The organism is Streptomyces sp. NTD91, from assembly GCF_059510455.1.
Genome location: NZ_JCAJZW010000024.1, coordinates 1 through 115,001, shown reverse-complemented (window position 1 = coordinate 115,001; position 115,001 = coordinate 1). Strand labels below are relative to the sequence as shown.

98 protein-coding genes, 1 tRNA gene and 5 pseudogenes (1 of these 104 running past the window's edge) are annotated in these 115,001 nt (G+C 72.0%); 69 read left to right on the top strand and 35 right to left on the bottom strand.

Annotated elements, in window-relative coordinates; translation table 11 throughout:
- From ssd to AC5WRT_RS23885, 7 genes are all read left to right on the top strand, one after another.
- Positions 1–558, top strand: the 3' portion of a protein-coding gene (gene ssd, locus AC5WRT_RS23915) for a septum site-determining protein Ssd (protein ID WP_496095734.1). Its footprint begins 549 nt before the window's first position; the window shows 558 of its 1,107 coding nt (coding positions 550–1,107); its start codon lies off the left edge, out of view; it ends in the stop codon at positions 556–558.
- The gene (locus tag AC5WRT_RS23910) at positions 555–1,763 is read left to right on the top strand and encodes a TadA family conjugal transfer-associated ATPase (RefSeq protein WP_496095735.1); all 1,209 of its coding nucleotides are present in this window, start codon (positions 555–557) and stop codon (positions 1,761–1,763) included. The genes ssd and AC5WRT_RS23910 overlap by 4 nt, the downstream gene beginning before the upstream one ends.
- The gene (locus AC5WRT_RS23905; protein ID WP_496095818.1) at positions 1,753–2,616 is read left to right on the top strand and encodes a type II secretion system F family protein; all 864 of its coding nucleotides are present in this window, start codon (positions 1,753–1,755) and stop codon (positions 2,614–2,616) included. The genes AC5WRT_RS23910 and AC5WRT_RS23905 overlap by 11 nt, the downstream gene beginning before the upstream one ends.
- Positions 2,617–2,751: 135 nt before the next feature.
- Positions 2,752–3,537 (top strand): type II secretion system F family protein, encoded by a 786-nt coding sequence (locus AC5WRT_RS23900; RefSeq protein WP_496095736.1) that lies wholly within the window; start codon positions 2,752–2,754, stop codon positions 3,535–3,537.
- Between the two features lie 90 nt (positions 3,538–3,627).
- Positions 3,628–3,876, top strand: coding sequence for a DUF4244 domain-containing protein (locus AC5WRT_RS23895; RefSeq protein WP_496095737.1), 249 nt, complete (start codon positions 3,628–3,630; stop codon positions 3,874–3,876).
- A complete protein-coding gene (locus AC5WRT_RS23890; protein WP_496100587.1) occupies positions 3,863–4,237 on the top strand; it encodes a TadE family type IV pilus minor pilin in 375 nt (124 codons plus the stop codon). The genes AC5WRT_RS23895 and AC5WRT_RS23890 overlap by 14 nt, the downstream gene beginning before the upstream one ends.
- A 197-nt stretch (positions 4,238–4,434) precedes the next feature.
- Entirely contained in the window at positions 4,435–4,950 is a 516-nt protein-coding gene (locus AC5WRT_RS23885) for an Rv3654c family TadE-like protein (RefSeq protein WP_496095820.1), read from the top strand.
- 82 nt (positions 4,951–5,032) lie between these two features.
- Here the strand turns inward: AC5WRT_RS23885 and AC5WRT_RS23880 are convergent, their stop codons facing one another.
- Positions 5,033–7,540: a DEAD/DEAH box helicase gene (locus AC5WRT_RS23880; RefSeq protein WP_496095738.1), complete on the bottom strand. Its 2,508-nt coding sequence runs from the start codon at positions 7,538–7,540 to the stop codon at positions 5,033–5,035.
- Between the two features lie 78 nt (positions 7,541–7,618).
- On the opposite strand from AC5WRT_RS23880, the gene bldG reads away from it, so the two are divergent.
- The 11 genes from bldG to AC5WRT_RS23825 all read left to right on the top strand — a co-directional run bounded on the left by bldG (position 7,619) and on the right by AC5WRT_RS23825 (position 24,389).
- Positions 7,619–7,960 carry an anti-sigma factor antagonist BldG gene (bldG, locus tag AC5WRT_RS23875; protein ID WP_010986038.1) on the top strand — a complete coding sequence of 114 codons (342 nt, stop codon included), beginning with the start codon at positions 7,619–7,621 and terminating at the stop codon, positions 7,958–7,960.
- Positions 7,961–8,162: 202 nt separating this feature from the next.
- Entirely contained in the window at positions 8,163–8,594 is a 432-nt protein-coding gene (locus tag AC5WRT_RS23870) for an ATP-binding protein (protein ID WP_496095739.1), read from the top strand.
- Between the two features lie 271 nt (positions 8,595–8,865).
- The gene (locus tag AC5WRT_RS23865) at positions 8,866–11,268 is read left to right on the top strand and encodes a sodium-translocating pyrophosphatase (protein WP_496095740.1); all 2,403 of its coding nucleotides are present in this window, start codon (positions 8,866–8,868) and stop codon (positions 11,266–11,268) included.
- 226 nt (positions 11,269–11,494) lie between these two features.
- Complete coding sequence (locus tag AC5WRT_RS23860) at positions 11,495–12,124, top strand: small secreted protein (protein WP_496095741.1); 630 nt, start codon at positions 11,495–11,497, stop codon at positions 12,122–12,124.
- A gap of 126 nt (positions 12,125–12,250) precedes the next feature.
- Positions 12,251–13,771: a DUF7059 domain-containing protein gene (locus AC5WRT_RS23855; RefSeq protein ID WP_496095742.1), complete on the top strand. Its 1,521-nt coding sequence runs from the start codon at positions 12,251–12,253 to the stop codon at positions 13,769–13,771.
- Positions 13,772–14,166: 395 nt separating this feature from the next.
- On the top strand, positions 14,167–14,364 hold the full coding sequence (locus AC5WRT_RS23850) for a hypothetical protein (protein ID WP_496095743.1): 198 nt from the start codon (positions 14,167–14,169) through the stop codon (positions 14,362–14,364).
- Between the two features lie 268 nt (positions 14,365–14,632).
- Complete coding sequence (gene topA, locus AC5WRT_RS23845; RefSeq protein WP_496095744.1) at positions 14,633–17,467, top strand: type I DNA topoisomerase; 2,835 nt, start codon at positions 14,633–14,635, stop codon at positions 17,465–17,467.
- Positions 17,468–17,712: 245 nt separating this feature from the next.
- On the top strand, positions 17,713–21,090 hold the full coding sequence (gene tmk, locus AC5WRT_RS23840; protein WP_496095745.1) for a dTMP kinase: 3,378 nt from the start codon (positions 17,713–17,715) through the stop codon (positions 21,088–21,090).
- A gap of 195 nt (positions 21,091–21,285) precedes the next feature.
- Positions 21,286–22,491 (top strand): DNA polymerase III subunit delta', encoded by a 1,206-nt coding sequence (locus AC5WRT_RS23835; RefSeq protein WP_496095746.1) that lies wholly within the window; start codon positions 21,286–21,288, stop codon positions 22,489–22,491.
- A 114-nt stretch (positions 22,492–22,605) separates the two neighbouring features.
- A complete protein-coding gene (locus AC5WRT_RS23830) occupies positions 22,606–24,204 on the top strand; it encodes an alpha/beta hydrolase (protein ID WP_496095747.1) in 1,599 nt (532 codons plus the stop codon).
- 108 nt (positions 24,205–24,312) lie between these two features.
- Positions 24,313–24,389: transfer RNA gene (locus tag AC5WRT_RS23825), tRNA-Thr, on the top strand.
- 13 nt (positions 24,390–24,402) lie between these two features.
- Here AC5WRT_RS23825 and AC5WRT_RS23820 read toward each other — a convergent pair.
- Positions 24,403–25,905, bottom strand: a complete 1,503-nt coding sequence (locus AC5WRT_RS23820) for an MFS transporter (protein WP_496095748.1) — start codon at positions 25,903–25,905, stop codon at positions 24,403–24,405.
- Positions 25,906–25,960: 55 nt separating this feature from the next.
- Here AC5WRT_RS23820 and AC5WRT_RS23815 point away from each other — a divergent pair, with 55 nt between their 5' ends.
- The 3 genes from AC5WRT_RS23815 to AC5WRT_RS23805 all read left to right on the top strand — a co-directional run bounded on the left by AC5WRT_RS23815 (position 25,961) and on the right by AC5WRT_RS23805 (position 31,888).
- Positions 25,961–26,770 (top strand): TetR/AcrR family transcriptional regulator, encoded by an 810-nt coding sequence (locus AC5WRT_RS23815; RefSeq protein WP_496095749.1) that lies wholly within the window; start codon positions 25,961–25,963, stop codon positions 26,768–26,770.
- A gap of 276 nt (positions 26,771–27,046) precedes the next feature.
- On the top strand, positions 27,047–27,940 hold the full coding sequence (locus tag AC5WRT_RS23810) for a glycosyltransferase family 2 protein (RefSeq protein ID WP_496095750.1): 894 nt from the start codon (positions 27,047–27,049) through the stop codon (positions 27,938–27,940).
- Positions 27,941–28,396: 456 nt separating this feature from the next.
- Positions 28,397–31,888, top strand: coding sequence for an AfsR/SARP family transcriptional regulator (locus AC5WRT_RS23805; protein ID WP_496095751.1), 3,492 nt, complete (start codon positions 28,397–28,399; stop codon positions 31,886–31,888).
- A 124-nt stretch (positions 31,889–32,012) separates the two neighbouring features.
- On the opposite strand, the gene AC5WRT_RS23800 is transcribed toward AC5WRT_RS23805, so the two are convergent.
- Positions 32,013–33,713: a bifunctional 3'-5' exonuclease/DNA polymerase gene (locus tag AC5WRT_RS23800; protein ID WP_496095752.1), complete on the bottom strand. Its 1,701-nt coding sequence runs from the start codon at positions 33,711–33,713 to the stop codon at positions 32,013–32,015.
- Between the two features lie 61 nt (positions 33,714–33,774).
- Entirely contained in the window at positions 33,775–34,536 is a 762-nt protein-coding gene (locus AC5WRT_RS23795) for a Clp protease N-terminal domain-containing protein (protein WP_496095753.1), read from the bottom strand.
- A 592-nt stretch (positions 34,537–35,128) separates the two neighbouring features.
- Between AC5WRT_RS23795 and AC5WRT_RS23790 the strand changes: the two genes are divergently transcribed.
- Complete coding sequence (locus tag AC5WRT_RS23790; protein ID WP_496095754.1) at positions 35,129–36,235, top strand: DUF2786 domain-containing protein; 1,107 nt, start codon at positions 35,129–35,131, stop codon at positions 36,233–36,235.
- Positions 36,236–36,339: 104 nt separating this feature from the next.
- Here the strand turns inward: AC5WRT_RS23790 and AC5WRT_RS23785 are convergent, their stop codons facing one another.
- Both AC5WRT_RS23785 and AC5WRT_RS23780 read right to left on the bottom strand, forming a co-directional pair.
- Positions 36,340–36,855 carry a DUF4232 domain-containing protein gene (locus AC5WRT_RS23785; RefSeq protein WP_496095755.1) on the bottom strand — a complete coding sequence of 172 codons (516 nt, stop codon included), beginning with the start codon at positions 36,853–36,855 and terminating at the stop codon, positions 36,340–36,342.
- Positions 36,856–37,016: 161 nt separating this feature from the next.
- The gene (locus AC5WRT_RS23780; RefSeq protein WP_496095756.1) at positions 37,017–37,502 is read right to left on the bottom strand and encodes a hypothetical protein; all 486 of its coding nucleotides are present in this window, start codon (positions 37,500–37,502) and stop codon (positions 37,017–37,019) included.
- 402 nt (positions 37,503–37,904) lie between these two features.
- On the opposite strand from AC5WRT_RS23780, the gene AC5WRT_RS23775 reads away from it, so the two are divergent.
- The 4 genes from AC5WRT_RS23775 (at position 37,905) to AC5WRT_RS23760 (ending at position 39,579) form a co-directional block, all read left to right on the top strand.
- On the top strand, positions 37,905–38,279 hold the full coding sequence (locus tag AC5WRT_RS23775) for a VOC family protein (protein ID WP_496095757.1): 375 nt from the start codon (positions 37,905–37,907) through the stop codon (positions 38,277–38,279).
- Between the two features lie 7 nt (positions 38,280–38,286).
- The gene (locus AC5WRT_RS23770) at positions 38,287–38,634 is read left to right on the top strand and encodes an ArsR/SmtB family transcription factor (RefSeq protein ID WP_496095758.1); all 348 of its coding nucleotides are present in this window, start codon (positions 38,287–38,289) and stop codon (positions 38,632–38,634) included.
- Positions 38,631–39,110, top strand: coding sequence for an SRPBCC family protein (locus AC5WRT_RS23765; protein WP_496095759.1), 480 nt, complete (start codon positions 38,631–38,633; stop codon positions 39,108–39,110). Before AC5WRT_RS23770 ends, AC5WRT_RS23765 begins: the two co-directional genes overlap by 4 nt.
- A gap of 199 nt (positions 39,111–39,309) precedes the next feature.
- Positions 39,310–39,579 carry a DUF397 domain-containing protein gene (locus tag AC5WRT_RS23760; protein WP_496095760.1) on the top strand — a complete coding sequence of 90 codons (270 nt, stop codon included), beginning with the start codon at positions 39,310–39,312 and terminating at the stop codon, positions 39,577–39,579.
- A 156-nt stretch (positions 39,580–39,735) separates the two neighbouring features.
- Here AC5WRT_RS23760 and AC5WRT_RS23755 read toward each other — a convergent pair whose 3' ends face one another.
- Positions 39,736–40,209, bottom strand: coding sequence for an ATP-binding protein (locus AC5WRT_RS23755; RefSeq protein ID WP_496095761.1), 474 nt, complete (start codon positions 40,207–40,209; stop codon positions 39,736–39,738).
- 353 nt (positions 40,210–40,562) lie between these two features.
- On the opposite strand from AC5WRT_RS23755, the gene AC5WRT_RS23750 reads away from it, so the two are divergent.
- The 3 genes from AC5WRT_RS23750 to AC5WRT_RS23740 all read left to right on the top strand — a co-directional run bounded on the left by AC5WRT_RS23750 (position 40,563) and on the right by AC5WRT_RS23740 (position 43,995).
- Complete coding sequence (locus AC5WRT_RS23750) at positions 40,563–41,399, top strand: Sco1979 family transcriptional regulator (RefSeq protein ID WP_496100588.1); 837 nt, start codon at positions 40,563–40,565, stop codon at positions 41,397–41,399.
- 69 nt (positions 41,400–41,468) lie between these two features.
- Positions 41,469–42,929, top strand: coding sequence for an aldehyde dehydrogenase family protein (locus AC5WRT_RS23745; RefSeq protein ID WP_496100586.1), 1,461 nt, complete (start codon positions 41,469–41,471; stop codon positions 42,927–42,929).
- 517 nt (positions 42,930–43,446) lie between these two features.
- Entirely contained in the window at positions 43,447–43,995 is a 549-nt protein-coding gene (locus AC5WRT_RS23740) for a DinB family protein (RefSeq protein WP_496100585.1), read from the top strand.
- Between the two features lie 107 nt (positions 43,996–44,102).
- On the opposite strand, the gene gad is transcribed toward AC5WRT_RS23740, so the two are convergent.
- Both gad and AC5WRT_RS23730 read right to left on the bottom strand, forming a co-directional pair.
- Positions 44,103–45,509 (bottom strand): glutamate decarboxylase, encoded by a 1,407-nt coding sequence (gene gad, locus AC5WRT_RS23735; protein ID WP_496095764.1) that lies wholly within the window; start codon positions 45,507–45,509, stop codon positions 44,103–44,105.
- 44 nt (positions 45,510–45,553) lie between these two features.
- Positions 45,554–45,843 (bottom strand): annotated as a pseudogene (locus AC5WRT_RS23730) (ion channel protein); the annotation flags it as partial.
- Positions 45,844–46,127: 284 nt separating this feature from the next.
- Here AC5WRT_RS23730 and AC5WRT_RS23725 point away from each other — a divergent pair.
- On the top strand, positions 46,128–46,913 hold the full coding sequence (locus AC5WRT_RS23725) for a MerR family transcriptional regulator (protein ID WP_496095765.1): 786 nt from the start codon (positions 46,128–46,130) through the stop codon (positions 46,911–46,913).
- A 28-nt stretch (positions 46,914–46,941) separates the two neighbouring features.
- On the opposite strand, the gene AC5WRT_RS23720 is transcribed toward AC5WRT_RS23725, so the two are convergent.
- On the bottom strand, positions 46,942–47,307 hold the full coding sequence (locus tag AC5WRT_RS23720; RefSeq protein ID WP_496100584.1) for a YbjQ family protein: 366 nt from the start codon (positions 47,305–47,307) through the stop codon (positions 46,942–46,944).
- A 148-nt stretch (positions 47,308–47,455) separates the two neighbouring features.
- Between AC5WRT_RS23720 and AC5WRT_RS23715 the strand changes: the two genes are divergently transcribed.
- On the top strand, positions 47,456–48,394 hold the full coding sequence (locus tag AC5WRT_RS23715; RefSeq protein ID WP_496095766.1) for a DedA family protein: 939 nt from the start codon (positions 47,456–47,458) through the stop codon (positions 48,392–48,394).
- A gap of 211 nt (positions 48,395–48,605) precedes the next feature.
- On the opposite strand, the gene AC5WRT_RS23710 is transcribed toward AC5WRT_RS23715, so the two are convergent.
- Positions 48,606–50,261, bottom strand: a complete 1,656-nt coding sequence (locus tag AC5WRT_RS23710) for a threonine/serine exporter family protein (RefSeq protein ID WP_496095767.1) — start codon at positions 50,259–50,261, stop codon at positions 48,606–48,608.
- A 135-nt stretch (positions 50,262–50,396) separates the two neighbouring features.
- On the bottom strand, positions 50,397–50,888 hold the full coding sequence (locus tag AC5WRT_RS23705; RefSeq protein WP_029381130.1) for an inorganic diphosphatase: 492 nt from the start codon (positions 50,886–50,888) through the stop codon (positions 50,397–50,399).
- A gap of 79 nt (positions 50,889–50,967) precedes the next feature.
- Between AC5WRT_RS23705 and dacB the strand changes: the two genes are divergently transcribed.
- The 6 genes from dacB to folE all read left to right on the top strand — a co-directional run bounded on the left by dacB (position 50,968) and on the right by folE (position 58,832).
- Positions 50,968–52,569: a D-alanyl-D-alanine carboxypeptidase/D-alanyl-D-alanine endopeptidase gene (gene dacB, locus AC5WRT_RS23700; protein WP_496095768.1), complete on the top strand. Its 1,602-nt coding sequence runs from the start codon at positions 50,968–50,970 to the stop codon at positions 52,567–52,569.
- 119 nt (positions 52,570–52,688) lie between these two features.
- Entirely contained in the window at positions 52,689–53,822 is a 1,134-nt protein-coding gene (locus tag AC5WRT_RS23695; protein WP_496095769.1) for a zinc-dependent metalloprotease, read from the top strand.
- Positions 53,823–54,014: 192 nt separating this feature from the next.
- Positions 54,015–55,187 (top strand): tRNA lysidine(34) synthetase TilS, encoded by a 1,173-nt coding sequence (gene tilS / locus AC5WRT_RS23690; protein WP_496095770.1) that lies wholly within the window; start codon positions 54,015–54,017, stop codon positions 55,185–55,187.
- Between the two features lie 90 nt (positions 55,188–55,277).
- Complete coding sequence (gene hpt, locus AC5WRT_RS23685; protein WP_031165039.1) at positions 55,278–55,838, top strand: hypoxanthine phosphoribosyltransferase; 561 nt, start codon at positions 55,278–55,280, stop codon at positions 55,836–55,838.
- Positions 55,839–56,054: 216 nt separating this feature from the next.
- Positions 56,055–58,094, top strand: coding sequence for an ATP-dependent zinc metalloprotease FtsH (gene ftsH / locus AC5WRT_RS23680; RefSeq protein ID WP_496095771.1), 2,040 nt, complete (start codon positions 56,055–56,057; stop codon positions 58,092–58,094).
- A gap of 132 nt (positions 58,095–58,226) precedes the next feature.
- Positions 58,227–58,832, top strand: a complete 606-nt coding sequence (gene folE, locus AC5WRT_RS23675; protein ID WP_496095772.1) for a GTP cyclohydrolase I FolE — start codon at positions 58,227–58,229, stop codon at positions 58,830–58,832.
- Positions 58,833–58,972: 140 nt separating this feature from the next.
- Here folE and AC5WRT_RS23670 read toward each other — a convergent pair whose 3' ends face one another.
- From AC5WRT_RS23670 to AC5WRT_RS23645, 6 genes are all read right to left on the bottom strand, one after another.
- Positions 58,973–59,461: a DUF3180 domain-containing protein gene (locus AC5WRT_RS23670; protein WP_496095773.1), complete on the bottom strand. Its 489-nt coding sequence runs from the start codon at positions 59,459–59,461 to the stop codon at positions 58,973–58,975.
- Between the two features lie 81 nt (positions 59,462–59,542).
- Positions 59,543–60,154: a 2-amino-4-hydroxy-6-hydroxymethyldihydropteridine diphosphokinase gene (gene folK, locus AC5WRT_RS23665; RefSeq protein WP_496095774.1), complete on the bottom strand. Its 612-nt coding sequence runs from the start codon at positions 60,152–60,154 to the stop codon at positions 59,543–59,545.
- Positions 60,151–60,510, bottom strand: a complete 360-nt coding sequence (gene folB, locus AC5WRT_RS23660; RefSeq protein WP_360153914.1) for a dihydroneopterin aldolase — start codon at positions 60,508–60,510, stop codon at positions 60,151–60,153. Before folB ends, folK begins: the two co-directional genes overlap by 4 nt.
- Before the next feature lie 265 nt (positions 60,511–60,775).
- Positions 60,776–61,309, bottom strand: coding sequence for a nuclear transport factor 2 family protein (locus AC5WRT_RS23655; RefSeq protein ID WP_496095775.1), 534 nt, complete (start codon positions 61,307–61,309; stop codon positions 60,776–60,778).
- Positions 61,306–62,280 (bottom strand): dihydropteroate synthase, encoded by a 975-nt coding sequence (folP, locus tag AC5WRT_RS23650; protein WP_496095776.1) that lies wholly within the window; start codon positions 62,278–62,280, stop codon positions 61,306–61,308. The genes AC5WRT_RS23655 and folP overlap by 4 nt, the downstream gene beginning before the upstream one ends.
- Before the next feature lie 141 nt (positions 62,281–62,421).
- Positions 62,422–64,236, bottom strand: a complete 1,815-nt coding sequence (locus tag AC5WRT_RS23645; protein ID WP_496095777.1) for a phosphatidylglycerol lysyltransferase domain-containing protein — start codon at positions 64,234–64,236, stop codon at positions 62,422–62,424.
- A 227-nt stretch (positions 64,237–64,463) separates the two neighbouring features.
- Here AC5WRT_RS23645 and AC5WRT_RS23640 point away from each other — a divergent pair, with 227 nt between their 5' ends.
- Positions 64,464–65,591 carry an alpha/beta hydrolase gene (locus AC5WRT_RS23640; RefSeq protein ID WP_496095778.1) on the top strand — a complete coding sequence of 376 codons (1,128 nt, stop codon included), beginning with the start codon at positions 64,464–64,466 and terminating at the stop codon, positions 65,589–65,591.
- 96 nt (positions 65,592–65,687) lie between these two features.
- The gene (locus AC5WRT_RS23635; RefSeq protein WP_496095779.1) at positions 65,688–67,067 is read left to right on the top strand and encodes a hypothetical protein; all 1,380 of its coding nucleotides are present in this window, start codon (positions 65,688–65,690) and stop codon (positions 67,065–67,067) included.
- 136 nt (positions 67,068–67,203) lie between these two features.
- Here AC5WRT_RS23635 and AC5WRT_RS23630 read toward each other — a convergent pair.
- Positions 67,204–67,552 (bottom strand): annotated as a pseudogene (locus AC5WRT_RS23630) (PH domain-containing protein); the annotation flags it as partial.
- Positions 67,553–67,785: 233 nt separating this feature from the next.
- On the opposite strand from AC5WRT_RS23630, the gene AC5WRT_RS23625 reads away from it, so the two are divergent.
- A complete protein-coding gene (locus AC5WRT_RS23625) occupies positions 67,786–68,937 on the top strand; it encodes an NADH-quinone oxidoreductase subunit D (RefSeq protein WP_496095780.1) in 1,152 nt (383 codons plus the stop codon).
- Positions 68,938–68,950: 13 nt separating this feature from the next.
- Here the strand turns inward: AC5WRT_RS23625 and AC5WRT_RS23620 are convergent, their stop codons facing one another.
- Positions 68,951–70,024, bottom strand: a complete 1,074-nt coding sequence (locus AC5WRT_RS23620; RefSeq protein ID WP_496095781.1) for an SAM-dependent methyltransferase — start codon at positions 70,022–70,024, stop codon at positions 68,951–68,953.
- Positions 70,025–70,142: 118 nt separating this feature from the next.
- Between AC5WRT_RS23620 and AC5WRT_RS23615 the strand changes: the two genes are divergently transcribed.
- Both AC5WRT_RS23615 and AC5WRT_RS23610 read left to right on the top strand, forming a co-directional pair.
- Entirely contained in the window at positions 70,143–71,348 is a 1,206-nt protein-coding gene (locus tag AC5WRT_RS23615; RefSeq protein ID WP_496095782.1) for a sensor histidine kinase, read from the top strand.
- 88 nt (positions 71,349–71,436) lie between these two features.
- Positions 71,437–72,108 (top strand): response regulator transcription factor, encoded by a 672-nt coding sequence (locus tag AC5WRT_RS23610; RefSeq protein ID WP_496095783.1) that lies wholly within the window; start codon positions 71,437–71,439, stop codon positions 72,106–72,108.
- A 25-nt stretch (positions 72,109–72,133) separates the two neighbouring features.
- Here AC5WRT_RS23610 and AC5WRT_RS23605 read toward each other — a convergent pair whose 3' ends face one another.
- Positions 72,134–73,327 carry a threonine aldolase family protein gene (locus AC5WRT_RS23605; RefSeq protein WP_496095784.1) on the bottom strand — a complete coding sequence of 398 codons (1,194 nt, stop codon included), beginning with the start codon at positions 73,325–73,327 and terminating at the stop codon, positions 72,134–72,136.
- Between the two features lie 205 nt (positions 73,328–73,532).
- On the opposite strand from AC5WRT_RS23605, the gene AC5WRT_RS23600 reads away from it, so the two are divergent.
- The 10 genes from AC5WRT_RS23600 (at position 73,533) to AC5WRT_RS23555 (ending at position 82,041) form a co-directional block, all read left to right on the top strand.
- A complete protein-coding gene (locus tag AC5WRT_RS23600; RefSeq protein WP_496095785.1) occupies positions 73,533–74,486 on the top strand; it encodes a Rossmann-like and DUF2520 domain-containing protein in 954 nt (317 codons plus the stop codon).
- Positions 74,483–75,484 (top strand): pantoate--beta-alanine ligase, encoded by a 1,002-nt coding sequence (panC, locus tag AC5WRT_RS23595; RefSeq protein WP_496095786.1) that lies wholly within the window; start codon positions 74,483–74,485, stop codon positions 75,482–75,484. The genes AC5WRT_RS23600 and panC overlap by 4 nt, the downstream gene beginning before the upstream one ends.
- Entirely contained in the window at positions 75,481–77,190 is a 1,710-nt protein-coding gene (locus AC5WRT_RS23590; RefSeq protein WP_496095787.1) for an L-aspartate oxidase, read from the top strand. The genes panC and AC5WRT_RS23590 overlap by 4 nt, the downstream gene beginning before the upstream one ends.
- Positions 77,191–77,217: 27 nt before the next feature.
- Complete coding sequence (gene nadC / locus AC5WRT_RS23585) at positions 77,218–78,195, top strand: carboxylating nicotinate-nucleotide diphosphorylase (protein ID WP_496095788.1); 978 nt, start codon at positions 77,218–77,220, stop codon at positions 78,193–78,195.
- Positions 78,196–78,200: 5 nt separating this feature from the next.
- On the top strand, positions 78,201–78,998 hold the full coding sequence (locus AC5WRT_RS23580; RefSeq protein ID WP_496095789.1) for a type III pantothenate kinase: 798 nt from the start codon (positions 78,201–78,203) through the stop codon (positions 78,996–78,998).
- 201 nt (positions 78,999–79,199) lie between these two features.
- Complete coding sequence (locus AC5WRT_RS23575) at positions 79,200–79,874, top strand: hypothetical protein (RefSeq protein ID WP_496095822.1); 675 nt, start codon at positions 79,200–79,202, stop codon at positions 79,872–79,874.
- Positions 79,875–80,090: 216 nt separating this feature from the next.
- A complete protein-coding gene (locus AC5WRT_RS23570; protein ID WP_496095790.1) occupies positions 80,091–80,270 on the top strand; it encodes a hypothetical protein in 180 nt (59 codons plus the stop codon).
- Between the two features lie 259 nt (positions 80,271–80,529).
- Complete coding sequence (locus AC5WRT_RS23565; RefSeq protein WP_496095791.1) at positions 80,530–80,946, top strand: BlaI/MecI/CopY family transcriptional regulator; 417 nt, start codon at positions 80,530–80,532, stop codon at positions 80,944–80,946.
- A gap of 9 nt (positions 80,947–80,955) precedes the next feature.
- Positions 80,956–81,489, top strand: coding sequence for an amino-acid N-acetyltransferase (locus AC5WRT_RS23560; RefSeq protein WP_496095792.1), 534 nt, complete (start codon positions 80,956–80,958; stop codon positions 81,487–81,489).
- Positions 81,490–81,705: 216 nt separating this feature from the next.
- A complete protein-coding gene (locus tag AC5WRT_RS23555) occupies positions 81,706–82,041 on the top strand; it encodes a histone-like nucleoid-structuring protein Lsr2 (RefSeq protein WP_496095793.1) in 336 nt (111 codons plus the stop codon).
- Here AC5WRT_RS23555 and AC5WRT_RS23550 read toward each other — a convergent pair.
- On the bottom strand, positions 82,020–82,670 hold the full coding sequence (locus AC5WRT_RS23550; RefSeq protein WP_496095794.1) for an SCO3374 family protein: 651 nt from the start codon (positions 82,668–82,670) through the stop codon (positions 82,020–82,022). The genes AC5WRT_RS23555 and AC5WRT_RS23550 overlap by 22 nt on opposite strands.
- A 430-nt stretch (positions 82,671–83,100) precedes the next feature.
- Here AC5WRT_RS23550 and AC5WRT_RS23545 point away from each other — a divergent pair, with 430 nt between their 5' ends.
- Positions 83,101–85,626 (top strand): ATP-dependent Clp protease ATP-binding subunit, encoded by a 2,526-nt coding sequence (locus AC5WRT_RS23545; protein ID WP_496095795.1) that lies wholly within the window; start codon positions 83,101–83,103, stop codon positions 85,624–85,626.
- Positions 85,627–85,706: 80 nt separating this feature from the next.
- Here the strand turns inward: AC5WRT_RS23545 and AC5WRT_RS23540 are convergent, their stop codons facing one another.
- Together AC5WRT_RS23540 and AC5WRT_RS23535 are read right to left on the bottom strand one after the other, a co-directional pair.
- Positions 85,707–86,327 (bottom strand): HAD family acid phosphatase, encoded by a 621-nt coding sequence (locus tag AC5WRT_RS23540; RefSeq protein ID WP_496095796.1) that lies wholly within the window; start codon positions 86,325–86,327, stop codon positions 85,707–85,709.
- 277 nt (positions 86,328–86,604) lie between these two features.
- Complete coding sequence (locus tag AC5WRT_RS23535; RefSeq protein ID WP_496095797.1) at positions 86,605–87,204, bottom strand: TetR/AcrR family transcriptional regulator; 600 nt, start codon at positions 87,202–87,204, stop codon at positions 86,605–86,607.
- Positions 87,205–87,328: 124 nt separating this feature from the next.
- On the opposite strand from AC5WRT_RS23535, the gene AC5WRT_RS23530 reads away from it, so the two are divergent.
- From AC5WRT_RS23530 to AC5WRT_RS23515, 4 genes and pseudogenes are all read left to right on the top strand, one after another.
- Positions 87,329–88,903 (top strand): MDR family MFS transporter, encoded by a 1,575-nt coding sequence (locus AC5WRT_RS23530; RefSeq protein ID WP_496095798.1) that lies wholly within the window; start codon positions 87,329–87,331, stop codon positions 88,901–88,903.
- Between the two features lie 139 nt (positions 88,904–89,042).
- A pseudogene (locus AC5WRT_RS23525) lies at positions 89,043–89,402 on the top strand (helix-turn-helix transcriptional regulator); the annotation flags it as partial.
- Positions 89,398–89,523 (top strand): annotated as a pseudogene (locus tag AC5WRT_RS23520) (VOC family protein); the annotation flags it as partial. The pseudogenes AC5WRT_RS23525 and AC5WRT_RS23520, both read left to right, overlap by 5 nt.
- A gap of 77 nt (positions 89,524–89,600) precedes the next feature.
- A pseudogene (locus tag AC5WRT_RS23515) lies at positions 89,601–89,813 on the top strand (TetR-like C-terminal domain-containing protein); the annotation flags it as partial.
- 39 nt (positions 89,814–89,852) lie between these two features.
- Here AC5WRT_RS23515 and cseC read toward each other — a convergent pair.
- The 5 genes from cseC to AC5WRT_RS23490 form a co-directional block, all read right to left on the bottom strand.
- Positions 89,853–91,208, bottom strand: a complete 1,356-nt coding sequence (cseC, locus tag AC5WRT_RS23510; protein WP_496095799.1) for a two-component system sensor histidine kinase CseC — start codon at positions 91,206–91,208, stop codon at positions 89,853–89,855.
- 13 nt (positions 91,209–91,221) lie between these two features.
- A complete protein-coding gene (gene cseB, locus AC5WRT_RS23505) occupies positions 91,222–91,926 on the bottom strand; it encodes a two-component system response regulator CseB (RefSeq protein WP_496095800.1) in 705 nt (234 codons plus the stop codon).
- A gap of 33 nt (positions 91,927–91,959) precedes the next feature.
- Positions 91,960–92,610, bottom strand: a complete 651-nt coding sequence (locus AC5WRT_RS23500) for a hypothetical protein (protein ID WP_496095801.1) — start codon at positions 92,608–92,610, stop codon at positions 91,960–91,962.
- Positions 92,598–93,137, bottom strand: coding sequence for a SigE family RNA polymerase sigma factor (locus AC5WRT_RS23495; protein ID WP_330338561.1), 540 nt, complete (start codon positions 93,135–93,137; stop codon positions 92,598–92,600). Before AC5WRT_RS23495 ends, AC5WRT_RS23500 begins: the two co-directional genes overlap by 13 nt.
- A 276-nt stretch (positions 93,138–93,413) precedes the next feature.
- A complete protein-coding gene (locus AC5WRT_RS23490; RefSeq protein WP_496095802.1) occupies positions 93,414–94,289 on the bottom strand; it encodes an HhH-GPD family protein in 876 nt (291 codons plus the stop codon).
- Positions 94,290–94,469: 180 nt separating this feature from the next.
- Between AC5WRT_RS23490 and AC5WRT_RS23485 the strand changes: the two genes are divergently transcribed.
- The gene (locus AC5WRT_RS23485) at positions 94,470–95,288 is read left to right on the top strand and encodes a hypothetical protein (RefSeq protein ID WP_496095803.1); all 819 of its coding nucleotides are present in this window, start codon (positions 94,470–94,472) and stop codon (positions 95,286–95,288) included.
- Positions 95,289–95,392: 104 nt separating this feature from the next.
- Here the strand turns inward: AC5WRT_RS23485 and disA are convergent, their stop codons facing one another.
- Together disA and radA are read right to left on the bottom strand one after the other, a co-directional pair.
- A complete protein-coding gene (disA, locus tag AC5WRT_RS23480) occupies positions 95,393–96,517 on the bottom strand; it encodes a DNA integrity scanning diadenylate cyclase DisA (RefSeq protein WP_330338559.1) in 1,125 nt (374 codons plus the stop codon).
- Positions 96,518–96,598: 81 nt separating this feature from the next.
- Positions 96,599–98,008, bottom strand: a complete 1,410-nt coding sequence (gene radA, locus AC5WRT_RS23475) for a DNA repair protein RadA (RefSeq protein ID WP_496095804.1) — start codon at positions 98,006–98,008, stop codon at positions 96,599–96,601.
- Between the two features lie 199 nt (positions 98,009–98,207).
- Between radA and AC5WRT_RS23470 the strand changes: the two genes are divergently transcribed.
- Positions 98,208–99,956: a BACON domain-containing protein gene (locus AC5WRT_RS23470; protein ID WP_496095805.1), complete on the top strand. Its 1,749-nt coding sequence runs from the start codon at positions 98,208–98,210 to the stop codon at positions 99,954–99,956.
- 426 nt (positions 99,957–100,382) lie between these two features.
- Here AC5WRT_RS23470 and AC5WRT_RS23465 read toward each other — a convergent pair whose 3' ends face one another.
- Positions 100,383–101,252: a DUF3109 family protein gene (locus AC5WRT_RS23465; protein ID WP_496095806.1), complete on the bottom strand. Its 870-nt coding sequence runs from the start codon at positions 101,250–101,252 to the stop codon at positions 100,383–100,385.
- A 71-nt stretch (positions 101,253–101,323) separates the two neighbouring features.
- Here AC5WRT_RS23465 and AC5WRT_RS23460 point away from each other — a divergent pair, with 71 nt between their 5' ends.
- From AC5WRT_RS23460 to ilvD, 4 genes are all read left to right on the top strand, one after another.
- Positions 101,324–102,256, top strand: a complete 933-nt coding sequence (locus tag AC5WRT_RS23460; protein ID WP_496095807.1) for a Ppx/GppA family phosphatase — start codon at positions 101,324–101,326, stop codon at positions 102,254–102,256.
- 151 nt (positions 102,257–102,407) lie between these two features.
- Positions 102,408–103,220, top strand: coding sequence for a sugar phosphate isomerase/epimerase family protein (locus AC5WRT_RS23455; protein ID WP_496095808.1), 813 nt, complete (start codon positions 102,408–102,410; stop codon positions 103,218–103,220).
- On the top strand, positions 103,217–103,828 hold the full coding sequence (locus tag AC5WRT_RS23450; RefSeq protein WP_496100583.1) for a TetR/AcrR family transcriptional regulator: 612 nt from the start codon (positions 103,217–103,219) through the stop codon (positions 103,826–103,828). The genes AC5WRT_RS23455 and AC5WRT_RS23450 overlap by 4 nt, the downstream gene beginning before the upstream one ends.
- A gap of 133 nt (positions 103,829–103,961) precedes the next feature.
- A complete protein-coding gene (gene ilvD, locus AC5WRT_RS23445) occupies positions 103,962–105,815 on the top strand; it encodes a dihydroxy-acid dehydratase (protein WP_496100582.1) in 1,854 nt (617 codons plus the stop codon).
- Between the two features lie 51 nt (positions 105,816–105,866).
- Here the strand turns inward: ilvD and AC5WRT_RS23440 are convergent, their stop codons facing one another.
- Positions 105,867–107,951 carry a serine/threonine-protein kinase gene (locus AC5WRT_RS23440; RefSeq protein WP_496095811.1) on the bottom strand — a complete coding sequence of 695 codons (2,085 nt, stop codon included), beginning with the start codon at positions 107,949–107,951 and terminating at the stop codon, positions 105,867–105,869.
- Between the two features lie 179 nt (positions 107,952–108,130).
- Between AC5WRT_RS23440 and AC5WRT_RS23435 the strand changes: the two genes are divergently transcribed.
- On the top strand, positions 108,131–108,448 hold the full coding sequence (locus AC5WRT_RS23435) for an SH3 domain-containing protein (protein WP_496095812.1): 318 nt from the start codon (positions 108,131–108,133) through the stop codon (positions 108,446–108,448).
- Positions 108,449–108,497: 49 nt separating this feature from the next.
- On the top strand, positions 108,498–109,022 hold the full coding sequence (locus AC5WRT_RS23430) for an EamA/RhaT family transporter (RefSeq protein ID WP_496095813.1): 525 nt from the start codon (positions 108,498–108,500) through the stop codon (positions 109,020–109,022).
- 52 nt (positions 109,023–109,074) lie between these two features.
- Here AC5WRT_RS23430 and AC5WRT_RS23425 read toward each other — a convergent pair whose 3' ends face one another.
- Complete coding sequence (locus AC5WRT_RS23425) at positions 109,075–109,530, bottom strand: SAM-dependent methyltransferase (RefSeq protein WP_496095823.1); 456 nt, start codon at positions 109,528–109,530, stop codon at positions 109,075–109,077.
- Between the two features lie 237 nt (positions 109,531–109,767).
- On the opposite strand from AC5WRT_RS23425, the gene AC5WRT_RS23420 reads away from it, so the two are divergent.
- The 4 genes from AC5WRT_RS23420 to proC all read left to right on the top strand — a co-directional run bounded on the left by AC5WRT_RS23420 (position 109,768) and on the right by proC (position 113,407).
- Complete coding sequence (locus tag AC5WRT_RS23420) at positions 109,768–110,580, top strand: class I SAM-dependent methyltransferase (protein WP_496095814.1); 813 nt, start codon at positions 109,768–109,770, stop codon at positions 110,578–110,580.
- Between the two features lie 195 nt (positions 110,581–110,775).
- The gene (locus tag AC5WRT_RS23415; protein ID WP_496095815.1) at positions 110,776–111,657 is read left to right on the top strand and encodes an ABC transporter ATP-binding protein; all 882 of its coding nucleotides are present in this window, start codon (positions 110,776–110,778) and stop codon (positions 111,655–111,657) included.
- A 20-nt stretch (positions 111,658–111,677) separates the two neighbouring features.
- A complete protein-coding gene (locus AC5WRT_RS23410) occupies positions 111,678–112,454 on the top strand; it encodes an ABC transporter permease (protein WP_496095816.1) in 777 nt (258 codons plus the stop codon).
- 140 nt (positions 112,455–112,594) lie between these two features.
- Positions 112,595–113,407, top strand: a complete 813-nt coding sequence (gene proC / locus AC5WRT_RS23405) for a pyrroline-5-carboxylate reductase (RefSeq protein ID WP_496095817.1) — start codon at positions 112,595–112,597, stop codon at positions 113,405–113,407.
- A 74-nt stretch (positions 113,408–113,481) separates the two neighbouring features.
- On the opposite strand, the gene trpS is transcribed toward proC, so the two are convergent.
- Complete coding sequence (gene trpS, locus AC5WRT_RS23400) at positions 113,482–114,510, bottom strand: tryptophan--tRNA ligase (RefSeq protein WP_496095824.1); 1,029 nt, start codon at positions 114,508–114,510, stop codon at positions 113,482–113,484.
- Positions 114,511–115,001: the final 491 nt, after the last annotated feature.

Below are 115,001 nucleotides of genomic sequence, written 5' to 3'. Positions count from 1 at the left end.
ACCGACGGACTGCGCTGGCCCGCCTTCGCCGCCTCCCGCGGCCGGGTCGGCGGCGGCGCGCTGGAGGAGTCGCTGCCCGAACTGCACTCCCTGCGCGTGCTCAGCTGGGACCGCGGCGACTGCGTCGCCGTCCCGCCGCAGGCGGTGCGCGCGGTGCTGGCCGCCGCCAGGCGGCGCGGCGGCACGGTCGTGGTGGACCTGCCCCGCCGCCTCGACGACGGAGTCGCCGAGGTCCTCGCCCAGCTCGACCTCGCACTGCTCGTCGTCCCTGCCGAACTGCGCGCGGTGGCCGCCGCCGGGCGGGTCGCCTCCGCCGTCGGCATGGTCGTGCGCGACCTGCGGGTGGCGGTGCGCGGGCCGTACGCACCCGGGCTGGACGACCGGGAGGTGGCCCGGCTGCTCGGCCTGCCGCTGGCAGGGGAGGTGCCGGTCGAACCGGCGCTGCAGCGCCCGCACAGCGGCGCGAAGCCGCCCGCAGCGACCGGACGCGGCCCGCTCGCCCGCTTCTGCCTGAACTTCTGGGAGCGTGCGCTGGTCGAGGCCGGAGGCACCCGATGACCCTTCCCGGACTCGACCGCGTGGACGGCGCCGCCCTGCTCGACGGCGTCCGGCGTCGACTTGCCGAGAGCGGCGCCGAACCCACCCCCGCGCGCGTGGCCCAGGCCCTGCGCGAACAGGGCCGGGTGCTCGGCGACGCCGAAGTCCTCGGTGCTGCCCGGCAACTGAGGTCCGAACTCGTCGGCACCGGCCCCCTGGAGCCGTTGCTCGCCGACCCGGACGTCACCGACGTCCTGGTGTCCGCCCCGGGCCGGGTGTGGGTCGACCGCGGCGGCGGTCTGGAACTGACCACGGTGACCTTCCCCGACGCGGCGGCCGTACGACGCCTCGCCCAGCGGCTCGCCGCCGTGGCCGGACGCCGGCTGGACGACGCCCGGCCGTGGGCGGACGCCCGGCTGCCGGACGGCACCCGGCTGCACGCGGTGCTGCCCCCGGTCGCCGTCGGCTGCACCTGCCTGGCCCTGCGGGTCGTACGGCCCCGGGCGTTCACGCTGGACGAACTGGTCGAGGCCGGCACGGTGCCGCCCGGCGGCGAGCGGATCCTCAAGGCGCTGCTCGCGGCCCGGCTGTCCTTCCTCGTCAGCGGCGGCACCGGAAGCGGCAAGACGACGCTGCTCAGCGCCCTGCTGAGCCTGGCCGGGGCGGGCGAGCGGATCGTGCTCGCCGAGGACTCGGCGGAGCTGCGGCCGGACCATCCGCACGTCGTCCGGCTGGAGACCCGGCCCGCCAACCAGGAGGGCGCCGGCCTGGTCGCCCTGGAGGACCTCGTCCGGCAGGCGCTGCGGATGCGGCCCGACCGGCTGGTCGTCGGAGAGGTCCGCGGACCGGAGGTCGTGCATCTGCTCGCGGCCCTCAACACGGGTCATGAAGGCGGCTGTTGCACGGTCCATGCCAACGCCGCCGGAGACGTCCCGGCCCGCCTCGAGGCACTGGCCACGGCCGCCGGGCTGGACCGGGTCGCGCTGCACAGCCAGCTGGCCGCGGCGCTCTCCGTCGTCCTGCACCTGGTACGGGACCGGTCCGGGCGGCGCCGGATCGCCGAGGTGCACGTCCTGGAGCGGGACGCCTCGGGGCTGGTCAGGACCGTGCCGGCGCTGCGCTGGGGTGAGCGGGCCTTCGTGCGGGAGCGGGGCTGGGAGAGGCTGCGGGACCTGCTGGGAGCCGCGGGCGAGTTCGAGGACGAGGGTGACGGAAGTGATCGGTGAGACGTCCCTGAGCGCCGCGCTGGTCTGTCTCGGCGCGCTGGTCCGGCTGCTGGGCGGGTGGCACTACGGAATGCGGCGGGCGAGGCTGCTCCTGGCGGGCGGTGGAGAGGTGACGACCGGCCCACCCTCCTGGGACCGGGCCTTCGCGCGACTGCGGAACACGGGTGGCCGCTTGGGGGCCGAATGGTGGGCGCTCGCCGCCGGCCTGCTGCTCGGCCTGGTGGGTGCCTCGGTGCTTCCGGTCGTCGCGGGGGCGGCGGGGGTGCCGGTGCTGCGCCGGGTGCGGCTGGCCCGGCAGGCCCGCCGCGTCCGGGAGCGACAGGCGGACGCGGTGATCGCCCTGTGCGGGTCGCTCGCCGGGGAGGTGCGCGCCGGACGGCAGCCGGGGGAGGCGCTGCTGCGGGCGGCGCGGGACTCCGGCGGGCTCGGCGAGGTGCAGGCGGCCGTGGTCGCGGCGGCGCGGTTCGGTGGGGACGTGCCGGGCGTGCTCGCCGCAGCGGCCCGGCAACCGGGCGCCGAGGGGCTGCTCGGGCTGGCCGCGTGCTGGCGGGTGGCCGTCGACCAGGGCGCCGGACTCGCGGCAGGCCTGGACCGGCTGGAGGCTGCCCTGCGCGCCGAGCGCGACCAACGCGCGGACCTGCACGCGCAGCTGGCAGGCGCCAGAGCGACCACGGTCCTTCTCGCCGTGCTCCCCGCACTCGGCCTCCTCCTCGGCTCGGCCATGGGCGCGGCCCCCCTTCACGTCCTGCTCCACACCGGCGCCGGCCTCGGCTGCCTCGCGATCGGATCCGCCTTCGAGATCGCCGGGACGTGGTGGGCCTTGCGGATCGTGCGGGGAGCGGGGGCGGTGTGAGTGGGGAAGCGGCGTCACGAGCGCGGGGGGACGTCGGCGACGGGGCGCCATGTGTCGGGGCGGGCGGCGGATGCGGAAAGGACGGACGGGCGTGACGCGGGGCGGGGTTCAGGACGTGTGGGGAGAACGGGCGGTATGAGCGGGGAAGTTGTCCACAGGCTGGGGATGGCCGCGGTCCTGGCGTCGGCCCTCGGCTGGGCGGTCCTGCTGCCGGACCTGCTCCGGCGGCGGCGCCGGGCGCGGCGGCGGGTGGCCGAGTTGCTGGGGTCGGAAGTGCCGGTGGGCCGGTCGCAGTTCGCGGCGGCGGCGGCGTGCGCGGCGCGGCAGTGGCTGGCGCCCGCCGGGGCGGCGTGCGGGGTGTGGGGGCTGGTCGGCGGGGTGAGCGGAGGTGTGCTGGGGCTGGGCGCCGGGGCTCTGCTGTGGCGGTGGTGGAGCCGGCAGTCGGCGTCCGGGCGGACGGAGCAGGGCGACTCCGTCGAAGCCGTACGACAACTCCCGCTGGCCGCCGACCTGCTGGCGGCCTGCATCGCCGCCGGTGCCGGTCCGGTGATCGCCGCCCAGGCGGTGGGCGATGCGCTCGGCGGACCGGTCGGGGAGGCGCTGGCGCGAGGTGCGGCGGAGGTACGGCTCGGTGGCGAACCGGCGGACGCCTGGCGGAGGTTGGCCGAGCGACCCGGAGCCGGCGCGCTGGCGCGGCTGCTGGCACGGGCCGACGAGTCCGGGCTCCCGGCGGCAGGGCCGGCCGCCCGTCTCGCCTCCGACGCACGCGCCCAGTGGACCCGCACGGCGACGGCCCGGGCCCGGCGCGCGGCCGTGCTGATCTCCGCGCCGGTGGGCCTGTGCTTCCTGCCCGCCTTCATCGCGGTCGGCGTGCTGCCCGTCGTGATCGGACTCGCGGGCGGCGTGATGGGAGGCAGATGAGACGCACGAGAGCCGACGAGCCCGAACAATCGACGACATCGCGGAGAACCGCGAGAACCGCGAAGGAACTGAACCTCACGGGGGTTGGAAATGCACCTGTACAGGAAGATCGAGGAAACGGCGGCACGACTGCGGTGGAAGGGCCGCGGAGCTGGGCCGAAGGGTCGCGGGGGCGGACGGGAGTGCCGAGGGGACGCCGGAATGGTGACATCCGAGTACGCGATGGGGATCATCGCGGCCGTCGGGTTCGCGGTGCTGCTCTACGAGGTCGTGACCAGCGGCCAGGTCCGCGGCGAGCTGCAGGACATCGTGAAGAAGGCCCTCAGTGAGCGGATGTGAGCGGGGCGGGGACCGGGGGTTCGTGACCGCGGAGGCGGCCGTGGTGCTGTGCGTCCTGGTGGCCTTCACGATGGCGCTGGTGTGGGGGCTGCTCGTGGTGTCCGCGCAGATCCGCTGCGTGGACGCCGCTCGCATCGGCGCCCGGGCCGCAGCCCGGCAGGATTCCGCCGACGCGGTGATCACGACGACCCGCGAGGCGGCGCCGCACGGGGCGCGCGTGACGGTGGGACGCGAGGGCGACCAGGTCCGAGTGACGGTCGTGGCCAGGCCGCCGATGTTGCGCGGACTGCCGTTCGAGCTCCGGGAGGAAGCCGTCGCCCCGGCCGAGGAGACGGCGCGGAGCGGGGAGACGGGGCAGTGAGACGCGGGCGTGCGCGGGATCGGTGGTGTGTCGAGCCGGGGTCAGGCGCTGTGTGGCGTCTGTGGCGCTCGGACGTGCGAGCCGCGACTGCGAGGAGCGGGCTACGCACCGGGCGTGCGGCCGCCCCGGCGGGGCGTCGCGGGCACCAGGGCGGAGGATCCGCCACGGACGGGAGCCGGCGGCGCGCTGACCGGGGACTGGCCGCGTCGGGGAGCCGACGGCACCCCGACCGGGGTTCCGCCACCGTCTGGAGCCTGGGGGCGATGGCGGTGCTGTGCCTGGTGTTCGGTGCCGTGCTCGCGCTCGGGCAGGCCGTCGTCGTCCGGCACCGGGCGGCCGGCGGCGCGGACCTGGCGGCGCTCGCGGCGGCGGCGCACTGGGACGAGGGCGGCGTGGCGGCCTGCGCGCGGGCCGAGCGGGTGGCCGCGGCCCAGGGGGTACGACTGGTGCGCTGCACGATCGTCGGCGAGACCTCGGACGTGACGGCGGCCTCGGGTAAGGGACCGTTCAGGGCAAAGGCCAGGGCGAGAGCGGGTCCGGCGGGTCCGGTGCCGGACGGATCGGTGCCGGCCGGTCCCGAGCCGGGAGGACCGGCGCCGACCGACCCCGTACCGGCGGGCCCCCTGCCGGGAGCCCCGGTGCCGGGAGCCGCGGTGCCGGGAGCCTCCCAGCGCCCGGCGCCTGCCCCGGCGCCCCCTGAACCGGCACCATGACGCCCGGAGGGGCCGGCCCCGCCCGCCCACACTCACCGGCCGGCTCACCCCCGCCCACCGGTGTGGTCAGATCCCGCCACTGTCAAGCCCGAGGCGCCTGCCCCCCGGTCGGCTCCGGCGTCGGCCGTTCGCCCGGCTCCTCCTCCGGCGCCCCCCGCAGCAGCACCGTGAGGAGCCGCACCGCCCCCCTCTTGTGCAGCGGGTCGTTGCCGTTGCCGCACTTGGGGGACTGGATGCAGGAGGGGCAGCCGGCCTCGCACTCGCAGGAGGCGATGGCCTCGCGGGTGGCGGTGAGCCAGGCGCGGGCGGTGCGGAAGGCGCGCTCGGCGAAGCCCGCGCCGCCCGGGTGACCGTCGTACACGAACACCGTGGGCAGCAGAGTGTCCGGGTGCAGGGGCACGGACACGCCGCCGATGTCCCAGCGGTCGCAGGTCGCGAAGAGGGGGAGCATGCCGATCGAGGCGTGTTCGGCTGCGTGCAGGGAGCCGCCGAGGATCTCCGGGCTGATCCGGGCCTCGTCCAGCTGGTCGTCGGTCACGGTCCACCACACCGCGCGCGTGCGCAGCGTACGAGGAGGAAGGTCGAGTTTGGTCTCGCCGAGCACTTCACCGGTGATGAGGCGTCTGCGCAGGTAGGAAACGACCTGGTTGGTGACTTCGACCGAGCCGTAGCAGAGGCGGCCGGCGCCCCAGGGGATCTCGGTGTCCGTCTCCAGGACGGAGATCGACGTGGTGTCGCGGGCGACCGTGGAGTACGGCGGGTCGGCCTGCTCGACCAGGGCGACCGAGTCCTCCAGGTCCAGCCGCCGTACCAGGTAGGTGCGGCCCTGGTGGAGGTGGACCGCGCCCTCGTGGACCGTGGAGTGTGCCGCGCCCGCGTCGACCGTGCCGAGCAGGCGGCCGGTGCCGGACTCGACGACCTGCACCGGGCGCCCGCCGGCGCCCCGGATGTCCGTCAGGTCGGCGGCCCGCTCCCGGCGCGTCCAGTGCCAGGCCTTCGTCCGCCGGCGCAGCAGCTTCGCGGCCTCCAGCTGCGGCAGCACGTCCGCGCAGGCGGGGCCGAAGAGATCCAGGTCGTCCTCGGTCAGCGGGAGCTCCGCGGCGGCGGCGCACAGGTGCGGGGCGAGGACGTAGGGGTTGTCGGGGTCCAGGACCGTGGATTCGACCGGCTGGTCGAACAGGGCCTCCGGGTGGTGGACGAGGAAGGTGTCCAGCGGGTCGTCGCGGGCGACCAGCACCGCCAGCGCGCCCTGCCCGGAGCGGCCCGCGCGGCCCGCCTGCTGCCACAGGGACGCGCGCGTGCCCGGGTAGCCGGCGATGACGACCGCGTCCAGACCGGAGACGTCCACGCCGAGCTCCAGGGCCGTCGTGGCGGCGAGCCCGAGGAGTTCGCCGGAGTGCAGGGCGCGTTCCAGGGCGCGGCGCTCCTCGGGGAGGTAGCCGCCGCGGTAGGCCGCGACACGCCGGACCAGGGAGCGGTCGACCTCGGCGAGCTTCTCCTGGGCGATCACCGAGATCAGCTCGGCGCCGCGCCGGGACCGCACGAAGGCGACCGAGCGCACGCCCTGCACGGTCAGATCGGTGAGCAGATCGGCGGTCTCGGCGGTGGCGGTACGCCGTACGGGCGCACCCTTCTCGCCGTGCAGCTCGGTCAGCGGGGGCTCCCAGAGGGCGAAGACGAGCTCCCCGCGCGGGGAGGCGTCGTCGGCCACCTCGGTCACCGGCAGGCCGGTCAGCCGCCGGGCGGCGACGGCGGGCTCGGCGGCGGTCGCCGAGGCCAGCAGGAACACGGGCGAGGCGCCGTAGCGGGCGCACAGCCGGCGCAGCCGGCGCAGCACCTGGGCGACGTGCGAGCCGAACACGCCCCGGTAGGTGTGGCACTCGTCGACGACGACGTACTTGAGCGACTTCAGGAAGGAGGACCAGCGCGGGTGGGACGGGAGTATCCCGCGGTGCAGCATGTCGGGGTTGGTGAGGACGTAGTTGGCGTACTGGCGGATCCACTCCCGCTCCTCGAAGGGGGTGTCGCCGTCGTACACGGCCGGGCGTACTGCGGTGCCCAGCGGCTGTGAAAGTTCCTTCACCGACCGGCACTGGTCCGCCGCAAGTGCCTTGGTGGGGGCCAGGTACAGCGCGGTGGCCCCTCGGCCGTTCGGAGTCTCGGCGCCGTCCAGAAGGGTGGACAGCACGGGCACGAGGTAGGCGAGGGACTTGCCGGAGGCGGTGCCGGTGGCGACGACCACCGAATCGCCGTCCAGGGCGTGCTCGGCGGCCAGTGCCTGGTGCGCCCAGGGATGTTCGATGCCGCACGCCCGGACGGCCGCGATCACCTCGGCGCGAATCCGATGAGGCCAGACGGCATGGCGGCCCGCGCGCGGGGGCAAGTGCTCCGTATGGGTGATGCGCGCAGCCCGGCTCGGCCCGGAGGCGAGCCGGTCCAGGACCGTGCCCGGAGACGGGCACGATGCCGGGTCCGCCGGGGATCGATCGGATCGGTGATTCTTGGCCATCGGCACCGAGTGTGTCACTGGCGTGACGGACAATGGAGCCAAGGCGTCGTGCACGCCTGCCAGTAAGTGATTGAATGCCATCGCGGCTGGCGATGCGTCCCGGGGGCCGCCGAGGTGTCCCGAGGGACGACCGCTCGATAGCAAGGTGCTGGAGGATCCGTGGACCTGTCCCTGTCGACCCGTACCGTCGGCGATCGTACGGTCGTCGAGGTCGGTGGCGAAATCGATGTATACACCGCGCCCAAGCTGCGCGAGCAGCTGGTCGAGCTGGTGAACGACGGCAATTTCCACCTCGTCGTCGACATGGAGGGCGTGGACTTCCTCGACTCCACCGGGCTCGGCGTGCTGGTCGGCGGTCTGAAGCGAGTGCGTGCCCATGAGGGTTCGCTGCGCCTGGTCTGCAACCAGGAGCGCATTCTCAAGATCTTCCGTATCACCGGCCTCACCAAGGTGTTCCCGATCCACACCTCGGTCGAGGAAGCGGTGGCGGCCACCGACTGACCCTGGACCGGTCACCGGCGCCGGGCTCCCGTGTGAGCCCGGACGCCGACCGGTCCGGTCCGGCCCGTTGCGTTCGCGGCCGGTGCGTCGACCGATTCCGTCCCGGGCCCTGGAGCGGCGCGGGGCACAGCAGCACAGCAGGGGGTGCGGGCTCTCGGCGGCCCCGCCCCCGACCGCACGCCCGTAGTCGCGAGGGGGATGCATGGCCACCGTCGAACTCCGCTTCAGCGCGCTGCCCGAGCACGTCCGGACCGCCCGGTTGGTGGCGGCCGCGGTGGCACGCAGGGCCGGAGTGGACGAGGCCGTCCTGGACGAGGTCCGGCTCGCCGTCGGCGAGGCCTGCTCGCGCGCCGTCGGGCTGCATCAGAGCAGCGGCATCAGCGCGCCGGTGAAGGTGGCGCTGATCGAAGAGGAGAAACAGTTCTCCATCGAGGTCGGCGACGAGGCACCGCATGCCGCTCCGGGCGGCGCGCCCGGAGCCGGACAGGACGCCGACACGGAGGTCGAGGAGGACGAGATGGGCCTCGCGGTCATCAGCGGCCTCGTCGACGACGTCCAGGTCACCACCGGGCACGACGGCGGTCTGATCCGTATGACCTGGCCGACCGCACCACCGGCCGCGACGCTCGTCTGAGCGTCGTACCACCACGTCACGAGGGCCCTGCCGAGCGGGGCCCTCGGTGCTTTTTCCGGCGGCGGGCGACACCCCCCGGAATTCGTGAAGGAATTCACGATCATTGCCAACGCCTTGAGGGCATTACTCCATTCGGGTTGTCCGGAGAGATCTCGATCATTTGCTGATGAGTCGCCGGAGGCTAATTCCGTTTACCGCGCCCTGTTTAGATCACACTGAGGTACCTAGAATCCCCACATCTTGAGCTCAGCCCAAGCGTCAAGGAGGACGAATGGCGGGGCTTTCTACCCCTCAATCGGGTCACCTCACATCCCTCGCAGCCGCAGTCCTGACCGACGACAACCGGATCATCGTGGCCGTCATCGCGGCGGTCGCGCTGGCCGCGCTGGTGGTCGCAGGCATCCTGGTGCGCCAGGTGCTTGCGGCGGGCGAGGGCACCGACAGCATGAAGCGGATCGCCGAGGCGGTCCAGGAAGGCGCGAAGGCGTATCTCGCCCGGCAGCTGCGCACGCTCGGCGTATTCGCGGTCGTCGTCTTCTTCCTGCTCCTGCTGCTGCCCGCGGACGACTGGAATCAGCGTGCCGGACGATCGGTGTTCTTCCTGATCGGCGCGGCGTTCTCGGCGGCCACCGGCTATATCGGCATGTGGCTCGCCGTGCGCAGCAATGTGCGCGTTGCCGCGGCCGCCCGCGAAGCCACCCCGGCACCCGGCGAACCGCAAAAGGATCTCACCACCGTCTCGCACACCGCGATGAAGATCGCATTTCGCACGGGCGGCGTCGTCGGCATGTTCACGGTGGGGCTCGGCCTGCTGGGCGCCTCCTGCGTGGTGCTGGTGTACGCGGCCGACGCACCGAAGGTGCTGGAGGGCTTCGGCCTCGGCGCCGCCCTGATCGCGATGTTCATGCGTGTGGGCGGCGGCATCTTCACCAAGGCCGCCGACGTCGGCGCCGACCTGGTCGGCAAGGTCGAGCAGGGCATTCCGGAGGACGATCCGCGCAATGCCGCGACCATCGCCGACAACGTGGGCGACAACGTCGGCGACTGCGCGGGCATGGCGGCCGACCTGTTCGAGTCGTACGCCGTGACCCTGGTGGCCGCCCTGATCCTCGGCAAGGCCGCCTTCGGCAACTCCGGCCTCGCCCTGCCGCTGCTGGTTCCCGCGATCGGCGTCGTCACGGCGATGATCGGGATCTTCGCGGTCGCCCCGCGGCGCGCCGACCGCAGCGGTATGACGGCGATCAACCGCGGCTTCTTCATCTCCGCGCTGATCTCCCTCGCGCTGGTCGCGATCGCGGTCTTCGTCTACCTGCCGTCGAAGTACTCGGCCCTCAGGGGCATCTCCGACGCGGCGATCCGGGGCAAGGACGGCGATCCACGGATCCTCGCCCTGGTCGCGGTGGCGATCGGCATCCTGCTCGCCGCCGTCATCCAGCAGCTGACCGGCTACTTCACCGAGACCAACCGGCGCCCGGTCAGGGACATCGGCAAGACGTCCCTGACCGGACCGGCCACGGTCGTGCTGTCCGGCATCGCGGTGGGACTGGAATCGGCCGTCTACACCGCACTGCTCATCGGCCTCTCCGTGTACGGTGCGTTCCTGCTCGGCGGTACGTCGATCATGCTGGCGCTGTTCGCGGTGGCGCTGGCCGGCACCGGTCTGCTCACCACGGTCGGCGTGATCGTCGCCATGGACACCTTCGGCCCGGTCTCCGACAACGCGCAGGGCATCGCCGAGATGTCCGGTGACGTCGAGGGCGCCGGCGCGCAGGTGCTCACCAACCTGGACGCGGTCGGCAACACGACCAAGGCCATCACCAAAGGCATCGCCATCGCCACCGCCGTGCTCGCGGCGTCGGCGCTGTTCGGGTCGTACCGCGACGCGATCACCACCAACGTGCAGGACGTCGGGGCGAAGCTCACCGGCCGGGGGGCGCCGCTCAGTCTGTCCCTGGACATCTCGCAGCCCAACAACCTCGTCGGCCTCATCGCGGGCGCTGCGGTCGTCTTCCTCTTCTCCGGACTGGCCATCAACGCCGTGTCGCGGTCGGCGGGTTCGGTGGTGTTCGAGGTGCGGCGGCAGTTCCGTGAGAAGCCCGGGATCATGGACTTCACCGAGAAGCCCGAGTACGGCAAGGTCGTCGACATCTGCACCAAGGACGCCCTGCGGGAGTTGGCCACGCCAGGTCTGCTCGCCGTGATGGCGCCGATCTTCGTCGGGTTCACGCTCGGCGTCGGCTCGCTCGGCTCCTACCTCGCCGGCGCGATCGGCGCGGGCACGCTGATGGCGGTGTTCCTCGCCAACTCGGGCGGCGCCTGGGACAACGCCAAGAAGCTGGTGGAGGACGGCCACCACGGCGGCAAGGGCAGCGAGGCCCACGCGGCCACGGTGATCGGCGACACCGTCGGCGACCCCTTCAAGGACACCGCGGGCCCGGCGATCAACCCGCTGCTCAAGGTCATGAACCTGGTCTCGCTGCTGATCGCGCCCGCGGTGATCAAGTTCTCCTACGGCAGCGACAAGAGCCTGGGCGTACGGATCGGGGTCGCGATCCTCGCACTGGCCGTGATCGTCGTCGCCGTGTACGTCTCCAAGCGGCGCGGAATCGCCGTGGGCGACGACGACAGCGCCGAGCGGATCTCCAACTCACCCAATACGGCGGTGGTTTCCTGACCTTTGCGGGAATTCCCCGCTCAACGGCCGGGCGGGCGGCGCGTGCTGACGCGCCGCCCGCCCGCTGCCGTCCGCAGGCCGCACGACCGCCCACGGGCCGTCTGTGGGCTCGCCCACGTGGTGAGCCTTCTCTCTCATGGTGCAAAGGCGTACAAAGCGCGCCTTACGGAGCGTACGGGGTGCGGAGGGTGTGCGTCCGCCGTGTAGGGTCCGTGGGCCGAGAGCCATGGAAGGGACCAATCCGGTGAACAAGAAGCTCACGGCCGCACTGTCCGGCGGTGCGGTACTGGTGGTGGCGCTGACGGGATGCAGCAGCAGCGGCGGCGGCGACAAGGGGCCCGACCCCAAGCTGGTCGCCTGGGCCAAGTCGGTGTGCGACGCGGTGCCCGCCCAGGACGCGAAGATCAAGGCGGCGAACGCGGCGATCAGCACGACGGCCGCCGACACCGCCAAGCCCGAGACCCTGCAGAAGACGGATTCGCAGGCCTTTCAGGACATGGCCGACGGCTACAAGGCGATAGCCGCCGCCGTCAGCAACGCGGGCGCGCCTCCCGGCGTCAAGGACGGCGCTCAGCGGCTGCAGGACGTCGTGAAGAGCTTCAACGGCCTGTCCGCCTCCTACGCCGGCCTGAAGAAGCAGGTCGACGCGCTGGACACCAAGGACCAGGCCAAGTTCGCCTCCGGGCTGCACGACATCGCGGTGAAGATGACGGACCTGGAGAAGCAGCACCAGATCGGCACCGACGCGCTGGAGAAGCTCCAGCAGGGTGACGTCAAGAACGCCATCGCCCAGCAGGCCAGCTGCAAGAAGGTCGCGGCCACGGCTTCGTCGCCCTCGTCGCCCTCGGCGGGCTGACCGGACACCGGGCAGGCCGCTCCTGCGGCGGACGGCCGGAGGGCGGCGGCCGGGGCGAGCCGTGCCACGTGCCGGTGAGGCGTGCTGAGGCCGCCTCCGGGAGGTGCCGCGGGCCACAATGGGGGCGTGACTGACTCCGGACTCGCTTCCCTGCCCGCCTCCGACCGGCCCGACATCGCCGCGCGCCTGCGTGACGCGCTGCTGGCCTCCTCCTTCACCGCCGACGGGCTGCTCGACCTGCTCGGCGCCCCCGCGTACGCGGCGCTGGCCCGCAGCGAGACCGTGCCCGCACTGAGGGCGACCCGTGGCGACACGCCGCTGGAGACGCTCGTACGGCTGTTCCTGCTCCAGCAGCCGGTGCCGTACGCGCGCCTGGCGGCCGTTCTGCCGGCGGAGGAGGCCCTGGAGGCCGGGTGGCTCACGCGCGTGGGTGGCGACGAGGTGGCCGCGACCGTCGACGTACGGCCCTACGGCGGCCCCGGCGGCGAGGACTGGTTCATCGTCTCCGACCTGGGCTGCGCCGTCGGCGGGGCCGGGGGCGTCGGACAGCGCGACGAGGGGGTCGTGCTGGGCGTCGGGGGCGCCTCCACGACTCTCGCCGGGATCACCGTCCGTGCGCCGGTCGCGTCCGCTCTGGACATCGGCACCGGTTCCGGTATCCAGGCGCTGCACGCCGCGCAGCACGCCACACGCGTGACGGCGACCGACCTCAACCCGCGCGCCCTGCACATCACCGCGCTCACGCTCGCGCTCTCCGGCGCTCCCGCCGCCGACCTGCGCGAGGGTTCGCTCTTCGAGCCGCTCAGGGACGACGAGACCTTCGACCTGATCGTCTCCAACCCGCCGTTCGTCATCTCGCCCGGTGCCCGCCTCACCTACCGGGACGGCGGCATGGGCGGGGACGATCTGTGCCGCTCGCTCGTTCAGCAGGCGGGGGAACGGCTGAACGAGGGCGGGTTCGCGCAGTTCCTCGCCAACTGGCAGCACGTGGCGGGGGAGGACTGGCAGGACAGACTCAGGTCGTGGGTGCCGCGCGGGTGCGATGCCTGGATCGTGCAGCGCGAGGCACAGGACGTCACACAGTACGCCGAGCTGTGGCTGCGGGACGCCGGTGACCACCGCGGGGACCCGGCGCAGTACCAGGCGCGGTACGACGCCTGGCTCGACGAGTTCGAGGCGCGCAAGGTCAAGGCGATCGGCTTCGGCTGGATCACCCTGCGCAGGACGGGTTCCGCCGAACCCGTCGTCACCGTGGAGGAGTGGCCGCACCCCGTCGAGCAGCCTCTCGGGGACACGATCCGGGCGCACTTCGAGCGTCTCGACTATCTCCGGGAGCACGACGACGCGGCGCTGCTCGACAGCCACTTCGAACTCGCCGCCGAGGTCATCCAGGAGCAGGTCGGGCTGCCCGGTGCCGAGGACCCGGAGCATGTGGTGCTGCGCCAGCACCGCGGGTTGCGCCGGGCCACGAAGGTGGACACGGTCGGCGCCGGGTTCGCGGGCGTGTGCGACGGCACGCTGAGCGCGGGCCGCATCCTGGACGCCATCGCCCAGCTCGTGGACGAGGACCCGGTCGTCCTCCGTGACCGGACGCCCGCGCAGATCCGCCTGCTGGTGGAACAGGGCTTCCTGGAGCCGGTGCGCTGAGAGGTGTACGGCGGATGGGATGACGGCCGGCGCTGAGGTGTACGGCGGCTCGGGGTGCCCCGAGGCAGGGCGCACGCCCGTGCCGTCGTAGCCGCTCCCGGATGCCTTCGTGGTCCGTGCCCCGGATCATCGTCGTACGCCGGTGACACGGTCCGGTGCGGGAGCGGCGCCCGGCGCGACACGCCCGTGCCGGCCGGCGGCGGGTGCCCTGCGGCGTCGGCCGGACGGAAAACGGCCGGAAAATTACGGACGCCGTGCTCACTCAGGGTGCTGTTCGGGCGTGTGTTCGATGTCACGGTGTTCGTTCGTTCACTCCGATGTCACCCGCCCGCCGCCCGCCCGTGCCACTCTCCCGGCCGGGTCGGAGCCGAACGGCACGGAAGAGGTGGGCGGGGATGGAGAGCGGGCCGGCGATCTTCGTGGGAGCGGTGTTCGCCCTGTTCGGAGGCGCAGTGCTGGCCTGGACCGGCACCCGCCTCAGGCGCCGTGAGCCGGTGGCCCATGGTGTGAACCGGATCGCATCGGCGGCCCTGGCGAGCGTGGCCGGGACGGTCGCGCTGGCCCTCGGCCTGTACTGCCTCACGCGCCTCTGACATCGGTGGGCGCATCGTGGCGAGCGTGCCGGGAGAGTAAGGGGAGCGCCACGCTCCGGACATGCCGCGCGTGGGTACCCGGCACTCCGGGCGGCAGGAATGGCGGTAGTCGGGTTACCGTTCGAGTGGCCGTTGTGGGCTTTTCCCGTTTGACACGGGGGCGGGATGTACCGTCACACTCCGCAGCGTCACACGTGCCAGCAGTACGCCGCGACCCCGGGACGAAGGCCTGGGGAGGCCCAAGCGTCGACCGGAGAGAAGAGCGAAGTTGTCCCCGACCAGCGAGACCGCACAGGGCGGCCGCCGACTCGTCATCGTCGAGTCGCCTGCCAAGGCGAAGACGATCAAGGGCTACCTCGGCCCCGGCTACACCGTCGAGGCGAGCGTCGGGCACATCCGTGACCTCCCCAACGGCGCCGCGGAGGTGCCGGAGAAGTACACCGGCGAGGTCCGCCGCCTCGGTGTGGACGTAGACCATGACTTCCAGCCGATCTATGTGATCAACGCTGACAAGAAGGCGCAGGTCAAGAAGCTCAAGGACCTGCTGAAGGACTCCGACGAGCTGTTCCTCGCCACCGATGAGGACCGGGAGGGCGAGGCGATCGCCTGGCACCTCCAGGAGGTCCTCAAGCCGAAGATCCCGGTCAAGCGGATGGTGTTCCACGAGATCACCAAGGACGCGATCCGCGAGGCCGTCGCCAACCCGCGCCAGCTCAACCAGAAGCTGGTCGACGCCCAGGAGACCCGCCGCATCCTCGACCGCCTCTACGGCTACGAGGTCTCGCCGGTCCTGTGGAAGAAGGTCATGCCGCGCCTGTCGGCCGGCCGTGTCCAGTCCGTCGCCACACGACTGGTGGTCGAGCGGGAACGCGAGCGCATCGCCTTTCGTTCCGCCGAGTACTGGGACCTGACGGGCACCTTCGCGACCGGCCGCGCCGGAGACCCGTCGGACCCGTCGTCGCTGGTCGCCCGCCTGCAGACCGTCGACGGCCGGCGGATCGCGCAGGGCCGCGACTTCGACTCCGTGGGACGACTCAAGAGCGAGAACACCCTCCACCTCGACGAGGCGACCGCCCGCGCCCTGGCCGCCGCCCTGGAGAACACCCGCTTCTCGGTGCGGTCCGTCGAGTCCAAGCCGTACCGCCGCTCGCCGTACGCCCCGTTCCGTACGACGACGCTGCAGCAGGAGGCCAGCCGCAAGCTCGGCTTCGGTGCGAAGGCCACCATGCAGATCGCGCAGAAGCTGTACGAGAACGGCTACATCACGTACATGCGTACGGACTCCACGACGCTGAGCGACACGGCGGTCGGGGCGGCCCGCGCGCAGGTCACCCAGCTCTACGGCGCCGACTACCTGCCGCCGCAGCCGCGTACGTACGCCGCCAAGGTCAAGAACGCGCAGGAGGCCCACGAGGCGATCCGTCCCTCGGGCGATCGTTTCCGCACTCCCGCCGAGACCGGCCTGACCGGCGACCAGTTCAAGCTCTACGAGCTGATCTGGAAGCGGACCGTGGCCTCCCAGATGAAGGACGCGACCGGCAACAGCGTGACCGTGAAGATCGGCGGCACCGCCGCCGACGGCCGGGACGTCGAGTTCAGCGCCTCAGGCAAGACGATCACCTTCCACGGCTTCCTGAAGGCCTACGTCGAGGGTGCGGACGACCCGAACGCCGAGCTGGACGACCGCGAGCGCCGGCTGCCGCAGGTCGCCGAGGGGGACGCGCTGTCCGTCGAGGAGATCACGGTCGACGGCCACGCCACCAAGCCCCCGGCCCGCTACACCGAGGCCTCGCTGGTCAAGGAGCTGGAAGAGCGCGAAATCGGCCGCCCGTCGACGTACGCGTCGATCATCGGCACGATCCTCGACCGCGGCTACGTGTTCAAGAAGGGCACGGCCCTGGTGCCGTCCTTCCTGTCGTTCGCCGTGGTCAACCTCCTCGAGAAGCACTTCGGGCGGCTCGTCGACTACGACTTCACCGCCAAGATGGAGGACGACCTCGACCGCATCGCGGCCGGCGAGGCGAAGGCCGTGCCGTGGCTGAAGCGCTTCTACTTCGGCGAGGGGCTGGGCGGCGTCGGCACCGCGGCCGAGGCCGGCAACGGCGACGGGGACCACCTCGGCGGCCTCAAGGAGCTGGTGACCGACCTGGGCGCGATCGACGCGCGTGAGGTGTCGTCCTTCCCGGTCGGCAACGGCATCGTGCTCCGCGTGGGCCGTTTCGGGCCGTACATCGAGCGCGGCGAGAAGGACACAGAGGAGCACCAGCGTGCCGACATCCCGGCCGACCTGGCGCCGGACGAGCTGACCGTCGAGCTGGCCGAGAAGCTGCTGGCCGAGCCCAGCGGCGACCGGGAGCTGGGCACCGACCCGGCGACCGGCCACACCATCGTCGCCAAGAAGGGGCGCTACGGCCCCTACGTCACCGAGGTCCTGCCCGAGGGCACCCCGAAGACCGGCAAGAACGCCGTCAAGCCGCGTACCGCGTCGCTCTTCAAGTCGATGTCGCTCGACACGGTGACGCTCGACGACGCCCTGAAGCTGATGTCGCTGCCGCGTGTCGTCGGCACCGACGCCGACGGCCAGGAGATCACCGCGCAGAACGGCCGATACGGCCCGTATCTGAAGAAGGGCACGGACTCGCGCTCGCTGCAGGCCGAGGACCAGATCTTCACGATCACGCTGGAGGAGGCGCAGGCGATCTACGCCCAGCCCAAGCAGCGTGGGCGGGCCGCTGCCAAACCGCCGCTGAAGGAGCTGGGCGAGGACCCGGTCTCCGGCAAGCCGGTCGTGGTCAAGGACGGCCGCTTCGGTCCGTACGTCACCGACGGCGAGACCAACGCGACCCTGCGCTCCGGCGACAGCGTGGAGACGATCACCCCGGAGCGCGGCTTCGAACTCCTCGCCGAGAAGCGTGCGAAGGCCCCTGCCAAGAAGACCGCGAAGAAGGCCGCCACCAAGGCCACGGCCAAGAAGGCGGCTCCGGCGAAGAAGGCCGCCGCCAAGAAGACGGCGGCGAAGAAGACGACGAGCACGGCCGCGAAGAAGACGACCACGAAGAAGGCGGCGGCTTCGAAGGCCGCGACGTCGGGCACGCAGGACTGACAGCTCCGGCGGGCCTCCGCCGACTCCGTGGTGTGGGCCGGCGGCCTGCTGTCCGCGGCCGTCGAGCCGGCGGCCTCGCCGTCCGGCACCACAGGGTCGGCACGTGTTTCGAGCGGTGATCGGGACGAGCCGCCGGTCCTCTTCGGCTTCGCACAGTGAACGCCTCCGCATCACTTTGGTGTCGGGGCGTGCGCATGCCAGGAGAGGCGGGGTGTGGTGTCGGCGGCTGCGGATAGGCTGAACGCATGACGCGAGCCGAGCAGCCAACGGCCCCCACCACAGCTCCGGACGACGCCCTGGTCGCGGACTCCCGCGAGCGCGCCGTCCGTTCCCTGCTGCGCCGACCGCAGCTGAGGCGCTTGTGGAGCGCGCAGCTGGTCAGCGGTGTCGGCGACACCCTCGCACTCCTCGTCCTGGTCGTCCTGGTCCTCCAGGCGGCGATCATCCAGGGCGCGTTCGGAGGCGGATACCGGGGTGTCGCGTTCGCAGTGGCGACGGTCTTCGCGGCGCGCGTCCTCGCCGCGCTGCTCTTCGGCGCGATCCTCCTCGGCCCGCTGACCTCTCTCACCGCCCAGGAGGGCCCGCTCGACCGCCGCTGGGCCATGGTCGGCGCCGACGGCGTGCGTGCCGCCCTGCTGATCGTCGCCCCCCTGTGGATCGACTGGACCCCGGACAACGCACCGGCCGTCCTCCTCGTCACCGCCTTCGTCACCGGCGTCGCCGAGCGCCTGTGGACGGTGTGCCGGGAGAGCGCGGCCCCGGCCCTGCTGCCCGGCCCGCCCCCGGAGGGCGCCACCGTACGGCCGTTGCCCGACCACATGGACGCTCTGCGCCGTCTCTCGTTGCGCACGAGTTTCCTCGCCGTCCCGCTGGCCGCCGCCGCGCTGGTCGTCGCCGGTCTGCTGAACAATCTGCTGGGCACCGGCGTGGCCTGGTTCGACCAGCACCACGCGGCCCTCGGGTCGTATGTGGCGGCCGGCCTGTTCGCGGCCTCCCTGTCCCTGCTGACCTTCCTCGAGCTGCCCGCGGTGCGCACCCCCCGCGCGCGGTCCCCGCTGGAGGGCCTGCGTCGCCCTCGCACCGGCACCGGCGTCGACAAGGGCCGTACGGGCGCGATCCCGCTGCTCGTGCCGGCCTGCGCCGCCGTGGCCGGGGCCATCGCGGCGGCCGTCTCGGTGTGCGTGCTGCACGCCACCGACCTGGGCGGCGGCCCGGTCCTGTACGGGCTGCTGGTGCTGGGTCTGACCGGCGGCGTCGCGGTCGGCATCCGTACGGCGCCGGCGGTGCTGCCCTCGCTCTCGCGCCGTCGGCTGCTCGCCCTGACCATCGCCTTCACCGGCATCGCCCTGCTCGCCGCCGGGCTGGTCCCGGACGTCACCACCGTGCTGCTGATCGTCACCCTGGCCGGCGTCAGCGCGGGCGTGGCCGCCAACACCGGGCACGCCCTGCTCGACCAGGAGGCCGAGGACTACCGCCGGGCCCGCACCACCGAGCACCTGCACGCGGTCGTCCGGGTCTTCGTAGCGCTCGGCGCCCTGGTCGCGCCCGTCGTCGCCGGCCTCATCGGCCGGCACCGGCTGCAGAACGGCAGGTTCGTCTTCGCGCACGGCGGCGCCTCCTTCACCCTGATGCTCGTCGGCGCGCTGCTGCTGCCCGTGGCCGCGCTGGTGCTCGCCAAGGTCGACGACCGGTCCGGCATCCCGCTGCGCCAGGACCTGAAGGACGCGCTGCTCGGCGGCGACGACCCGGTCGAGGCACTGGCGACGAACGGTTTCTTCATCGCCCTGGAGGGCGGCGACGGCGCCGGCAAGTCCACCCAGGCCGAGGCCCTCGCCGAGTGGATCCGCGCCAAGGGCCACGAGGTCGTGCTCACCCGTGAGCCGGGGGCCACGCCCGTCGGCAAGCGGCTGCGCTCGATCCTGCTGGACGTGTCCTCGGCGGGCCTGTCCCACCGCGCGGAGGCGCTGCTGTACGCCGCCGACCGCGCCGAGCACGTCGACACCGTCGTACGGCCCGCCCTGGAGCGCGGCGCGGTGGTCATCTCCGACCGCTACATCGACTCGTCCGTCGCCTACCAGGGCGCCGGCCGCGACCTGTCCCCGACCGAGATCGCCCGCATCAACCGCTGGGCGACCAACGGACTCGTCCCGCATCTGACCGTCCTGCTGGACGTCTCCCCGGAGACCGCGCGCGAGCGGTTCACCGAGGCCCCGGACCGTCTGGAGTCGGAGCCGGCGGAGTTCCACGCCCGCGTGCGGTCCGGTTTCCTCACGCTGGCCGCCGCCGACCCCGGCCGTTACCTGGTCGTGGACGCAGGCCAGGAGGCCGAGGCCGTCACGACCGTGGTCCGGCACCGGCTGGACACCCTGCTTCCGCTGTCCGAGGCCGAGATCAAGGCCCAGGAGGAGGCGCGCCGCAAGGCCGAGGAGGAGGCCCGCCGCAAGGCCGAGGAGGAGGCCGCGCGCAAGGCCGAGGAGGAGCGCCTGGAGCGCGAGCGCCAGGAGGAGCTGGCCCGGCTGCGCGCCGAGGAGGAGGAACGCAAGCGCCGCGAGTTGGAGGAGGCGCAGCGCCGCGAGGCCGAGCGGCAGGCCGAGGAGGCCCGGCAGCGGGCGGCGGAGGCGGCCCGGCGCGCGGAGGAGGAGCGGCAGCGGCTGCTCGCCGAGGAGAAGGCCCGCGCCGAGGAGGAGGCGCGTCGCAGGGCCGAGGAGGAGCGGCGCCGCAGGCAGGCCGAGGAGGAGGCCAGGCTGCGCGCCGAGGAAGAGGCACGGCGCCTGGAGGCGCAGCGCAAGGCCGAGGAGGCGTTGCTGCGTGCCGAGGAGGCCCGCAGGCAGGCGGCCGAGGCAGCGGCGGCGGCCGACACGGCGGCCCGCCGTTCCAGCACGCATCTGCCGCCCGCACCCGGCGTGTTCCCGGACGCGACGACGGTTCCCACACCGGTGGTGTCGTCCGGCGAACGAGGTGAGGAGCCGGCCGGCGAGCACGGCGGCGGCACGCGCGGCACCGAGGCGACGGTCCCGACGCCGGTGGTCTCGCCGGGTCCGGGCGAGCCGTCGGGGCGCGGCGCGGGCACGGAGGAGACGACGGTGCTGCGTCCCGTGCGCGACGAGGCCGACGAGACCGAGGGCGGCGAGGCGGAAGGCACGCGGGACCGGCTTGGCGGACGGGCGGCCGCGTCCGGCGCCGACACCGAGGTGACGGCCGAGCTGCCGCAGCCGCAGGTCCCGGGTGCGGCGGACGAGACCGCGGTGCTCCCGCAGGTCCCGGGCGCGGCGGACGAGACCGCGGTGCTGCCGCCGGTGGTTCCCGGCGCGGCCGACGGGACGGCCGTACTGCCGCCCGTGCGCGGTGACGACCCGGCGGGCCGGGTGCCGCCCGGCTTCTTCCGGGACGAGCGGGCCGCCTCGGGCCCCGACGGCTCGGAGGACCGTACGCGTGAGATGCCGCAGCTCGATGCCGACGGCACCCCGCGCCGCCGGCCGCGCCCCGACTGGGCCGAGGAGACCCCGCTGGACGACCTGCCGTCGCTCGCGGACGAACTGCTGGGGTCGTACGACGAGCGGGAGCAGGGCGGCCAGGGCGAGGAGCAGGGCCGCGGGGGCCGCGGCCGGGGCCGGCGCGGCTGACGCCACCGGTTCCGCACGGGCACGGGGACACGGACACAGGGCGGCGCAGGTCCGCAGCAGCGGGCAGGCGCCGCCCTCGCGCTGTGGGTCACCGACGCCACGGCCGTCCCCGGAACGTGTGCGGAACCGGTTGTCAGTGCCCACCCGCACAATGGATTCCGGAACGCGGAGTGTGACGGAAGGGCGGCGTGACCCGTGACCGTATGGGACGACCTCGTCGGGCAGGAGAAGGTGAGCGCGGTGCTCGACGCGGCCGCGCGGGACGCCGACGCCCTGGTCACGGCCGCCGCGGCCGACGAGCCGCTGCCCGAGGCGTCGAGGATGACGCACGCCTGGCTGTTCACGGGCCCGCCCGGCGCGGGCCGGAACCAGGCGGCCAGGGCCTTCGCCGCGGCCCTGCAGTGCGTGAGCCCCGACCGAGCCCTCGGCGGCGCCCCCGGCTGCGGCTTCTGCGACGGCTGCCACACCGCGCTGCTCGGCACCCACGCGGACGTCACCTCGGTGGCTGCGGTCGGCTCCGAGATCCTGGTGAGGGACATGCGGGACACGGTCCGCAAGTCGTTCACCGCCCCGGCGAACGGCCGCTGGCAGATCATCCTGGTCGAGGACGCCGAGCGGCTGAACGAGAAGTCGGCCAACGCCGTCCTGAAGGCGGTGGAGGAGCCTGCCCCCCGCACGGTCTGGCTGCTGTGCGCCCCCTCCATCGAGGACGTCCTGCCCACGATCCGCTCCCGCTGCCGCCACCTGAACCTGCGCACGCCGTCCGTGGACGCGGTCGCCGAGATGCTGATGCGGCACGACGGCGTCGAGCCCGAGGTCGCGGTGGCCGCCGCCCGCGCCACCCAGGGGCACGTCGACCGCGCCCGGCGCCTGGCCACCGATCCGGCGGCCCGCGAGCGCCGCGCGGCCGTGCTGAAGCTGCCGCTGCGGCTCGACGAGGTCGGCGCCTGCCTCAAGGCCGCCCAGGAACTGGTCGACGCGGCCGCCGAGGACGCCAAGCAGCTCGCCGAGGAGATGGACGGCAAGGAGGCCGAGGAGCTGAAGGCGGCACTCGGCGCGGCCCAGGGCGGCCGACTGCCACGGGGTACGGCGGGCGTGATGAAGGACCTCGAGGACATGCAGAAGCGCCGCAGAACCCGCACGCAGCGCGACAGTCTCGACGTCGCCCTCGGCGACCTCACGGCCTTCTACCGAGATGTCCTCGCCCTGCAGCTCGGCTCCCGCGCGGCGATCGCCAACGAAGACGCGCAGGACGCCCTGGACCGGTTGGCGCGCGGCAGCACCCCGGAGTCCACGCTCCGCCGCATCGAGGCGATCGCCGCCTGCCGCGAGGCCCTGGACCGCAACGTGTCCCCGCTGCTGGCGGTCGAGGCGATGACGATGGCGCTGCGGGCGGGCTGAGCCCGGGAAGGCGGACCGATGCGGTCACGGTACGAAGCCGCCGTTGTCCCCCGTACGAGGCGACAATCCCCCACGCACCGCTTCCGGCTCACCGCGGAGCGTTACGCTCACCTGATGCACACCAGGCCACCCCTCCGCCGGACCACGGGCACCCGCACCCGCACGGCCCGCCTCACGGCCACGCTGTTCACGGCCGCCGCCCTGTTCCTGACCGCCTGCTCCGCCGGGAGCTCGACCTCGGCCGGGGGCACGGTGGACGCCGCGCTGGCCGCGCTGCCGCGTGCGACACCGCCGGAGCTGTCGCCGTACTACACCCAGAGCCTGCGCTGGCGCGCGTGCGGTGTCACCGGTTTCGAGTGCGCGACGATGAAGGCCCCGCTCGACTACGCGAAGCCCGGGGCGGGAGACGTCCGGCTCGCCGTCGCACGCAAGAAGGCCACCGGCAGGGGCAGGCCGCTCGGTTCGCTGCTGGTCAACCCGGGCGGTCCCGGTGGCTCGGCGATCGCCTACCTGCAGAGTTACGCAGGTGTCGGCTATCCGGCCGACGTCCGCGCCCACTACGACATGGTCGCCATGGACCCACGGGGCGTCGCCGGCAGCGAGCCCGTCGAATGTCTGGACGGCCGCCGCATGGACGCGTACACGCAGACCGACCTGACGCCCGACGACCAGAAGGAGCGGGAGGCGCTGGTCGCGGCGGACAGGACGTTCGACGAGAGCTGCGCGGCGCACTCGGCGCGGCTGCTGCGGCACGTCTCCACGGTCGAGGCGGCGCGGGACATGGACATCCTGCGGGCGGTGCTGGGTGATCCGAAACTGAACTACGTGGGGGCGTCGTACGGCACGTTCCTCGGGGCGACGTACGCGGGCCTGTTCCCCGGCCGGGTCGGCCGGATGGTGCTGGACGGCGCGATGGACCCGTCCGTGGACGCCCGGCAGATGGACCTGGACCAGACGGCCGGCTTCGAGACCGCGTTCCAGGCGTTCGCGAAGGACTGCGTCCGGCACGCCGACTGCCCGCTCGGCACCGGTGGCACGACCCCCGCGCAGGTCGGTGACCACCTGGAGGCGTTCTTCCGGAAGCTCGACGCGCACCCCGTCCCGGCCGGTGATCCCGACGGCCGTGAGCTGGGCGAGGCGCTGGCCACGACCGGAGTGATCGCGGCGATGTACGACCAGGGCACCTGGGGGCAACTGCGCGAGGCGCTGACCTCGGCCATGAGGGGAAACGACGGCGCGGGTCTGCTCGCGCTCTCCGACAGCTACTACGAACGCGACGCCGGCGGGCACTACAGCAACCTGATGATGGCCAACGCCGCCGTGAACTGCCTGGACCTGCCGCCGGCCTTCACCGGCCCCGGCCAGGTCGAACAGGCGCTGCCGGCCTTCGAGAAGGCGTCCCCGGTCTTCGGCCGGATCCTGGCCTGGTCCTCGCTGAACTGCGCGTACTGGCCGGTGAAGGCCACGGGTGAGCCGCACCGCATCGAGGCGAAGGGCGCGGCGCCGATCGTGGTGGTCGGTACCACCCGCGACCCGGCGACCCCCTACCGCTGGGCCCGCTCCCTCGCCCACCAGCTCTCCTCGAGCCGCCTGCTGACGTACGTCGGCGACGGCCACACCGCCTTCGGTCGCGGCAGCGCCTGCATCGACTCGACGATCAGGGCGTACTTGGTGCGGGGCACCCCACCGGCCGAGGGAAAGCGCTGCTCATAGCCCCTGCCGCCGGCCCCGGAGCCCCGGGCTCCGGGGCCGGTGCGAAGCACCCCTGGAAACTGTGTAGACTTACCGACGTTGCCGATCGCACCATGGTGCGGGCAGCGCGCCGCTTTAGCTCAGATGGCCAGAGCAACGCACTCGTAATGCGTAGGTCTCGGGTTCGAATCCCGAAAGCGGCTCCACTCGGACCCCAGGTCAAGTACTCGCCGACCTGGGGTTTTCTTGTGTCCTGGTGGGCACGTGGTGTGGCGCTGCCTGGTCGGCGCGGTGGGGCACGAGGAGGTCGGCCGTGCCGACCGCCAGGGCTGCGCAGGTCAGGGCCGCCGCGCCGTAGAGGCTGTGGCTCGTGGCGTGCGGGAAGTCGCCGTGGGTCGTGGCCAGGCGGTTGTAGAAGAGGGTCGCTGCGACGGCGGTGCCCAGCGAGGTGCCGATGCGCTGGCCGGTCTGCAGGACGGCGGCCGCCGCACCGCTGCGGGCGGGGGGTACGTCGGCGAGTGCCAGGGTCTGGTTGGGGCCGATGACCAGGCCGTTGCCCAGGCCGGCCAGGAGGAGGGGGCCGAGGACGTACAGCCAGATGCGGCCGTGCGGATGATGGTTGACGACGGCGGCGGTGGTCCCGAGCCCGAGCGCCACGGCGGTGATGCCGGCGACCACCATGGGGCGGCCGAAACGGAACACGGCGCGTCCGCCCGGCGTGGAGGTGAGCGCGGAGCCCAGGGCAAATGGCAGTCCGGTCGCTCCGGCCTCCAGTGCCGAGTAGCCGTGGCCCTGCTGCAGATAGAGGGTCAGCACGAGGAGCAGGCCGGTGCAGCCGGCGAAGTACACCGAGCCGACGGCGCTCCCGGTGCCGAAGGAACGGGCGCGCAGCAGCCCGAGGTCGACCAGGGGATCGTGTCCCGTCCGCCGCCACAGGGTCTCCCATACGACGAAGCAGACGAGCAGCCCGGCCGCGAGGCCGAACAGCCACCACCGCACCGACGCGGCGCGCTGCTCCTGTTCGATCATCGGCAGCAGGACCGCGGCGACACCCCCGCCCAGCAGGAGAACGCCCACCAGGTCCAGGCCCTTGCCGGTGCGCCGCGGCCTCGTCCTCGGCAGGCACACCACGCCCAGCACCAGGGCGATCAGCCCGATGGGCAGGTTGACCAGGAACACCCAGCGCCAGCCACTGTGCACGCCGGCCGCCTGGATCAGCACACCGCCGGCGAGCGGGCCGACGGCGGTGGAGATCGCGATCGAGGCGCCGTACAGGCCGAAGGCGCGACCCCGCTCCGGGCCCCGGAACAGCTGCTGGATCATCCCGATGACCTGCGGGTTGAGCAGCCCGCCCGCCGCGCCCTGGAGGAGGCGGGCGACGACCAGCCACGTGGGGTCGGGGGAGACTGCGCACAGCACGCTCACCGCGGTGAAGAAGGCCAGTCCGGCCAGAAACATGGGCTCGCGCCCCAGGAGGTCACCGAGTTTGCCCGCCGGCACCAGGGCGAGCCCGAAGGTGAGGGTGTATCCGGAGACGACCCACGACACGTCCGCCGGGGAGGCGCCGAGCCCTCTCTGCATGGAGGGCAGTGCGACGTTGACGATGCTGACGTCGAGCAGGGTCATGAATCCCGCGATCAGGCAGACCGCCAGGGCGCGCCAGCGGCGGGGATCGGGGGACCCTGGGTCGTCCGCAGGGTCGTGATGGCTGCGTTGTTCCATATTTACACCGTACACACATCTGCTTACGCCGTAAATTAACGGTAACGTTGTACGCATGCCTGCCGATCGCACTGACCGAGCCACCGACCGCACAGCCCGCACGGACCGCGCCGAGGACGCGGACACCGGGCGGGCCGATGCCTCGATGTCCGTCTGGGAACGGATGGCCCAGTCCCCGTCGGCCCCGCGCCCGGTCCTCACGCATGCGCGGATCGTGGCGGCCGCGCTCGCGATCGCCGACACCGACGGCCTCGACGCCGTCTCCATGAGGCGCCTGGCGACCGAGCTCGGCGTCTCCGCGATGACGTGTTACCGGTACGTCTCAGGCAAGGACGACATCATCGAGCTGATGCTCGACAGGGTGCGGGCGGAGGTGCTGCTGGAGCAGCCGGGCGGCTTCTGGCGGGAGGTGCTGCGGGCTTCCGCCCTGCACTTCCGCCAGGTGGTCCTGCGGCACCCGTGGATGACAGACGTCCCCGGCAGGATCCTGTTCGCCCCCACGCCGGCTCATCTGGCGCTCATGGAGCAGCTGTTCACCGCGCTGGACGGGCTCGGGCTGTCCATGGAGCAGATGGCCGACATCACCGGCGCCGTCACCGCGTACACCCGCGCCAGCACCCATGACGAGATCGCCCGGGCCCGGCTGCGCGCTCCCGAGGGCTGGAGCAGCGGACAGGAGGCCCGGAAGGCGAACCTCGGCCGCCTCTCCTTCCTTCTCGAGGCCGGCGACTACCCGCTCTACCGGCGATACGTGCGTGAGGCCTCACCCGACGACGACGAGAACGCCCGCTTCGAGTTCGGCCTCGACTGCCTCCTCGACGGCATGGCCACCCGTCTGAACCTCCCTCCCCGGCCACCTCGCTGACCGCCCCTCGGCAGGGGCGCCGCCGGCCGGGGATCGATCGAACCCCGCACAGCGACGGCCCGCCCGGGCTACCCGCGCCCGCGCACAGGCAGGGCGTTGCGCGGGGTTGCCCTTCGGTCCGGAGGGGGTTCTTCCAATCCTGGCAAAATATTGCAAAAGGGATGCAAGGCGGATCGGCTCCGGAGCAACGGCCGTAGGTGAGGCAACATCTTGGTGAACGGCGGGCGCCGCGCGGTCAGGACGCGGTGCCGCCGTCGGCCGGATGGGGTGTGGAACGTGCTGGAGCCGAGGATCGCCGTAGCCGTGGTGACCATGGGGAACCGGCCCGCCGAGGTCGACGCCCTGCTGGAGTCCGTGGCCAAGCAGGACCTCGCCCCCGCCCGCATCGTGATCGTCGGCAACGGCTGCCGGCTGCCCGAGTTCGCTCGCCGGCTCTCCCTGCCCGGCGAGGTCACCACCATCGACGTCGAGGAGAACCTAGGCTGCCCGGGCGGCCGTAACGTCGCGCTCGCCCGGCTGCGCGAGTACGGCGACGTGGACGTCGTCGTGGAACTGGACGACGACGGATTGCTCGTCGACGCCGATGTGCTGCGGCGGGTACGCGACCTGTATGTCGCCGACCCCCGCCTCGGCATCGTCGGCTTCCGCATCGCCGACGAGCACGGCGAGACCCAGCAGCGGCACGTGCCCCGCGTCGGCGGCTCCGATCCGATGCGCGGCGGTTACGTCACCGGCTTCCTCGGCGGCGGACACGCCCTGAGCATGGCGATGCTGGCCGAGACCGGGGACTGGCCGGCCGAGTTCTTCTTCGCGCACGAGGAGACCGACCTCGCCTGGCGCGCCGCCGACGCCGGCTGGAAGATTCTCTACGCCCCCCAGTTGCTCCTCCAGCACCCCAAGACCTCACCGGCCCGGCACGCCATCTACTACCGCGTCAACGCCCGCAACCGCGTCTGGCTCGTCCGGCGCCGGCTGCCGTGGCCGCTGGTCCCCGTGCACCTCGGGGTGTGGACGCTGCTCACGCTCGCCCGCACGCGTTCGGGGGCCGGGCTGAAGGCCTGGTTCGGCGGGTTCGTGGAAGGGCTCCGGAAACCGGCGGGCGAACGCCGCCCCATGCGCTGGCGGACGGTGTGGCGACTGAGCAGACTGGGGCGTCCGCCGGTGATCTGAGGCGGCGGCTCGCCGGGACCGGCGGAGACCTGGGGGCGAAGACGAGCTGAAGCCCGGCCGGAGAAGAGAAGCGGGACGGGGCCCCGGGCGTTCACCTCCGCCGACCGGGGCCCCTTGCGTCCCCGGACCCGGCCTGCGGCGACACTCCCCCGAGTTACGCGACATACGCGCGCGCCGTAGGTCCAGATCCGATGGAAATGATCAGATCAGGGCTCGCCAACGGATCGCTAACATGTGGCCAACGGTTCGTCGTGGGCTGACGGATCCACTGGCTGGAACTCGTCGGCGGTCTGCCCGAAGCGGGCCCTCGGACAGGCCGATCCCGGATCGCCCGGCCGACAGACGGTGGCGGGAAACCGCCGTGGACAAGCGGCAGTCCAGCCACGGAACGGCGGGTGTGGACTCGTCGCGGAGAGCGGTCGGACCCGACCGTGCGGGAAGGCAGTGGAGCGCGTGATGCGGCGGTGCGAGCTGCGGTTCGGACTGCTGGGACCACCCGTCCTGTACGACCGACAGTCGTTCGGGATCTCGTGCAACGGCCCCGACGCCCTTTCCGGCGAGCCGGCCGCCGCCGGCACCCGTTCCGGTGAGCCCGTTGCCGCCGGCCCCGCACCGCTTTTCCAGGCCCCGGACGACGCCGTCGACAACGGCGTCCGTGCCATCGGCAGTCCCAAGGTGCGCGCCCTGCTCGCCGCGTTGCTCCTGGAGCCGGGCCGGGTGGTGTCGGTGGAGTCGCTGAAGGACGCCCTGTGGGGCGGAGCGCCGCCGGTGTCCGCGCAGGCGTCCCTGCACAATCACGTCACCCGGCTGCGCCGGCTCCTGGACGACCCCGACCGACTCAGGGCCGTAGCGCCCGGTTACCTCCTGCGCGTCGACCAGGGCGAGTTGGACGTGCACGTCTTCGACGCCCGGGTGTCCGAGGCGCGTGCCGCGCACGCCGGGGGAGACTGGCCCGGCGTCGTAAGGGCCTGTGCGGCCGGACTCGCGCTCTGGCGCGGCACCCCGCTCAGCGGGCTGCCGGCCGACATCGGCGGTTACGCCCTGGTGCAGCGTCTGGAGGAGGCGCGACGGCTCCTGCTGGAATGGCGCTACGACGCCGAACTCGCCCTCGGTGGCGACCGTCTGGCCGGGAGCGTGCCGGAACTCGCGGCACTGGTCGCCGAGTATCCGCTGCGCGAGGCCTACCACCGTCAGCTCATGCTCGCCCTGCACCGCACCGGCCGCCAGGCCGAGGCCCTCGCCGTCCACCGCGATCTGCGCGCCCACCTGATCGAGGAACTGGGCGTCGAACCCGGCCTGTCGGTCCGCGAGGCGCATGCCGAGGTGCTGCGGGGGAGCGACGAGAACGGGCAGTGGGCGCAGGAGGAACGCGACGGCGGGCGCCGGGGCACCGAGGGCGCCGTCCGCCAACAGGTTGACGGCCGACGGGACTTGGATACCGAGGTGGAGTCCGGAAGCCCGGCCGACAGCGGCGCCGCGCCGGACGTCCGGCACGCTCCGCGTCCCGCCCAGCTGCCGCCTCCCCCCGGGCACTTCACCGGGCGCGTCGACGTGCGCCGGGCGTTGCGGCGTGCGCTCACCGGGTCGGCCGCCCCCGCTCCGGCCGTCGCCGTGATCAGCGGCATGGCGGGCGTCGGCAAGAGCGCGCTGGCGCTGCATGTCGCGCATGAGCTGCGCGAACGTTTCACCGATGGACAGTTGTACGTCAACCTGCACGGGGCCACCCCCGGCATGACCCCGCTCACCTCCGTCCAGGCACTCGCCGCGCTGCTCCGGGACCTCGGCGTCGAACCGCGCAGCATCCCCGAACACCCCGACGCGGCGAGCGCGTTGCTCCGCTCGCTGCTCGCCCCCGCCCGCGTGCTGCTGGTGCTGGACGACGCGGCGACCGCGGCCCAGGTACGGCCCCTGCTCCCGGCCGGCTCCGGTTGTGCCGTGATCGTCACCAGTCGCTCACCCCTGACCGCCCTCGACGGCGCCCGGCGCTTCCCGCTCGGCCCACTGACCGGCGAGGACAGCGCGGCACTGCTGCGCGCGGTCAGCGGACGCGTGGGGCTGGACGCCGGCCACGCGCTGGTCGAGCTGACCGGCCGACTGCCGCTGGCGCTGCGTGTCGTCGCCGCCAGGCTCGCCGCGCGCCGCGCCCTCACCCCCGACGTGTTGGCCAGCCAACTGGCCGACACCGGCGGACGGTTGCGTCACCTCGAGTACGACGACCTGAGCGTGCGGCGTTCCCTGGCCGTCGCCCACGACGCGCTGGCCGCCGCCGAACGCGAGGCGGACCGGGACGCCGCCCTCGCCCTGCGCCGCATCGGCGCGCTCGACCTGCCGACCTACGGCGCCCCTCTGATCGCCCGCCTCACCGGTACCGACGAACGCCGCGCCGAAGCCGCCCTGGACCGCCTGGTCGACGTCGCCCTCCTGGAGGAAACCGCCTACGGCCGCTACGCCCCCCACGACCTGGTCCGCGACTTCGCCCGCGAACTGGCGGACCTGGAGGAGGGGGAGCGCGGGGTGGGGTCCGACGCCGGATCGAACAGCGGGCGGGATGCCATGGTCGCTGGGGAGTGGGGCGCGCTGTCCGGCGTGGGGGCGGGCATCGGGTCCGGCATGGACTCGGGGTCCCCGCCCGGCACCGGGGCCGGCGCGCCGTCCGGCGCCGAGTCGCGCCCCGGCGCGTCTCCGGACCGGGTCGGCCGGGCCGTTCACGCTGTCACCGTCGTGTCCACGTCCCCCCGCACCACCGTGCCCACCTCGGCCGCCGTATCCGACCCGCTCGCGGTTTGCGGTCCCGCTCCCGACCACGGTTCCGGTCCGGCTCTCGATCTGACCGCTCTGCGCTGGTACGCCGCCGTGGCCGAGAGGGTGTTGGAGGCGGTTGTGGAGCCCGGGATCGATCAGGACGACCGGCGTCGGGCGACGTGTGCGCAGCCGCCGGAGCACGCGGCCGACGTGGCCGAGCTGGCGCGCTTCGAGTCGGCCGAGCAAGCCCATGCCTGGGGCGAGGTGGAGCTGGAGAACGTCGTGGCCCTGGTGTCCCGGAACGCGGGCACGTCCGACCCGCTTCGGGCCGCCCATCTCTCCACGCTCGCGCGGCTGCTCTTCCCCTACGTCCAGCGTGGCGGCCGGGTGGCCGAGATGGAGGTGCTGGGGCGGGCAGCCCTCGGGGCGGCGCGGCGGCTCGGGGACGCGGCGGCCGAGGCCTACGCGCTGGGCGACCTGGCGGCCCTGCACTTCCTCACCGGCAGGCAGAAGGACGCCCTCGCCCTCACCGACCGGTCCCTGGAGATCTGGCAGCGGCTCGGTGTCCTCTCCAGGATCCGGCGCACCCTGAACAACCGGGGGCTGCTGCTGGAGGGGCTCGGCCGGTTCGCGGAGTCCGAGGAGGCGCTGCGGCAGAGCCTCACGTACTCGCGGCAGCTGAACGACCCGTACGGAGAGGCCGTCACCCACAGCCATCTCGGCAACCTCTACGAGCACACCGATCCGCGCGCCGCTATCGAGCAGCACCGGCTTTCGCTGGCGATCGGGAACGAGATCGGCGCCGTCATCGTGCAGCACTCGGCGCACTGCAACATCGGCTACGCCCATCTCGCCCTCGTCGAACCGGCCGCCGCCGCCCGGCACTTCGAGGAGAGCCTGCGCATCCTCGGCGGCCACGGCGACTGGCACGGGGAGTCCCAGACCCGGCTCGGCCTGGTCCGCGCGCTGCGGCAGCTGGGGGAGACCGAGCGGGCCGGTCGCGAGTGCGCGGAGCTGCTGCGCCGAGCCGACGCCCGCGCCGACGGCTACATGGGCGGCCTGGCGCGGCACCAGCACGGGCTGCTGCTGAGCGCGCGGGGCCGGCGAGCGGAGGCGAACGACGCCTGGCGCGCTGCGCTCGCGGCACTGGACGGCACCGACGAGCAGGCGGTCGTGGGGGAGTTGCAGAACCTTCTCGAGGAGTGACCGGCTGCTTCGCCGCTCCCGTCGGGCAGTGCGCAGAGTGGGAGTGCCCCGCCGCAGCCCTCACGCAGTGACCGGAGCATCGCCGCAGCGCAGCCGATGCCGGCCGTGCACGCTCGGGCGGCCCTCACTTGGCGTCGGCATAGCACTCCACCACCGCCGTCGAGAACGGGAAGCGCACCGGTGTCTCGCCGAAGGTCAGCCGTCCGGCGAGGTCGGCGGAGGCACGGATGGCCTGGACGACCGTGTCGGCCTCTTCGGCCGGGCAGTGCACGATCACCTCGTCGTGCTGGAAGAAGACCAGCTCGGCCTCGAGGTCCGCGCAGGCCCGGCGCAGGCCGGCGAGCATCAGGAGGGCCCAGTCGGCGGCGCTGCCCTGGACGACGAAGTTCCGCGCGAAGCGGCCGCGCGCCCGGGAGTTGGTGGAGGCGTAACCGGGCACCCAGGGCGCCTGGCCGTCGCTCGGTGCCTCCGTGTCGTCGTCGCCGACGGGGATGCCCGCCTCCTCCGCGGCGTCCTCACCGGCACCGGCGGCCGGCGGGCAGGTACGGCCCAGCCAGGTGCGCACCAGCCGGCCCTCCTCGCCCGCGCGGGCCGCCTCGTCGACATAGGCGACGGCTCTGGGGAAGCGGCGGCGCAGCGCGGCCAGGTTCTTCAGGCCGTCGCCCGAGGTCTGGCCGTAGATCGCGCCGAGCACGGCGAGCTTGGCCTGGTCGCGGTCGCCGGAGAAGGCGCGGTCGGACACGGACTGGTACAGGTCGCTCTCCCGGCCGGCGACCTCCATCAGGCCGGGGTCCCGGGAGATCGCGGCGAGGACGCGCGGCTCCATCTGGTCGGCGTCGGCCACCACCAGCCGCCAGCCGGGGTCGGCGACCACGGCCCGGCGGATCACCTTGGGGATCTGCAGTCCGCCTCCGCCGTTGGTCACCCAGCGCCCGGTGACCGTACCGCCGGCGAGGAACTCGGGACGGAAACGGCCGTCGCGCACCCAGTCCTGCAGCCAGGACCAGCCGTGCGCCACCCAGATGCGGTACAGCCTCTTGTACTCCAGCAGGGGCTCCACGGCCGGGTGGTCGACGGACCGGATCTCCCAGCGGCGGGTCGAGCGCACCTTGATCCCGGCCTGGGCGAAGGCCTTGATCACATCGGCGGGCAGGTCGGGGCGCACCCGGCGGCCGAAGGCGGCGGAGACCTCGTCGGCCAGCTCGGCCAGGCGGCGCGGCTCGCCGCCGCCCGCGTACCGCTCGCCCAGCAGGTCGTGCAGCAGGCGGCGGTGGACCTCGGCGCTCCACGGCACGCCGGCGTGGTTCATCTCGGCGGCCACCAGCATCCCGGCGGACTCGGCGGCCGTCAGCAGCCGCATCCGGTCGGGGTGGGCGGTCCGCTGGTGCCGCCTCAGCTGCTCGGCGTGGACCGCGAGGAGGTCGGTCAGTGGCAGGCGGGCGCCGGTGGGCTCGAACAGCGGGGACTGGGCGCCCGGTTCGGCCGGGCGCTGGGGCGGGTCGGGCGGCACGGGGCCGCCCCGGAGGCGGGCCAGGGCGGCGGCGGCCGAGCGCGGCTCACCGTACCGGCCCTCGTGGCCCAGCAGGAGGGCCTCGGCGTCCTCGATGTCGTAGCACCGCTCCACTCGCACCCCCGTGGCGAGCAGACGCGGGTAGACCTCGGGGGTGGACCGCCACACCCAGCGCGTCACCTCCGGGCGGCTCCGCACCGCCCCGGCGAGATCGCTCTCCCGCCGCACCGGCCCGGCGGGCAGCCCGTCCGGGCCGAGGGGGGCGACGTCCACGCCTGCGTCCTCGGCCGGTGCGAGCGCCCACCGGTCCGTCATGACCCAGAGTGTGGCAGCCGGCTCTGACAATCACCCTGACCTGCGGTCTCAGTACTCTGTTTCAGTCCTCGGAGGGGGTCGGCCCGGCCTCCTTCCCCGCCGCCTTCGTCTGCTCCAGCAGGAGCGACAGCATCCTGGCGATGTGCTCCTCGGTCGCGGCCTTGGTGATGCCGAGGCCGCTGAGGACGCCCTGGCCGTTCTCCTGCTCCAGGAGCGCCAGCAGGATGTGCTCGGTGCCGATGTAGTTGTGGCCGAGCCGCAGGGCCTCGCGGAAGGTGAGTTCCAGGGCCTTCTTGGCGTCGGGGCCGTAGGGGACGAGGTCCGGGACCTCGTCCGCCGCGGACGGGAGGGCCTCGGCCGCGGCCCGCCGTACGGAGTCCGGCAGCACGCCCTGTGCGGTGATCGCCTTCGCGGCCAGGCCCTCCGGCTCGGCGAGCAGTCCGAGGACCAGGTGCTCGGGGCGGCCCTCGGGGTTGCGGGCCGCCACCGCCTCGTTGTGCGCGGCGATGACCACGTTCCGTGCGCGCGGGGTGTAGCGGCTGAAGTCGTCGGGGCCGAGGTCGGCGGACTCCTTCGGCACGAACCGCTTCTGCGCCGCCTGCCGGGTGACGCCCATGCTCCGGCCGATCTCGGTCCAGGAGGCGCCCGAGCGCCGGGCCTGGTCCACGAAGTGGCCGATCAGGTGGTCGGCCACGTCACCCAGGTGGTCCGCGGCGATCACCGCGTCCTGGAGCTGCTCGAGAGGTTCGTTGTGGGCCTTCTTGATGGCCTCGATGAGGTCGTCGAGGCGTACGGATGCCGTGATGTTCGGATTGGTCGCCATGTGTCAACCGTAGGTTGCACCCACCGGACTGTCAACCGATGGTTGACAGTCCGGTTCTCCTGAGGAGGGGTGCCGCTCACTGCCCGGTCAGCGGGTCCCTTCGGTGTCGCGGCGAGGCGCACGCGAGCCCGGCGAACACCGTCCCGCTGAAGCGGTCCAGACTCCGGGCCACCCGCCTGCTGCGCCGCAGCAGCGAGGCTGCCGGAGAGCATTCCGACCGAGCCGTCCATCAGTACGCCCGAGCCGTCCACCAGTACGCCCGTCCCCGTGATCGCGAAGCCCAGGACGAGGAACTGCTCGCGCACGTGCCCGCGCGCCCTCCGTTCGCCTGCCGGGCCCCATCGGTACCTTCGTCCCGCCAGTCCTCCCTCGTCCCCGGGTCCCGGCACCCCACGGCACCTCCCGGACCTCGCCGTCCCCCTCCCCGCGTCCCCTGGCCCTCCGCATCCCGGCTCCGCCGCCTCCGGGTGCTCGTCGCCCCGCCCCTCGGCGTCCTGGGCCCGCCCCACGCTCCTCCCGTGCCCGTCCCCTTCGTCCACAGCCTGTGGACAACGCTCGGCCGCTGTCGGTGGGGCATGGCACGATCGGCGGTGTGACCAGGACTGCCAGCACGGTCGAGAGGGCGTTTCGGACCGCTCTCCACGACGACACCGACACCGGCCTCGACACCGGGGCCTCACTGCTCGCCGCCGACCCCGCCGTGGATGCCGAACTCGCCCGGCGGGGCGAGGAGTTCGTGGCGGCAGCCTGGCGGCGCGGCTGGCAGCCCGCCGATGTCGTACGACTCGTGCGGCGCGAGCTGACGGACGCGCACGTGTGCCTGGCCGCCGCCCTGATCCGGACGCAGGCCGGACGGGACCGCCCGCGCGGGCGCCGCTGGGCCGCCCAGCTGGCGGAGCTGCCCGACGGCCCCGCCCGGGAGCCCGACCGCTTCTCGCAGGCCACGACCACGCTGGAGCTGTACCGCCTGCTGCTGCGGCTCCCCGCTCTGGAGCCCCTGGAGGAGGCCCGCCGCGCCCCCGGCCCCGGCGCATCCCGCACGCTCGCCCGGATCCGCGCACTGCTCGCCAAGGCCGAGGCGACCGGCTATCCGGAGGAGGCGGAGGCGCTCAGTGCGAAGGCGCAGGAGCTGATGGCGCGGTACAGCGTCGACGAGGCTCTGCTCGCCGCCGAGGCGCCCGCTCCGGACGCGCCCGGCGCCTGCCGCATCGGGGTCGAGCCGCCGTACGAACAGGCCAAGGCGATCCTGCTCGACGCCGTCGCCGGCGCGAACAACTGCCGCGCGGTGTGGAACGAACCGCTCGGCTTCTCCACGGTCGTCGGCTTCGAGGCGGACCTGGAGGCGGTCGAACTGCTCTACCCCTCGCTGCTGGTGCAGGCCACGCGCGCGATGATCGAGGCGGAGGCCGCCCAGAGAGCCGGCGGACGGAAGCGGACCAAGACCTTCCGGCAGTCGTTCCTTGCCGCCTACGCGCACCGCGTGGGCGACCGGCTCGCGGCCGCCGCCGAGACACAGGTCGGCCAGGACCTGTTGCCGGTCCTCGTCACCAGACAGACAGCCGTGACCGACCACCTGGAGCGCATCTTCCCCGAGACCACCACGACCCGGCTGCGCGGGGTGAGCGACGCGGCCGGGTGGACGGAGGGCGCGCGAGCGGCGGACCGCGCGCAGGTCAGGGCCCGCAGCCGCCTGGAGTGAGGGCCTTTGCGCCGTGGCCGGAGCGATCGCCCCGGCCTGGACGGACGGCCCCGGCCCCGAGCGGCCGCCTCACCCCGGAGCGAACCCCGGCGTCCGGGCGATGCTCAGTCGCCGACCTGCTGGAAGGCGGTCACGGCGGCGTTCGGGCCGCTCCCGCCGGACTGGGCGGCGACGGGGCCGTACGACCAGGGGAAGCTCCGGGAGGCGGTGGTGCCGGGCAGGATGATCTTCACGGTCTTCGCGTCCAGGGTGTTCTTGTCCCCCGCAGCGCCGCGCACATACGTGATGGTGAAGGACGCCGAGTCGCCCTTGGCGAGCTTCAGCGTCTGGGCCTTCGCGCCCTTGAGCGCCGGTACGTCCGCCTTGGTGCCGCCGACGCTCAGGGTGACGTTCGCGAAGTGGTCCAGGGTGCACGGCTTGCTCTGGTTGGTGATGCTGACCGGAACCTCACCCGTGTCACCGGCCTTCGGCGCCACGCTCGCCGACCCGATCTGCACGGACACCCGGCCGATCTCGCACGCGGAACTGTCCTTGTTGCCGCTCTTGCTCCCGCCGCCGTTGCAGGCGGTGAGCAGCAGGGCGGCGGCGAGGGCCGTGACGGTGAGCGGAATGGCGCGCATGAGCAGGTCCCATCGAGGTTGTGACGGTGCCCCTGCATCATGGCGTCTGCACCGCGGCCCCGTTCGCCCACCCCCGGTGGAATCACCGCATCAGGTGGTATGCCTCACCTGGCTCACACCGGTTCACCCGGCTCGTACCGGTACACGGCCGCCGGGCACGGTCACCGCTTCGCCTTGGTCGGCAGCGCCGAAGGCAGCTTGCCGCCCTCCGCCTTGGTGTACGTCTCCCTGCCGACCGTGCCCGACCAGTTCACCGTCATGCTCTTGGCGTCGACCGATTCGACGGTGCCGGTGGCCCGGTCCTTGTTGCCGTCGGGGCAGATCAGGTGGATCGTCCCGGTCCCCGCCTTCTGGCCGGCGGCCCCCTGGCACCAGGCCTTCCGGCCGGTCACGAAGAGCCCGGCCTTCTTCCCGGTGATCACCAGCGCCACGATCTTGCCGCCGCTGGTGGTGATCCAGCTGCCCTCGAGCTTGCCGGCGGCCCCGGTCGCGGTTCCGGAGGCCGCCCCCGAGGAGTGCGAGGGCACGGCGGTCGCGCTCGGCGTCGTGGAGGCGGCGGCCTTGTCACCGCTGCTTCCGCCCCCGCTGCAGGCGGTCAGCGCGGCGAGCGCGCCCACCAGTCCCACCGCCAGTGCCGCGGTCCGCACCTTCGCGGCCCGAGCGGTCCCGACAGGCCCACCTGAACCGACGGAAGCGGTGGAACCGGTCGAGCCGGTCGCAGCAGTCGCAGAAGTCACCGAAAGCTCCCAAGCTGTAGCGGCCGGCCGTCCTCGCCCGGACGGCCCGCAGCAAGCTACCAGCCGTTACCGGGAGGACTCCGGGACGCAGGACAGGAATCCGTTGAGAGCTGCACGAGCCTGCCGGAGGAGCACCGCGACCGGCGACTGCAGGGGCGACCCCCGGTCGCCGCCCGGCCGCAGCAGACTCCGCGGCCGGACCGCCAGGAAAGTCCCGCGAGCCGAACGTACTTCCTTTCGCAGTTCATCCGCTATGCGTAGGGAAATGCCTACGTTTGACTCGTAGGGAATTCCCTACTTATCCTCGCCTCCATGACCATCACACACGCCTCCTTCGTCACCCTCCCCGTCTCCGACCAGGACCGTGCCCTGCGCTTCTACCGGGATGTCCTCGGCTTCCAGGTCACCGCCGACCGGGACATGCCGCAGGGCCGCTGGCTCCAGGTGGCCCCCGCGGGGGCCCGGACCGTCTTCACGCTCTCCGGGCCGGGCATGGGCGGTTTCGAGCCCGGGGCCGCGCGCGGGATCATGTTGGTGACGACCGACGTCGACGCCGACTGTGCGCGGCTCGCCGCGGCCGGGATCCCCGTACAGGGGCCGGACGACATGCCCTGGGGGCGGATGGCCTCCTTCGCGGATCCCGACGGCAACGGTCTGATGCTGCTGACGGAGAAGGAAGGCTTCTGACCGCTCCATGAACGGGACGGGTACCGCCGCCGAGGACCGCGTCTTCGCCGCGCTCGCCAACGCCACCCGCCGCGAGGTGCTGCGGCTGCTGCGCGAGCGCGGACCGCAGCCCGTCCAGGCCCTGGCCGACCACTTCGACATGCGCCGCCCGAGCCTCTCGGAACACCTCAAGGTGCTCCGGGAGGCCGGCCTCGTCTCCGAGCAGCGCTCCGGGCGGCAGCGCATCTACCGTCTCCGGGCGGCGCCTCTCGCCGAGGTGCAGGAGTGGCTCCACCCGTACGAGCGGTTCTGGCGCGACCGGCTGAGGGGTCTCGGCGAGCTGCTCGACCGGCTGCCCGACGATGACCAGCCATGAACACCGAACCCGGCAGCGATCAGGACGCGGACGACCTGACCACCATCCGCGTCGACCAGTTCTTCCCGCACCCGCGCGCCAAGGTCTGGCGCGCCCTGACCGACCCCGAACTGCTCGCGCAGTGGCAGATGCCCGGCGCCGAGGGTTTCCGGCTGGAGGTCGGCCACCGGTACCGGATGACGTCCGTCCCGCGTCCCAACGCCCGCTTCTCCGGGGTCGTGGAGGTGCGGGTACTGGCCTACGACATCGAGCGGATGCTGTCCGTCCGCTGGGCCGACTCCGATCCGGCCAATCCCGCGGACTGGACGATCACCTGGATCCTGGAACAGGAAGGGCGCGGGACGCGTCTCTTCCTGGTGCACGAAGGTTTCGATCCGGACGATCCGGCTCAGCTGATGGCGCGGAGGATCATGGACGGGGGGTGGCGGGGGCATGTCCTGCCCGCTCTGGGGCAGACGCTGGAGCAGCTCGGCTAGTGCACCGCTTCGACGAGTGGCCGTCGGCGCAGCTCGCGTGGCCGGTTCGGTAAAACGGACGTCAAACCTGTAACTGCAGGAACACCCCTCGTGCACGTGCATTTGCTCATGCATGTGCACGTGAACGGGGTTATGATCCGGGTCAGTTGACCACAGCACCTATGGCCACACCAGCCGGTGCACCACCGGGGAGCGACCTGTGGACCGCGACGTTGACGGCGTGTACGGGGGGTACGACGTGTACAACGGCATGGCTGCCGAGCAGTTGGCCGGAGTGGCCTGGCAGAAGAGCCGGCACAGCAACTCGCAGGGCTCCTGCGTGGAGTTCGCGAGACTTCCGGGCGGTGATGTCGCCGTACGCAACTCGCGTTTCCCCGACGGCCCGGCCCTCGTCTACACGCGCGCGGAGATCGAGGCCATGCTCCTCGGTGTCAAGGACGGCGAGTTCGACCATCTGATAGCCGGCTAGCGGTCCGGCTTCGGGACGGCGGCTGCCCCGACGGCTCGATGGCAACGATGTCGGGCCTTCCGGCAACGATGTCGGCCACCTGTTCAAGGTGTCGGGGCCGGCCCGTGAGGCGCTGCGACGCGCGTAGATCTCGTGTGTCCGTCAGCGCCGCACCCGTCAGTCGGCCGACTGGAGCCGGAACAGCGCCCAGACGACCTTGCCGTGCAGCGTGCCCGCGAGGGGGTGCCAACCCCAGCTGTCGGCGAAGGAGTCGACCAGGAAGAGCCCACGCCCCGACTCGGCCGCGAAGTCGCCCGAGTCGCGCGGCACCGGCGTCTCGTGGCTCGGGTCGCGCACCGCGCACACCAGCCGCTCGGTCCAGCGCATCAGGTGCAGCCGTACGGACGGCGCGTGTTCGGGATGCGCCGCGTCGGGTGTGAGACCGTGGCGCAGGGCGTTGGTGACGAGTTCGGAGACGACAAGGCATATGTCGTCGAAGCGGTCGCCCACGTCCCACTGGTCGAGGGTCCCGCGGGTGAACCTCCGGGCCTCGCGCACCGCTTCGTAACGGGCCGGCAGGGCACAGGAGGCGGCATCGGACACGGCCGCGGGATCCAGCGGCGGAAGGCCCTGCCGTAACGGCTTGAGCATGGTCGATCCATTCGTCCCCATGCGAGGCACTCCCGGGAATTCGCGGTCGTTGCGATGCAGCGGTGGCGCGGCACCATGGTTTCGGATGCGCACAGCAGATGCAAGGGCAGATGCACGTGCACGCGACCGAAATAGCCCTGCCCGTACCGCTTCTTGGCCATTTTTTCCGCCATCTTGTCGGCGGTCACCGCCATAGGTCCTGACCTTTTCCCGGCGCCGCGCGGGCGGAAACGGCCCCGTCTTTCCGTTTCCGTAACCGGACGAGTACTGCTCGGAGTGTTTTAGTGGCAGACTGCGGGCCCTGAAGACGGTTGGGGAGGCTGGCGAAAGTGAGCGCGGGAGAGCCCGGATCGGTGGTGCGGCGGATGCTGCTCGGCTCGCAACTCAGGCGACTGCGGGAAGCGCGGGGCATCACGCGTGAGGCGGCGGGCTACTCGATCCGCGCCTCCGAGTCGAAGATCAGCCGGATGGAGCTGGGCCGGGTGAGCTTCAAGACGAGGGACGTCGAGGACCTGCTGACACTGTACGGCGTCACGGACGAGGCCGAGCGCGAGTCGCTGCTCTCCCTGGCCCGAGAGGCCAACGTGGCCGGCTGGTGGCACAGTTACACCGACGTCCTGCCCAGCTGGTTCCCCACCTATGTGGGCCTGGAGGGCGCCGCGTCGCTCATCCGTGTCTACGAGGTGCAGTTCGTGCACGGCCTGCTCCAGACCGAGGACTACGCCCGCGCGGTGGTCCGGCGCGGAATGAAGGGCGCGAGCCCGGCCGACGTGGAACGCCGGGTCGCCCTGCGCCTGGAGCGGCAGAATCATCTGTTCGCGACCAGCGCCCCCGAGTTCCACTTCGTGCTCGACGAGGCCGCCCTGCGCCGCCCCTACGGCGGCCGCGACGTGATGCGCGGTCAGTTGCAGCACCTGATCGACATCTCCGAGCGGCCCAACGTCCGGCTGCAGGTCATGCCGTTCGGTTTCGGCGGGCACTCCGGCGAGAGCGGCGCCTTCACCATCCTCAGCTTCCCCGACGCCGACCTGTCCGACGTCGTCTACATGGAGCAGCTGACCAGTGCCCTCTACCTGGACAAGCGCGAGGACGTCGCCCAGTACGAGCAGGCCCTGAAGGAGCTCCAGCAGGACAGCCCGGGCTCCGCCGAGAGCCGGGACCTTCTCCGAGGACTCCTTCAACTCTCTTGACACGCAAGTACGATGACGTGCGATCAGACCGTGACCGGGATCTGGCTCCGCTAGTGATTGAGGGATCACATGTCGTCCTACTTCAGCGACCTGGCCCAGCAGTACATCGACGGTGCGTGGCGACCGGGCACCGGCTCCTGGGACGTCATCGACTTCAACCCCTACGACGACGAGAAGCTGGCCTCGATCACGGTGGCCACGGTCGACGAGGTCGACCAGGCCTACCGGGCCGCCGCCCGCGCCCAGAAGAAGTGGGCCGAGACCAACCCCTACGCCCGCCGCGCGGTCTTCGAGAAGGCGCTCAGGCTCATAGAGGACCGCGAGCAGGAGATAGCCGACCTGATCATCGCGGAGCTCGGCGGCACGCGCGTGAAGGCCGGTTTCGAGCTCCACCTCGCCAAGGAGTTCCTGCGCGAGTCGGTCAACCTGGCGCTGCGTCCCGAGGGGAAGATCCTGCCCTCCCCGGCCGACGGCAAGGAGAACCGCGTCTACCGGGTGCCGGTGGGTGTCGTGGGCGTGATCAGCCCCTTCAACTTCCCGTTCCTGCTGTCGATCAAGTCGGTCGCCCCCGCGCTCGCACTCGGCAACGCCGTGGTCCTCAAGCCGCATCAGAACACCCCGATCGCCGGCGGCACCCTGATCGCGAAGATCTTCGAGGACGCCGGGCTGCCCGGCGGCCTGCTCAACGTGGTCGTCACCGACATCGCCGAGATCGGCGACGCGTTCCTGGAGCACCCGATCCCGAGGGTCATCTCCTTCACCGGCTCCGACAAGGTCGGCCGGCACGTGGCCACCGTCTGCGCCGCCAACTTCAAGCGCTCGGTGCTCGAACTGGGCGGCAACAGCGCGCTCGTGGTCCTGGACGACGCGGACGTCGACTACGCGGTGGACGCGGCGGTCTTCAGCCGGTTCGTGCACCAGGGCCAGGTCTGCATGGCCGCAAACCGGGTCCTCGTGGACCGCTCGATCGCGGACGGGTTCACCGAGAAGTTCGTCGCCAAGGTGAACTCGCTGAAGGTCGGCGACCCGCGCGACCCGCAGACCGTCATCGGCCCGGTGATCAACAGCCAGCAGGCGAACGCCGTGTCCGGTGCCGTCGAGCAGGCGCTCGCCGAGGGTGCCACGGCCCTGGTGCGGGGCGCCACGGAGGGCAACCTGGTGGCCCCCAGCGTGCTCACCGACGTCCCCGCCGACTCCACGCTGCTCCAGCAGGAGGTGTTCGGGCCGGTCGTCTTCCTCATCCCGTTCGACGGCGAGGAAGAGGCGCTGCGCATCGTCAACGACACCCCGTACGGCCTCAGCGGCGCCGTCCACACGGGGGACATCGAGCGGGGCGTCGCCTTCGCCAAGCAGGTCGACACCGGCATGTTCCATGTGAACGACGGAACGGTCCACGACGAGCCGATCGTGCCGTTCGGCGGCGAGAAGCACTCGGGCGTAGGCCGTCTGAACGGCGAGACGACGCTGGAGGCCTTCACCACCGTCAAGTGGATCTCGGTGCAGCACGGCCGCAGCGGCTTCCCGTTCTAGGGCGTGTTTCGAAAGTCCCGTCTGGTCCGCGACGGCTGGCACGGCGCCTCGCCGCGTTGTCGGGATCGTCCACGTACGCCCGGTACGAGGACGACCCTCCGCCCTGCGATGCACCGCACCAGACGCCGCGGACCCCGCCCTCCGGGCGGACGACGCCACTTTCGAAACACGCCCTAGTGCCGCCACAGGCAACGTCCGCCCCGTCGCGACGCCCGGCATGCTCCCCCACTGCCTCAAGGGCGTGGGAGGTGCCCCCACTCGCCGCACCGGGCACAAACCCACGTACATCCAGTACGAGGGCTTGCACCCGGCGCGCCGAGAGCACGCACCGGACGCCGCTCCTTGACGGGCAAACGTTGCCTGCCGCGGCACCAGCCGCCCATTCCGGCCCCTGTTCTCGTAGCCGCTCGTTCGGTGAGCCGGGCCATCGCGGACAGGATCTGACCGCAATGGGCCGTAGCGTCGTCGGTGTCAGGGGGCAGAAGGCCCCGGCGACGGTGAGGAGAGGCGGCCGGCCATGGTCAAGCACGTACCGGCGGAGGCACAGGGCGACGAACGCGGGGCGCTGCTCGCGTTCATCGAGGAGCAGCGCGGCGGGATCCGCCGGGCCCTGCTCGGGCTGACCGAGGAGCAGGCCCGCTCGCGCCCCAGCGCCAGTGAGCTGTCGCTCGGCGGCCTGCTCAAGCATGTCGCCGAGGTCGAGCAGATGTGGATCGCACGGGCCAGGCAGGAGTCCCCGGCCGTCCGGCGCGACGCGTCGAACTGGCACGAGAGCTTCCAGCTGGTCGGCGAGGAGACGGTGGCCTCGCAGCTGGCGTACTGGGAGCAGGTCGCCGCCGAGACGGAGAAGTTCATCCGTTCGGCGCCCAGCCTCGACGACGCCTTCCCGCTGCCTCCGGAGCCCTGGTTCCCGCCGGAGGGCCGGGTCTCGCTGCGCTGGGTGTGTCTGCACCTCATCCGCGAGACCGCCAGGCACGCCGGCCACGCCGACATCATCCGCGAGTCACTGGACGGCAGGACCGCCTTCGAACTGGTCGCCCAGGAACAGGGCGGCTCCCGGGAGTGACACGGGGCGGGCGGCCCTACGGCCGTCCCTGCACGCGCGCGTAGTTCGCAAGCCCCTACGCGCGCGTGCAGGCCACCGGACTCCGGACCGGCAGGAAGACCTCCCGGTCAGTGGTGGAAGCTCGTGGCCGCCGCCTTGTCGTGGGTCAGCGGATGCGACTGCCGGCGCAGTTCCGGCAGGAGGCGGGCCAGGTCGTCCAGGAACAGGTCGGCCAGATCGTGGGAGAAGCCGTTGCGGCACACGATCCGCAGCGCGGCCAGGTCCTCCCGGTTCGCCGGGAAGGTGTACGCCGGCACCAGCCAGCCGTGCTCGCGCAGCCGCCGGGAGACGTCGAAGACGTCGTACGCCGTCACGTCCGGGGCGGTGGTGAAGGCGAAGACCGGCAGCTGGTCGCCCCGGGTCAGCAGCCGGAAGTCGCCGAGGGCCTCGATCCGCCCGGCGAGCGAGGTCGCCACGTCCCGCGTGGACTGCTGCACCGCGCGGTATCCCTCGCGGCCCAGGCGCAGGAAGGTGTAGTACTGCGCGACCACCTGGGCGCCGGGGCGGGAGAAGTTCAGGGCGAAGGTCGGCATCTCGCCGCCCAGGTAGTTGACGCGGAAGACCAGTTCCTCGGGCAGTGCCTCGTTGTCCCGCCACAGTGCCCAGCCGACCCCCGGGTACACCAGTCCGTACTTGTGCCCCGAGGTGTTGATCGAGGCCACGCGCGGCAGCCGGAAGTCCCACACGAGGTCCGGATCCAGGAAGGGCGCCACCATGCCGCCGGACGCGCCGTCCACGTGCACCGGGATGTCGAACCCGGTGCGCTCCTGCAGGGCGTCCAGGGCGGCGCACAGGTCGGCGATCGGCTCGTAGGAGCCGTCGAAGGTCGAGCCGAGGATGCCGACGACCCCGATGGTGTTCTCGTCGCACAGCTCCACGGCGGCCTGCGGGTCCAGATGGAAGCGGTCGCCCTCCATGGGCACCTGCCGGGCCTCCACCTCCCAGAAGTTGCAGAACTTCTCCCAGCACACCTGCACATTGACGCCCATGACCAGGTTGGGGCGGGCGCCCGGACGGCGGTCGGCATTGCGCATGCTCCAGCGCCGCTTGAGCGCCATCCCGGCGAGCATGCACGCCTCGCTGGAACCGGTCGTCGAACAGCCCACCGCGGCCGCCGGATCCGGCGCGTTCCACAGGTCGGCGAGCATCGCCACGCAGCGCCGCTCCAGTTCGGCGGTGCGCGGGTACTCGTCCTTGTCGATCATGTTCTTGTCCCGGCACTCCGCCATCAACACCCCGGCCTGCGGCTCCATCCAGGTGGTGACGAACGTGGCCAGGTTCAACCGGGAGTTGCCGTCCAGCATCAACTCGTCGTGCACCAGCTGGTACGCCGTGGACGGGGGCATCGGCGCGTCCGGGAGCCGGTGCGTGGGCGGTGCCTCGGTCATGCCGCCGACCGGATCGGCCTCCCCGAAGAAGGGGTTGACGGACACCGTCCGTTCGTCGTGCTTCGCGGGGCCTTTGTGCAGGGCCATGAACTGCCTCCAGGGTTCCAGTAAGGGTGGTCGGCGGACCGGGCGCCGTCCTCGCCCAGCTGCATCTGCTCACGCCCCGTCACCGGCAGCCGGGCGGGCGGCGACGCGATGCCCGGCGGGGCGGGCACGCCGGGCGAGACGACCGGTACGGCGGCGGTGAACGGGCTCACCCAGCCCTGCCGGGTGACAGCCAGGAGCATGCCCAGGACGGCCTTTGCCACGCCCACCGCCGGATGCACGGCCGCAACGAGCACGTGGGCGCACGGCACCAGGGCCGTACCGGCGAAGGCCCCCGGGGGATACGGCCCCCACGGGAGCCCGAGGACGCGGCCCAGGGCACGTGCCGGAGCTTCTCCGCCGCCGCGCTGGCCCCGACGAAGACCGGGCTCGCCGCCACGCCCACCGCCACACCGGCAAGGATGAACGGCAGCAGTGCCCGAACCGGCGCCGATGGAGGCGTTCGGGGGCGCCTGCGACGCGTCGGTGTCCTGGGCCACCGGCTCACCATAAACGGACAAAATGCCCACAGCGTCCCGAACATGCTCAACAGAAACCGGCTTGCACCTCACGCCGCGTGAGGCCTCAGCGTGGAGGACGTACCGACCGAAGGAGCGGAAAGTGAGCCACCCCGAGGGACAGGGCTACTCCGTGGGGCAGGTCGCGGGGTTCGCCGGAGTCACGGTGCGCGCCCTGCACCACTACGACGAGATCGGCCTGCTCGTGCCCAGCGAGCGCACGTACGCCGGCCACCGGCGCTACACCGACGCCGACCTCGACCGGCTCCAGCAGATCCTGTTCTACCGGGAGCTCGGCTTCCCGCTCGACGAGGTCGCGGTCCTGCTCGACGACCCGGACGCGGACCCCCGCGCACACCTGCGCCGCCAGCACGAACTGCTGACCGCCCGGATCGAGAAGCTCAGGAAGATGGCCGCGGCCGTGGAGCACGCCATGGAGGCACGCAAGATGGGCATCAACCTCACGCCGGAGGAGCGGTTCGAGGTCTTCGGGGACAAGGACCCCTTCAACGAGGAGTACGCCGAGGAGGCGGAGCAGCGCTGGGGGAAGACGGAGGCATGGGCCGAGTCCCGGCGCCGCGCGGCCCGCTACACCAAGGAGGACTGGAAGCGGATCAAGGCCGAGGTCGACGACTGGAGCGAGCGCTACGCCGCCCTGGTGGCCGCCGGGGAGGAGCCGTCCGGCGAGACGGCCATGGACCTGGCCGAGGAACACCGGCAGCACATGAACCGGTGGTTCTTCGAGGTCCCCTACGAGATGCACCGGTGCTTCGCGGAGATGTACGTCTCCGACGAGCGCTTCAAGGCGTACTACGACTCCATGCGCCCCGGCCTCGCCGAGCACCTGCGCGCCGCGATCCTCGCCAACGCCGACCGGCACACCTCCTGACCGGTCCCGGCCCGGGAGGGTACGGGGGTCACTCCCGGGCCAGGACCACCGCCGTGCCGTAGGCGCACACCTCGGTGCCCACGTCCGCGGCCTCGGTCACGTCGAACCGGAACGCGAGCACCGCGTCGGCGCCACGCGCGCGTGCCTGCTCGACCAGCCGCTCCATGGCCTGGTTTCGGGTCTGCACCAGCGTCTTGGTGAGCCCCTTGAGCTCGCCGCCGATCATCGACTTCAGGCCCGCGCCGATCTGGCTGCCGAGGTGCCGGGAGCGCACGGTGAGCCCGAAGACCTCGCCGATCACCTCCTGCACCCGGTATCCGGGCACGTCGTTCGTCGGCACGACCAGCACGTCGGGCTGGGGCCCCTGGCCGCCGCCGTAGTCATCGAGTCCCATGCGTCACAGCTTTCTCCCACTGATCGCACAGCGCATCCTGGAGTCACCCGTGGAACCCGGGGCGGTCACCGCACGTTGATAGCTTTGTACGGCCTTTCATCGAGACCAGCCGCCGTAGCCGCCTTCACCCCTTCAGGAGCCCGGACCCGTGATGACACTCGCCCTCGGCCCGAGCTGGCTGGATCCCAATCGTCTGCTCGACACCTACGGCATCTGGGGCCTGCTGCTCGTCGTCTTCGCCGAGTCCGGTCTGCTCATCGGCTTCTTCCTGCCGGGTGACTCGCTGCTGTTCACCTGCGGTCTGCTGATCACCTCGCACCAGCTGGACTTCCCGCTGTGGGGCGCGATCGGCCTGATCTGCCTCGCGGCCGTCCTCGGTGACCAGGCGGGCTACATGTTCGGCAAGAAGGTCGGCCCGTCCCTGTTCAACCGCCGGGACTCCCGCCTGTTCAAGCAGGAGAACGTCACCAAGGCGCACGAGTTCTTCGAGAAGTACGGCCCGAAGTCCCTGGTCCTGGCCCGCTTCGTGCCCGTGGTCCGCACGTTCACGCCGATCATCGCCGGCGTGAGCGGCATGCGGTACCGCTCGTTCCTGGTCTTCAACGTCATCGGCGGCACCCTGTGGGGCGCGGGCGTCACCCTGCTCGGCTCCTGGCTGGGCAACATCGACTTCGTCAAGAACAACATCGAGGCGATCCTCATCCTGATCGTCCTGGTCTCCGTGGTCCCGATCGCGATCGAGTTCCTGCGGGTCCGTGGCAAGGAGAAGGCGGCTCAGCGGCAGGCCCCGCAGCCGGCGCCGGAGACGTCCCGCCCGGCACCGCGGGCCACGGACCACGCGACGACCCAGTTGCGCCGTATCGAGCCGGACCAGCCGTACGACGGGCACTACGGCGACCCGTACGGCGGGCAGGAGTACCCGCACCAGCCGTACCAGCAGCCCCAGCAGCAGCCCCAGCAGCAGGACTGGAACCAGCAGGACCAGTACTGGAACCAGGGCTACGACCACCAGCAGTACCCGCAGCCGCAGTACGGCCAGGACCGGTATCCGTACGACTACGAGCAGGGCGGCTACCGGGCCCCGTAGGGGCTGAGGGCGCCCAGTGGCCCCAACGGGCGACGTCCGCCCCGGCGCGACGCCGGCGCGCTTCCCCACTGCCTCGAGGGCGTGGGAGGTGCCCCCACTCGCCGCACCGGCCGAAAGCCCGAGTACGTCCAGCACGAGGGCCTCCGGCCGGCATGTCGGCAGCACGCACCGGACGCCGCTCCGTGACGGGCAGACGTTGCCTGCCGGGGCACTAGAAACCCCTGGTCCGCTTGGCGGCCCGGCGCTTGCCGGGGGACCCGACCCGCAGGAACAGCCGGAAGGTCTCCGAGCCCAGGTTGACCCCGATGGCGATCGCCATGGCCAGGGACGCCGCGTTGGCCAGCGACACCAGCCCCTTGTCCACCTGGTTCTGGGCCATGTTCAGCAGCCCGAAATAGGTCGCGGAGCCGGGCAGCAGCGGACCGATCGCCGCCGTCGTGTAGGGCAGCGCGGAAGCGAACCGGTACCGGGACAGCAGCTGCCCGAACAGCCCCACCAGGCCCGCCGCCACAGCGGTCGACGCCACCGGCGAGATGTCGGCGACGTAGTGCATCGCGCCGTACACCGTCCACGCCACGCCTCCATTGAGCGTCACCCACAGCACGGTCGACCGCTCCTGCTGGAGCAGCACCGCGAAGGTCAGCGACAGCAGCATGGACGCGGCGATCTGGATCAGCGGCCGTTCGTTGATGACGAGCGACGCGTCCGGGTTGAGCTTGCCGCCGACCTTCACGCCGAAGTACAGGACGACCAGCACGCCGGCGACGATGCCCACGAAGAAGTACAGGACCTCCAGCAGACGGGCGGACGCGGTGATGTAGAAGCCGGTCAGGCCGTCCTGGACGCCCGCCACCAGCGCCCGCCCCGGCAGCAGCGCGAACAGTCCACCGGTGATGACGGCGGACGCCTTCACATCGACGTGCGCCAGCGAGAACGCCACCCCGATCGCCGCGGGCGGCATCGCGGCGACCGTGAACTGGTAGAACTCCGGCAGCCCACGCCCCGCGCACAGCCAGGCCAGCCGGTCGCCGAGCATCGCGCCGATCGCCGCCGCGACGAACACGATCAGATCACCGCCGACGAGCATGGAGGCCGCACCGGCCAGCAGCCCGCTCGCCAGGGTCAGCGCCCAGCCGGGGTAGGGGTGCCGGTTGCGACGGATCTCCGCCAGCCGCCGGTAGGCCTCCTCGAGGGAGACATGGGTCTCCGGGTCGGTCAGGTCGTCCACCAGCCGGAACACGGCCGCGAGGCGCGTGTAGTCGGTGCCGCGCCGCCGTACCGTCCGCGAGGCCGTCACCGGGTCGTCCACCAGCGACGGCTGGTGCGAGATCGACAGCAGGGTGAAGGTGACGTTCGGCTCGCAGCGGTCCAGCCCGTAGGAACGGCACACCGCGAACATCGCGGCCTCCACGTCCTCCGCGCCCTCACCGCCGGCCAGCAGCAGTTCCCCGATACGCAGGGTCAGGTCGAGCACGCGCGGGACCGCCGGGCCCTCCTCCTCGGCGCGCTGCACCGGCTCCGGTGCCGGCCGCTCGGCCACCGGCAGGCGCAGCATCGTACGCATCCGGTCCTGCCAGGGCGCGTCCTTGACCAGGCTGACCAGCGGCACCCCGGCGGCCGGGGTGAAGGCGGGCGGGGCCTCCCTGGCGCTGTAGGTGCGCGGCGGGCTGAACGCCGACCCCTCCGGCTCGGCACTCGGCGGCTGAGGCGTCTCCAGGCCCTCGGGCAGGGCGAACTCGGATGTCGTCTCCGGCTCACCGCCGCTCTCGGGAACCTCGATGCCCCGGGGAACGGCGAACTCGGACGTGATCTCCGGGTCGTACCGCGCCTCGTCCGACCGCGGCTTGCGTTCCTCCGCCTCCGTCACCTCGCACCGCTTCCTGAACGACACCTTCCGTACGGCTCAGTATGCGCACACGGGCCTGGGCGGCCGGCACGCGTGCGCGGACGCGGACGGGCCGCACGCGCACGCGTGCGGCCCGTCCGGGAGAACAGCGGCTGCTCAGTGACCGCCCTGCTCCTTGAAGCGCTTGTACGACCGCTCGATCTCCGCCTCGGCGTCCGTGCGGCCCACCCAGTTGGCGCCCTCGACCGACTTGCCGGGCTCCAGGTCCTTGTACACCTCGAAGAAGTGCTGGATCTCCAGGCGGTCGAACTCCGACACGTGGTGGATGTCGCGCAGGTGCTCCACGCGCGGGTCGGTGGCCGGCACGCACAGCAGCTTGTCGTCGCCGCCCGCCTCGTCCGTCATGCGGAACATGCCGATCGCGCGGCAGCGGATGAGGCAGCCCGGGAAGGTCGGCTCGTCCAGGATGACCAGCGCGTCCAGCGGGTCGCCGTCCTCGCCGAGGGTGTTCTCGACGAAGCCGTAGTCGGTCGGGTAGGCGGTCGAGGTGAAGAGACGACGGTCCAGGCGGATCCGACCGGTCTCGTGGTCCACCTCGTACTTGTTGCGCGAACCCTTCGGGATCTCGATCGTGACGTCGAACTCCACCGGTGGCTCCTCCATGATCAGCACATAGTTCTGGTGGTTAAGTGTCCCTCACGCAGGTGTGTGATCGCGAAAGGGGCTGGTGGTCGTGCCAGAGCTGAGGCCGTGGCGGGCCGCGAGACCGCAGGTGGAGCGGATCGCGAACGCCGTACGACCGCGTCTGGCGCGGGCCGGTGCGGCCGCCGGGCCGCGGGTCGCGCGGCTGGCGCGGGCCCTGCGGCCCCGGACCCCGCGGCTCCCGCGTGCGGGAGCCGTCAGGACCTGGCAGTACACGGCGGGCGCCGCCACCGCCGGCCTGGCGCTCGCCGCCGGTGTGGTGACCGCGGCAGGACCCTGGGACGCCAACGGTCAGCGTACGGCCGAGCGGGACCGGGCGGTCGCTCTGGAGCGATCGGGTGGCGCAGATCACGGCGACTCCGGTCCGGCGCTCGGCGCGGCCCGGCCCGCGCCGAGCGCCGGACCCGTCCTGGTGGGCCTGGACGGCCCGGTGGCGGCCGTCGGCACCGAGAAGGCCGGGCCTGGCGGAAAGCCCCTCTCCGACGTCCTGAAGCCGCTGCTGGGCGCCGCCGCCCTGGGCGGCACCCGCGCGGCGGCCGTGGTCGACGTGGCCACCGGCCGGCGCCTGTACGGCACCGACGCCGACGAGGGCCTCACCCCCGCCTCCACCACCAAGATCGCCACAGCCGTCGCCGCCCTGTCCGCGCTCGGCCCCGACCACCGCTTCACCACCCGCGCCGCCCTGGAACCCGGCACCGGCGAACTCGTCCTGGTCGGCGGTGGCGACCCCACCCTCACCGCCCGTGGTGAGAGCGACGGCTGGGCCAGCCTGCGCGACCTCGCGGCGAACACCGTGCAGGCCCTGCACAAGCGCGGCATCCGCAAGGTCACGCTCTCCTACGACACGACCCTGTACTCCGGCCCCGAACTGCACCCCATCGGCGTCAACGACAACCTCGCGCCGGTCAGCGCCCTGATCGCCGACGAGGGCCGCACCGACGGCTCCAGCAGCGGCCCGGCGCCCCGCGTGAGCGACCCCGCGAAGGACGCGGCGACCAGGTTCGCGGTCTTCCTGAAGGAGGCCGGCATCACCACCACGCCCCCCGGCCCCTCCAAGGCGAGCACGCGCGCGCAGAACCTCGCCACGGTCTCCTCGCCCCCGCTGTCCGACATCGTCGAGCGCATGCTGACCAACAGTGACAACGACATCGCCGAGGCTCTCGCCCGGCAGACCGCCCTCACCAGCGGGCAGCCCGGCAGCTTCGCCGGCGGCGCCAAGGCGATCTCGGCACGGCTGACCAAGCTGGGCCTGCCGATGGCCGGCGCCTCCTTCCACGACGGCAGCGGCCTCGACCGCGACGACCGGCTCACCGCCGACCTCCTGACCGCCCTCCTGGTCACCGCCGGCGACCCCCACCGCCCCGGCCTGCGCCCCGTCCTCACCGGCCTGCCCGTCGCGGGCTTCACCGGCACGCTGGCCGACCGCTACACCGACAGCGCGGCAGGCGTCGTACGCGCCAAGACCGGCACGCTGACGGGCGTGAACACCCTCGCCGGCACCGTCGTCGACGCCGACGGCCGCCTCCTCGCCTTCGCCTTCATGGCCTCCGGCACGACCGACCCCCTGGCGGCCGAGTCGGCCCTGGACAGAACGGCGACGGCCCTGGCGGGCTGCGGCTGCCGCTGACCGTCCCGGGGCGCGCGGGTCTCCCGGGGCGGGCCGCACCGCCGCGCCCCGGGGCCCGCCCCCTCTGCCGACCTCACACGGACTGCCCCAAGTGGGGACGTTCCCGTACGGTTGGCAGCATGACTGGCTTCGGTGGCACCGCATCTCCCGGGATGGTCGACTGGAACCTCGCGGTGGCGACCGCGACACGGCTCGTACGCCCGGGCCCCGACGTCAGCCGCGACGAGGCCCGCGCCGTCGTCGCGGAGTTGCGCCGGCACGCGAAGGCCTCGGAGGAACACGTCCGGGGCTTCACTCGTATGGGCACCGACGAGGTCCACGACACCCCTGTCCTGGTGGTCGACCGGCCCGGCTGGGTCCGCGCCAACGTCGCCGGCTTCCGCGAGATCCTCAGGCCGCTTCTGGAGAAGATGCAGGAACGTCGGGGCGGCAGCCCCGCCGGCGCGGTCCTCGGCACCGTCGGCGGCAAGGTCACCGGCGTCGAACTCGGCATGCTGCTGTCGTTCCTGTCCTCCCGCGTCCTCGGCCAGTACGAGACGTTCGCCCCGGCGAGCCGCGACCTGCCGGCCGGCGAGAACGGCGGCGGCCGCCTGCTGCTCGTCGCACCGAACATCGTGCACGTCGAGCGTGAACTCGACGTCGAACCGCACGACTTCCGTCTGTGGGTGTGCCTGCACGAGGAGACCCACCGCACCCAGTTCACGGCCGTGCCCTGGCTGCGCGACCACCTGGAGGGCGAAATCCAGTCGTTCTTGGCGGAGACCGACGTCGACCCGATGACCTTCCTGGAGCGCATCAGGGAAGCAGCCCAGTCCCTCGCCGGGGGCCGCCCGGAGGGTGAGGACGAGGACGCCGGCCGTTCCTTCGTGGAGCTGGTGCAGACCCCCGTCCAGCGCGAGATCCTGGGCCGCCTCACCGCGGTGATGTCCCTGTTGGAGGGCCACGCCGACCATGTGATGGACGGCGTCGGCCCCAGCGTGGTGCCGACCGTCGCGGAGATCCGCGAGAAGTTCCAGCAGCGCCGCGCCAAGGGCGCTTCCCGCCTCGACATCGCCCTGCGCAAGCTGCTGGGTCTGGATGCCAAACTGAGGCAGTACCGAGACGGGGAGCGGTTCGTACGGGCCGTCGTCGAACAGGTCGGCGTCGACGGCTTCAACCGCGTGTGGACCTCGCCCAACACCCTGCCCACGAAGGCGGAGATCGCCGAACCGGCGGACTGGGTCGCCCGGGTGCACCGCAGGGCCGAGCCGTGAACGGCATGGACACGTCGTGAAATGAATCCGGCCGACGGCAGGCGAACGTCCTTCAATCACCCGTCCGAGGGACCGTGAGCCATTGCGTAGGCGTGCAATGCTCGGGGAACGCCCCGGTTCTGTCACCATCTACACACTCTGAGTGACCGGCCTCGGGCTCACCCCCCGAAAACTTCATGAAGGGAACCGGACATGGGTCCCCATCCTGCGGTCGCGGCGATACGCCTGGCGGTTCGCCGCGTCCTCCATGACATCCTCAACGACCACCAGACCTCCGGCGGGCCCGGACGCCAGGCCCTCGGCGGCCTCGGCGGGCAGTCCTCCGGCCCCGGCAGCCGCCCCGGCGCGCCGGCCCCCAGTGGCCCCGGGCGCCCGACCCCCGGCGGGCCCGGACGACAGGCCACCGGCGAGCACCCGGACCGGACGGCCTTGCGGCACCCCTTCCGGCCCGGTTCCCCGCTCGTGCTCGTCGCCTGCTCCGGCGGAGCCGACTCCATGGCCCTCGCCTCCGCCCTCGCCTTCGAAGCGCGCAAGCTCGGCGTCCGCGCCGGCGGCGTCACCGTCGACCACGGACTCCAGCCCGGCTCCGACCTCCGCGCCGACGAGGTCGCCCTGCGCCTGCGCGAACTCGGCCTCGACCCGGTCGAGGCCGTCGCCGTGACCGTCGGCCGCGACGGCGGGCCCGAAGCCGCCGCCCGCGACGCCCGCTACGCCGCCCTCGACGCTGTGGCCGAACGCCACGGCGCCACCGCGATCCTGCTCGGCCACACCCGCGACGACCAGGCGGAAACCGTCCTGCTCGGCCTCGCCCGCGGCTCCGGCACCCGCTCCCTGTCCGGCATGGCCGCGGTCTCGGGGGCCGACGGCCGTTACCGTCGGCCCTTCCTGGAGCTCGACCGGCAGACCGCCCGCAAGGCCTGCATGGCCCAGTCCCTCCCGGTCTGGGACGATCCTCACAACGCCGACCCCGCCTACACCCGCTCCCGGCTGCGCCACGAGGGCCTGCCCGCCCTCGAGAAGGCCCTCGGCAAGGGGGTCGTGGAGGCGCTCGCCCGCACCGCGCAGCTCTCCCGCGACGACGCCGACGCCCTCGACGCGTGGGCCAGCCAGGCCGAGGCCTCCGTGCGTGACGCCGCTGGTCTGCTGGAGTGCGCCAAGCTCTACGCCCTCCCGTCCGCCGTACGCCGCCGCATCCTGCGCCGCGCCGCCATCGAGGCCGGCGCCCCCGCCGGTTCGCTGTTCGCCCGCCACATCGAGGAAGTCGACCGCCTGATCACCGGGTGGCGCGGCCAGGGAGCCATCAATCTCCCGGGCAGGGTCGTCGCCCAGCGGCAGGGTGGCAGACTGGTGATTCGGCAAGGCTGAGTCCCGGTCCCGCGGAGCGACCCTCCGGCGGCCGGTCCGGGCAGCCGGTGGCCGTGGCCTACGGCCGTAAGTGCGGGACGACCGAAAGTGATGCGGGTGGACGCGAAAGACATGGGTGCCGACCTCCAGCAGGTGCTCATCACCAAGGAAGAGATCGACGCGAAGCTGGCCGAGCTGGCCGCGAAGATCGACGCGGAGTACGCGGGCAAGGACCTGCTCATCGTCGGCGTCCTCAAGGGCGCGGTGATGGTGATGGCGGACCTCGCCCGGGCGCTGTCCACCCCCGTCACCATGGACTGGATGGCCGTCTCCTCGTACGGCGCGGGCACCCAGTCCTCCGGCGTCGTGCGGATCCTCAAGGACCTCGACACCGACATCAAGGGCAAGCACGTCCTGATCGTCGAGGACATCATCGACTCCGGCCTGACCCTGTCCTGGCTGATCAACAACCTCGGCTCGCGTGAGCCCGCCTCCCTGAAGGTGTGCACGCTGCTGCGCAAGCCGGACGCCGCGAAGGTCGCCATCGACGTCGAGTGGGTCGGCTTCGACATCCCGAACGAGTTCGTCGTCGGTTACGGCCTCGACTACGCCGAGAAGTACCGCAACCTGCCGTTCGTGGGTACGCTCGCGCCTCACGTCTACGGCGGCTGAGCCGGACCGGGGCGTGAGCTGAGCCACTCGGCTCAAGCCTTGTAGGACGATCGGGAACCCCGGCGGGTTCCACGCCGTTGAAGGATGCAGAGACGGCCCCCGGCCCTCGAAGCGGACTTCGTGCGGCTTCGGACCACCACGCTGGGGTACCGTCAGAAGAACTGTCTTATCAAACTCACTATGGCAGGAGGGACGGGGCGGCACCGCTCCGTATGGATGGACGTGAAGCGATACTTCCGTGGGCCGGTCATGTGGATCGTGCTGGCCGTCCTTGCCGTGGTCGTGTTGATGCAGGTCGTCGGCTCGTCCGGCGGCTACAAGACGGTGGACACCGGCCAGGTCGTTGCGGCGATCAATGACAACAGGGTCCAGTCGGCGAAGCTCACCACAGGTGACGAGCAGAGCATCAAGGTCACGCTGAAGGACGGCTACAAGGTCGACGGCAGCTCGAAGATCCAGGCCAGCTACATCGGCGACCAGGGCTCGCAGCTCGCCACCAACCTGCAGACCAGGTACCAGGACAAGCAGATCCCGGACGGCTACACCGTTTCGCCGTCCAAGCAGAACCCGTTCGTCGGCGTTCTGCTCTCCCTGCTGCCCTTCGTCCTGATCGTGGTCGTCTTCCTGTTCCTGATGAACCAGATGCAGGGCGGCGGCTCCCGGGTGATGAACTTCGGGAAGTCCAAGGCCAAGCTCATCACCAAGGACACCCCCAAGACGACGTTCTCCGACGTCGCCGGCTGTGACGAGGCCGTCGAGGAACTCCACGAGATCAAGGAGTTCCTGCAGGAGCCGGCCAAGTTCCAGGCCGTCGGCGCCAAGATCCCCAAGGGTGTGCTGCTCTACGGCCGCCCGGGTACCGGCAAGACGCTGCTCGCCCGTGCCGTGGCCGGCGAGGCGGGCGTCCCCTTCTACTCGATCTCCGGTTCCGACTTCGTCGAGATGTTCGTCGGTGTCGGTGCCTCCCGGGTCCGCGACCTGTTCGAGCAGGCCAAGGCGAACGCCCCGGCGATCGTCTTCGTCGACGAGATCGACGCGGTCGGCCGCCACCGTGGCGCCGGCCTCGGCGGTGGTCACGACGAGCGCGAGCAGACCCTGAACCAGCTGCTCGTCGAGATGGACGGCTTCGACGTCAAGGGCGGCGTGATCCTCATCGCCGCGACCAACCGGCCCGACATCCTCGACCCGGCCCTTCTGCGGCCCGGCCGCTTCGACCGCCAGATCGCGGTCGACCCGCCGGACCTGCAGGGCCGTCTGGAGATCCTCAAGGTCCACCAGAAGGGCAAGCCGGTCGCGCCCGACGTCGATCTGGCCGCCGTCGCCCGCCGTACGCCCGGCATGACCGGTGCCGATCTGGCGAACGTGCTCAACGAGGCCGCGCTGCTGACGGCTCGCGGCGACCAGAAGCTGATCGACAACAGGGCGCTGGACGAGGCGATCGACCGCGTGGTCGCGGGCCCGCAGAAGCGGACCCGGATCATGTCGGACAAGGAGAAGAAGATCACCGCGTACCACGAGGGCGGTCACGCCCTGGTCGCGGCGGCCTCACCGAACTCCGACCCGGTCCACAAGATCACCATTCTGTCCCGTGGCCGCGCCCTCGGCTACACGATGGTGCTGCCGGACGAGGACAAGTACTCGACCACGCGCAACGAGATGCTCGACCAGCTCGCCTACATGCTGGGCGGTCGCGCTGCCGAGGAACTGGTCTTCCACGACCCGACCACCGGCGCCGCGAACGACATCGAGAAGGCCACCAACCTGGCCCGCGCGATGGTCACCCAGTACGGCATGACCGAGCGGCTCGGCGCCATCAAGTTCGGCGGCGACAACAGCGAGCCCTTCCTCGGACGTGAGATGGCTCACCAGCGCGACTACTCGGAAGAGGTCGCCGCGCTGGTCGACGAAGAGGTCAAGAAGCTCATCGAGACCGCTCACAACGAGGCCTGGGAGATCCTGGTCGAGAACCGCGACGTGCTCGACAACCTCGTTCTCCAGCTGCTGGAGAAGGAGACCCTGGGCAAGGAGGAGATCGCCGAGATCTTCGCCCCGGTCGTCAAGCGCCCGCCGCGGCCCGCCTGGACCGGCTCCTCGCGGCGCACCCCGTCCACCCGCCCGCCGGTGCTCTCTCCGAAGGAGCTGGCACTGACCAACGGCGCGAACGGTGCGACGGCCGCGATCAGCACGGCCAAGTCCACGGCCGCGGAGTCCGCCCCGGTGACGGACCAGACTCCGGACGAGCGTCCGGAGAGCTGAGCGCTTTCGGCCAACCGGCCTGGAATGAACGCCGCGCCTCCCAGGTTTTAGCCTGGGGGCGCGGCGTTCGTATGTCCGCATGCACGCGCGTGGCCGCCGCCACGTGACAGAGGTACAGGAACGAGGAAGCACATGACCGACCCCGTGACGCTGGCCGGCGACGGCTGGATCGGCGAGTTCGACGAAAAGCGCGCCGAGAACGCCATTCGCGAACTTCTGATCGCGGTCGGCGAGGACCCCGACCGAGAGGGCCTCAGGGAAACTCCGGCGCGGGTGGCGCGGGCCTATCGTGAGCTTCTTGCGGGGCTGTGGCAGGAGCCCGAGGATGTGCTGACGACCACGTTCGACCTGGGGCACGATGAGATGGTCCTGGTGAAGGACATCGAAATCGTAAGCCTCTGTGAGCACCATCTGCTGCCCTTCCATGGCGTAGCTCACGTGGGTTACATTCCGGCCGAAACCGGCAAAATCACCGGCCTTTCGAAGCTGGCGCGCCTGGTTGAGGTCTTCGCTCGCCGCCCGCAGGTGCAGGAACGACTCACCACGCAGATTGCGGACTCCCTCATGCGTATCCTCGAGGCGCGCGGTGCCATCGTCGTGATCGAGGCGGAGCACATGTGCATGTCGGTGCGGGGCATTCGCAAGCCCGGCGCCAAGACCACCACGTCGGCGGTGCGCGGCCAGCTCCGCGACGCTACGACCCGTGCCGAGGCGATGAGCCTGATACTGGCGAAGTGACCTCCCGTTGCCGGTGGGGCCCGACAGCGTCCCCTGGTCGGTGGCCGGTCACCGACCAAGGGGACCGGGACGGCACACGGCTGCCCGGCATCCGGCACACCGGACACGTGTAGGAACCGGACCGGGAGCGGAACCGGCCGTCACCCCGCCGGTTCCGCTCCCGGGGGGTTCTGGTCCTCGTCCTCGGGGAGCTTGCACACCCGTTCGAGGAACAGGGCCGCCGCTATCACGCCGATACCGGCCAGGACCGAGAACCCGGCGTAGATGGCCTGGTCGCGGCGGGTGGGGATGTCCAGCAGCTCCAGCAGGAAGACGCCCGTGCCGCCGTACATGCCGGCGACGAGGGCGGCGACCAGGGCGCTGGCCTGGCCGAAGACGACCGCGCGAGCGGCCATCAGGGGGTCGACGCCCTTGGCGCCGGGGCGCCGCTCACGCTGGGCCCTCAGCCGGGCGCGCAGCGAGAGCGCCGTCGACAGCAGGACCACCGCGATCAGCGCGAGGACGATGGGGGCGGCCAGGGGGACGCTGGGCAGGGTCCCGATCGAGTTCCAGAGGCGGGCGCCCGCCCAGGACAGGATCCCGGCCACGACGAACACGCCCGCCAGCACCCTGATGCGCAGCTCTCTCACGGTGTCCCTTCAGCTCCCCCGGACCGGTGCGGACCGCGGTCGTACGCGACCTTGTCGTCTGAGTCGTCTTGACCTTAACGACTATTCCGGCAGTCGGAGTTCCAGGTCCGCACGGGGTTCGACGCCCGCACGGGTGACGGCCGACAGCAACTCGGCCACCGGGCCGCGGCCGGGCAGCTGGGCCTGCGGGTCCACGTCGAGCCAGGGCGCGAGCACGAAGGCGCGCTCGTGGGCCCGCGGGTGGGGCAGGGTGAGCTGCGGGTCGTCGGAGGTGACGTCGGCGTAGGCGACGATGTCGACGTCCAGGGTGCGCGGGCCCCAGTGCTCGTCGCGGACCCGTTTGAACGCCTCCTCGATGGCGTGCGCCCGCTCCAGGAGGGAGGCCGGGGGCAGGGTGGTCTTGAGGACCACGACCGCGTTGAAGTACGACGGCTGGCTGCCGGGCGCCACGCCCCAGGGCTCGGTCTCGTACACCGGGGAGACCGCCTTCACACGCACGCCCGGGGTGTCCTCCAGCGCGTCGACGGCGCCCTGGAGGGTCTCCAGGCGGTTGCCGAGGTTGGCGCCGATGGAGATGACGGCCCACTTCGGGTTCTGCAGGGTCGTGTCGGCGGCGTCGACCTTCTCGACGACCGAGGCGGGCACCGGCTGGACGGTCGGGTCGCTGTGACCCTGGAGGAAAGGTCGGGTCATACTCGGCTCCGGGTGATGGTGACGGTCACGTCGTCGAAGGGGACGGTGATCGGGGCGTCCGGCTTGTGGACGCAGACCTCGACCTCCTGTACCCCTTCGTGCTTGAGGCAGGTCCGGGCGATCCGCTCGGCGAGGGTTTCGATGAGGTTCACCGGCTCGCCCTCGACCACGGCCACGACCTCCTCGGCCACGATGCCGTAGTGGACGGTCTTCGCCAGGTCGTCGTCGGCCGCCGCCGGTCGGGTGTCGAGCCCCAGGACGAGGTCCACGATGAAGGTCTGGCCCTCCTCGCGCTCCTTGGGGAACACACCGTGGTGCCCGCGGGCCTTGAGGCCGCGCAGCGCGACACGATCCACGCGAATCACTCCTGCAATCGTCGGGAAGGACCGGCCCGTACCGCGTGCGGGCGGCATACCGGCCCGCCACGAATCTACCTGCGGGCACTGACAAAGCCGGGCCTCGGGACGCGGGCCCGCGCCGGGACCACGAGGGTTCATCCCGCGTTTCCCCGGAGAAACCCGGCGGTGTCATGGGCTGGTAGCGGCTTCTACCCCGGGGTAGGTGATTCGAACCACTTCCTGGTCCCCGTGGTCCGCCGGCCCCTGTGGAGCGTCGACCCGCTCAGGCCAGGGGGCCGTCGTCCGGGTTCACGCCGTCCACCCCGGTCTCCTCGTCCTCGTCGTCGCTCTCCGCGAGGACGGGGGAGGCGTGGTGCGACCAGAGCTTCCAGCCGGAGGGTGTGCGCCGGAACACGTTCGTGGCGACGACGAGCTGGCCGACCAGCGGGCCCAGTTCCGCGCCGTCGTCCGGGGCGGGACCGCCGCTGAGGATGTTCTCGGTGCAGGTCACGAGCGCGGTGTCGCCGGTGACGGAGACGTGCACGTCGGTGAGGAAGAACTGGATGTAGTCGGTGTTGGCCATGATCAGGGCGTACGACCTGAGGACCTCGCCCCGTCCGGTGAGCACCGGCCAGCCGGGGTGCACGCAGGAGATCACCCCGGTGTCCGCCGGGTCGTGGTACTCCTCGTCCACGCCCAGGTCGGCCGGGGTGAGCCAGAGAGAGGACAGCTCCTCGAAGTCGCCGCGTTCCATCGCCTCGTAGAAGGCGGTGTTGGCGGCCTCCACCTGCTCGACATCGGTATGAGGGGCGCTCACCAGGCTCCTTCCGCCCCGAGCTGACCGCTGACACCCGCCGCGCGCCCGCTGCCGCAGATCCCGTGCTCGCGCTCCGCGCGCAGTGCCTGTGCGCCCCGCGCCGGGCCTGCCGTGCGCGCTCCCTCCACGGCGCGTGCGACCCGTACCGCGTCGGCAGTGGCGCGTACCTCGTGCACGCGCACCGCCCAGGCGCCGGAGTGCGCGGCGAGCGCGGAGACGGCGGCCGTGGCGGCGTCGCGTTCCCGGGCCGGGGGCGGCGCACCCTCCGTGCCGGCGAGGACGCGGCCGAGGAACCGCTTGCGGGAGGCGGCCACGAGCAGGGGGTGGCCGAGACCGTGCAGGCGGTCGAGGTGGGCGAGGAGGGCGAGGTCGTGCTCGGTCTCCTTGGAGAAGCCGAGGCCGGGATCGACGACGATGCGGTCGGGGGCGATGCCGCCGGCCAGAACGGCCTCCACGCGCGCGTGCAGTTCGTCCACGACTTCGGCGACGACGTCCTCGTACGCCCCCCTGACATTGCCGCCCTCGAGGAAGCCGCGCCAGTGCATGACGACGAAGGGGGCGCCCGCGTCGGCGACCAGCGGGACCATCGCGGGGTCGGCGAGGCCGCCGCTGACGTCGTTGACGAGGGCCGCGCCGGCCGCGAGGGACTGTTCGGCGACGGACGCGCGCATCGTGTCGACGGAGACCACGACGCCTTCGGAGGCGAGGCCGCGCACGACCGGGATGACACGCCTGAGTTCCTCGGCCTCGTCCACCCGGGTGGCGCCGGGGCGGGTGGACTCACCACCGACGTCGACCAGGTCCGCTCCCTGGGCGACGAGGTACAGGCCGTGCTTGACGGCCGCGGTCGTGTCGAACCAGCGGCCGCCGTCGGAGAAGGAGTCGGGGGTCACGTTGACGACACCCATGACCGCGCACCGGTCCCATGCCGGAAGGCCGGCGACCTGGCCGCGCCCGCTGAGGTTGTTCATGCGTTCAGCGTAGGCCCAGCAGGGCTCCCGCAACGCGCGGCGGCCCGGGCGGACGCCCCTGTGCCGGAGGGGGGTGGGGCGCCCGGCCGGGCCCGTACTCGGCCGCACCGCTCATCTCCGCGGTGCCCCGGTCCGCGTGGCTCAGGCCGCGCGGACGTCCCGTTCCGCCACGGTGTGCGCGCAGGGGCGCTCGGTGGCCCCCCTGCGCCGGCGCAGGAAGCGCGGGAGGGGCAGGGCGAGGTCGACGAAGCCTTCCGCCTGCATGGCGGCGAAGCCGATGCGGGGCAGGTCGGCGCTGTTCCGGTAGACCACGAAGCGGGGCTCCCAGCGCGGCTTGAACTTGGCGTTGAACTTGTACAGCGACTCGATCTGGAACCAGCGCGAGAGGAACACCAGCAGCCCGCGCCAGGCGCGCAGCACCGGACCGGCACCGATCTTCTCGCCGCGGGCCAGGGCGGAGCGGAACATCGCGAAGTTCAGCGAGACGCGGGTGATGCCGAACTTCGACGCGGCCTGGAGGGCGGCGACGATGAGCAGTTCGTTCATACCGGGGTCCGCGCTGCGGTCTCGACGCATCAGGTCCAGCGAGGCGCCGTCCTCGCCCCAGGGCACGAAGTGCAGGATCGCCTTCAGGTCGCCGTACTCGCCGGGCTCGTCGTCCTGCTTGTGCGCGGTGGCGATCAGGCAGTCGCCGTCGGAGGGGTCGCCGATGCGGCCGAGCGCCATGGAGAAGCCGCGCTCGGTGTCGGTGCCGCGCCAGTCCTCCGCCGCCCGCCGGATGCGCTCCAGTTCGGCGTCGCCGACGTCACGGATGCGCCGTACTCGGGTTTCGTAGCCGGCTCGCTCGATGCGTTTGACCATTTGTCGTACGTTGCGCATCGCGCGTCCGGCCAGCGAGAAATCCGCGACGTCCACCACCGCCTCGTCACCCAGTTCCAGGGCGGCCAGGCCGGTCTCGCGGGTCCACACCTCGCCGCCCGTCTCCGAGCAGCCCATGACGGCGGGGGTCCAGGAGTGCGCCTTGGCCTCGTCCATGAAGCGCTCGATCGCGCCGGGCCAGGCCTCCACGTCGCCGATGGGGTCGCCGCTGGCGAGCATCACGCCGGAGACGACGCGGTAGGTGACGGCGGCCTTGCCGCTGGGGGAGAAGACGACGGCCTTGTCACGGCGCAGCGCGAAGTGCCCGAGGGAGTCCCGCCCACCGTGCTTCTCCAGCAGGGCCCGCAGCCGGGACTCGTCCTCCTCGGTGAGGCGGGCTGCCGGGTGCTCGGGGCGGAAGGCGAGGTAGATGGTGGTGGCGGCGGTGATCCAGCCGAGGGCGCCGAGGGAGAAGGCGACGGTCCAGGACGTGTTGCCCTGGTAGTCGACCGGGCCCTCGAAGCCGAACAGGCCGTAGACGACGTGCGTCAGCCGATCGGCCAGGCTGGGGTCGCCGATGGTCCGGTGCGGGTGGACGCTGACGATGATGAGTCCGAGGACGAGAGAGCCGGCGCTCATGAGAATGAAGTTGGCGAGCGCCCGCCACCTGCTGCGCGGGTCGGGCAGAGCCGCGAACTGGTCGCGGTGGAGCAGCAGCGGTACGAGCAGCGCGACGGCGATGAGCATGCCGACGAGCGAGTGCCGGTAGGCGAACTGCGCCGCCGCACCCGCCGGCAGCAGCGCGACCGCGGCCCGCCACGCCCGGCGCTTGCGCCGTTTGAGTCCGTGCGCGAGCAGCAGCAACAGCACGCCGGCGCTCAGCGAGAGCGCGGCCGCGAACGGCCCGAACGAGCCCGGCAGCACCTCCACGAGGGCATGCATACGGCTGTGACGGAAGCGCGGGAACACACCCGCGGCAATGTCCAGGACGCCCACGAGGGCGGCGGCCCTGCCGACGAGCACGGGGACGGCCTCGGGGCGCGGGCCACGAAGTATGCGCCGCGCCCGGCTGGATCGGCTCGGAACCCCGCCCGACATTTCCCCATCTATCCTGACAGACATCGCATCCCGTAGTTCTGCGAGAGACCTTGGACCCGGGCCCGATACGGGCATCCGGCGACATTGCGCCCTCTAGGACGGTGTCTCGGGGAGAGAGGTTCACTCCCCACCGGAAAGTCGGGTCAAAGGCCAAGGAAAGCCCCGGGCAAGCCCGCGCGACGAAGCGCGGACGGCGCCGGGCGGAGAGCGCAGGCAGGTAACAGCCCATGGGTCTGACGAGCAACAAGGTACTGGTGCTGGCGGTAGTCGTGGCCGTCGCACTGTTCCTCGGCACGGTGTGGTGGTGGCCGCGACTGGCCAGGCGGAACTGGCGGGCCGTCAGCGGACGCGTCGGGCTGCTGCTCGGCACCCAGCTGGCGCTCTTCGCCTCGGTCGGCCTCTCGGTCAACCAGGCCTTCGGGTTCTATGCCAGCTGGGCCGACCTGTTCGGCCAGGAGACCGGGCAGGGAGTGGTCGTCGACCACATAGCGGGGGGCGGCGCCGGCAGTCCCGTGCACGTGGTCTCCACGTCCCGGGTCATCGGGGTGAGCAGTGGACTGCCGCAGGTCGACGGGCAGGTCCAGAAGGTCGACATCATCGGCCGTACGACCCACCTGGCCACGCCGGCGTTCGTGTATCTGCCCCCGGAGTACTTCCAGCCGCAGAACGCCACGCGCAAGTTCCCGGTGTCCGTCATCCTCACCGGCTACCCCGGCACGGCCCAGGCGCTGGTGGACAAGCTGCACTATCCGAGTACGGCGCTGCAGCTGGCCAAGGCCGGGAAGATGCAGCCGATGATCCTGGTGATGCTGCGTCCCACCGTGGCGCCGCCACGGGACACCGAGTGCGTGGACGTGCCGGGCGGACCGCAGACCGAGACATTCTTCGCCAAGGACCTGCGCGACTCGGTGATCGCCCACTACCGGGTCGACAAGACGCCCGCCAGCTGGGGCATCGCCGGCGACTCGACCGGTGGTTACTGCGCGCTGAAGATCGCCATGCACAACCCGAAGGCGTACGCGGCGGCCGCCGGCCTGTCGCCGTACTACAAGGCGCCGATCGACCCCACCACCGGAGACCTCTTCCGCGGCAGCACGAATCTGCGGAATCGCGCCAACCTCTTCTGGGCGATCACGCACCTGTCCGCGCCCGAGACGTCGCTGCTCGTCACCAGCAGCAGGGTGGGCGAGCACAACTACAAGGACACGCTCAAGTTCATCAAGAGCGTGCAGAACACCAACGTGACCAGGATTTCGTCGATCATCCTTCCGAGCGGCGGGCACAACTTCAACACCTGGCGGCGCGAGATCCCACCGATGCTGCAGTGGCTGAGCCAGCGGCTGGTCGCGCACTGAAGCGGGTACGTCTGACGCCCCGTGAGCGCGGTGTCGTGGCCGTGTTTTTACGGGGCGGGGGTCCGCGATTCGCCTACGCGCGGTAAGTTTCTGGCCATGCCACGTGGACGCCACCGCCATTCACCACCCCTGCACCGGCTGATGCCTCCGACGGCCATCGCCGGCGTCTCCGTCGTCTGCGCGCTGGGTCCCTGGGTGTTCTCCGAGGCCATGGTGCTGCGCGCACTGGCCGCCGCCGCGGCGGCGACCACGGTCATCGGCGCCGTCGTGATGCGCCGCTGGGACGCGCAGGCGGGCAAGCGGGTCGCCGAGCTCACACGCGCGCGTGCCGGCGACGAATGGCGCTACGAGGAACGGGTCGCCGAACTGGAGACCGACCTGGAGGAGTCGCGCGAGCTGCGCGCCAAGCTGGAGCAGCGGCTGCGCGCCAAGCGCGCGGAGCTGGCCGGCCTGCGCAATGAGCACGCGGCCCTGCTGCGCCGGTACGCCACCGCGGAGACCGAGCGCGCGAGCGCCCTGGAGGGACGCCGGCTGCTGGAGATCGAGACGACCGCGCCCTCGTCCTCGCCGGCGCTGCCGCCCGCGCGCCGCGCCGAGCCGGAGCCGGCCGAGGCGACGGAGGAGGCCATATTGGAGCAGGCCACCACCGAGACCACCGGTGAGATGCCGACGGGCGCCGGGGACGACCCGGTGGCGTACGCGGTGTTCTCGCCCGAGGGCGCCTGGCTCTACCAGCAGGCCCTGACGGCACTGGTCGGCTTCGGCGGCGAGTCGCGCGGCGACGGTGGCACGGACACCACGGAGACGGCCCCGTCCGAGGCCACCGAAGCGGCGGTTTCCGGGGGTACGGCCCCCAAGGCGGCGGGCACCGGGGACGGTGAGCCCGAGGACGGTTCGAGTCCCGTGCCGACGCGCACGGCGGACGGCGTCCGCACGGCCGGCGCGGGTGGGGTGGAAGCAGCCGCCGGTGCCGCGGCCACGGCGGACGGCGCCGGGGACGACGCGACGGACGGCTCCGGTGCCTCCCGGAGCGAGGCCGGTGCGCCGGTCGACCAGGAGGACGAGGCGCAGGGGCAGCCCGGGGCGGCCGACGGGCACGCGCGCGCGGCCGCCGCCTCCGTGGCTCCGGCCGAGTCCGCCAAGGCCGTGGGCCGGCCGCCCGCCGGGCACTTCACGGTGCCGACCGCGGTGGCCGTCGTACCGGCCGCGCCCGCGCGACGCCCGGTGGTCGAGGGCGGTTTCGACTTCTTCGGCACTCAGAAGGGCGCGCCGAAGACCGCCCTGGAGTCGGTGCAGAACGAGGATCTCGCTGACGTCGTCGGCCAGGAGGCACTCGCCGTGCACAAGGCGGAGGCCGAGGCCGGGTTCAAGCACGCCCATGCCCAGCCGGACGGCGCCGGGCAGGTCATCGACCTGACGGCGCACGACGAGACCGAGCAGATCGACGTCCAGGGCCTGCGCAGCGCGGCCTCCTGACCCGGCACCGCGGAGCAAGCAGCGGACCCGAGGCCCCACAGGGGGAGCCGGGCCTCGGGCCGTCCAGCGGTCGGGGCGGGCGTCGCGGCGGCCCGTGCGGGACCGCTCCGCCCGGCCTGCGGAAGCCGCACGGCGGCACCAGGGAGGCTGCCGGCGCGTGCGGCGGAACGCGCAGCAGTTCGCGCGCCGGTGCCTCGCACGCCGTCCCGGCGGTGAAACCCGCCGCGCGCGAGCAGTTCCGGACGCAGGGCGCGGGCCTCCTCCCGCCGAGGAAGGCCACTTCGTCCTTGTCGTCGGTGCCGACGACGTCGATCCGCAGCTTGGCGACGCCCGCCACGCGCGCGAGGAGGGCGCGGGAGACGTCCACGGCCTGGATGGCTTCAGCCGGATGTGTGTGCGGTGCGCCGGAACAACAGGCGGGTGCGGATGCGCAGTTCGGTGTCGGTGACCGCGAAGTGCGTGAGCCGCCACCAGCCGCAGGCCCCACGCGCCGACGGTCGCCGGCACCAGTGCGAGGGCGCCACGCGGGCCCCACGGCCAGGCCCGGACCCAGCCCGGTGGCGAGCGCCAGCCCCTTCGCCCACCCCAGCACCGGCCCAGGCGCATCCGCGGCAGTGCCGGCTCCAGCCCCCGCCGCACCGGCTCGGTCCCCGGTGTCCCGGTCTCCTCCGGGCTCCCCGTTTCCACGGGGCCGGCGTACGTAGGGGAAACTGGGGCCATGACTCCTACGACGGAGACCACGGTCGGGATCGGCGGCGCCGCGGAAAGCACCGACATGGTGCTCAACATCGGGCCCCAGCACCCGTCCACGCACGGGGTGCTGCGGCTCAGGCTGGTGCTGGACGGGGAGCGCATCGTGCGCGCGGAGCCGGTGATCGGCTACATGCACCGCGGCGCCGAGAAGCTCTTCGAGGCGCGCGACTACCGCCAGATCATCGTGCTCGCCAATCGCCACGACTGGCTGTCGGCGTTCTCGAACGAGCTGGGCGTCGTCCTCGCCGTGGAGCGGATGCTCGGCATGGAGGTGCCCGAGCGCGCGGTGTGGACGCGCACGCTGCTGGCCGAGCTGAACCGGGTCCTGAACCACCTGATGTTCCTCGGCTCCTATCCGCTGGAGCTGGGCGGGATCACGCCGGTGTTCTACGCGTTCCGGGAGCGCGAGGTGCTCCAGAACGTCATGGAGGAGATCTCCGGCGGGCGCATGCACTACATGTTCAACCGGGTCGGCGGCCTCAAGGAGGACCTGCCGGCCGGGTGGACCGCACGCGCGCGTGCCGCCGTGGCCGACGTGCGCTCGCGCATGGACGTCTTCGACGACCTGGTCCTCGGCAACGAGATCTTCCGCGGGCGCACGCGCGCAGTGGGGGTGCTGGCGCCGCAGACCGTGCACGCGTACGGCGTCAGCGGGCCCATCGCGCGCGCCTCGGGCGTGGACTTCGACCTGCGCCGCGACGAGCCGTACCTGGCCTACGGCGACCTCCAGGACACCCTGAGGGTCGTCACCCGGGGCGAGGGGGACTGCCTTGCCCGGTTCGAGGTCCTGCTGGAGCAGACGCACAACGCGCTCGACCTCGCGGACGTCTGCCTGGACCGGCTCGCCGAGCTGCCGCCCGGGCCGATCAACCAGCGGCTGCCCAAGGTGCTGAAGGCGCCCGAGGGACACACGTACGCGTGGACCGAGAACCCGCTCGGCATCAACGGCTACTACCTGGTCAGCAAGGGCGAGAAGACGCCGTACCGGCTGAAGCTGCGCTCGGCCTCGTACAACAACATCCAGGCGCTGACCGAGCTGCTGCCGGGGACGCTGGTGGCGGACATGGTGGCGATCCTGGGCTCGATGTTCTTCGTGGTCGGCGACATCGACAAGTAGGGGGGCCGCGGGCTCAGGCGAGCGGGTCCGCGATCCCGACCGGCTGGAGCAGCCAGCCGAAGTCGCCGAGTCCGCCCGGGGCGGTGAGTTCGGCGGCCTCCCCGGCGTTCGCGAGGGCGCGCACGTAGGCCGTGGGATCCGTGGAGGCCAGTGCGAGCGGGGGGCGCGCGCCGGTGATGTCGAGAGCGCGCAGGGCGGCGCGCTGCGTGAGCAGACGCGCGGGGGGCAGGACGCGCGCCGGACCGGAGTGTGTGTCCGCGGATGTGTGCGCCGTGGGAGCCGTCGCGCAGGCGTCCAGGGCGACGTGGGCCGTGATGTCGCACGATCCGTCGGGCACCGGCGCCGTCTCGCGGCCGTCCCGAAAGCCCGTCAGCGTCCCGAACGGGGGGCGCGCGTCGGCGGTGTGCGCGTAGTCCACGGCCACCGCGAGCCCGCGCACCACCCGGTGCACCACCGAGGCCCACGCCACGTCGCGGGGCAGCCCGATCTCCGCGCGCAGCCCTTCCTCGGGCCGCAACGGCCACCACCGGGCGAGCCAGTCCGCGTCCGCGCCGGTCACCGGTTCCCCGAGGCGCTCGCTGCCGTCACCGGCGACGAGCACCAGCCGGGGCAGGCCCGCGGGATCGATCTCGGCGACGTCCACGGGCACGTTGTCCAGCCATTCGTTGGCGAAGAGCAGCCCGGTGACGGCGGCCGGGGGCGTGTCCAGCCAGGTGATGCGTCCGTCGAGACCGGCCGGGCGGTCGGCGCGTTCGACGGCGTACGCACGCGTGCGTACGGCCACGTCCGTCGGCAGGGCCGCCAGCACCCCCGCGACCAGTTCGCCGCGCCCCGCGCCCATGTCGACGAAATCCAGCGCGGCCGGCCGGCCCAGCGCTTCGTCGACCCGGCACAGCAGCCGCGCCACGGCCAGCGCGAACAGCGCGGAGGCGTGCACGGACGTGCGGAAGTGGCCGGCCGGGCCCTCCGGACGGCGGTAGAAGCCACCGGAGCCGTACAGGGCCGCCTCGGCCGCCACGCGCCAGCCGCGCGGCGCGCGCCCCTCGCCGGGGCGCTGTTCCGCTTCCCGCGCCGTCCCATCCGTCACCGCACCAGAGTAGGCGCACAGTTGATCAACGCCTCCACCTTGCGGAGTACACGCGCCGGGCATGGATCGGCCCTCCGGTTGACCCCTGCATGCAGCCGGTTTCCCTACTCTGGGTTACGTGCAGCGCCTCTATGACTTCCTCCGCCGCCACCCGACGTGGGTCGACACCTTCTGGGCCGTCGCCCTGTTCGGGCTGTCCGGCGTGAGCGTGGTCAATCTGAGCGGGGCGCCCGGTCACCACATGACGCTCGTGGCGGGGGTGACCGTGTCGGCCGTCCTGTGCGTCGTCGTCGCGCTGCGCCGCCGTTTCCCGGAGTCGATGCTGCTGCTCGCCCTCGCGGTGGGACTGGTCCAGCTGGTGCTGGACGTCGAGACGACCGCCGCCGACTTCGCGATGCTGGTGATCACCTACACGGTGGCGGCGGTCGGCGCGCGCTGGGCCTCCCGGCTCGCGCTCGTCGTGAGCCTGTGCGCGGCGGCCTTCGCCCAGCTCCGCTGGCCGGCCGAGCACGCCGGCTTCCTCGGCCGGATCGCCATAGTCGCCTTCCAGACGGTGCCCTTCGCGCTCGCCTGGGTGCTCGGCGACTCGATGCGTACCCGGCGCGCCTACTTCGCCCAGCTGGAGGAGCGCGCGGCCCGTCTGGAGAAGGAACGTGAGGCGCAGTCGAAGGTCGCGGTGGCCGCCGAGCGCGCTCGCATAGCGCGCGAGCTGCACGATGTCGTCGCACACAACGTGTCGGTGATGGTGGTGCAGGCCGACGGTGCCGCGTATGTCCTGGACGCCGCCCCCGACCAGGCCAGGAAGGCGCTGGAGACGATCTCCTCCACCGGCCGCCAGGCGCTCGCCGAGATGCGCCGCCTGCTGGGCGTGCTGCGCACCGGGGAGCACCGGGAGAGCGGGGAGTACGTCCCCCAGCCGGACGTCGAGCAGATCGACGACCTCGTCGAGCAGTGCCGAAGCTCCGGCCTCCCGGTCGACTTCAAGGTCGAGGGCACCCCGCGTCCGCTGCCGAGCGGCGTGGAGCTGACCGCCTACCGGATCGTGCAGGAGGCGCTCACCAACACCCGCAAGCACGGCGGGCCGGGCGCGGGCGCGAGCGTGCGGCTGGTCTACTTCGACGACGGGCTCGGCCTGCTCGTCGAGGACGACGGCAAGGGCGCCCCGCACGAGCTGTACGAGGAGGGCGGTGCCGACGGCCGGGGGCACGGCCTGATCGGCATGCGCGAGCGGGTCGGCATGGTGGGCGGCACCCTGGACGCCGGCCCGCGGCCGGGCGGAGGATTCCGCATCAGCGTCCTGCTCCCGCTCAAACCGGCGCACTGACGCAGTCGCACGCCGTCGGTCGACACCTGTCACACCGGTGACACCCGCCGAGAACCCCAGACCGCCCGTCCCGAACGAAAGAGGCCCGATGACGATCCGCGTGATGCTCGTCGACGACCAGGTGCTGCTGCGCACCGGGTTCCGGATGGTGCTCGCCGCCCAGCCGGACATGGAGGTCGTCGCGGAGGCGGGCGACGGCGTCGAGGCCCTGCAGGTGCTGAAGTCCACGCCCGTCGACGTCGTCCTGATGGACGTCCGCATGCCCAAGCTGGACGGCGTGGAGGCCACCCGGCGGATCTGCGCCGAGGCCGACCCGCCGAAGGTGCTGATCCTCACCACCTTCGACCTGGACGAGTACGCCTTCTCCGGGCTGAAGGCAGGTGCCTCCGGATTCATGCTCAAGGACGTGCCGCCCGGTGACCTGCTGGGGGCCATCCGCGCGGTGCACAGCGGCGACGCGGTCGTGGCGCCGTCCACCACCCGGCGCCTGCTGGACCGTTTCGCGCCGATGCTGCCCTCCACCGGCAAGGAGCCGCGGCACAAGGAGCTGGAGCGGCTCACCGACCGTGAGCGCGAGGTCATGGTGCTGGTCGCGCAGGGCCTGTCCAACGGCGAGATCGCGGCCCGGCTGGTCCTGAGCGAGGCCACGGTGAAGACCCACGTGGGCCGCATCCTCACCAAGCTCGGCCTGCGCGACCGGGTCCAGGTCGTGGTGCTGGCCTACGAGACGGGGCTGGTCCGCGCGGGCGGGCACGGCTGAGGACGAACGCCGGGCCTGCCTGTGATCACGGCCTCGGCAGGCGCGTCACGAAGCCTGCGACGGCCGTCCTCACGTCGTCCGCCGTCCACCGGAGGCCCTCGGAGCGTACGGCGACCTCGGTGAAGGACAGCCCGGGGCCGCCGTGGTCCCAGGGGCGGGCGAACAGATACGTCCCTGTCTCCTCGGCCTGGCGTACGGCCGCCTCCGTGAGGACCTCGGGCTCGTACGGCAGCCAGACCTGGAAGTCGTGGGTGTGCGGTTCCCCGGGGTGCACCCGCGCCCACGGGACGCCGGCCGCGGCGAAGCCCTCGCGCAGCGCGGCGGCGACCACGCGCGCGTGCCGCACGTAGTCCGGCAGCCGGGGCAGTTCGCGCTCGAGTCCGGCGAGCGCCGACAGCACCGTGGGGAACTGCTGGAAGACCATGCCGCCGTACCGGTGGCGCCATGTTCTCGCCTCCTCCACCAGCGTCTTCGGACCGGCCAGCGCGGCACCGCCGAAGCCGTCGAGGGACTTGTAGAACGACACGTAGACGCTGTCCGCCAGGTCCGCGATCTCCGCAAGCGGACGGCCGAGACGGACCGTGCTCTCCCACAGGCGCGCGCCGTCGAAGTGCACGACCGCGTCGCGCTCCCGTGCCGCCTCGACGACCTCGGTCAGTTCCTCCCAGGTGGGCAGCACGAAACCGGCGTCCCGCAGCGGCAGTTCGAGCATCAGCGTCCCGAAGGGCTCGCCGAAGTCGCGTATCTCGGCGGCGGTCGGCAGCCGGGGCTCACTGGTCACCCGTACCGGTCGCAACCCGCTGACCTCGCTGAAGGCGTGCCGTTCGTGCACCTCCGGATGGGCCAGGGCGTGCAGGGCCACCGTGCGGTCGCCGGTGCGGCCGGCCCAGCAGCGCAGCGCCACCTGCTGGGCCATCGTGCCGGTCGGGAAGAAGGCGGCCGCCTCCGTGCCGAGCAGGGACGCGACCCGCTCCTCCAGGTCCGCCACGATTCCGTCGCCGTACACGTCCGGGGGCTGGTCCAGGTCGTACACCTCGGGCGCCACCCGGTGGAGGTCCGCCAGCCGCTCGCGGATGGTGCGCCCGGCGCCCGGTCGCGCCAGCACGCGCTCCGCCTTCGCGAAGGCGGCCCGGCGCCGCGCCCGCGTGCCTTCCTCCGGGGACTGCTCCGCCTGCCGCCGTTCCCGCTGCTCTTCGTCCGGTCGCGTCTCATCGGTCATGGGCGGATCATGCCGTGCGCCGGCCCGGACGGACAGCCGGATTTCCCCGCGAGGACGCGTCGCGGCGCCGCACCGCGGGGCCGGTGACGGCGTGGCGTAACCCACAGCCTGTGGACGACCAGTCCGCTCAGGACCGAGATAGCGTTAACATGACGAGAAATCGTCCGGTACCCAGAGCGGACTGGAACGGGAAGGCCGCCGTCGCGTGAGTACAGTCCACCAGCAAGACCTCAAGGACCGCCCCGCGCGGCTCACCGTCGGTGTCGTCGGCGCCGGCCGCGTGGGTCCCGCGCTCGCCGCGTCCCTCCAGCTCGCCGGGCACCACCCGGTGGCCGTCTCCGGTGTCTCCGACGCCTCCCGGCGGCGTGCCGAGGCCATGCTCCCGGACGTGCCGCTGGTGTCGCCCGCCGAGGTTCTCCAGCACGCCGACCTGGTGCTGCTCACCGTTCCCGACGACGTCCTGCCCGGACTCGTCTCCGGGCTCGCCGAAACCGGTGCGGTACGGCCCGGCCAGCTGCTCGTGCACACCTCCGGCCGGTACGGCGCCAAGGTCCTCGACCCCGCCCTGCGCGCGGGCGCGCTGCCGATGGCCCTGCACCCCGCGATGACCTTCACCGGCACCCCGGTGGACGTCCAGCGCCTGGCCGGCTGCTCCTTCGGCGTCACCGCCCCCGAGGAGCTGCGGCTCGCGGCTCAGGCCCTCGTGATCGAGATGGGTGGCGAGCCCGAGTGGATCAGTGAGGAGAAACGCCCGCTGTACCACGCGGCGCTCGCCCTCGGCGCGAACCACCTGGTGACGCTGGTCGCCCAGTCGACGGAGCTGCTGCGCACCGCGGGCGTCGAGGCTCCCGACCGGATGCTCGGCCCGCTGCTCGGCGCCGCCCTCGACAACGCGCTGCGCTCCGGCGACGCGGCGCTCACCGGGCCCGTCGCGCGCGGGGACGCGGGCACGGTCGCCGCGCACATCACCGAGCTGCGGGCGCACGCCCCGCAGACCGTCGCGGGCTATGTCGCGATGGCCCGTGCGACCGCCGACCGAGCGCTCGCGCACGGCCTGCTCAAGCCCGAACTCGCCGAGGACCTGCTCGGCGTGCTGGCCGATGAGGCCGACGGCACGAACGGCCCGGGCACCACCGGCACCGAGGGGAACGACCGATGACCACCGCCCTGCTGAGCACCGCCGACGAGCTGCACGCGCGCGTGCGCAGTGGTCGCCGCGCCGTCGTGATGACCATGGGCGCCCTGCACGAGGGCCACGCCACCCTGATCCGCACCGCGCGCGAGGTCGCCGGACCGGACGGCGAGGTCGTCGTCACCGTCTTCGTCAACCCGCTGCAGTTCGGCGCGGGTGAGGACCTGGACCGTTACCCGCGCACCCTCGACGCCGACCTGAAGATGGCCGAACAGGCCGGAGCGGACGTGGTGTTCGCCCCCTCGGTGGACGAGGTCTACCCCGGCGGCGCCCCTCGGGTCCGGATCAGCGCCGGGCCCATGGGCGAACGCCTGGAGGGCGCCTCGCGGCCCGGCCACTTCGACGGCATGCTCACCGTCGTCGCCAAGCTGCTGCACCTCACCCGCCCCGACGTGGCCCTGTACGGCCAGAAGGACGCCCAGCAGCTGGCCCTGATCCGGCGCATGGTGCGAGACCTGAACTTCGGCGTCGAGATCGTCGCCGTACCGACGGTGCGCGAGGAGGACGGGCTCGCCCTGTCCAGCCGCAACCGTTACCTCTCGCCGGCCGAGCGCGCCACCGCGCTCGCGCTGTCCCGTGCCCTCTTCGCGGGCCGCGACCGGCACGCCGCGCAGGAGGCGCTGCGCGCGCGTGCCCGCGAAGTGCCCTCCACGCAGGCGCGTGCCGAGGCGCTGAGCGCCCTCGGGGAGTCCCGTGCCGCAGCGGACGCGCACGCGGTCGCCACGGCGTCCCCCGGCGGCCCGGCCGCCGTCCGCGCGGCCGCCCGCCAGGTGCTGGACGAGGCCGCACGCTTCGTCCCGCCGCTCGAACTGGACTACCTCGCCCTCGTCGACCCGTCCGACTTCACCGAGATCGGCGACGACTTCACCGGCGAGGCCGTCCTGGCCGTCGCCGCGCGGGTCGGCACGACCCGGCTGATCGACAACCTCCCCCTCACCTTCGGAACCCTCGGAGCCGCCTCGTGACCAGCACAGGCACCAGCACAGGCATACGACTGCACGCGCCCGCGCCCGGGTGGTCCATCGCCGCGGACGTCGTCGTCGTCGGTTCCGGGGTGGCCGGCCTGACCGCGGCCCTGCGCTGCGAGGCCGCGGGCCTGACGACCGTGGTCGTCACCAAGGCCCGCCTGGACGACGGCTCCACACGCTGGGCGCAGGGCGGCATCGCGGCCGCCCTCGGTGAGGGCGACACGCCCGAGCAGCACCTGGAGGACACCCTGGTGGCGGGCGCGGGCCTGTGCGACGAGGAGGCCGTACGCCTCCTCGTCACCGAGGGCCCCGACGCCGTCCGGCGGCTGATCTCCACCGGCGCCCACTTCGACACCGACGACGAGGGCGACATCCAGCTCACCCGCGAGGGCGGCCACCACCGGCGTCGGATCGCGCACGCGGGCGGCGACGCGACCGGCGCGGAGGTCTCCCGCGCCCTCGTGGAGGCGGTACGCGCGCGTGGCCTGCACACCATCGAGAACGCGCTCGTCCTGGACCTGCTGACCGACGCCGAGGGCCGTACGGCCGGTGTCACGCTGCACGTGATGGGCGAGGGTCAGCACGACGGCGTGGGCGCCGTGCACGCCCCCGCGGTCGTCCTCGCCACCGGCGGTATGGGCCAGGTGTTCTCCGCGACCACCAACCCCTCGGTGTCCACCGGTGACGGCGTGGCGCTGGCGCTGCGCGCGGGCGCCGAGGTCTCCGACCTGGAGTTCGTGCAGTTCCACCCGACCGTGCTGTTCCTCGGTGCGGAGGCCGAGGGCCAGCAGCCACTGGTCTCCGAGGCGGTGCGCGGCGAGGGCGCCCACCTGGTCGACGCCGACGGCGTGCGCTTCATGGTCGGGCAGCACGAGCTGGCCGAGCTGGCGCCCCGGGACATCGTCGCGAAGGGCATCCTGCGGCGGATGCTGGAGCAGGGCGCAGAGCACATGTACCTCGACGCCCGGCACTTCGGCGCCGAGATGTGGGAGCACCGCTTCCCGACCATCCTGGCCGCCTGCCGCGCCAACGGCATCGACCCGGTCACCGAGCCCATCCCGATCGCCCCGGCCGCCCACTACGCCTCCGGGGGCGTGCGCACCGACGCCCGCGGCCGTACGACCGTGCCCGGCCTGTACGCGTGCGGCGAGGTCGCCTGCACCGGCGTGCACGGCGCCAACCGGCTCGCCTCCAACAGCCTCCTCGAAGGGCTCGTCTACGCCGAGCGGATCGCCGCGGACATCGCGCGGTCCCGGGGGGCGAACGGCCTCCACGCGCGCGTGCCCCAGCCGGTTCCCGAACCCGGGAAGCCCGCCCACCCGCTGCTCGCCCCCGAGACGCGGTTCGCCATCCAGCGGATCATGACCGAGGGCGCCGGCGTGCTGCGCTCCGAGGAGTCCCTCGCCAGGGCCGCCGAACAGCTCCAGCGGCTGCACTCGGACGCCCGCGACGCCCTGGAGGAGAACGGCAAGACCGCCGAGCCCGGCGTCGACACCTGGGAGGCCACCAACCTCCTGTGCGTCGCCCGCGTCCTGGTCGCCGCCGCGCGGCTGCGCGAGGAGACCCGCGGCTGCCACTGGCGCGAGGACCGCGCCGAGCGCGACGACACCCGGTGGCGGCGGCACATCGTCGTACGGCTGAACCCCGACCGGTCGCTGGCCGTGCACACGACCGACACCGCAGACTTCCCCCCGACCCGGTAACACCAGCGCCCAGGAGCAGTGACGAACGTGAGCACCGACGACCTTCCCCTCGCCCCCACCGGCGGCTGCGGTGACGGCTGCGCCTGCGGCGCGGAGGGCGACGAGGAGTACCTGGAGAGCGGGCTCGACCCCGCGCTCGCCGAGCTGCTGACCGCCGCCGGACTCGACCCACTGGAGGTCGAGGACATCGCCAACGTGGCCATCCAGGAGGACCTGGACGGCGGCGTGGACGTGACGACCGTCTCCACCATCCCGGAGGACGCCGTCGCCACCGGCGACTTCACCGCGCGAGAGAGCGGCGTGGTGGCGGGTCTCAGGGTCGCCGAGGCCGTGCTCTCCGTGGTGTGCACGGACGAGTTCGAGGTCGAGCGGCACGTCGAGGACGGCGAGCGGGTCGAGGCCGGGCAGAAGCTGCTGTCGGTCACCACGCGCACGCGTGACCTGCTGACCGCCGAGCGCAGCGCGCTGAACGTCCTGTGCCGCCTGTCCGGCATCGCGACCGCCACGCGCGCGTGGGCGGACGCGCTGGAGGGCACCGGGACGCGCGTGCGGGACACCCGCAAGACGACGCCCGGCCTGCGCTCGCTGGAGAAGTTCGCCGTCCGCTGCGGCGGCGGCGTCAACCACCGCATGTCACTGTCCGACGCGGCACTGGTCAAGGACAACCACGTGATCGCCGCCGGTGGCGTGGCCCAGGCCTTCAAGGCCGTACGGGAGAGCTTCCCGGACGTCCCCATCGAGGTCGAGGTAGACACCCTGCACCAGCTGCGGGAGGTCGTCGAGGCGGGCGCGGACCTGATCCTGCTGGACAACTTCACGCCGGACGAGTGCGCGGAGGCCGTCGGGATCGTGCGCGGCCGGGCCCTGCTGGAGGCCTCCGGCCGGCTCACGCTCGACACCGCGCGCGTGTACGCCGACACGGGCGTGGACTTCCTGGCCGTCGGCGCGCTCACCCACTCGGCGCCGATCCTGGACGTCGGCCTCGACCTGCGCGAGGCGGAGTAACGGTCATGCTCCTCACGATCGACGTCGGCAACACCCACACCGTCCTCGGCCTGTTCGACGGCGAGGACATCGTCGAGCACTGGCGCATCTCCACGGACGCCCGCCGTACCGCGGACGAGCTGGCGGTGCTGCTCCAGGGGCTGATGGGCATGCACCCGCTGCTCGGCGACGAGCTGGGCGACGGCATCGACGGCATCGCGATCTGCGCCACCGTCCCGTCGGTGCTGCACGAGCTGCGCGAGGTCACCCGGCGCTACTACGGCGACGTGCCCGCCGTGCTGGTCGAGCCGGGCGTGAAGACGGGCGTGCCGATCCTCACCGACAACCCCAAGGAGGTCGGCGCGGACCGGATCATCAACGCGGTCGCGGCCGTCGAGCTGTACGGCGGCCCGGCGATCGTCGTCGACTTCGGTACGGCCACCACGTTCGACGCGGTCTCCGCGCGTGGGGAGTACGTCGGCGGGGTCATCGCGCCCGGCATCGAGATCTCCGTCGAGGCGCTCGGCGTGAAGGGCGCGCAGCTGCGGAAGATCGAGGTGGCCCGGCCGCGCAGCGTCATCGGCAAGAACACGGTCGAGGCCATGCAGTCGGGCATCGTGTACGGCTTCGCCGGTCAGGTCGACGGGGTCGTCGGCCGGATGGCGCGGGAGCTGGCCCACGACCCGGACGACGTGCGGGTGATCGCCACGGGCGGGCTCGCGCCGATGGTGCTCGGGGAGTCCTCGGTGATCGACGAGCACCAGCCGTGGCTGACGCTGATCGGGCTGCGGCTGGTGTACGAGCGGAACGTGTCGCGGCTGTGAGGTGGCCGGCGCCCCGGCCTCGGCGGTTCTCGCGTTCCACGCGCGTGTGCCTCGTTCCGGTGGCGTGCGTGGCACGGTGACATGACCCCGGTCGGGGGAACCGGGAGCGACACGCGGCGAAACAATATGCCGCTTTCGTCACTTTTGTCCGATTAGCGGTAGCGTCGCCGCATGCCCACGCCATACGGATCCCGCGGCGGCATGGCGTTCGGCGTGGAGGAGCTGCACGTGCTCCGCCGCGCCCTCGCCCTCGCCCTTCACCCCGGCCAGACGTCCGCCGAGGACGCCCAGGACTGCTTCCGGCTCGCCGAGGCGCTCGACGAGGCGATGCGCGAGGGAGCGAGACTGCGCGCATTCCTGGTGGCCGACCTCGGCAGGTACCGGGCCGCACTGCCGGGCACCGCCACCGGCTACCTCGCCCTCCTGGAGGAGGCGCTGGCGGCCGGGTACCGGCCGACGCCGGACGATCTCGCGGCGCTGCGGGCGCTGCGCGGCAACCCGGTGGCGGCCGCGCTGCTCGACCGCTGCCGGGCGCTGGCCGAGCAGGACGTACGGGCCCGGTTCGCGCAGGGCGCGCGCAAGGTGCCGGCGCCCGCCGTGCCGGCCTCCAGAACGCGCCTGCTGGCCCTTCCGGGCGGCGACGCGGTGCCAGGGGTCCACCGGGCCGCGGAACAGGCGGGAGAGCCGCAGAAACCGGCCCAGAGGCCTCCGCGGAAGCAACCCGCACCCAAACCCGCGCCGACGCCCGGGGAACGGCCCGGCGAGGAGCCCGCGGCGCCGAAGCGGCCCATTCCGACGCCGGGGGAGGTCTTCCCGCGCCGCAAGCCCACGCCTCCCGCTGCCCCCGCCGAGACCCACCAGCTGGCGGCCGGCTGACCGACGCCGGGCACCCGCCTCCGGGCGGGTCCGGGGTTCCCCGCGCCACTTGTGCGGGCATCGTCGGCTCGGGGACCTGGTGGGCCGGTCCTGCCTCGACGGGTGCGGGTGGGCCGGCGGGTTTCGGGCCTCCTTCCTCCGGCCGGCCCGGCGTCCCGCGCGGGGTTTGTGGCCCCCGTACCTTTCGCCCGGTGCGCCGTGGCTACTCTGGTGGGCATGGACTACGTCGCCGCGCTCGTGCCCCCGGTCGTGATGGCCGTGTTCTTCATCGGTGTGGTCAGGGTGATCGTGAAGACCCAGGGCGGAGCCGCCAAGACCAAGGAGGACGCGGCCGTCGACGCCGCCCTCGCCCGCGCCGAGAGCGCGCGGCAGGCCTCCGCCGCCGGCGACGCCTGACCCGCCCGGCGGCCGGGTTCCGGCCCGCGCCCGTTCCCGTCCCGCGAGGCGGCAGCCGAGGCGATCCCTGGGACAGCCACGGCCGGTCGCCCCCTGCGCACACCCGCGTACGGCTCTCGGTGCCCTCGTGCGTCCCGAGCCGTGCGCCCTTTTTGTTCGCATTCCTAGGGTTGGTGCACGTCCGGCACGCCATTGACCGGTTCTCCCACTATTGTTCTGAGTTGTGCCTCGCCCATTGGGAGAACTCGAAGACGCGGTCATGACGCGGGTGTGGAAGTGGAACCGCCCGGTGACCGTTCGAGAAGTCCTGGAAGACCTCCAGCAGGAACGCTCGATCGCGTACACCACCGTGATGACCGTTTTGGACAATCTTCATCAGAAGGGCTGGGTGCGCCGCGAGGCGGAAGGGCGGGCCTATCGATATGAGGCCGTCTCGACGCGAGCCGCGTACGCCGCCGCCCTCATGAACGACGCCTGGTCGCAGAGCGACAACCCGGCCGCCGCTCTCGTCGCCTTCTTCGGGATGATGAGCGAGGAACAGCGCCGGTCCCTCAGGGACGCCGTACGCATCGTTCAGGGACCGGAAATCGCGGATACCATCCCCGATCCCGGCCGGGAGAACCCCGAGCCCGGCGAGGAGAACCCCGACTCGGCGCAGGGCGGCGACGGGCGATAGCGTCCGCCCATGTCTGCAGAGCGTCCCGAAGTCACCGCAAGGGCCCTCACCGTCCGGCGTGCCCGGACCGGCGACGTCCCGGCCGTACGCCGCCTCCTCGACGCCTACGTCCGTGACCGCATCCTGCTCGACAAAGCCACGGTCACGCTTTACGAGGACATCCAGGAGTTCTGGGTCGCGGAACGCGACGACAACGCCGAGGTGGTCGGCTGCGGCGCGCTGCACGTCATGTGGGAGGACCTCGCGGAAGTCCGCACTCTCGCGGTGAAGCCCGGCCTCAAGGGCGCCGGCGTCGGTCATCAGCTGCTGGAGAAGTTGCTTCAGACCGCGCGCTGGCTCGGTGTTCGCCGTGTTTTCTGCCTGACCTTCGAAGTGGACTTCTTCGGGAAGCACGGCTTCGTGGAGATCGGGGAGACACCGGTCGACACCGATGTGTACGCGGAGCTGTTGCGTTCCTATGACGAGGGCGTCGCGGAGTTCCTGGGTCTCGAACGGGTGAAACCGAACACCTTGGGCAACAGCCGGATGCTTCTGCATCTGTGATCGTCATTGCCCCGGTGCCCTATGTCCGAAACGCGCATGTTTCCGGGCGGAGGCGGCCTGTCGGTCCTCTACCGGTCCTCTCCCAGGGGTTTGTGTTTTTCCGGCAAAAGCGGTTTGCTTTCCGACGTACTGCAGTACTGCATATAACAGGGGCGGCGAAACGGCGGACGCCGCTCACCCCCCGGCCCCTCAACGTTATCGATGAAAGGAAATCCGGTGGCACAGAAGGTTCAGGTCCTTCTTGTCGACGACCTCGACGGCGGCGAGGCGGACGAGACCGTGACGTTCGCGCTGGACGGCAAGACGTACGAGATCGACCTCACGACCGCCAACGCGGACAAACTGCGTGGCCTTCTCGACCCCTACGTGAAGGGTGGTCGTCGCACCGGTGGCCGGGCGTCGGGCGGACGTGGAAAGGTCCGTGCCGCTTCCGGTGGCAACCAGGACACCGCGGCGATCCGCGCCTGGGCGAAGCAGAACGGTTACGAGGTCAACGACCGCGGTCGTGTTCCCGCTTCCATTCGCGAGGCCTACGAGAAGGCCAACGGCTGACCCCGCCGGCAGGCGGCCGGCGGCCCGGTGCGCGGGCGCCGCAGCCGGATCCGGTGACACCCCGCTGCCACCGTGTCCAGCAGCCGTACGAGATCGTGGGCGCTCCGACCGCGCCCGACGGCCGGCAGCGCCGGCAGCGAGGCCTCGACCTCCCCTCCAGCCCCAGGGGGCCGCAACCACACGGCGGCCCCCTGCACGGTTTCGGCCCACGGAAGAGCGCCTCCCGGCGGGGCCGGTGCCTCCATCGCCCCGCCTTCGCCCGAGGCCCGCAGGTCGAGGGTCACGCCGCTCCACTCCAGCCAATCCAGCAGGCCCGGCAGTTCCTCCGCGCTGCCCGGGGCCACCAGCAGCCGCATCCGGTCCCCCTGGAGCGCCACCGGAGAGGCCTGCGCGAGATGCCGGAGCGCCGCCGCGCCCGCCTCGGCGGGCACGTCCAGGACGTCGAACCGCACCCCCGTGACCAGCCGCAGCGGCCGTCCGGGCACGGTCGCCCAGCCCAGCTCGTTCTCGTACCAGTGCCGGGCCCGGACCTCCGGGCAGGCCGGAAGACCGCGGGCGTCCGATGCGTCCGGATCGAGAGGGCGACGGGGGTGGGGGACCGTCGAGGCTGTGGGGACCGAGCCGACCATGCCAAGTGCAACCGCCGAACCGTCACGAGGGTTACGCTGGGTACTCAATTGATCGCACACGGTGCCGGAAGCAGGAGCGCGTGGGGGTGCGGGGAGGCGCAAGGTTGTTCGCCCATAGCGGAGGGAACCGGTGCGCGCCGCATGGAGTGTCAGTGGCTGCGGGTAAGACATGCCTAGTGGGAGGGGGCGACGCGCAGGAGAGGCCGTCTCACGTTCGCCATCGGCGTAGTGGCGAGTGGGGTAACTGCCTGGCCTGCGGGAACATCGTCTCGCACCATCGGGTTGGAGCAGATGTCGGCGCACACGGTCAGGAGGCCATCGACGGTGTCGGCAGTTGGAATGAGCGGTCCCCGCTTGCGGGACTAAGCTGCGGAAGGACAGGGAGGGGAAGTTCCCCCCACTGCCTGACCGCTCTGAGGAGCGATTAACGATGTTCGAGAGGTTCACCGACCGCGCGCGGCGGGTTGTCGTCCTGGCTCAGGAAGAAGCCCGGATGCTCAACCACAACTACATCGGCACCGAGCACATCCTCCTGGGTCTCATCCACGAGGGTGAAGGTGTCGCCGCTAAGGCCCTGGAGAGCCTCGGCATTTCGCTCGAGGCGGTCCGCCAGCAGGTGGAGGAGATCATCGGCCAGGGCCAGCAGGCCCCGTCCGGGCACATCCCCTTCACCCCCCGTGCCAAGAAGGTCCTGGAGCTGTCGCTCCGAGAGGCTCTTCAGCTGGGCCACAACTACATCGGCACGGAGCACATCCTGCTCGGCCTGATCCGCGAGGGCGAGGGCGTCGCCGCCCAGGTCCTGGTCAAGCTGGGCGCAGACCTCAACCGGGTGCGGCAGCAGGTCATCCAGCTGCTCTCCGGGTACCAGGGCAAGGAGACCGCCACCGCAGGCGGCCCGGCCGAGGGCACTCCCTCGACCTCCCTCGTCCTGGACCAGTTCGGCCGGAACCTCACCCAGGCCGCCCGTGAGTCCAAGCTCGACCCGGTCATCGGGCGCGAGAAGGAGATCGAGCGGGTCATGCAGGTGCTGTCCCGCCGTACCAAGAACAACCCGGTGCTGATCGGTGAGCCCGGCGTCGGCAAGACCGCCGTCGTCGAGGGCCTCGCCCAGGCCATCGTCAAGGGCGAGGTGCCCGAGACGTTGAAGGACAAGCACCTCTACACGCTGGACCTCGGCGCCCTGGTCGCCGGCTCCCGCTACCGCGGTGACTTCGAGGAGCGCCTGAAGAAGGTGCTCAAGGAGATCCGCACCCGCGGCGACATCATCCTGTTCATCGACGAGCTGCACACGCTGGTCGGTGCGGGTGCCGCCGAGGGCGCCATCGACGCCGCCTCCATCCTGAAGCCGATGCTGGCCCGCGGCGAGCTGCAGACCATCGGTGCGACCACGCTGGACGAGTACCGCAAGCACCTGGAGAAGGACGCGGCCCTGGAGCGCCGCTTCCAGCCCATCCAGGTCGCCGAGCCGTCCCTGCCGCACACGATCGAGATCCTCAAGGGCCTGCGCGACCGCTACGAGGCGCACCACCGCGTCTCCATCACGGACGAGGCCCTGGTCCAGGCGGCCACCCTGGCCGACCGCTACATCTCCGACCGCTTCCTGCCGGACAAGGCGATCGACCTGATCGACGAGGCCGGATCGAGGATGCGCATCCGCCGGATGACCGCTCCGCCGGACCTGCGCGAGTTCGACGAGAAGATCGCCGCCGTCCGCCGGGACAAGGAGTCCGCGATCGACTCGCAGGACTTCGAGAAGGCCGCCTCCCTGCGCGACAAGGAGAAGCAGCTCCTGGCCGCCAAGGCCAAGCGGGAGAAGGAGTGGAAGGCCGGCGACATGGACGTCGTCGCCGAGGTCGACGGCGAGCTGATCGCCGAGGTCCTCGCCACGGCCACCGGCATCCCGGTCTTCAAGCTGACCGAGGAGGAGTCCAGCCGCCTGCTCCGCATGGAGGACGAGCTGCACAAGCGGGTCATCGGCCAGAACGACGCCGTCAAGGCGCTGTCGAAGGCGATCCGCCGTACGCGCGCCGGCCTGAAGGACCCGAAGCGTCCGGGTGGTTCGTTCATCTTCGCCGGCCCGTCCGGTGTCGGTAAGACCGAACTGTCCAAGGCGCTCGCCGAGTTCCTCTTCGGTGACGAGGACGCGCTGATCTCCCTCGACATGTCGGAGTTCAGCGAGAAGCACACGGTCTCGCGTCTCTTCGGTTCGCCCCCCGGCTACGTGGGCTACGAAGAGGGCGGCCAGCTGACCGAGAAGGTGCGCCGCAAGCCGTTCTCCGTCGTCCTGTTCGACGAGGTGGAGAAGGCCCACCCGGACATCTTCAACTCGCTGCTGCAGATCCTGGAGGACGGTCGCCTGACCGACTCCCAGGGCCGGGTCGTGGACTTCAAGAACACGGTCATCATCATGACGACCAACCTCGGCACCCGGGACATCTCCAAGGGCTTCAACCTCGGCTTCGCCGCCGCGGGTGACACGAAGACCAACTACGAGCGCATGAAGAACAAGGTGTCGGACGAGCTCAAGCAGCACTTCCGCCCCGAGTTCCTCAACCGCGTCGACGATGTGGTGGTCTTCCCGCAGCTGACGCAGGAGGACATCCTGCGGATCGTCGACCTGATGATCAGCAAGGTGGACGAGCGCCTGAAGGACCGGGACATGGGCATCGAGCTCTCCCAGTCCGCCAAGGAGTTGCTGGCCAAGAAGGGTTACGACCCGGTGCTGGGTGCCCGGCCGCTGCGCCGTACGATCCAGCGCGAGGTCGAGGACACCCTCTCGGAGAAGATCCTCTTCGGCGAGCTGCGCCCCGGTCACATCGTGGTCGTGGACACCGAGGGCGAGGGCGAGGCCCAGAAGTTCACCTTCCGCGGTGAGGAGAAGTCGGCGCTTCCCGACGTCCCGCCGATCGAGCAGGCGGCCGGCGGTGCCGGTCCGAACCTGAGCAAGGACGCGTAAGTCTCCGGCCGAATCGGCCGAATCGAAAGGGGCCGGTGCCGCACAGCACCGGCCCCTTCTTCGTGCCGGAAAACCGCGGCCTACGACAACTGCCCGTTGTAGTCAGGCAGCTTGAAGGTCTTCTCGGCGTGGCCGCCGGAAAGGTCGGTGGCGCTGTTCCCGATGTTCGCGATGATCGTGTAGCCCTTGTTCTCGATGTCGACGCGCTGGGCGGTCTTGTAGGCGGCGACGCCCCTGAAGAGGTCGAACAGGCCGCGGACGTAGAGGCCGGAGACGTCGTAGCCGTCGTGCTCGAGGTTGTACTCGGTGGGCAGGTAGATGATGCCCGGGCGGGCCGTGACGAAGAACAGCGAGACGCCGTGCTCCTGGGCGTACCGCGCGACGTTCAGGACGGGCTTGTTGGCAGGCTGCGGGTAGCTGAAGCCGAAGTCGGTCTCCAGAGTGGTGTTGTCGATGTCGAAGACGATCGCCTGCCTCTCACCCGGCTCGGCCTCGGCGATGCGCTCCTTCAGGTACGGCAGGGCCTGGTCCATCACCGCCTGGCAGTCCTTCTGCCAGGTGGGGTAGTCGACCTTCCCGGAGGAGGTTCTGGTGGCCGTCGCCGTGTCGTCCGCCGCCTGGGCCGGGGCGGCCAGGGCGGTCAGGGCGGCCACGCAGACGGCGGTCGCGCAGATGCGGAGCGCCCGGGGGCGTCTGGTCATCGGTGGGGGTCCTCTCACGTCCGTACGCGCGTCCGTACGCGTCCTGAAATGTCAGGGGCATGATCTGAGGTGCGGGTGGCGCGAGGGGAACCGTAGGGTTACTGAACGGTAGGTGACCAGAGGCGTGCGTCACATTCTCGTGCCCGCCGGTTCGGGCCGCCGGTGAGCCGCAGGCGCGACATACCTCTCACCGGTCCCGGGCGGGATCCGCGCCCCAGGTGAAGCAGGCCTCGAGGGACGTTCGCGTTCCTGCGCGCCCGGGGCGTGACGTTCTGGCCTACCGCGTGCGGCGGGCGTGCTCGTGCGCCTGTGTCACCAGGTCCATGGCGACCTCGAGTACCGCCTCGCGCTTCTTCTCGGGGTCGCCCTCCAGGTCCTGCATCACGAACATCCCGGCGTGCAGGGTGAACATCGCGCTGACCGAGCGCACCTGGTCGACGAGGTCGGCCTCCGGGTCGATGAGGATGTCGCGCAGGCCGCGCATCCGGTCCTTGAAGGTGTCGCCGATGCGCAGTTCCCGTACCGTCGCCTGGTTCTCCTGCATGAAGCGGAACAGGGGCTCGGCGCCGGCCAGGGCCTCGCTGTAGCGCCGTACGATCTCCTGCTTGGTCTCCAGGCTGTGCGGCTGGCTGCGGCCCCACTCGATCAGGTCCACGATCGGCTCCGTCAGGTCCTCGAAGACGCTGACGATGATCTCTTCCTTGGTCTTGAAGTGGTAGTACAGGGCCGCTTTCGTCACGTCGAGACGCTCGGCGATCTCGCGCAGAGAGGTCTTCTCGTAGCCCTGCTCCGCGAAGAGTTCGAGCGCGACGTCCTGGATGCGCTGGCGGGTGTTGCCGCGGCGCTGCTGCTTGGTGCCGTCCATGGTGACGCCCATCCTCGTACTCCTCGCGCTTCCGCGGAAACTTACTTGACGCCCGGCTAGTTACGGGGCTACCTTCCCAGTGTAATGAACTAGCCGGGCGGCAAGTAAGTAGCCGTGGTAGGGGGAGTGAGAAGAGATGGCGGACACAGCAGAAATCATCACGGAGAGTAAACGGCCCCGAAGTGTGCGCGTCGTCCTGCTCGCGCTCATGATCGCGATGATGCTCGCGATGCTCGACAACATGATCGTGGGTACGGCGATGCCGACGATCGTGGGCGAGCTGGGCGGCCTGGAGCACCTGTCCTGGGTGGTCACCGGCTACACCCTGGCCACCGCCGCCTCCACCCCGATCTGGGGCAAGCTCGGCGACATGTACGGGCGCAAGGGCGCCTTCCTCACCTCGATCGTGATCTTCCTGATCGGCTCCGCGCTCAGCGGCATGGCGCAGAACATGGGCGAGCTGATCGGGTTCCGGGCCATACAGGGCCTGGGGGCCGGCGGCCTGATGGTCGGCGTCATGGCGATCATCGGCGACCTGATCCCGCCGCGGGAGCGCGGCAAGTACACCGGCATGATGGCCGGCGTGATGGCGCTGGCGATGATCGGCGGTCCGCTGGTCGGCGGCACCATCACCGACAACTGGGGCTGGCGCTGGTCCTTCTACATCAACCTGCCGCTGGGCGCCGTCGCCCTGGCTCTGGTCAGCGCCGTGCTGCACCTGCCGAAGAAGCGGGCCGAGGCGCGCATCGACTACTGGGGCGTGCTGCTGCTGACCGTCGGCATCACCTCGATCGTGCTGGTCACCACGTGGGGCGGCACCGAGTACGCCTGGACCTCCGCACGGATCATGGAGCTGATCGGCATCGGCGTCGCCGCGCTGATCGGGTTCGTGTTCTGGCAGACGAGGGCCGCCGAGCCGGTCGTACCGCTGCACATGTTCCGCAGCCGCAACTTCACCCTGATGTCCCTCATCGGATTCATCACCGGCTTCGTGATGTTCGGAGCCACGCTCTACCTCCCGCTGTACCAGCAGTCGGTGCAGGGCGCCTCGGCGACCAACTCCGGTCTGCTGCTCCTGCCGATGCTCGGCGCGATGCTCGTGACCTCGATGGTCGCGGGCCGGGTCACCACCAGCAGCGGCCGCTACAAGATCTTCCCGATCGTCGGTGGCGCGCTGATGATCGCCGGGCTGTATCTGCTGTCGCTGATGGACACGGGGACCACCCGGCTGACCTCCGGCCTCTACATGGCCGTGCTGGGCCTGGGCATGGGCTGCCTGATGCAGATCACCATGCTCGTCGCGCAGAACAGCGTGGAGATGAAGGACATGGGGGTGGCCTCCTCGTCCACCACCTTGTTCCGTACGCTCGGCTCCTCCTTCGGCGTGGCCATCATGGGCGCGCTGTTCAACGACCGCGTCAAGCATGTGATGGCCGAGCGGGCCGGTGCCCTGGGCAAGGGCGTCACCGAGAAGTCGGCGCAGCTGGACGCGAAGAGCCTGGCCAAGCTGCCCGCCGTGGCGCGGGAGGCCTACCAGCACGCGGTGTCCGCCGGTACGCACTCGGCGTTCCTGCTGGGTGCGGGGATCGCGGTGGTCGTGCTCGTCGCGGCGCTGTTCGTCAAGGAGGTGCCGCTGAAGACCGGAGCGCCGAAGCCTTCGGCGGACGGCGGTGACGACGTGGCTCCGATGCAGGTGGTCGAGGCCGTCTGAGCCTCGCCTGAGACGAAGGCCCCGGGATGGTGTCCGCCCCCGGGGTCTTCCCTTTTTGTCTGCATTTTGTCTGCACCGGTGCCGCTCAGCCGTGGGTCCCAGGGAAGGGATGTCAGTGCCCCGTGTCACCATCGGCCGCATGGACAAGCTGCGCCGTATGCGTCTGGCCAAGGACGCCATGGACCGGGACTGGGCCGACCCCGGCCTCTTCTGGACGCGGTGGCGGCCTGTGCCGGATACTCCCGGTTCCACTTCGTGCGCGCCTTCAAGGACGTCTACGGCGAGACGCCGGGCCGGTATCTGACCCACCGGCGGATCGAGCGGGCCGAGGAGATGCTGCGCTGCGCCGACCTCACCGTGACCGAGATCTGCACCCTGGCCGGCTTCAGCAGCCTCGGCACGTTTTCCGCCCGCTTCAAGACCCGGACCGGACTCACCCCGAGCGAGTACCGCGAGCGGCACGGGGGGCGCGGCGCCTCCCTGATACCCGGGTGCTGCAGGAGCCCCAGGAGCGGCCCTACGGCACGGAGGCCCTGTTCCGCGACGACTCCGGCAACTGGTTCTCGTTCACGCAGCGGCGGGAGGGCGGGCTGGACCCGGATCGGGACTGGGCCTGCTGAGTCCCGGACGCGCACCCGCCCGACGGCCCGGGCGCCGGTCAGCGCCCCGTCGCCAGTGACGCTCCGCCCCTGCGTCTGGCCGAGCTGTGCGGGAGTTCACCCACTCGCGCAGGGCAGCGGTGCGAGCGGTGCTGGAACGGGGGCTGGAGCGGGGTGAGTTGGCCGCCGACCGGGACCTCGATCTGCTGGTCGACCAGTTCTACGGGTTCTTCTGGTACCGGTTCCTGCTGGGGCACGCACCGCTGGACGCGGACGCCGCCGAGCGGCTCACGGACTCGTTGCTTCGGTGAGCGCCGCCCAAAGGGCCGGCCTGCGGGCGGCTCCCGACGTCAGGCCGTGCCTCCTGACAGCGGCAGCATCGGATAGCTCCCCGTCGCCGTGGGAGAGTGCTCCGGGAGCCACAGCACCGCCACCGCGCCCTCCGCCGGAACACCGGGCGGCGCCCCGGCCGGGCGCACGTTGCGGAAGGTCAGGCGGGCGCCCAGGACGCGGGCCTGGCCCGCCGCGATGGTCAGGCCCAGTCCGTGGCCCGTACCGGCGCGGTCCTTGCTGCCGGTGCGGAAGCGGCTCGGGCCCTCGGCGAGCAGTTCCTCGGGGAAGCCGGGACCGTGGTCGCGGACCCGGATCACCCGGCCCTCGACGGTCACCTCGATCGGCGGCCTGCCGTGCCGGGCGGCGTTGGCGAGCAGGTTGAACAGCACCCGCTCCAGCCGGCGCGGGTCGGTGGTGACCTCCGACTCGTGCACCACCCGTACGACGATGTCCGGGTCCTTGGCCGCCACCCGGCGGGCCACGAAGTCGCCCAGCATGATGTCCTGCAGCTCGGCCCGCTCCGAGGCGCCGTCCAGGCGGGCCACCTCCAGGACGTCCTCGACCAGTGTGCGCATGGCCTTCGCCCGGTCCAGGACGAGTTCGGTCGGGCGGCCCGGAGGCAGCAGTTCGGCGGCCGTGAGCAGGCCCGTCACCGGGGTGCGCAGCTCGTGCGCGATGTCGGCGGTGACCCGCCGCTCGGCCTCCAGGCGCTGCCGCAGCGCGTCCGCCATGGCGTCCACCGCGCGCGCGAGATCGTCGGTCTCGTCCCGTACGACCCCGCCTATGGCCTCGCGCACCCGGACGTCGGTCTCGCCCCTGGCGACCCGGTTCGCGGCGGCCGCAGCCTTGCGCAGTCGCCGGGACAGCTGCCCGCCGATCAGCACACCGAGGGCGCTGCCGCAGAACACGACCGCGACGGAGCCGATGACCAGCGCCTGGTCGAGGTCCTTCATCACGTCGGTGGAACGGTCCGGCATATGGCTGTGCAGGGACAGCACGTGCCCGTCCTTGGTCGGCACGGCCGCCCAGATGTCCGGCACGCCGTCACGGTCGATGACGTCACTGGCCTTGCGGCCCTCCTCGACCTTCTCGCGCAGCGCGTCCGGCAGTTCGGGGTCGTCGACCTTGATGTTGGGGAAGTTCGGCCGCCGGCTCAGCTCGTAGTTGCGCTGCGCGACCTGGACGCGCTGGTTGGCCAGGTCGCGCGCGTTGTCGAGCATCGAGACCCGGGCCGCGTTGTGCACGACCAGGCTGAGAGCTATCGCCACCAGGCCCGCCACCAGCGCGATCGCCGCACTGAGCTTCCATCTGAGCCCCGTGTGCAGGCCCGCTCGCTCCATACGCCGGACCGGATACCCAAGGATCCCCCGCATGCCGCCGCTCCGCTCAGGCCTTCAGCTTGTAGCCGAAGCCGCGGACCGTCTCGATCCGGTCCTGGCCGATCTTCTGGCGCAGCCGCTGCACATGCACGTCGACGACCCGGGTGTCCCCGCCCCAGCCGTAGTCCCACACCCGTTCCAGCAGCTTGTCGCGGGAGAGCACGGTGCCCGGCGCGGAGGAGAACTCCAGCAGCAGCCGCATCTCGGTGGGCGTCAGCGCGACCGGCTGCCCGGCCCTGCGCACCTCCATGCCCTCGGTGTCGACCTCCAGGTCCCCGAAGGTGAGCACGCCACCGGTCACCGTGTCCTCCGCGGGCTCGCTCCGGTCGCTGCCGCCGGCGTGTCCGAAGCGGCGCAGCACCGCCCGGATCCGCGCGACCAGCACGGCGCCGTCGAACGGCTTGGTCACGTAGTCGTCGGCGCCCGCCTCCAGGCCGAGGACGACGTCGATGGAGTCGGCGCGCGCCGACAGCATGATCACTGGCACGGTGGACTCGTCCCGGATACGACGGCACAGGCTGACGCCGTCCAGGCCCGGGACCATGACGTCCAGCAGGGCGATGTCGGGGCGGTTCGCCCGGAACGCCTCCAGGCCCGAGAGGCCGTCGGGCATGGCGGTGACCGCGAAGCCGTCCCGCTCCAGGGCGAGCTGGGTGGCCTCGCGGATGACGTCGTCGTCCTCGACGAACAGGACGTGGGTCTGGTCTGCCATCCCGGTGCTCTCAGTCCTTGCGTTGTGGGGGGTTCAGTTGTCCGTGGTGGCCGCCGCGTCGCCGCCGGTCTTGCTGTAGTCGGTCTCGTGCCGGTTGATCTCGGTGAACCGGCCCGCCTTCCACCGGTAGGTGATCACGGTCTCCTGGGAGGGGTTCGACACCGGGTCGTCCGTCGCGTACACCTGCTTGGTCACGCTCAGGTCGGTGCCGTCGATCTCCGAGTAGACCGGCGATTCCTCTGCCTTGAACACATTCTTGTACGTGCCCTCCACGCGCCGGTACACATAGGTGCCGATGCCCACCCAGTCACCGCAGGTCGACACGTTGACGAGGACGTCGTTGACGGATCCGCCCGTCAGATAGCCGTAGGTGACGTCGACCGGGTAGTCGCCGCCGCTGCACGGCTTCAGGTCCCGCTTCACCGCGGGGGAGACCGCCGGGTCACTTCTGAGGAGCGAGACCGCGTCCACGCGCCGGAAGCCGCCGGACGGGCTCGGCGAGGGGGAGTCGACGACCCCGGCGACCGCCGAGGCGTGCGCCGGCCCCTCGTCGCGGGTGCCGGTGCCCCCCGTGCCGCACGCGGCGACGAAAAGGGCGATGGCGGCGAGCGCGGCACCCGCCGCGATCACCGCCTGTGCACTGCTCCGGACCCGTTCGGGTCCGGCCCCGGTCAGGCCGCGCAACGCTCCTGCTCCTCACGCTCCAGCGCGCGTGCGTCCAGATCGCGGGCCTCCAGCTCCTCGCGGAGCCGGGCGAGCGCCCGGTGCAGCGTGCTCTTGACCGTACCCGCCGACATGCCGAGGGCCGCGGCCGTCTCCTCCGTGGACATCTGCTCCCAGTGTCGCAGTACCACAACACTGCGCTGCTTCGGTGCCAGCACCTTCATGACGTCCATCAGCAGGGCGCGGTCGGCGTGCTGCTCGGTGGAGTCGTCCACGGACGCGTCGGGCAGCTGCTCGGTCGGGACCTCCTCCAGCTTGCGCGCCCGCCACCACTCCGTACGAGTGTTGATCATGACGCGGCGCAGATAGGCGTCGGCGAGCCGCTTGTCGGCGATGCCCTCCCAGCGGCCGTACGTCCGCACCAGCGCCGTCTGCAGCAGGTCCTGCGCGTCGACCGGGTCCGGGACCAGCCGGCGGGCACTGCGCAGCAGCGCGTCCTGCCGGGTGCGGACGTACTCCTCGAACTCGAGCACCTCACCCTGCGCCATGATCGACCGCCTCCGTTCCCCGTTCACTTAGGCCCTCGCCTGAAGTCCTGCGTACGTTCCCCGTGTCCGGTGGTCTGCCGGGCACGGGAATGAAGGTAGGGAGTGGTTGTCACGGCGTTGTCCGATCCAGCCTGCGGCTAGCAATCGGCTGTCCGTCGGTTGTGTAACAGCCGCAGGAACGGGGTAAGGAGGTGGCCCGTTATGTCCCTTTCTGTGGGCCTTTGTCGGTCGAAAGGCTCGGTAACGAAGCTGCGGGAACTGTGACTTGGCTGTCCGTCAACTGAGCGGCAGCCGATAGAGGCCGCCCCGCAGTGGCTCCACCAGACCGTCCGTGACGAGCCCGTCGAGTGCGCGGGCGCGCTGCACCGGCTCGTGCCACACCCGGTCCAGTACCGCCTGCGGCACCGGCGCGTGCGCCTCCCGCAGCACCGCCAGGAGCTTTCCGCGCACCTGCCGGTCCGTGCCGGCGTACGTCTGTCCGCGGCGCGGCGGCCCGGCGTGCTCCGGCTTGCCGGCCAGCCGCCAGGCGCACTGCGCGGCGATCGGGCACCGCGCGCAGCCCTCGTTCTTCGCCGTGCACACCAGCGCGCCCAGTTCCATGGAGGCCGCGGCCCAGCGTGCGGCCGTGTTCTCGTCCTCGGGCAACAGCTCGCGGGCGAGCCTGCGCTCGGCGGCCGTCGTCGCGTTCGGCGGGTACTGCACACCCGTCACCGCCCGCGCGAGGACCCGGCGCACGTTCGTGTCCAACACCGGATGCCGCTGCCCGTACGCGAACGAGGCCACCGCGGCGGCCGTGTACTCGCCGATCCCGGGCAGCGCCAGCAACTGCGCGTGCTCCGTCGGTACGTCCCCGCCGTGCCGTTCCGTTATGGCGGCAGCGGCGCCGTGCAGCCTGAGCGCACGGCGCGGATAGCCGAGCCGGCCCCAGGCGCGCACCGCCTCGCCGGGCGACTCCTTCGCCAGGTCGGCGGGGCGCGGCCAGCGGGCCAGCCACTCCTCGTACACCGGCAGCACCCGGTTGACCGGGGTCTGCTGGAGCATGAACTCGCTCACCATCACACCCCACGGGCCCGCCTCCGGGCGGCGCCAGGGGAGGTCACGGGCGTGGGCGTCGAACCAGGCGATCACGGGGGTGTGCAGCTTCTCAGTCATGGCCTTCCGATCCTGCCACGGGTCGGCGCGCATGACGGGTGACGGCACGGTCACTCAGCGTGCCGAAGGGTGAAGGTCCCTGGTCGTTGCGGCAGTTGCCGGGATGATGATCCGGAAAAGTTGACGCTCGCGCGGCGGGTGGCGCAAGCAAGGACGGCGATCTCTCGTACAGTTTGCGCCGTGGGATCTCTGCGCAATCCGGTCGGGCCGCTTCCCTCCTCCATCTACTGGCGAAGGAGGGTCGTACTGCTGTCGGTGATCGCCCTTTTGGCGCTGCTGATCACGTGGATCGTCACTGCCGGCGGCGGGGGCGGCAAGAAGAACGCCGGCGGGTCCGAAGGCAAGAATCCCGCGCACACCATCACGCCCGGCCCCTCCTCGTCCGGGCCCGCGATCAGCCAACACCCGGGCGGACGCGACGACTCGGGCGGCGGCAGCGGCACCGGTGGGAGCGGTTCCGGCTCGGCCGGCGGCAGCGGTTCGGGCGGCGGCTCCACCGGGTCCTCCGGATCCGGTGACGGCACGGCGGGCGGCTCGGGCGCGGGAGCCGGCAGTGACGTCGGCACGGGTGACACCATCCCGGCGTCGTCCACGCTGCCCAACTGCACCTCCTCCGCAGTGACGTTGAGCCTGCGCAGCCGGCACAACTCGTACGCGCCGGACCAGACGCCGACCTTCGAACTCACCGCGAAGAACCGCTCGTCCACCGACTGCAAGGTCGATCTCGGGCCGAAGAACGCGGTGTTGACCATCACGCCGACGGACGGCGGCCAGACGTTCTGGTCGTCGGCCGACTGCCCCAAGGGCGCGGGGAGCCTGGTGTTCCGGGTGCCGGCCGGGCAGAGCATCACCTACACGGTGAAGTGGGACCGCAAACCGAGCGCCGCCCAGTGCGCCACGCCTGCGGCGGGCTCCGCGAAGGCGGACACGTACCTGCTGGAGGCCAAGACGCCGGGGTTCGCGACGGTGCAGACGTCGTTCGTGCTGTCGGCCGACTGAGGGATGCGCGCCCCTGGGGCGCGGGGAACTGCGAAATCAGCCACCCACGACCCGTGGCCGCCGGGCCGCAACACGCGTCGAGCTGTCAGGCGCCCGGCCCTGCCTCATACGTAGCGCTCCAGAATCGAGGACTCCGCCAGCCGCGACAGGCCCTCCCGCACACTCCGCGCCCGGGCCTCGCCCACGCCGTCCACGGTCTGCAGGTCGTCCACACTCGCGGCGAGCAGCTTCTGCAGGCCGCCGAAGTGCTCCACCAGCCGGTCGATGATCGCGCCGGGAAGCCGCGGAACCTTGGCCAGCAGCCGGAAGCCCCGCGGGGACACCGCGGAGTCGAGGGTCTCGGGGGAACCCGTGTAGCCCAGTGCCCGCGCCACCGTGCCGAGCTCGATCAGCTCCGCGTGGGTCAGCGCGTCCAGCTCGGACAGGGCCTCCTCGACCGTGCGGGAACGCTTGGCCGTCGGCTCGGGCACGTAGTCCCGGACGACCAGCTCGCGGTCCGGCTCGACCCCGGCGATCAACTCCTCCAGCTGGAGCGCGAGAAGACGCCCGTCCGTGCCCAGCTCGACCACGTACTCGGCGATTTCGGTGGCGATACGGCGGACCATCTCCAGGCGCTGCGCGACGGCGGACACGTCCCGCACCGTCACCAGGTCCTCGATCTCCAGCGCGGAGAGGGTGCCGGCCACCTCGTCCAGGCGCAGCTTGTACCGCTCCAGCGTGGCCAGCGCCTGGTTCGCGCGGGACAGGATCGCCGCGGAGTCCTCCAGGACGCGGCGCTGACCGTCGACGTAGAGGGCGATCAGGCGCATCGACTGGGAGACCGAGACCACCGGGAAGCCGACCTGCTTGCTCACCCGGTCCGCCGTACGGTGCCGGGTGCCCGTCTCCTCCGTGGGGATCGTCGGATCCGGCACCAGCTGCACGCCCGCCCGCAGGATCTTCGACAGGTCCGACGACAGCACGATGCCGCCGTCCAGCTTGCACAGCTCCCGCAGCCGGGTCGCGGTGAACTCCACGTCCAGCACGAACCCGCCCGTGCACATCGCCTCGACCGTCTTGTCGGACCCGAGGACGATCAGCCCGCCGGTGTTGCCCCGCAGCACGCGCTCCAGGCCGTCCCGCAGGGCCGTACCAGGAGCCACCGCGCTCAGGGAGGCGCGCATCAGGCCATCGGAACCGGCACTCCCACCGATTTTTCCGGGAGCTGCTGCCCGGTCGTTGGCTGCCACTGCACTCCTCCGGTCGCAGGTTCTGACGCGCTCCCGTAAACCGCACTCGGTTCGTACGGACGGGCGAGACCAGGGCAAAGTCTACCGGCGGTCCTCCGCCTCCCGTGGGGCCTCTCGGCGACGGGAGCGCGGCAGCACCCGCAGCGCGTCCCCCATGTCGGCCACTTCCAGGACCTTCATGCCGGGCGGCACCTTGCCCGGATCGGTCGGCACGAGCGCGTGCGTGAAGCCCAGCCGGTGCGCCTCGGTGAGCCTGCGCTGCACGCCCGTCACCCGTCTGACCTCGCCCGCGAGGCCCACCTCGCCGATCGCGACGAGGTTCTTCGGCAGCGGGGTGTCACTGGCCGCGGAGGCCAGCGCGAGGGCGATCGCGAGGTCGGCGGCCGGCTCCGACAGCTTCACCCCGCCGACCGTCGCGGAGTAGATGTCCCGCTTGCCGAGCGCGCTGATCCGGCCCCGCTGCTCCAGGACGGCCAGCATCATCGACACGCGCGAGGTCTCCAGGCCCGAGGTCGTCCGGCGCGGGGAGGGGATCTGCGAGTCCACGGTCAACGCCTGCACCTCGGCCACCAGCGGGCGGCGGCCCTCCAGCGTGACGGTCAGGCAGGTGCCCGGAACCGGTTCGGCACGACGGGTCAGGAAGAGGCCGCTGGGGTCGGCGAGGCCCGTGATGCCCTCGTCGTGCAGCTCGAAGCAGCCGACCTCGTCCGTCGCCCCGTAGCGGTTCTTCACGCCGCGGACCAGGCGCAGGCGCGCGTGCCGGTCGCCCTCGAAGTGCAGGACGACGTCCACCAGGTGCTCCAGCAGGCGGGGGCCGGCGATCGCGCCGTCCTTCGTGACGTGGCCCACGAGGAGGGTGGACATGCCCCGCTCCTTCGAGGCCCGGATCAGCGCGCCCGCCACCTCCCGCACCTGGGCCATGCCGCCGGGCGCGCCCTCGATCTCCGGGGAGGCGACCGTCTGCACCGAGTCGAGGATCAGCAGGGACGGCTTGACCTGGTCCAAGTGGCCGAGGACGGCGGACAGGTCGGTCTCCGCCGCCAGATACAGCTCCTCGTGCAGTGCGCCGATGCGGTCCGCGCGCAGCCTCACCTGGCTCGCCGACTCCTCGCCGGTCACATAGAGGGTGCGGTGCTCGGCGCTCGCGGACTTGGCGGCCACGTCCAGCAGCAGCGTGGACTTGCCGACGCCGGGCTCGCCCGCGAGCAGCACGACCGCGCCGGGCACCAGGCCGCCGCCGAGCACCCGGTCCAGCTCGGGCACCCCGGTCGAGCGGGCGGTGGCCTGTCGGCCGTCCACCTGGCCGATGGGCAGCGCGGACGTCGTCACCCGGCCCGGTGTCGTCGTACGGACCGCGGGCGCGCCGTACTCCTCGACCGTGCCCCAGGCCTGACACTCGGGACAGCGGCCGAGCCACTTGGCCGTCTGCCAGCCGCACTCGGTGCAGCGGTAGGACGGGCGGTCCTTGGTGGTCTTGGTACGGGCAGCCATGCGGAAACCGTAGCCCGCGGCACTGACAACGGGTCCTCGGGCCGTATGTGGGTGACGGGTATCGGCCATCACCTGTCGGCATCCGGCCGCGGAACAAAGGGTTCCTGTCCCCTTATGAGGGATCGTTTCACCCGTACGAATTAAAAGAGCTCAAGCTTCAAGAAGCGGCACTCCGCCGCCGCCTACGGTCGCACGGGTGATGAGCAGCAGTCCGGAGACCACCGTCCGCACCACCGGCGCGCACCGGGCGCGCGGTGAGGCGCGTGAAGCACGACCGGCGCGGAAGGGGCGCGAAGAAGCAGTGGCGCGCGAGGCCGGCGAGAGGCGCGACCGTGCCGCCGCGCGCACCCTCGCCCAGCAGCCGTCCGCGCGGTACGAGCCGTACCTGGACGGACTGTTCACCTACTGTCTGTCGGTGCTGTGCGACCACGACGCGGCCACCGCCGCCCTCGTCGACGTCCTCACGCTGGCCGAACGGCGCGGGCACCGTGCCCCGGAGGACGCCGGCGACCGCAGGGCCTGGCTGTACGCGCTGGCCCGCTGGGCGTGCCTGCGCAAGCTGGCCGAGGCCAAGCAGAAACGTCAGGCCACCCACGCCGCCGGCCGCCGCGCCGGCGCGCGGGAGGCCCCCGAGCCGCCCGCCTCCACCGAGGTCCAGGAGCGGCGGCGTCGCGAACTCGCCCTGCTGGCCTGGCCGGAGGCGGCCGGTACGACCCCCGAGCAGCGCGAGGCCCTCGAACTGGCCGTGCGCCACCACCTGGCCGCGCACGAGGTCGCCGCCGTCCTCGGCATGGAACCGGCGGCCGCGCGCGAACTGCTCGCCTCCGCCGCCTGCGAGGTCGAACGCACCCGCGCGGCGCTCGCCGTCGTCGAGACCGGCGGCTGCCCCGGCGTGGCCCATCTCACCGGTGACAGCGGTCTCGTCCTCAGCACCGCCCTGCGCCGCGAACTGGTCCGGCACGTGGACGACTGTCCGCGCTGCCGTCGCACCGCCGAGCGCGCCGTCCCCGGCCGCTGGCCCGGCGCCACGGTCACGCCCGCCGAACTGCCCGTCGTCGAAGCACCCCACGCGGACCTGCTCGCCGCCCTCGCCCACCACCCACGCGCGCGTGGCACGGCGGCGCCCCGCTTCGACCGGCGGGGCTTCCCGATGGATCCCAAGGACCGCGCGGCCCGCCGCGACCGGCTACGCGCGCGTGCGGTGACGACGACGGTCGTCGCCACGGTCGTCGCCGCGCCCGTCCTGGCCCTGTGGGCCGCCTACCGGGGCGCCCCCACGGCGGACGGCCACGGCCCCTCTCCCACCGCGCGCGAGACCCAGGGCCCCGACGCCCTGCGCAGCGACACGGCCGGCGGCTACGAGAACGCCGGGAACGCGAGTGTGAAGCCCGGCCCGCGCGTCGGCAAGGACGGCAAGGCGGACGTCTCCGTGGAGGTCGTCAGCGTGGCCGGAGCGGGCACGAAGGGCGCCGGGCACCTCGCGGTCGGCGCCGCGAACGACGGCGACACCACCCTGATCACCCTCACCGCGTCCGGCTCCTCCCCGGTCCGCTGGTCCGCGTCCACCTCGGCGCCCTGGCTCTACCTCAGCCGGTCCACGGGAACCCTCGACCCGGGCGACACATTGACGATCAAGGTGTACGTCGACCACCTCCACGAGCCCTCCGGCTCATGGCACGCACAGGTGGCGATCTCCCCGGCCGGCACGGTGGTCACCATCGACGGCCACGGCACGGCCCCCACCCGCCGCCCCACCCCGCCACCGGCGTCGTCCACCCCCGCCCCGACACCGCCGACCGCACCCCCCACCGACCCGCCGTCCACACCCCCGACCGACCCGCCCCCACCTCCCACCGGCTCACCGTCCCCCTCCGACCCGACCCCGACGTCGACACCGTCCACGCCGTCCTCGTCCGGCAGCGAGACCCCGAGCCCGGCCGGGGGATGAGGGCGGCCCGGGAGGCAGTGGGGGAGTGGAGGGCGGGCGGCGGCAGTCCTCGTCCGGCGGCGGCAGCGAGGTCCGAGCGCGTTCGGGGGAGCTGAGGGCGCTTCGGGAAGGGGCGGGACATGGCGAGTGGAAAGGGGCGAAGTCCTGGTCGGTGGCCCGAGCCGTGCCGGATGCGGCCGGGGCGTCCTCCGACGGGGACGGGACTGCGCAGAGCCTCGTCCGGCGTGGGAGGCCCGGGCGGAACGAATCCGTCATCACCCGGTCTTCCGCTTGCCCGCGCCCCGTCCCGGGGCGCCCGGCGTCCCGGCGCAGCGGCCGGGACGGCACGGACCGTCGGGCGCCGCTGCCGCGGGGCCGGCTGCCGGCGCTGTCCGCCCGGCCGGCCGTACCTGCGCAACCGGTCCCTTCCGGCCGGGCCCGCTCGGCCTACGTCGCCGGGTCGGCCGGGTGCGGCGCGACCAGGGGCAGCTGCGATGCCAGGCGCTGTTCGCAGAGTTCGGACAGGCGGTCGTAACCGGCCTTGCCCATCAGTTCGGTCAGCTCCGCCCGGTAGGAGACGTACACCGGCTCACCCGCGCCGTGCGCCGACGTCGCCGAGGTGCACCACCAGTGCAGGTCGTGCCCGCCCGGGCCCCAGCCCCGGCGGTCGTACTCGCCGATCGACACCTGGAGCACCCGCGTGTCGTCGGGGCGGTCGAGCCAGTCGTACGTGCGCCGGATCGGCAGCTGCCAGCACACGTCCGGCTTGGTCTCCAGCGGCTCCCGGCCCTCCCGCAGCGCGAGGATGTGCAGCGAGCAGCCCGTGCCGCCCGCGAAACCGGGCCGGTTCTGGAAGATGCACGAGCCCTGGAAGGGCCGCGTCTGCCGGGAGCCCTCGTCGTCCTCGGCGACCCAGCCGTTACGGGTGCCCTCGTCGTGGTGCTGCCAGATCTCCGGCGTGAGCCGTGCCACATGCTCGGCGACCCGCTTCTCGTCGTCCTCGTCGGAGAAGTGCGCGCCCAGCGAGCAGCACCCGTCGTCCGCGCGGCCCGCCTGGATGCCCTGGCAGCCGCTGCCGAAGATGCAGTTCCAGCGGGAGGTCAGCCATGTCAGATCACAGCGGAAGACCTGATCGTCGTCCGCGGGATCCGGAAACTCCACCCAGGCACGCGCGAAGTCGAGCCCCTGCTCGTCGCTCACCTGCGGGGCCTGCGCCGACTTCTTCGACGACTTCTTGGACACGGACGCCTTCGCCTGCGAAGAATCCTTCACTCCGTTGGAGGATTTGTGATCCTTCGCCTTTTTCGTCTTTGGCACTTGTCCAGGGTAAGTGGCCGGTGCCCGTTCCGGGGACTGTCGACGGACGATCTGGCAGTAGCGTTCCGTACATGAGACTCGGTGTCCTGGACGTGGGTTCCAACACGGTGCATCTGCTGGTGGTGGACGCACACCCCGGCGCGCGCCCGCTGCCCGCGCATTCGCACAAGGCCGAACTGCGGCTCGCCCAGCTGCTCGACGACAGCGGTGCCATCGACGACGACGGCATCCACAAGCTGATCGACGTCGTACGGGACGCGCTCCAGGCCGCCGAGGACAAGGGCGTCGAGAACCTGCTGCCGTTCGCGACCTCCGCCGTCCGCGAGGCCACCAACGCCGACGACGTCCTCGCGCGCGTGGCCGGCGAGACCGGCGTACGGCTCCAGGTCCTCAGCGGCGAGGAGGAGGCCCGCCTCACCTTCCTCGCGGTCCGCCGCTGGTTCGGCTGGTCCGCCGGAAAGCTGCTGGTCCTCGACATCGGCGGTGGTTCCCTGGAGATCGCCTACGGTATGGACGAGGAGCCGGACACCGCCGTCTCCCTGCCGCTCGGCGCCGGCCGCCTCACCGCGGGCTGGCTGCCCGGTGACCCGCCCTCCCCGGAGGACGTACGTGCCCTGCGCCGCCACGTCCGTACGGAGATCGCCCGGACGGTCGGCGAATTCAGCCGCTTCGGCGCCCCCGACCACGTGGTCGCCACGTCCAAGACGTTCAAGCAGCTCGCCCGCATCGCCGGCGCCGCCCGCAGCACCGAGGGCCTCTACGTCCAGCGGGAACTCAAGCGCGAGTCCCTCGAGGCCTGGGTCCCGCGCCTGGCGAGCATGAGTTCGCAGCAGCGCGCGGAACTCCCGGGGGTCTCGGAGGGCCGGGCGGGTCAGCTCGTCGCGGGCGCCCTGGTCGCCGAGGGCGCGATGGACCTCTTCGGCGTCGAGAGTCTGGAGGTCTGTCCGTGGGCCCTGCGCGAAGGCGTCATCCTTCGGCGCCTTGATCACATGGACTCCGATTAGCGCCCCGGAAGGGGCGCGGGCTGCGCCGACTGCGGCTCCGCCGCGTGGGCGTCGGAAGCGACCGGGCACCCGCATCCGCCCGAATGGCAATCCTCACAACGGCGAACGGGCACCCGGCACCGGCACCACCCGACGCCGTAAGGTGACGGACGTGGCTGAACCAAGGGACGTCCGCGTCGCGCTGTCGACGGCCTCCGTGTATCCGGAGTCCACCGCGACGGCCTTCGAGATCGCCGCGCGCCTCGGTTACGACGGCGTCGAGATCATGGTGTGGACCGACCCGGTCAGCCAGGACATCGAGGCGCTGCGCCGCCTGTCGGACTACCACGGCATCCCGGTCCTGGCCGTCCACGCCCCCTGCCTGCTGATCACCCAGCGGGTCTGGTCGACGGATCCCTGGGTCAAGCTGCAGCGCGCCCGGGCGGCCGCCGAGAAGCTGGGCGCCTCCACCGTCGTCGTCCACCCGCCCTTCCGCTGGCAGCGGCAGTACGCGCGCGACTTCGTCGACGGGATCTGGCGGATGGCGGACGAGACGGACGTGCGGTTCGCCGTCGAGAACATGTACCCGTGGCGCTACCGCGACCGCGAGATGCTCGCCTACGCCCCGGACTGGGATGTCACACGGCACGACTACCGGCACTTCACGATCGATCTGAGCCACGCGGCGACGGCCCGCACGGACACCCTGGACATGATCGGCCGCATGGGCGACCGGCTCGGCCACGTCCACCTGGCCGACGGCCGGGGCTCCGCCAAGGACGAGCACCTGGTTCCCGGCCGCGGCACCCAGCCCTGCGCCGAGCTGCTGGAACACCTGACGCTGTCCGGATTCGACGGCCACGTCGTCGTCGAGGTCAACACCCGGCGGGCCATGTCCGGTGCCGAACGCGAGGCCGACCTCGCCGAGGCCCTGGCCTTCGCCCGCAAGCACCTGTCGTCGGCGGTACGGGTGCGCCGGCCGTGAACAGCCACGCGCAGCCGGCCCGCCGACGGGGCAGACCCCCGCGCACGGAGTCCACCGACACCCGCGACCGCATCCTCGCCGCCGCCCGTGAGGAGTTCTCCGAGCGCGGGTACGAGAAGACGTCCGTGCGCGGCATCGCCAAGGCCGCCGGCGTCGACTCCGCGCTGGTCCACCACTACTTCGGCACCAAGGAGCAGGTTTTCGAGGCGGCGACCGCGGTGGCCTTCGCGCCCGCGCTGAACGCCCCCGAGGCGCTGGCCGCCGGCCCCGTCGACGGGGTGGGGGAGCGGCTGACCCGCTTCGTCTTCGGTGTCTGGGAGAACCCCGCGACCCGTACGCCGCTGCTCGCGATCCTGCGGTCCGCGGTGGACAACGAGACCGCCGCCGCCGTCTTCCGCCGGCTCGTCGCCTCCCAGCTGCTGCGTCGCATCGCCGCCCAGCTGGACCTGCCCGACGCCGAACTGCGCGCCGAGCTGGCCGCCGCACAGCTGGTGGGTGCGGCGATGATGCGGTACGTCGTCAAGCTGGAGCCGCTGGCCTCCGCCGACCTGGAGCAGATCATCGCGCGCGTGGCACCGGTCGTACAGCACCATCTGACCAGCGCCTGAGCCGCGCCCGGAGTTCCGTGCCGCCGAGACGGCCGTCCCGTATTCCGGACAGTCGCGTCCAGCGTTCGGAGCACCGGCGTACGCTCGGAGACAATCAGAACTGTCTGGCAGATCTTCGAAGGAGCGAGCGACGATGCCCGAGCTGAGGTCCCGCACAGTCACCCACGGCCGCAACATGGCGGGCGCCCGCGCCCTGATGCGCGCCTCCGGTGTACCGGGTGCGGACATCGGCCGGAAGCCGATCATCGCCGTCGCCAACTCCTTCACCGAGTTCGTCCCGGGCCACACGCATCTGCAGCCGGTCGGCCGGATCGTCTCCGAGGCGATCGTCGAGGCGGGCGGCATCCCGCGCGAGTTCAACACGATCGCGGTCGACGACGGCATCGCGATGGGGCACGGCGGAATGCTCTACTCGCTCCCCTCCCGCGACCTGATCGCGGACAGCGTCGAGTACATGGTGGAGGCGCACTGCGCCGACGCCCTGGTCTGCATCTCCAACTGCGACAAGATCACGCCGGGCATGCTGCTGGCCGCCCTGCGCCTGAACATCCCCACGGTCTTCGTCTCCGGCGGCCCGATGGAGTCCGGCCGCGCCACCCTGGTCGACGGCACCGTCCGCACCCTCGACCTGGTCGACGCGATCTCCGACGCCGTCAACGACAAGATCTCCGACGAGGACATCCTCCGTATCGAGGAGAACGCCTGCCCGACCTGCGGCAGCTGTTCCGGCATGTTCACCGCCAACTCCATGAACTGCCTGACCGAGGCGATCGGCCTGTCCCTCCCCGGCAACGGCTCCGTCCTCGCCACCCACACCGCACGCAGGCAGCTCTACGTCGACGCGGCCCGCACGGTCATGGACCTCACCCGCCGCTACTACGAGCAGGACGACGACTCGGTCCTCCCCCTGAACATCGCCACCTTCCAGGCCTTCGAGAACGCCATGGCCCTGGACATCGCGATGGGTGGCTCCACCAACACGATCCTGCACCTGCTGGCCGCCGCCCAGGAGGCGGGCGTCCCCTTCGGCCTGGAGCAGATCGACGCCGTTTCCCGCCGGGTCCCGTGCCTGGCCAAGGTGGCCCCGAACGTCGCGAAGAACCGCACGTACTACATGGAGGACGTGCACCGCGCCGGAGGCATCCCGGCCCTGCTGGGCGAACTCCACCGCGCCGGCCTGCTCAACGAGGACGTCCACGCCGTCCACAGCCCGTCCCTGGCCGACTGGCTGAAGACCTGGGACGTCCGCGGCGGCTCCCCGTCCCCCGAGGCCGTCGAACTGTGGCACGCGGCCCCCGGCTGCAAGCGCTCCGCCGAGGCCTTCACCCAGTCGGAGCGCTGGGAGGCCCTCGACGACGACGCCGAGAACGGCTGCATCCGCTCCGTCGAGCACGCGTACTCCAAGGACGGCGGTCTCGCGGTCCTCAAGGGCAACCTGGCCGTCGACGGCTGCGTGGTGAAGACGGCCGGCGTCGACGAGTCCATCTGGACGTTCGAGGGCCCGGCGGTGGTCTGTGAGTCCCAGGAGGAGGCCGTCCAGCGCATCCTCACCCAGGAGGTCAAGGACGGCGACGTCGTCGTCATCCGCTACGAGGGCCCCAAGGGCGGCCCCGGCATGCAGGAGATGCTCTACCCGACCTCGTACCTGAAGGGCCGCGGGCTCGGCAAGACCTGCGCCCTGATCACCGACGGCCGCTTCTCCGGCGGCACCTCCGGCCTGTCCATCGGTCACGCCTCCCCGGAGGCGGCCTCCGGCGGCACCATCGCCCTCGTCCAGGACGGCGACCGCATCCGCATCGACATCCCGAACCGCACGATCGAACTCGTCGTCGACGAGGCCGAACTCGCCCGCCGCGAGCAGGCCCTGAACGGCGTGCACGCCCCGAAGAACCGCGACCGCAAGGTCTCCGCCGCCCTCCGCGCCTACGCGGCGATGGCGACCAGCGCGGACAAGGGCGCGGTGCGGGACGTGACGAAGCTGGGCTGAACCCGTACGTGAGCAGGGGCCGCCTTGCGCCCGGGGCGGCCCCTGCGCGTGTCACCAGCCGGCGGGGTCGCGCGCCGCGACGGCGAAGACGGTTCCGTCGGGGGCGGTGGCGTAGACGCGGCCGCCGACGACCAGTGGGGCCGGCAGGTCGGCGGTGACCACGGCGGTACCGAGCCGCGCCGGCGTCTGCCCGACGAGGCGTCCACTGCGGGCGTCGACGGCGAGCAGGCGGCCGTCGGCCGACGTGAAGTAGACGTGCCCACCGTCGGCGATCGGCTCCGAGCCGCGGGCGACGGACGTTTCCAAGTGCCACAGCCGCTTGCCGGCATTCAGATCGACGGCCTCCAGCGAGCCGCCGGCGGCCAGCAGGTACACCGTGCCGCCGTGGGCGGTCGCCTGAGGTGACTGACGCGGGACGGGCAGGCCCACCCGGCGCGAGGTCCTCGACGCCGGTCTGTAGCGGACGACGGCTTTCGTGTCCGACGACTTGTCGGCGGACAGGAGGAACAGGGACCCGTCCTGGCTGCCGACAGGGCTCAGTGTCCCGTCCAGCGACGCCTCCCAACGCACCGCACCGGTACGCGGGTCCACAGCGGCCACATGCGTGTGTGCCCCGTCCTGGGACGAGGTGGTCGCGTACGCCAGCGGATCCCCGGCGAACGAGGTGAGGGACGGGGTGCTGTAGCCGGGCAGGCGTCGGTGCCACTCCACACGGCCCGACCTGCCGTCCACACCGGTGACCGTCCCGCTGTCGCTCGTGAGCAGGACCGTACCGCCGACGTACCGGACCGTCGTTCCCTGAGGCAGACGCCGCTTCCACACCTCGTCGCCGGAGCGCGGATCGCGTGCGGCCAGCAGGGAGTCGCCGCCCGTGCAGAACTGGACGAGAGAACCGGCCAGAACCGGCGGTCCGCACACGGACCTGGCGGCGCCGGCACGGTGCCACAGAAGCCGGCCGTCGGCGGAGGAGAGGGCGAAAGCGGCACCGGCCCGTGCGCAGAACACCTTCCCGGCCCCGTAAGAACACTGCGGCATCCCCGACCCGTCCGGCACCGGCCTGACCCGCCAGGAGCTGAACGCGGCCGCGTTGGTGTGCGGGCTCGTACCCGTCGCCGTACGACCGCCGTCCCCGATCAACGCTCCCAGCGAGGCTGCCACGACGAGGCCGAGTGCCCCTGCACCCACCGCCACCCTCCGGCCGAACCGCCGCTTCGGCGCCGACGCGGACCGCTTCCCGGCAGGAGGCCGCGGAGCCGGCGCGTCGTCGCCCGTGCGCTGCGCCGGTATGAAGGCCTGAGTGTCGTACGAGGCCGCCACCGACCGCAGTTCGCGCATCAGCTCGTCCGGCGTCGGCCGGTCCTCGGGCTCCTTGGCCAGGCAGCGCAGCACCAGCGGCGCGAGACTCTCGGGCACCCCGGTCAGATCGGGATCGTCGTGCACCACCTGGTAGGCCACGACGTACGGGCTGTCCGAGTCGAAGGGGCCACGCCCCGTGGCCGCGTGCACCATCACCGACCCGAGCGCGAAGATGTCGGCGGCCGGCCCGACCTCACGCGGTCGTCGGAACTGCTCGGGCGCCATGAAAGGAGGCGTACCGATCAACTTTCCGGTCTCTGTGTGCAGTTCGCTGTCTCTCGGGCGGGAGATGCCGAAATCGATGACCTTCGGCCCGTCCTCGGCCAGCAGCACGTTGCTAGGCTTCAGATCCCGGTGCACCACGCCGACCCGATGGATGTCGCGCAATGCCTCGGCGAGCCCGGCCATGAGCCGCCGCAACTGCGCCGTCGTCATCGGCCCGCTCCGCTTGACGTGCTCGGAGAGAGTGGGACCGGGAATGAACAGCGTGGCCATCCAGGGCCGTTCGGCCTCCGGATCGGCATCCACGACGGGCGCGGTGAAGGCACCGCTCACCCTCCGGGCCGCGGCCACCTCCTGCCGGAAACGGCCCCTGAACTCGGGATCTATGGCGAACTCGGCGTGTACGACCTTCACCGCGAGCTTCAACCCCGAGGTGCTGCGCGCCAGGTGGACGACGCCCATGCCCCCCGAACCCAGGTTGGACTCCAGGCGGTAGTGACCGGCGTACCCGGGGAGTTCCGCTTCCGCGCCCGCTCCTGTGTTCCCGCGTGGCGTCATGCGACCACCCCCGTGCTGTTCGTCCGCGCGCGCGACGCACGGAGCCTAGTCGATGACTCGTGCGAGACAGAGGCGGCTTGCTAGCCTGCGCGCGCGAGTCGTGTACAGATGTGCTGCGACTCGACTACGGGGACCACTGACGCCATGGCAACCTTGGCGCCCGACGGGGAGGTAACGGCGTGGCCGTCGACCGTGCAGAAGAGATGGAACTCGGCGTCGGAGACGCTGCTTTGCAGGCGGAGGCCGCCATGCGTACGTACGCGGTCGCTCCAGGCGTCCGCCTGAACGTCCGCAGCGGCCCCGGCACCAACTACGGAATCGTTCGTGTCCTGCCCGAGGGCATGCGCGTCCCGATCTTCTGCCAGGCGCCGGGGACGACCGTCACCGGTCCGTACGGCACCTCGAACATCTGGGACAACATCGACAACGGCGAGTACGTCTCCGACGCGTACGTCCGCACCGGCAGCGACGGCTACATCGCGTCCCGCTGCGGCTGACGGCCGACCCCACCCGGAGCCCGCGCCCGCCCGGCGCCATAATCGTCCCGTGAGCGACGAAAACGGCACCCCGGACATCGCGGCGGGCTCCGCGGGCGGTACGGCCCAGGACGGCGGACCCCGCCCGGAGCCCCTCCGCTTCTTCGGCACCACCTGGGTGAACCACGACCACGGCTACGCGGCCCGCCGCGCCGGCGTCGCCGTCGGCTCCCTCGTCGCCGCCGTCGTCTCCTGCCTGATCCTGCGCTTCGCCTACGAGGGCATCCGGATCGCCGGCACCGGTTCCTTCGTGACGGTACTGATCATCGCCATGTTCGCGATCTGCAGCGCCCTCGCCTTCCGCAACACCTGGGAGGGCTTCGGCAAGCGCCACGACCCCCAGCGCCAGGCCTCCCTGCGCGGCCTTCTCGCCATCGGCTTCGTGGGCTCCCTCCTCGCCTACTTCTTCCGCTCCCTCACCGAGGCCCCGGGCGAGAGACTCCACCGCGAGGAGTACGCCAGGGCGCGCGAGGAGTACGCCCGCCGTTCCTCCCGCCGCACCGGCAACCCGTCGAGGAAGAAGCGCCGCCGCTAGGGACACCGAACGGCCGGGGTGACGGCGGGGCGTCAGCCCGCTCGGCTCCGTTTCAGTAGTAGTTGCTCATGATCGCCGTCGCCCACTCCGGCTGACGCGTGGTGCCCTGCGGTCCGAACTCCGTGAGGTACGGCTTGATGTCCAGCACCGGAGTGCCGTCCACCGCGTCCAGCCCCTCGACGTGCAGCCGAAGCCCGTCGACCCGTAGGACACGGCAGCGGGAGACCCCGATCCGGTTGGGACGGTTCTTGCCGCGCTGGGCGAAGATGCCGACCTTCGGCCAGTCGGTGTTGCCGCGTGGATGCCGGGCACCGGTCTCGATCCCGTCCTCCGGGACCCGGTCGAAGTGGTAGACGACCTCCAGGTGGGAGAAGTCCTCCAGCCCGGCCAAGGCCTCCTCCCCGAACCGCTCACCGTCGATCCGGATCACGGCACGAACCGCACCCCATTCGTCGTCCCGCACCTCCCCGCGTCCACCGACGACCCACCCGACCGGCCGCACCACCACGTCCCCGGCGCCCCCGGCGACGTCCGCCGCATCCTCATCCTGCCCGCCCACGGCGGCTCCCTTCCTCGCGGAACACCAGTGCAGCGTAAGCGACTTGGGCCCACAGCAACCGCCTCCCGCACCGGAGCCGTCCCGCCGCTCACGCACCCATGCCCCGCGTGGCCGGGCCCCTGCCCACCCGCACCCCGCCCCGAAAAACCACTGCTGTCGCCACCCCCGCCCGACCACCATGTCCGTATGACCACGCCACAGCCGCCCTCACCGTCCCCCTCCTCCTCGCCCTCTCCCGCCCTCTCGAACGCGGCCCGCGCGCACTCCTTCAACGCCGCCGCCGCCCAGTACGCCGCGAACCGCCCCTCCTACCCGCCCGCTCTCTTCGACACCGTCGAGGAACTGGCCGGCCGCTCGCTGTCCGGTGCCAAGGTCGTGGACGTGGGCGCCGGTACCGGCATCGCGACCGCCCCGCTGCACGCCCGCGGCGCCGACGTACTCGCCGTCGAACCCGGGGCGGGCATGGCCGCCGAGTTCCGCCGCGGCCTGCCGCGGCTCCCGATCGTCCGCGGCGTCGGCGACGCTCTCCCCGTCGCCGACGCATCCGCCGACTTCATCACCTACGCCCAGGCCTGGCACTGGACCGACACCGCCCGCTCGGTGCCGGAGGCGCTGCGAGTGCTGCGGCCGGGTGGCGCACTGGCACTGTGGTGGAACGGCGACGCCCTGGACGTCGAGTGGATCGCCGAGGCCGCCGCCCGTGTCGGCCGCTTCCTGGGCGTGGACGTCGTCGCCCAGAAGCACGACGCCGGCCGCACGGAACGGGCCGACCCCAGCGGCCGCCTCCGCTTCAGCCGCCGGGAGATCCGCTGGAGCCGCCGTGTCCCGATCGACACCCACCTCGCCAACATCGGCAGCCACTCCGCCTTCCTCCTCACACCCGAGGGCCGCAGATCCGCATTTCTGGAGGACGAGCGTGCCCACCTGCTGAAGGTGTTCCCGGACGGTGTCGTCGAGGAGACCTACGACGTGCTCCTGCTCGTCGCCAACAAGCCCTGACCTGGGCGGTCCGGTCAACAGTGGAGGCCGGGTGTCCCCTCGGCCGCCGCTGTCGGCCGTCCGCCGGTCCCCTGCCCCTTGACGTCCGGGACGCCCGGGGCGGCGGACATTGTGTACGGACTCGGCCGTGCTGCCGTCGACCCCGCCCTCACACGGCCCTTGACGTCCGAGACGTCCGGGCAGATTATTCACCGCATGATGAATTACTTGCCGGACCCACCACTCGAACCCCCCGGCACCTCCGCCACGGTCGCCGCCCCGGCCGTCCACGCCGAGGACCTCACCGTCGTCCGCGGTCCCCGCACCGTCCTGCGCCGCCTCCGCTTCACCGTCCCGCGCGGCCGGATCACCGGCCTGCTCGGCCCCTCAGGCTGCGGCAAGTCGACTCTCATGCGCGCGATCGTCGGCACCCAGGCCAAGGTCACCGGCACGCTCGACGTCCTCGGCCACCCGGCCGGCCATCCCACCCTGCGCAGCCGCGTCGGCTACGTCACCCAGGCCCCCTCCGTCTACGACGACCTGACCGTCCGCCAGAACCTCGAGTACTTCGCCGCGATCCTCGACCCCGGCCTCCCGCACGCTCGAACGCGCTCGCGCGGGGAGACCCGCATCGCCGCCGAACGCCGCCACGAACACGTCACCCGCGCCATCGCCGACGTCGATCTCACCAGCCACGCCGACACCCTGGCGGGCAACCTCTCCGGCGGCCAGCGCGGCCGGGTCTCACTGGCCGTGGCCCTGCTCGGCAGCCCCGAACTCCTCGTCCTCGACGAACCCACCGTCGGCCTCGACCCCGTCCTGCGCCGCGACCTGTGGAACCTCTTCCACGACATCGCCGCCGGCCGCGGCACCACCCTCCTCGTCTCCTCCCACGTCATGGACGAGGCCGAGCGCTGCCACCGCCTCCTGCTCATGCGCGAGGGCGAGATCCTCGCCGGGGGCACCTCCGGGCCGGAGGCCGGGGGAGACACCCCCGAGGAGCTGCGCAGCCGCACCGGCGCCGACACCGTCGAGGCCGCCTTCCTCCGCCTCGTCGACGAGGCCGCCGCACACCAGCCGCAGCAGACCATCCGATGAGCCCGACGAGGACGACTCCGATGACCACGACCACCCCCGCGCCCGCCCCCACCGGCGCCCTCAACCTCTCCCGCACGACCGCCACCGCCGCCCGGGTGCTGCGCCAGCTCCGGCACGACCCGCGCACCATCGCGCTGATGCTCCTCGTCCCGTGCCTGATGCTGGTCCTGCTGCGCTACGTCTTCGACGCCAGCCCGCGCACCTTCGACACCATCGGCGCCTCCCTGCTCGGCATCTTCCCGCTGATCACGATGTTCCTGGTCACCTCCATCGCCACCCTGCGCGAACGCACCTCCGGCACCCTCGAACGCCTCCTCGCCATGCCCCTCGGCAAGGCCGACCTCATAGCCGGCTACGCCCTCGCCTTCGGCGCGCTCGCCATCGTCCAGTCCGCTCTCGCCACCGGACTGGCCCTGTGGCTGCTGGGCCTCGACGTCGCCGGCTCCCCCTGGCTGCTGCTGCTCGTCGCCCTTCTCGACGCCCTGCTCGGCACGGCGCTCGGCCTCTTCGTCTCCGCCTTCGCCGCCTCGGAGTTCCAGGCGGTCCAGTTCATGCCCGCAGTGATCTTTCCCCAGCTCCTCCTCTGCGGCCTGTTCACTCCCCGTTCCGACATGCACCCCGTCCTCACGGCCGTCTCCGACGTGCTGCCCATGTCGTACGCCGTCGACGGCATGGACCAGGTCCTGCGCCACACCGACATGACCGCAACCTTCGTCCGGGACGTCCTGATCGTGGCCGGCTGCGCACTGCTGGTCCTGGCACTGGGCGCGGCGACCCTGCGACGCCGGACAGTGTGATCCCGACCGGCTGCTCGCCCGACCGAGCCTCACGCCCGGCGGGCGCGGGCCGTGAGGCCAGGCCGACCCCCGGCCAAGACGGCGTCCGCCCACCGGACAAGCCAGCCGCCACGCTCCTCACCGGTGCAAAACTGAACCCCATGAGCCAGAAAGTCGCAGTCCTCGGCACCGGCAAGATCGGCGAAGCCCTGCTCAGCGGAATGATCCGGGCCGGCTGGGCGCCCGCCGACCTCCTGGTCACCGCCCGCCGCCCCGAACGCGCCGAAGAACTCCGCACCCGCTACGGGGTCACCCCGGTCACCAACGCCGAGGCCGCCAAGACCGCCGACACCCTCATCCTCACGGTCAAGCCGCAGGACATGGGCACCCTCCTGGACGAACTGGCCCCGCACGTCCCCGCCGACCGCCTGGTCATCAGCGGCGCAGCCGGTATCCCCACCTCCTTCTTCGAGGAGCGGCTGGCCGCAGGCACCCCGGTCGTCCGGGTCATGACCAACACCCCCGCACTCGTCGACGAGGCCATGTCGGTGATCTCCGCCGGTACCCACGCCACAGAGCAGCACCTCGCGCACGCCGAGGAGATCTTCGGCGCCGTCGGCAAGACGCTCCGCGTGCCCGAGACCCAGCAGGACGCCTGCACCGCCCTGTCGGGCTCCGGCCCCGCGTACTTCTTCTATCTGGTCGAGGCCATGACCGACGCCGGCATCCTGCTCGGCCTGCCCCGCGACAAGGCGCACGACCTCATCGTCCAGTCCGCCATCGGCGCCGCCGTGATGCTCCGCGACAGCGGCGAACACCCCGTCAAGCTCCGCGAGAACGTCACCTCCCCGGCGGGTACGACGATCAACGCCATCCGCGAACTGGAGAACCACGGCGTTCGAGCCGCCCTCATCGCCGCCCTCGAGGCCGCCCGCGACCGCAGCCGCGAACTCGCCTCCGGCAAGAAGGACTGACCCGGCAGCGGGGGGCGACGGCTCACCACCGGCCGCCCCCACACCGGCACCCGCACGGGCAGTCCCCCACCGCCCTAACGGCCGGCCGCGCTCAACGCCCTCTCGAACACCGGCGGCAGCAACCCGATTGCCCGGTACGCCGCATCGACGGTCGGCCGGGCCATCGTCCTCGCCTTCTCCGCACCCTCCCGCAGCACCCCCTCCACATAGGCTGGGTCGGCGCACAGCTCCCTGTGCCTGGCCTGCACGGGCCCGAGGACCTCCATCACGGCCTCCGCGGTGTCCTTCTTCAAAGCGCCGTACGAGTCGTAAACGGCTGCCAGTGACTCAGGGTTCCCGTCCGTGCACGCAGCGAGAATCTCCAGCAGGTTCGCGACGCCCGGACGGCCCTCCCGGTCGTACCCCACCTCGCGCCCGCTGTCGGTGACAGCCCGCATGATCTTCTTCCGCACGTTGTCCGGCTCGTCCAGCAGATAGACGACCCCCAGCCCCGACTCGTCCGACTTCCCCATCTTCGACGTCGGGTTCTGCAGATTCATCACGCGTGCCGCGACACCCGGACGGGTCGCCCTCGGCACCACGAACGTGTGCCCGAACCGCTGGTTGAACCGCACGGCCAGATCCCGCGCCAGTTCCACATGCTGCACCTGGTCGTCCCCGACCGGCACCTCGTCCGCCCCGTACCCCAGGATGTCCGCCGCCATCAGCACCGGATACGTCAGCAGCGACAGCCGCACCGTACCGCCGCGCTCCCGCACCCTCGCCGTCTTCTCCTTGTACTGGATCATCCGGCGCATCTCACCGTCGGTCGCCACGCACTCCAAGAGGTACGAGAGTCTCGTGTGCTCGTCGACATGGCTCTGCAGGAACAGCGTGCACACGTCGGGATCCAGCCCGGCCGCCAGCATCAACGTCGCCGTCTGCCGACTGAGCCTGAGCAACCGCGCCGGATCCTGGTCCACCGTCAGCGCGTGCAGGTCCACGACGCAGAACACCGAGTCGGCCTGGTGCTGGTCCGTCTCCACCCAGCGCCGGAGGGCTCCCAGATAGTTGCCCAGCGTCAGGTGCCCGGTCGGCTGAAGCCCGCTGAAGACCCGCGTCATCTCCACTCCACCTCCTGGTCGGGACCGCCGCTCCTGCGGCCGGCCCCCGGAGTCCGGAGGAGATACGAGAACGGCCGCCGAAGCGGCGGCCGTTGGTTGCATACGTGAGTACGGCCGCCGTCAGGCGGCCCACCAAAGCTGGGTACACGTACGCGTCGTCATGCCCAACAGAGTACGCCGCCGGGGGACGCCTCGCTCAGAGTTGACACGCCCCACGCCGATCCGTAAGGTTCTCCGAGTTGTTCGACGTGAGCGCCGACCCCGGTCGGTCCCCGGACAGCCACTCCGCAAGTACCACCAGCAATCGACACTCCGGTGCCGACTGGTGTGGCGTGTGTATTTGCGAAATGAGGAATCCGCGTTCGAAAGAGCGCCGCCCCCGATTCGCTCGGGAGCACGGAATCCGCTAAAGTCTCACTCGTCCGAACGGCCCAACGGCCCGGAGGACAAGCCCCGCTGACTGGGGGTCAGACGCCGAAAGGGTCTGATAG

Excerpts from the sequence above, each read along its gene's own strand:
- AC5WRT_RS23910 (WP_496095735.1), top strand. The coding sequence starts at position 555 with ATGACCCTTCCCGGACTCGACCGCGTGGACGGCGCCGCCCTGCTCGAC.
- AC5WRT_RS23900 (WP_496095736.1), top strand. The coding sequence starts at position 2,752 with ATGAGCGGGGAAGTTGTCCACAGGCTGGGGATGGCCGCGGTCCTGGCG.
- AC5WRT_RS23895 (WP_496095737.1), top strand. The coding sequence starts at position 3,628 with ATGCACCTGTACAGGAAGATCGAGGAAACGGCGGCACGACTGCGGTGG.
- AC5WRT_RS23880 (WP_496095738.1), bottom strand. The coding sequence starts at position 7,540 with ATGGCATTCAATCACTTACTGGCAGGCGTGCACGACGCCTTGGCTCCA.
- AC5WRT_RS23870 (WP_496095739.1), top strand. The coding sequence starts at position 8,163 with ATGGCCACCGTCGAACTCCGCTTCAGCGCGCTGCCCGAGCACGTCCGG.
- AC5WRT_RS23865 (WP_496095740.1), top strand. The coding sequence starts at position 8,866 with ATGGCGGGGCTTTCTACCCCTCAATCGGGTCACCTCACATCCCTCGCA.
- AC5WRT_RS23860 (WP_496095741.1), top strand. The coding sequence starts at position 11,495 with ATGGAAGGGACCAATCCGGTGAACAAGAAGCTCACGGCCGCACTGTCC.
- AC5WRT_RS23850 (WP_496095743.1), top strand. The coding sequence starts at position 14,167 with ATGGAGAGCGGGCCGGCGATCTTCGTGGGAGCGGTGTTCGCCCTGTTC.
- tmk (WP_496095745.1), top strand. The coding sequence starts at position 17,713 with ATGACGCGAGCCGAGCAGCCAACGGCCCCCACCACAGCTCCGGACGAC.
- AC5WRT_RS23830 (WP_496095747.1), top strand. The coding sequence starts at position 22,606 with ATGCACACCAGGCCACCCCTCCGCCGGACCACGGGCACCCGCACCCGC.
- AC5WRT_RS23820 (WP_496095748.1), bottom strand. The coding sequence starts at position 25,905 with ATGGAACAACGCAGCCATCACGACCCTGCGGACGACCCAGGGTCCCCC.
- AC5WRT_RS23815 (WP_496095749.1), top strand. The coding sequence starts at position 25,961 with ATGCCTGCCGATCGCACTGACCGAGCCACCGACCGCACAGCCCGCACG.
- AC5WRT_RS23805 (WP_496095751.1), top strand. The coding sequence starts at position 28,397 with ATGCGGCGGTGCGAGCTGCGGTTCGGACTGCTGGGACCACCCGTCCTG.
- AC5WRT_RS23800 (WP_496095752.1), bottom strand. The coding sequence starts at position 33,713 with ATGACGGACCGGTGGGCGCTCGCACCGGCCGAGGACGCAGGCGTGGAC.
- AC5WRT_RS23795 (WP_496095753.1), bottom strand. The coding sequence starts at position 34,536 with ATGGCGACCAATCCGAACATCACGGCATCCGTACGCCTCGACGACCTC.
- AC5WRT_RS23785 (WP_496095755.1), bottom strand. The coding sequence starts at position 36,855 with ATGCGCGCCATTCCGCTCACCGTCACGGCCCTCGCCGCCGCCCTGCTG.
- AC5WRT_RS23775 (WP_496095757.1), top strand. The coding sequence starts at position 37,905 with ATGACCATCACACACGCCTCCTTCGTCACCCTCCCCGTCTCCGACCAG.
- AC5WRT_RS23770 (WP_496095758.1), top strand. The coding sequence starts at position 38,287 with ATGAACGGGACGGGTACCGCCGCCGAGGACCGCGTCTTCGCCGCGCTC.
- AC5WRT_RS23765 (WP_496095759.1), top strand. The coding sequence starts at position 38,631 with ATGAACACCGAACCCGGCAGCGATCAGGACGCGGACGACCTGACCACC.
- AC5WRT_RS23755 (WP_496095761.1), bottom strand. The coding sequence starts at position 40,209 with ATGCTCAAGCCGTTACGGCAGGGCCTTCCGCCGCTGGATCCCGCGGCC.
- AC5WRT_RS23745 (WP_496100586.1), top strand. The coding sequence starts at position 41,469 with ATGTCGTCCTACTTCAGCGACCTGGCCCAGCAGTACATCGACGGTGCG.
- AC5WRT_RS23740 (WP_496100585.1), top strand. The coding sequence starts at position 43,447 with ATGGTCAAGCACGTACCGGCGGAGGCACAGGGCGACGAACGCGGGGCG.
- gad (WP_496095764.1), bottom strand. The coding sequence starts at position 45,509 with ATGGCCCTGCACAAAGGCCCCGCGAAGCACGACGAACGGACGGTGTCC.
- AC5WRT_RS23720 (WP_496100584.1), bottom strand. The coding sequence starts at position 47,307 with ATGGGACTCGATGACTACGGCGGCGGCCAGGGGCCCCAGCCCGACGTG.
- AC5WRT_RS23695 (WP_496095769.1), top strand. The coding sequence starts at position 52,689 with ATGACTGGCTTCGGTGGCACCGCATCTCCCGGGATGGTCGACTGGAAC.
- tilS (WP_496095770.1), top strand. The coding sequence starts at position 54,015 with ATGGGTCCCCATCCTGCGGTCGCGGCGATACGCCTGGCGGTTCGCCGC.
- hpt (WP_031165039.1), top strand. The coding sequence starts at position 55,278 with ATGCGGGTGGACGCGAAAGACATGGGTGCCGACCTCCAGCAGGTGCTC.
- ftsH (WP_496095771.1), top strand. The coding sequence starts at position 56,055 with ATGGACGTGAAGCGATACTTCCGTGGGCCGGTCATGTGGATCGTGCTG.
- folE (WP_496095772.1), top strand. The coding sequence starts at position 58,227 with ATGACCGACCCCGTGACGCTGGCCGGCGACGGCTGGATCGGCGAGTTC.
- folK (WP_496095774.1), bottom strand. The coding sequence starts at position 60,154 with ATGACCCGACCTTTCCTCCAGGGTCACAGCGACCCGACCGTCCAGCCG.
- folP (WP_496095776.1), bottom strand. The coding sequence starts at position 62,280 with ATGAACAACCTCAGCGGGCGCGGCCAGGTCGCCGGCCTTCCGGCATGG.
- AC5WRT_RS23645 (WP_496095777.1), bottom strand. The coding sequence starts at position 64,236 with ATGTCGGGCGGGGTTCCGAGCCGATCCAGCCGGGCGCGGCGCATACTT.
- AC5WRT_RS23640 (WP_496095778.1), top strand. The coding sequence starts at position 64,464 with ATGGGTCTGACGAGCAACAAGGTACTGGTGCTGGCGGTAGTCGTGGCC.
- AC5WRT_RS23635 (WP_496095779.1), top strand. The coding sequence starts at position 65,688 with ATGCCACGTGGACGCCACCGCCATTCACCACCCCTGCACCGGCTGATG.
- AC5WRT_RS23625 (WP_496095780.1), top strand. The coding sequence starts at position 67,786 with ATGACTCCTACGACGGAGACCACGGTCGGGATCGGCGGCGCCGCGGAA.
- AC5WRT_RS23610 (WP_496095783.1), top strand. The coding sequence starts at position 71,437 with ATGACGATCCGCGTGATGCTCGTCGACGACCAGGTGCTGCTGCGCACC.
- AC5WRT_RS23605 (WP_496095784.1), bottom strand. The coding sequence starts at position 73,327 with ATGACCGATGAGACGCGACCGGACGAAGAGCAGCGGGAACGGCGGCAG.
- panC (WP_496095786.1), top strand. The coding sequence starts at position 74,483 with ATGACCACCGCCCTGCTGAGCACCGCCGACGAGCTGCACGCGCGCGTG.
- AC5WRT_RS23580 (WP_496095789.1), top strand. The coding sequence starts at position 78,201 with ATGCTCCTCACGATCGACGTCGGCAACACCCACACCGTCCTCGGCCTG.
- AC5WRT_RS23575 (WP_496095822.1), top strand. The coding sequence starts at position 79,200 with ATGGCGTTCGGCGTGGAGGAGCTGCACGTGCTCCGCCGCGCCCTCGCC.
- AC5WRT_RS23570 (WP_496095790.1), top strand. The coding sequence starts at position 80,091 with ATGGACTACGTCGCCGCGCTCGTGCCCCCGGTCGTGATGGCCGTGTTC.
- AC5WRT_RS23565 (WP_496095791.1), top strand. The coding sequence starts at position 80,530 with ATGACGCGGGTGTGGAAGTGGAACCGCCCGGTGACCGTTCGAGAAGTC.
- AC5WRT_RS23560 (WP_496095792.1), top strand. The coding sequence starts at position 80,956 with ATGTCTGCAGAGCGTCCCGAAGTCACCGCAAGGGCCCTCACCGTCCGG.
- AC5WRT_RS23550 (WP_496095794.1), bottom strand. The coding sequence starts at position 82,670 with ATGGTCGGCTCGGTCCCCACAGCCTCGACGGTCCCCCACCCCCGTCGC.
- AC5WRT_RS23545 (WP_496095795.1), top strand. The coding sequence starts at position 83,101 with ATGTTCGAGAGGTTCACCGACCGCGCGCGGCGGGTTGTCGTCCTGGCT.
- AC5WRT_RS23540 (WP_496095796.1), bottom strand. The coding sequence starts at position 86,327 with ATGACCAGACGCCCCCGGGCGCTCCGCATCTGCGCGACCGCCGTCTGC.
- AC5WRT_RS23535 (WP_496095797.1), bottom strand. The coding sequence starts at position 87,204 with ATGGGCGTCACCATGGACGGCACCAAGCAGCAGCGCCGCGGCAACACC.
- AC5WRT_RS23530 (WP_496095798.1), top strand. The coding sequence starts at position 87,329 with ATGGCGGACACAGCAGAAATCATCACGGAGAGTAAACGGCCCCGAAGT.
- cseC (WP_496095799.1), bottom strand. The coding sequence starts at position 91,208 with ATGCGGGGGATCCTTGGGTATCCGGTCCGGCGTATGGAGCGAGCGGGC.
- cseB (WP_496095800.1), bottom strand. The coding sequence starts at position 91,926 with ATGGCAGACCAGACCCACGTCCTGTTCGTCGAGGACGACGACGTCATC.
- AC5WRT_RS23495 (WP_330338561.1), bottom strand. The coding sequence starts at position 93,137 with ATGGCGCAGGGTGAGGTGCTCGAGTTCGAGGAGTACGTCCGCACCCGG.
- AC5WRT_RS23490 (WP_496095802.1), bottom strand. The coding sequence starts at position 94,289 with ATGACTGAGAAGCTGCACACCCCCGTGATCGCCTGGTTCGACGCCCAC.
- radA (WP_496095804.1), bottom strand. The coding sequence starts at position 98,008 with ATGGCTGCCCGTACCAAGACCACCAAGGACCGCCCGTCCTACCGCTGC.
- AC5WRT_RS23470 (WP_496095805.1), top strand. The coding sequence starts at position 98,208 with ATGAGCAGCAGTCCGGAGACCACCGTCCGCACCACCGGCGCGCACCGG.
- AC5WRT_RS23460 (WP_496095807.1), top strand. The coding sequence starts at position 101,324 with ATGAGACTCGGTGTCCTGGACGTGGGTTCCAACACGGTGCATCTGCTG.
- ilvD (WP_496100582.1), top strand. The coding sequence starts at position 103,962 with ATGCCCGAGCTGAGGTCCCGCACAGTCACCCACGGCCGCAACATGGCG.
- AC5WRT_RS23440 (WP_496095811.1), bottom strand. The coding sequence starts at position 107,951 with ATGACGCCACGCGGGAACACAGGAGCGGGCGCGGAAGCGGAACTCCCC.
- AC5WRT_RS23420 (WP_496095814.1), top strand. The coding sequence starts at position 109,768 with ATGACCACGCCACAGCCGCCCTCACCGTCCCCCTCCTCCTCGCCCTCT.
- AC5WRT_RS23415 (WP_496095815.1), top strand. The coding sequence starts at position 110,776 with ATGATGAATTACTTGCCGGACCCACCACTCGAACCCCCCGGCACCTCC.
- AC5WRT_RS23410 (WP_496095816.1), top strand. The coding sequence starts at position 111,678 with ATGACCACGACCACCCCCGCGCCCGCCCCCACCGGCGCCCTCAACCTC.
- proC (WP_496095817.1), top strand. The coding sequence starts at position 112,595 with ATGAGCCAGAAAGTCGCAGTCCTCGGCACCGGCAAGATCGGCGAAGCC.
- trpS (WP_496095824.1), bottom strand. The coding sequence starts at position 114,510 with ATGACGCGGGTCTTCAGCGGGCTTCAGCCGACCGGGCACCTGACGCTG.